Genomic DNA, 111,376 nt, shown 5'->3' on the forward strand with positions numbered 1-111,376 from the left:
GCCCTCGACGACGTCGACGAGCGCGTGCGCGCGGCCCGCCGCGCCCGCGGCCTGCAGCTGCTGACCGCGGCGCTGTCCACCGCCACCACCCGCGCCGGCGTCGTCGACGCCGTCCAGGGCGCCTGCTCCGCGCTGCCGGGCACCGCGCGCGCCCCCCCCCGCCCCGCCCCCCCCCCGCCCCCCCCCCACCCCGCCCCCCCCGCCCGCCCCCCCCCCGCCCCCCCCCCCCCCCCCCCCCCCCCCCCCCCCCCGCGGCTCACTGGTAGGAGACGAACACCGGGGAGGGCTCCACGGCGACGGTCTGCTCGGGGGTGAACGTCGGGTCGTCCTCGTCGAGGAAGTTCTTCCACCCCCACCGCAGGCCCGCCGGCCCGCCGGCCGTCAGGGCGCGGTAGGTGGCCCGCTTCATCCCCGGCGTGCCGTGGCCGTCGGCGTGCACGACGGTGACGAGCTCGTCGTGGCCGGTGTCCACCCGCTCGCGCTCGCGCACCATGGAGGTGCGGAACTGGTGCAGCAGGAACACCTTGGGCGGCAGGTCGTTCTCGCGCACCAGCTGCGCCAGCCAGTCCCCGACGGCGTTGACCTCCTGCGCGCCCACGGAGCCGATCTGCTCCAGGTGCACCTGGTCCGGCGCCAGCCGCCACTCCGGGTCCAGCGCCAGGCCCACGTGCGGGCGCCGCAGCAGCGGCTCGTACAGCCGCGCCTGGCTGAGGAAGTCCGAGCGGCCCGGCTGCAGGTCCAGCAGCACCGCCACGCCCGCGGCACCGGCGGCGTCCACCCACGGCTCCAGCTCGGCGGGGTCCACCTCGGTGGAGTGGTCGCCGTCCGCGCCCGGTGCGCCCGAGGCGACCGTGGTGATGACCTCCAGGGTCGGCACGGCCGGCAGCCCGCCCAGGCCGTCGTAGCGGGCGGCCAGCTCGCGGGCGCGCTCGATCGTCGCCCCCACGGGCTGCTCGCCCAGCAGCCCCAGGCTGGGGGTGCCCGGGTGCCCGTACAGGGCGACCATCCGCCGCCCCTCCAGCGGCAGCTGCCCGCCCCCAGGCACCTGCACCCCGGTCAGGGCGGACTCCACGCGCTCGGTGAAGACCTCCGGGGCGGCGAACGCCGGGCCCAGGCCCACCACGTGCCCGGGCGCGGCGGCGTGCAGGGCCTCGACGGTGGCGCGCTCGGCGCGCGGGTCGCCGGAGGGGACGGTGAGCACCCGCGCGCCCACGGCGCGGGCGGTGGCCGCCGCGGCGGCCTCCCACGGGGCGCCGGTGACCAGCACGACGGGGGCGTCCGCCCGCGACTGCGGCGCCGGGCGCGGGTCCCCAGCGTCCCCGGCGTCCCCGGCGTCTCGCACGTCCGGGTCCCCGCGCCCGGTGAGGGTGCGCTCGGCCCAGCTCCGCGCGGCCCCGCCGACGGTGAGCACCTCGCGCGCGCCCAGGCGGCGCACCTCCGCGGCCGCCTCCGGCCCCGGCAGCAGCAGCGGCACGCCGAGCCCGGCGGCCACCGCCGCGCCGCGCTCCATCGCGGCAGGCTCGTCGGCGGCCACCACCACCGAGGCGCTGGCGGCGACGAGGTGGGCGCTGAGCGCGGCGGCCGCCTGCGCCCCGCCGGACTCCGGGACCACGGCGGTGCGGGCGCCCGGCGCGGCGAGCCGCGCGCCGGCGGCCGCCCCCGCGGAGGCCGCGGGGCCGTCGTCGGCGCCGGGGGTGCAGGCGGACAGTGCGAGCGCCAGGGCGAGCACGCCGCTGGCCGGTCGAGCGCGCACGGCGTGCTCCCGGGGATCGGGGGTGGGGTCGGTGCGCCAGTCTGCACCCCGGGGCGTCAGCGGCCGCGCAGGCGCTCCATCTCGCGCCGGTCGCGCTTGGTGGGGCGCCCGGCGCCGCGCGCGCGGTCGCCGAACGCCCCGAAGAACTCGTCCCGCGGCGGCGGGGGAGGGGAGTTGTCGACGTAGGCCTGCGCGGCCACCGGCGCACCGACCCGCTTGGCCAGCGGCTGCACCACCTCGAAGACCTTCTCGTAGCCCTCGGCGCGCACCCGCACCTCGTCGCCGGGCACCACCTTCGTGGCGGGCTTGGCGCGCTCGCCGTTGACGCGCACGTGCCCCGCCTTGACGGCGGCCGCGGCGACGGAGCGGGTCTTGTACAGCCGCACCGCCCAGACCCACTGGTCGACTCTGGTCACCCCCGCCCCGCCTCAGGAGCCCGAGAGGACCCCGTCGACCAGTTCCTGCGCTTCGGACTGCACGCGGCGCAGGTGGTCGGCGCCCCCGAAGGACTCCGCGTAGATCTTGTACACGTCCTCCGTGCCGGAGGGGCGCGCGGCGAACCACGCGTTCTCCGTGACGACCTTCAGCCCGCCGATGCGCGCGCCGTTGCCGGGCGCCTCGGTGAGCTTGGCGACGATCGGCTCGCCGGCGAAGGTGTCGGCGGTGACCTGCTCGGCGGACAGCTTCGACAGGGTCGCCTTCTGCTCGCGGGTGGCGGCGGCGTCGCTGCGCACGTACTGCGGCGCACCGTGCCTGGCGGTCAGGTCGCCGTAGTGCTCGCTGGGGGTGCGCCCGGTGGTGGCGATGATCTCCGAGGCGAGCAGCGCCAGCAGGATGCCGTCCTTGTCGGTGCTCCACACCGACCCGTCGCGGCGCAGGAACGACGCGCCGGCGCTCTCCTCGCCGCCGAAGCCGACGGAGGCGTCGAGCAGGCCGGGCACGAACCACTTGAAGCCCACCGGGACCTCCAGCAGCCGGCGCCCGAGGTCCTCGGCCACCCGGTCGATCATCGAGCTGGACACGAGCGTCTTGCCGACCGCCGCGCCGGCCGGCCAGCCCTCGCGCGTGGAGAACAGGTACTGGATCGCCACCGCGAGGTAGTGGTTGGGGTTCATCAGCCCGGCGTCGGGGGTGACGATGCCGTGGCGGTCGGAGTCGGCGTCGTTGCCGGTGGCGACCTGGAACTCCGAGCGGCGGTCGATGAGCGAGTGCATCGCCGACGGGGAGGAGCAGTCCATGCGGATCTTGCCGTCCCAGTCCAGCGTCATGAACCGCCACGTCGGGTCCACCAGCGGGTTGACGACGGTCAGGTCCAGGTGGTGCCGCTCGGCGATGGCCGCCCAGTACTCCACGCTCGCCCCGCCCAGGGGGTCGGCGCCGATGCGCACGCCCGCGGAGCGGATCGCGTCGACGTCCAGGGCGTTCGGCAGGTCGTCGACGTAGGTGCCCAGGAAGTCGTAGCCCCGCGCGGCGGCGCGCGCCCGGGCGAACGGCACCCGCCGCACGCCCTCCAGGCCCGCCTCGAGGTAGGCGTTGGCCCGCTCCGCGATCCAGCCGGTGGCGTCGGTGTCGGCGGGCCCGCCGTTGGGCGGGTTGTACTTGAAGCCGCCGTCGCGCGGCGGGTTGTGCGAGGGGGTGACGACGATGCCGTCGGCCAGGCCGGGGCCGCTGGTGCGGATCGCCGAGCCGGAGCGGTTGGCGCGCAGGATCGCGTGCGAGACCGCCGGGGTGGGCGTGCAGGAGTCGCGGTCGTCGACGAGCACGGTGACGTCGTTGGCGGCGAGCACCTCCAGCGCGGACGTCCACGCCGGCTCGGACAGGGCGTGCGTGTCGCGGCCCAGGAAGAGCGGGCCGTCGTAGCCCTGCTCGCGGCGGTAGTCGGCGATGGCCTGGGTCGTGGCGAGGATGTGCTGCTCGTTGAAGGCCGCGTCCAGGCTGGAGCCGCGGTGCCCCGAGGTGCCGAAGGAGACCCGCTGACCCACCTCGGAGGGGTCCGGGGTGAGCGCGTAGTAGGCCGTCACGACGTGCGGGACGTCGATGAGGTCGGCCGGCTCGGCGTGCTGACCCGCGCGCGGGTTCGTCATGGTCCCTCTTCCGTCCCGGGGGCGTGCTCTCGTGCGGGTGACGATGCTGCACCCGCGGCGGTCAGCCTGCCAGCCCGTCCGCGTCGGCGGGAGCCTCGGCGCCGCGCCGGGCCGCGCGGGCGCGCAGGTGGCCCAGCAGCGCCGCGAGCAGGGTGAGCACCGCGGCGGCGGCCGGGCCCGCGGAGACGTGCCAGCGCAGCAGCGCGGCGCCGGCGGCGGCGCCGGCGAGGATGAGCACCACCGCGCCCAGCCGCCGCCGCCAGCCCTCGCCCGTGCCGCCGGCCAGGCGCGAGTCGGCCGCCAGGCCGGTGAGGGTGGAGGTCACCACGACCGTCGTGACGTCCTTGACGGCCAGGCGCCGCGCCGCGGCGGCCTGCGCGCCCATGAGCAGGCCCAGCCCCGCGGTGACCACCTGCGCCGCCGGCGGCGCGGGGGTGCCCGGCGGCACCGGCACCGCGTCGCCCAGCGCCGCCGCCACCCCGGCCAGCGCGCCCAGCCCCGCGCCGACGAGCGCGAAGACCACGGTGGAGGCGGTCGTCCACCCCGTCGCGGCCCGGCGCAGCACCCGGCCGACCACCGCCGCGCCCAGCAGGAACGCCGCCAGCGCCAGCAGCGGGCCCAGCACCGGCAGGTCCTCCGCGCCGGTCAGCGCCATGCCCAGGATGACGACGTTGCCGGTCATGTTGGCGGTGAAGACCCGGTCCAGGCCCAGGTAGCCGACCGCGTCGACGATCCCGGTGGAGAAGGTCAGCACGAGCATCAGCGCCAGGTGCCAGGTCGCCGGGCGGGCGGGTCTGCGGGGCACGGGTCCTCCGGTCGTCGTGCCCGGCGCTCGGGCGGGCGGCGTGGTCGGGCGGGGCGGTGTGGCCGGACCGTACTGGAGGGACCGGTCGCGCCGCAGACGTCACACGAGCGTCCAGCGGGCGAAACACCCGGGAAACACCCTGTCCCTACGGTGGACGGATCGTATACGTTCCACGTCCACCAGCCGGTGACGGGAGGACTTCCGTGAACACCCGGACGACGACCCGCGCAGGTGCCGCAGCAGCGGTCATCACCTGCCTGACGGCCTGCGTGCCCGTGCAGCCCGTGCGCCCCGCGCCCCCGCGCGAGGACGTGACCGGCGTGGCGATCGGCTCGCGCGCGGTCGAGGAGGGCGGTGACCTCGTCATGGGGCTCTCCTCCGAACCCGACCGGCTCGACCCGACGACGTCCTCGTCGCTCTACACCCGCTACGTCATGAACGCCGTCTGCGAGAAGCTGTACGACATCGACGCCGACGGCCGGCTCGTGCCCCAGCTCGCCACGGCGCTGCCCACCGTCTCGCCCGACGGGCTGACCGTCACGATCCCCGTGCGCACCGGGCCGGTGTTCGCCGACGGCACGCCGTTCGACGCGGCGGCCGTGGTCACCACGTTCGAGCGCAACCTCACCCTGGAGGGCTCGACGCGCAGGAGCGAGCTCGGCCCCGTCGAGGACGTCAGCGCCCCGGACCCCGCCACGGTGGTGGTGCGCTACTCCCGGCCGTTCTCGCCCCTGACCGCGGCCCTGGCCGACCGCGCCGGCATGGTCATGTCGCCCACCGCGCTGGCCGAGCGCGGCGAGGACTTCGGCGACCACCCCGTGTGCGTGGGGCCGTTCAGGTTCGCCGAGCGCGTGCCGCAGACCTCGATCACCGTCGAGCGGGACCCGCTGTACTACGCGGCCGACGAGGTCCACCTGGACTCGATCACCTACCGCATCATGAACGACGCCAACATCCGCGCCGCCAACCTGCGCTCGGGCGACGTGCAGGTCGCCGACTCCCTCTCCCCGCAGGACGTCGACGCGCTCGCCCGCGAGGAGGGCACCGGCCTGCTGCAGACCGGCTCCTACGGGTACCAGGGCGTGACGTTCAACGTCGGCAACACCGAGGGCGCCGGACAGCCGCCCGGCCGCATCGACACGCCGCTGGCCACCGACCCGCGCGTGCGCGAGGCGTTCTCCCTGGCGGTGGACCGCACCGCCCTGGTGAACTCCGTCTTCAACGACTACTACGACCCGGCCTGCTCGTTCCTCTCGCCCGACAGCACGTTCGCCACCGACGCCAGTTCCGCGTGCCCGCCGCACGACCCCGAGCGCGCGCGGCGGCTGCTCACCGAGGCGGGCGTCGAGCTGCCGTACCGCATCCGCCTGTCCACCTCGAACACCGCCGACTCCCTGCGCCTGGCGCAGGCCCTGCAGGCCAGCGTGGCCGAAGCGGGCTTCGAGGTCGAGATCGAGCCGATCGAGTACTCCACGCTGCTGGACGTGCAGTCCGACGGCGACTTCGAGGCCGTGCAGCTCGGCTGGTCCGGGCGCGTGGACCCGCACGGGAACACCAACAGCTTCCTGAGCACCGGCGCCGGCAGCAACTACTCCGGCTACTCCAGCCCCGAGGCCGACGACCTGATCCAGCGGGCCTCGCGCAGCACCGACTCCGCCGAGCGGGCGGAGCTGTACGGCCGGCTCGTGCAGGTCGTCCAGCGCGACAACCCGATCGTCTACCTGTACCGCCAGCGCAGCATCACCGGGTACGTCGCCGAGGGCGAGGACGCCGTGGCCGGGATCGAGACCTACTCCGACGGCGTGGTGCGGCTCAGCCGCGCCGCGTTCGTCCAGAGCGACGAGTGAGGAGAGCGCCGTGGCACGTTTCCTGCTGACCCGCCTGGGGCAGAGCGTCGTGACGCTGCTGCTCGCCTCGATCGTCGTCTTCGCCGGGGTGCGCGCCCTGCCGGGCGACCCGGCCCTGGCCGCCGCCGGCGAGGAGGCCACCCCCGAGACCGTCGCCGCCGTGCGCGCCGAGCTCGGCCTGGACCAGCCCCTGCCGGTGCAGTACTGGCGCTTCCTGACCGACCTGCTCTCCGGGGACCTCGGCACCTCGGTGCGCACCGGCACGCCCGTGACCGAGCTCATCGGCGCGACGCTGCCGGTGACGGCGTGGCTGTCGGCGTACGCGCTGCTCGTCGCGCTCGCCGTCGGCCTGGCCGGCGGCGTGCTGGCCTCGGTGCGGCGCGGCTGGCCGGAGTTCTCCCTGAACTCGCTGTCGCTGCTGGGGCTGAGCGTGCCCAGCTTCTGGCTGGGGCTGCTGGCGATCCTCTACCTGGCCGTCGGCGCCGGCTGGTTCCCCGCCTCCGGGTACGTCTCGCCCGCGGAGGACCCGCTGCGGGCGCTGCACCACCTGACCCTGCCCGCGCTCGTGCTCGGCGCCGGGATCGCCGCGGTCGTCATGCGCCAGACGCGCGCGTCGATGCTGCAGAACCTCTCCGCCGACTACGTGCGCACCGCCCGCGCCGGGGGCGCCTCGCGCTCGCGGGTGGTGCTGCGCTTCGCGCTGCGCAACTCCCTCGTCGTGGTCGTCACCCTCGTCGGCCTGCAGCTCGGCGGGCTGATCTCCGGCGCGGTGGTCACCGAGCGCATCTTCGGGCTGCCCGGGTTCGGCAAGCTCACCCTGGACTCGGTGTTCAGCCGCGACTACCCCGTCATCGAGGGCGTCGTGCTCGTCGTCACCCTCGCCTACGTCCTCATCAACCTCGCGGTCGACGTGCTGTACACGGTGCTCGACCCCCGCATCCGCGTCGCGGGAGGCTCCCGGTGACCAACACCCCCGACACCTCGCCCACCCCGGGCACCACCCCGGGCACCACCCCCGGCGCCGCCCCCGGCGCCACCGCCGTCGCGCCCGCGCCCGGCCGGCTGGAGGTCGACCTCGGCGCCGACCGCTGGCGGGTCCTGCGGCACGTGCTGCGCGACCGCCTCGGCCTGGCCGGGGCCGTGCTGCTCGTGCTCGTCGTCGCGGCCGCCGCGCTGGCGCCGCTGCTGGCCCCGCACCCGCCCACGCAGGTGCACTTCGAGACGCCCTTCCAGCAGCCGCGCACCGTGGGCTTCCCGCTGGGCACCGACGACCTCGGGCGCGACGTCCTCTCCCGGGTCCTGTTCGGCGCGCGCGCCTCGCTGCAGGTGGGCGTGCTGGCCGTGGCGCTCTCGGTCGTCGTGGGCACCGCGCTGGGGCTGGCCGCCGGGTACTGGCGCCACCTGGACGCGGTGGTCTCGCGCCTGACCGACCTGGCGCTGGCCTTCCCGTTCCTCGTGCTGGCCGTGGGGCTGGCCGCGATCCGCGGGGCGAGCCTGTCCAACGCCGCGATCGCCCTGGGCGTCGCGCACGTGCCGCAGGTGGTGCGCGTGGTGCGCGCCGAGACGCTGCGGCTGAAGGGCGCCGACTACGTCCTGGCCGCCCGCACGATGGACTCCTCCGGCGCGCGCATCCTCGCCACCCACGTGCTGCCCAACGCCCTGCCCGCCGTCGTCGTGCAGGCCACCGTCATCATGCCCGCGGTCGTCATCGGCGAGGCGCTGCTGTCGTTCCTCGGCCTGGGGGTGCAGCCGCCCTCGCCCAGCCTGGGCATCATGCTCTCCGACGCGCAGCAGTACATCTTCCGCGCGCCGTACGCCGCGCTGTTCCCCGGCCTGGCGATCGTGCTCATCTGCCTGGCGTTCAACCTGCTCGGCGACGCCCTGCGCGACGCCCTCGACCCCGGAGGATCCCGGTGACCACGACCCCCGCCCCCACCGCGACGGCGACCCGGCCCGCCGGCCCGAACCCGGCGTTCACGCCGCCGCCGGCGGACACCACCCGGCCCACCCTGCGCGGCACGTTCGGGGTGACGGCCTCCACGCACTGGCTGGCCACCGCCACCGGCCAGTCCGTGCTCGAGCGCGGCGGCAACGCCTTCGACGCCGCCGTGGCCGCCGCGTTCGTCCTGCACGTCGTCGAGCCGCACCTGAACGGGCCCGGCGGCGACGTGACCGCGGTGTTCGCCACCGCCGCCGACCCCACCCCCGTCGTGCTGAACGGGCAGGGGCCGGCGCCGGCCGCCGCGACGATCGGGCACTACCGCGGCGAGGGCCTGGACCTCGTGCCCGGCGCCGGCGGGCTGGCCGCCGCCGTGCCCGGCGCCGTGGACGCCTGGGTGGTGCTGCTGCGCGACCACGGCACGTGGGAGCTCGCCGACGTCCTCGAGCCGGCGATCGGCTACGCCCGCGACGGGCACCCCGCCGTCGCCCGGGTCGGCACGACCATCGCCTCGGTGGCCGAGCTGTTCCGCGAGCACTGGACCACCTCGGCCGACCTGTGGATGCCGGGCGGGGAGGTCCCGCGGGCCGGGGACGTCATCACCAACCCGGCGTGGGCGCGCACCCTGCAGCGCCTGCTCGACGCGGGCGCGGGCGCCGGCTCCCGCACCGAGCGCATCGAGGCGTTCCGCCGCGAGTGGCGCGAGGGGTTCGTCGCCCGCGAGGCGGTGCAGTTCCTGCGCACCCCGCACCGGCACTCCACCGGCACCGACCACGCCGCCGTGATCGAGGTGGCCGACTTCGCGGCGTTCTCCGCCGGGTACGAGGACGCCTGCACGCTGGAGTTCCGCGGCACCACCGTCGCCAAGACGGGCCCGTTCGGGCAGGGGCCGGTGCTGCTGCAGGCGCTGGCGATCCTCGACGGGTTCGACGACGCCGACCTCGACCCCGCCACCGAGCGCGGCGCGCACGTCGTGCTGGAGGCGCTCAAGCTCGCGCTGGCCGACCGCGACGCGCACTACGGCTCCGCCGCCGACCCGGCCGTCCTGGCGCACCTGCTCTCCCCGGGCTACGCCGCCGAGCGCCGCGCCCTGATCGGCGAGCGCGCCAGCCACGAGTTCCGCCCCGGCCGCGTCGGCGGCGCCGCGCCGTTCGTGCCGCCGCTGCGCACGGACGTGCCGGGGGTGGCGGGGGTGGGCGAGCCGACCCTCGGCGAGCCCACCGTGGAGGCCACCGGCACCACCCGAGGCGACACCTGCCACGTCGACGTCGTCGACCGCTGGGGCAACGTCGTCTCCGCGACCCCCTCCGGCGGGTGGCTGCAGTCCTCGCCGACGGTCCCCGGGCTGGGGTTCTGCCTGGGCTCGCGGCTGCAGATGACGTGGCTGGAGGAGTCCTCGCCCTCCGCGCTGCGCCCCGGGCAGCGCCCGCGCACCACGCTGACGCCCACCCTGCTGCTGCGCGACGGCGTGCCCGTGGAGGCGCTGGGCACTCCCGGCGGCGACCAGCAGGACCAGTGGCAGCTGCTGTACCTGCTGCGCACCCTCGTGGGCGGCTACGAGCCCCAGCAGGCGATCGACGCGCCCGCCCTGCACACCACCTCCATGCCCGGCTCGTTCTGGCCGCGCACGTGGACCCCGGGCGGCGCCGTGGTCGAGGACCGCCTCGGCGAGGATGTCATCGCCGGGCTGGAGCGCCGCGGGCACGTCGTCACCCGCGCCGGCTCCTGGACGCTGGGCCGGCTCTCGTGCGCCGGGCGCGACCCGGCCACCGGGGTGCTGCACGCCGCCGCGAACCCCCGCGGCGCCCAGGGCTACGCGGCGGGGCGGTGAGGGCGTGAGCGAGCACGGCACCCCCACCGGACCCGTCCCCGGCGCCCCCGCGACCCCCGGCGCTCCCGGCGCTCCCGGCGCCACGGGCGAGGAGCTGCTGCGCGTCGAGGGCCTCGACGTCGGCTACACCACCGCCGCCGGCACCGCGCAGGTGCTGCACGGCGTGGACCTGACGGTGCGCCGCGGGCAGCGCGTCGCCGTCGTCGGCGCCTCCGGCTCGGGCAAGTCGACCACGGCCGCCGCCGTCCTCGGCCTGCTGCCCGGCACCGGCCGGGTGACCGGCGGGCGGATCACCGTCGGCGGCGAGGACGTCACCGCCGCGCTGCGCGCCGGCGACGAGCGCCGCCTGCGGCGCCTGCGCGGGCGGCAGGTCGGCCTCGTCCCGCAGGACCCGATGTCCAACCTCAACCCCTCCGCGCGGGTGGGCCGGCAGGTCGCCGCCGTGCTGGAGGTCCACGGCCTGGCCCGCGGCTCGGCCGCGCGCGAGCGGGCCGTGCAGCTGCTGACCGAGGCGGGCATCCCCGACGCGGCCCGCCGTGCCAGGCAGTACCCCCACGAGTTCTCCGGCGGGATGCGCCAGCGCGTGCTCATCGCGATGGCGCTGGCCGCCGAGCCGGAGCTGCTCGTCGCCGACGAACCCACCTCCGCGCTCGACGTCACCGTGCAGCGGCAGATCCTCGACCACCTGGAGCGGCTGACCGCCGCCCGCGGCACCTCGATGCTGCTCATCACGCACGACCTGGCCCTGGCCGCCGAGCGCTGCGACGAGGTCGTGGTGATGTCGGAGGGCCGCGTGGTCGAGCGCGGCCCGGCGCGCGCCGTCCTGCACGAGCCGCAGCACGAGTACACCCGCCGGCTCGTGGCCGCCGCACCGGCCGCCGCCGCGCGCACCGAGCCGCGCGCCGCGCCGCCGCGGGCCCGCGACGCCGAACCCGTCCTGGTGGTGCGCGACCTCGTCAAGGAGTACCGCGTGCGCGGGCAGCGCGAGAAGCTGCGCGCCGTCGACGGGGTCTCCTTCGCCGTGCGCCCGGGCACCACCACGGCCGTGGTGGGCGAGTCCGGCTCGGGCAAGTCCACCACCGCCAAGCTGGTCCTGGGCCTGGAGGAACCCACGTCCGGCACGGTGCGCACCACCGGCGGCCGGCGCGAGCTGCAGCCGGTGTTCCAGGACCCCTACGGCTCCCTGGACCCGACGATGACGGTGGAGCGGCTGGTCGACGAGCCCCTGCGGGCGTTCCGCGTGGGCGACGCGCGCAGCCGCCGCGCCCGCGTCGGCGAGCTGCTCGACCACGTGGCGCTGCCGCGCTCGCTGGCGCAGCGCCGCCCCTCGGAGCTCTCGGGCGGGCAGCGCCAGCGCGTCGCGGTCGCCCGGGCGCTGGCGGTGGACCCCGCGCTCGTCGTGTGCGACGAGGCCGTCTCCGCCCTCGACGTGCTCGTGCAGCAGCAGGTGCTGCAGCTGCTGGAGCGCCTGCAGGACGAGCTGGGGCTGAGCTACCTGTTCATCACCCACGACCTGGCCGTCGCCCGGCACGTCGCGCACGACGTGCTGGTGATGCGCCGCGGGTGCGTGGTGGAGCAGGGACCCGTCGACGACGTGTTCGACGCCCCGCAGCACGAGTACACCGCCGAACTGCTCTCGGCGATCCCGGGACGGGCCGCCTGAGGTGGGCGCGTCCGCGGAGCGGGTCACCGCCGCGCTGCGCGCCGACGTGCTCTCCGGCGCCCTGGCGCCCGGTGCGCGGCTGACCGAGCCGCTCCTGCAGGAGCGCTACGGCACCTCCCGGGTGCCGGTGCGCGAGGCGCTGCGCGCGCTGGCGGGGGAGGGGTTCGTGCAGCTGCGCCCCAACGCGGGCGCGCGGGTGGCCGACGTCCCCGTCGACGACCTCGCCGACCTCTACGCCGTGCGGCGCGTGGCCGAGGGCGTCACCGCGGCGCGGTGCGCGCAGCGCGTGGCCGCCGGCCGGGGCGGTGAGCTGGTGGCGGAGCTCGAGCAGCTCGTGGAGGAGGGTTTCGCCGCCGTCGCCGCGGACCGCCGCGCCGACGGCGCGCGCCTGAACGCGCAGTTCCACCACGCCGTCGCGCGCGCCTCGGGCGCGCGCAGCATGGAGCAGGTGCTGCGCTGGGCCTCGGACCGCATCCAGTGGGCCTACGCCACCACCGTGCCGCAGCAGGGCGAGCGGGCGTGGACGGAGCACCGGCGCATCACCCGCGCCATCGCCTCCGGCGACCCCGAGCGCGCCGCGGAGGTCATGGAGCGGCACGTCAGCGCCTCCGCGCGCAGCTTCCGGGCGCCCGGCGCCGCCCGCGGGGCTTGAGCGGCCCGGACACCGGCGCACCACGCACGAGCGCCCGCCCACCGGCCCCTCGGGGCCGGTGGGCGGGCGCTGAGGTGCGGGCGGGTGTCAGGCGGAGCGGTGGGCGTGCTCGTCGGGCAGCTGCACCGTGCGGTGGGCCGAGCCGGTGCGCGAGCCGGGGTGCGAGCCGGTGTGCTGGCCGGCCTGCAGCGCCGGTTCGCGCTCCTCGCCGACAGTGGGTTCGGCCTTGGGCCGCCCGCGCCGGTGGTCCCACACGTCGCGCGCGATGACCTGGATGATGCTGGCCACCGGGATCGCCAGCAGCGCGCCGAGGATCCCGGCGAGCTCCACCGCCACGAGGATGGCGATGATGACGGCCAGCGGGTTCAGCTTCACGGTGCGCGCGAAGATCAGCGGCTGCAGCAGGTGGTTCTCCAGCTGCTGGTAGACCAGGAAGAACACCACGACGACGATGCCGGCGGTCGGGGACTCCACGAACCCGGCCACCGCGGCGACGACCGCGCCGATGGTGGCGCCGACCAGCGGGATGAGGTCGGCGATGCCGACGAACAGGGCGATCAGGCCGGCGAACGGCACGCCCACCACCTTCAGCACGACGTAGGTCAGCGTGCCGCAGATGAGGCTGATGAGCAGGTTGCCCGAGAGGTACCCGGTGACGGACTTCGCGCAGTCGTGCCCGACGGTGCGCAGGCGCGCGCCGGTGGTGGGCTTGAAGAGGTTCACGAAGCCGTCGACGACCTTCGGGCCCTCGAGCACCATGAGGTACGCCAGGACGAAGATGGTCGCCGCGCCGGCCAGGCCGGTGGCCACGCCCGAGAGGACGCCGGCGGCCGGGGTGGTCAGGCCGGTAGCGAAGGAGCGGATGCGGTCCTGGTTGTCCTGGACGTACTGCAGCGCGTTGGTGCGCTCCAGCAGGTCGCCCACCGGGCCGCGGCCGGCGCGCGCGTCGTCGATGAGCTGGGGCAGCTGGGCCGCGAACCGGGTGCCCTCCTGCGCCAGCGGGACGACGAACAGGGTCCCGATCCCGCCGAGCAGGGCGACGATGACGAGGAACACCAGCAGCGTCGCCAGGCCGCGCCGGCGGCCACCGAGCAGCGTGCGCTCGACCCAGCCGACGACCGGGTACAGGGCCACGGCGAAGAAGACCGCGACGACGATCCAGGTGATGACCTGGAGGGTGTGCAGGACGACGTACAGCAGGAACGCCGTCGCCAGCAGCAGGCCGATCGCCGTGACGATCGTGCGGACCGTGCCCGAAGAGGGGGCGCGGTCGTCGGAGATGCCGCCGAGGGCCGGGGCCCTGCCGGGTGTGGGAGCAGTCACAGGGAACGATGGTGCGGCCACCGCGCGTCGCGCGCGAGGCGAGGCGCGAGGCGAGGCGCGGGGCGCGGCGCGGGGACGGGGCGCGCGGGGCGGGGCGCGCGGGGCGGGTGCCCGGGAGCGGTGCGGCCGCCCCCGGGCGCGCCGGCCTCAGCCGAACTCGGGGCTGCCCAGGCCGTCCACCCACGCGCGCACCTGCGCCTCGTCGTCGGTGAACGCCAGCGACAGCAGCAGCAGCAACCGCGCCTTCTGCGGCAGCAGGTCCTCCATGGCCACCACCCCGGGCGCGGGCTCCTCGCCCTCGTAGATCGCCCCGGACCCGGTGCGCGTCGTGGTGCCGAAGAGCACGCCCCGCTCGATCGCGGCGGTGCGGGCCTCGCGCATGGCCGGGGAGATGCCGCCCGCACCGGTGCCGGCGGTGACCACGCCCTCCACCCCGGCGTCGGCGAACGCGGAGATCGCCTCCCCGCCGGCCTCCTGGTACGAGTAGGCGATCTCCACCCGCGGCAGGTCCTGCGGGGCGATCCGGGAGACGTCGAACGGGGTGGCCCAGCGCTTCGTCCCGCACAGCTCGGCGCGCGCCGGTGCCCGGCGGGTGGTCACGTGGGTCTCGTCGACCACGCCGAGGGCGCCGAACCGCCCGCCCTCGAAGGTGTCCATGCGCAGCGCGTCGGTCTTGGTCACCTCCCGCGCGGCGTGGAACTCGTCGTTGAGCATCAGGACGGTGCCGAAGCAGCGCGTGTCGCCGCTGGCGGCCAGGCGCACCGCGTTGAAGAGGTTGGCCGGGCCGTCGGCGCCGATGACGTTGGACGGGCGCATCGCGCCGGTGAGGACGACCGGCTCGTCGCTGCGCACCGTCAGGTCCAGCCAGTAGGCGAACTCCTCCATGGTGTCGGTGCCGGTGGTGACGACCACGCCGTCGGAGGTCTTCAGCGCCTCGTCCACGGCCAGGGTCAGCTCGCGGAACTGCTCGATGGTGTACCCGCTGGAGCCGGCGTTGCCGAACTGCACCGTGCGCACCTCGGCCACCGCGCCGAGCTCCGGCTGCAGGGCGCCGACGAGGTCCGCGATCGGCACCTGCCCGGCCCGGTAGGTCTGCAGGGCGTCGCGCGAGTCGGCCAGGCCGGCGATGGTGCCGCCGGTGCCGATCACCGTGATCCTCGGCAGCCGCTCCGGACCGGGTCGGCGGCCCTCCGCGGCGGCCGGGGCGGCTGCGACAGCCGGGGCCGCCGTCGCCGGCGCGGCGGCGGGTGCGGGTGCCGCGGCGGCTGCGGCCACAGCGGCGGGGGCGGCGGCGGGTGCGGGGTTCGCGCCGGCGGGCAGCACGGTGGACGCGCCGAGGGCGACCCCGGCCGCCAGGGTTCCCGAGACGAGGGCGGTGGTGAGCGTGGAACGACGGGACACGGGGTTCCTCTCCGGTGGTGGGCGCCGGGAGCACCCGGCGCGCCGCACCCTAGGGACCTGCTGTGTCCCGGCTGTTACGACGAGCGACGCACCGCAACACCGCCGAAACGTGCCCCCGGGAGCTCGCCCACCGGGGTGCGCAGCACCGCCCGCAGGAGCAGGAAGTTCACCGTCCCGACCGCCGCGGTGGTGAGCTGGACGACGAGCAGGGCCGCCAGGTGGCCCGCCAGCGGGAACAGGTGCTGCTGCGCCAGCAGGGCGCCGGTGCTGGCGGCCAGCCCGGCCGCGGCGGCCGCCCCGCCCGTGCCGTGCCCGCGGTACCAGGGGGTGCGGGCGGCGGCGCGGAAGGTGAAGCGGCGGTGCAGTTCGGTGGTCACCAGGGTCGACAGGGCGGTGGCGAGCACGTGGGCCACCGCTGCGGGCAGCGCGGCCGCCGCGAGGAACACCGCGGCGTGCGCGGCGTTGCCCGAGAGCCCCGCCGCCGCGAAGCGCAGCAGCGTCCACGCCTCCGCCCGGCGGGTGCGCCCGGCCACCGCCGGGGCGCCGGCGAGCGGGCGGGGCGCCGGGCGGGGCGCCGGGCGGACCGGCGGCGCGGGCGCGACGCGTGCGGCGGTGTCCACGGCGACAGCCTCCCGGCGCCGGCCGGCGCACCGCGTCGGCGCCCGGTGGGCTCCGCCCTGCTCCCCGGGCACGACGCGCCCGGCCCGCGGGTCCACCCGTCGGGGGACCCGCGGGCCGCCGTGCGGAGGTCCTAGGACGCCTCGGCCCCGCCCGCTGCAGCCCCGCCCACCGCGGCGCCGAGGTGCAGCACGACCTGCCCACCGCCCTCGGCCGCCGCCTGCACCGTCCGCAGCTGCAGCAGGGCCGGGTTCTGCTCCAGCGCGCGCGTGCCGTTGGCCAGCGCCCGCAGCGCCGCCGTCTCCCCGCGGGCGCGCTCCAGCCGCGCCTGCGCCTCCAGGCGCGCCGCCGACACCTCCAGCAGCGCCCTGCGCACCTCGCCGGGCACGGCGACGTCGCGCAGCGAGACCTCGAGCACGTCCACGCCCAGGCGCGCGGCGGCGGGCGCCACCGCGGCCGTCAGCTCCGCCGTCGCCCCGGCCCGGCCGCTCACCACGTCGTCGACGGCCCGGGCCGCGACCCAGTCGCGCGCCGCGACCTGAGCGGCCAGCCGCAGGTCGTCCACGGGGTCCGCGGAGACCACCAGGAACGCGACCGGGTCCGCCACGCGGAAGCGCAGCGCCACCGAGAACCGCACCCCCGGCACGTCGGCGGCCGCGCTCTCCTGGCTCGTCAGCAGCACCGTGCGCTCGCGCACGTCCACGCGCTCCACGCTGCGCCGCCACGCCCGCCCCGGCAGGCGGTGCCGCCCCGCCGCCAGCACGGCGGCGACGACGCCGTCCACGCGCACGACGGCGCGCTCGGACTCGGTCACGGTCAGGCGGGTCACGGTGCTGCTCTCCTCCGGTCTCGTCGCGCGCCCCGCGCGCTGGACGGCCACCACCACCCGGGGGCGGCCGCGGCGGGGACCACCGGTGGTGCCGGTGGCCCGCTGGCCGCGGCCGGCGGTCCGCCCCGCGGGGGGCGGCGGGTGGCGGCGGCCGCCACGGAGGGGTTGAACCTCAGCGTCCACAGCGCTGCGCCGGGGCGTGCCCGCCCGTGCGCGGGACCCGGGCCGGCGACGCCGGTGGGCCGCTGGCGGGCACGCCCCGAGGGTCGCACGGGCGACCGCCGCGGGTCGTGGGGTTTTCACCCGGACGGGGGCGCTGGCGCGGCGGAGGGCTGGGCGGTACGTTCGTGAACGACTGTTGAGTAACCAGGAGGGGGCTCCCGTGGCGCGACCGCGCACCGTCAGCGACGAGGACGTCCTCGCCGCGACCGCCCGCGCGCTGCACCGCCACGGCCCGGCGGCGGCGACGCTGCGCACCGTCGCGGCGGAGGCGGGCGTCACCGCCGGTGCGCTGGTGCGCCGCTTCGGCTCCAAGCGCGACCTGCTGCTCGTGTTCGCCTCCCGGGCCGCCGACGGCGTGCCGGGGGCCTTCGCGGCCGCGCGCGCCGCGCACCCCTCGCCGCTGGCGGCCCTGCACGTGGTGCTGGCCGAGCAGGTGGCCGACACCGACGACCGGGACGCGCTGGTGCACGGGCTGCGGTTCCTGCTCCTCGACGTCACCGACGAGGAGTTCCGCGCCCGCGCCGCCGCGCACGCCGGGCGGGTCCGCGAGGGCGTGGCGGGCCTGCTCGCCGACGCCGTCCGCGCGCGGGAGCTGCGCGCCGGCACGGCCGCGGCGGACCTGGCGCGCACCGTGCACCTGACCGCGAACGGCCTGCTCGTGCTCTGGCCGATCACCGGCGGCGGCCCGCTGCGCGAGGAGCTGCGCGCCGCGGTCGACGCCGTCCTCGACCCCCACCGCCCCCGCCCCCGCACCCGCACGACCACCGGAGGAGACCCGTGACCCCCGTGACCCCCGACACCCCGCCCGCCGGCGCCCCGTTCACCGGTGCCGTCTTCATCGGCACCAGCCTCGACGGCTCCATCGCCCGGCCCGACGGCGACATCGACTGGCTGACCTCGCGCGGCGAGCGCGCCGGCGACACCGGTTACGAGGAGTTCGCCGCGTCCGTGGACCACCTGGTGGTGGGGCGCGCCACCTACGAGAAGGTCCTCACGTTCGGCGAGTGGCCGTTCGGGGACCGCCCCGTCCTGGTGCTCAGCGCCACCCTCGCCGAGGACGCGGACCCGCGCGTGCGCGTCGTGCGCGACGTGGACGCCCTGGTCGCCGCCCTCACCGCCTCCGGCGCCCGCCGCGTGCACGTCGACGGCGGCCGCACCGTCAGCTCGATGCTCGCCGCGGGGCTGGTGCACGAGCTGACGATCACCACCGCGCCGGTGCTGCTGGCCGAGGGGCTGCCGCTGTTCGCGCACCTGGGCCGCGACGTGGCGCTGGAGCACCGCTCCACGCGCGTGCTGGGCGCGGGGTTCGTGCAGTCCACGTACGCCGTCGTGCCGTGAGGCCCGGCGCGGAAGCTCCGGCGCGCCGGAGCCGTTGAGGAGGACGTGGACGACGTGCGGGTGGGCCCAGCGGTGACCGTGCCCGCCGCGGAGCTGACCGAGCGGTTCTCCCGCTCGAGCGGCCCGGGCGGTCAGGGCGTGAACACCACCGACTCGCGCGTGGAGCTGTCCTTCGACCTCGCGCGCTCGGCGGCCTTCCCCGAGCACCTGCGCGAGCGCGCCCTGGCCCGGTTGTCCTCGCGCCTGGCCGGTGGGGTGCTCACCGTGGTCGCCAGTGAGCACCGCTCGCAGCTGCGCAACCGCGAGGCCGCGCTGGAGCGGCTGCGCGAGCTGCTGCGCGACGCCGTCGCCCCCGCCCCGCCGGCGCGGCGCCCCACGAAGCCCACGCGCGGCTCCCAGCGCCGCCGGCTGGAGGGCAAGCGCCAGCGCGGCGAGGTCAAGCGGCTGCGGCGCAGCACCGGCGACTAAGCGGCGCACCCGCCCGGCACCGCTGAGTCCGCGCCCCACCGGTGGTCAGCAGGTCAGGACGCACCGGACGGCCGAGGAGGACGACGTGCACGAGCTCGTGGTGGTGGAGAACGTCTCGCTGGACGGGGTGGCGCAGGCGCCGGGCCGTCCCGACGAGGACACCCGCGGCGGTTTCGACCTCGGCGGGTGGGCGAGCCGGTGGCTGGCCGACGACCCCGAGGCGGGGCGGGCCGCGCTGGCGGGGACGGGCGGCACCCGCGCGCTGCTGTTCGGCCGGCGCACGTACCACGACCTCGTGGGCCACTGGCTGGGCGCGCAGGAGCCGAACCCGTTCGCCGAGGTCCTGCGCACCACCCCGAAGTTCGTCGCCTCCCGCTGCGCGGAGCCGCCCGGCGGCCTGTCGTGGCCGGCCTCGACGCTGCTCCCCGGCGAGGCCGCCGGGACGGTCGCGGCGCTGAAGGAGCGCGGCGAGGGCGACCTCGTCGTCCTGGGCAGCGTGAGCCTCGTGCGCGCCCTGACCGCCGCCGGCCTGGTGGACCGGTTCGTGCTGACCACGCTGCCCGTGGTGCTCGGCCGCGGCACCCGCCTGTTCGAGGGCACCGCGCTGGACCTGGAGGTGGTCTCCAGCACGACGACGCGCGCCGGGGCCGTCGTGGCGACGCACCGGGTGCGCCGCACCCGCTGACGCGCCCGGGTCGCGGTCTCAGGCCGCGATGCGCTCCCGGTGCGCGGGCAGGGTGGTGCGGTGCATCTCGCGGTGCAGCAGCAGCAGCGCCACCGCGGCCAGCAGCACGTACGCCCACCAGGTGCTCAGCCCGTCCCACAACCCGTGCAGCACCACGACGAGGACGAACGTGCCCGCCAGGTGCAGCACCCCGCGCCCGTTCCAGCCGCCGCGGGCCGCCGACCACAGGGCCGCGGTCGCCAGGCCCGTCCAGGCGGCGTGCGCGGCCGGGCTGAGGACCCCGCGCAGCAGCAGCAGCTGCACGACGACGTCGAGGTCCAGGCCGCTGCGCAGCAGGGCGACGAACGCGTAGCCCATGGTCTCCAGCACCGCGAACCCCATGCCGACGGCGACGCCGAGCACGAGGCCGTCCACCTCGCGCCAGCGCCCGCGCGAGAGCAGCACGATCGCCACCGGCACGATGAGCTTGGCGGACTCCTCGATGAGGCCGATGCCCAGCGTGGGCATCACGCCCAGCTGCAGGACGGTGGCGTACTCCACCCGCCCGGCGACCACGACGCCGATGACGCCGCCGAAGAGGGCGGCGATCGCGATGAGGTCCGGGTGGGCGGCCGCGGAGCGGGCGTGCTGGTAGACCCAGGTGACGAACGTGACCGGCACCAGCAGGGCGCCCAGCAGGATCAGCGAGGGCACCAGGTTCGGGTTCCCGGTGCGCACCAGGGACTCCAGCACCGCCCAGAACAGGCCGGCGCCCACGACGAGGACGACGACCCAGCCGTGCCGGGAGAGCCAGCCGCGCCGGGCCGGGGCGCGCTGCGCCTCCAGCTGCGCGGTGCGACGGGGTTCTGCGGGCGAGGGCCACGTCATGGCCCGAGTGTGGACGCGACCGCGCGGGGCGGCGACCCGACGGCGGCCGGGGCTCTGCTTGGATCGTCCGGTGACGCCCGCCGACGCCCTGCTGCTGCTCGCCGCCGGGGCGGGGGCCGGGCTGGTGGGTTCCACCGCGGGCCTGGCCTCGCTGGTGTCGTACCCGGCGCTGCTGCTGACGGGCCTGCCGCCGGTGGTCGCCAACGTCACCAACACCGTCGGGCTCTTCGGCTCCACCGTCGGCTCCACGCTGGGCGCGCGCCCGGAGCTGCGCGGGCAGGGCCGGCGCCTGGCGCGGCTGGTGCCGGTGGCCGCGGCCGGCGGCGCGGCCGGCTCGGCGCTGCTGCTGGCGCTGCCCGCGGACTCCTTCGAGCGCGTCGTGCCGTTCCTCGTGGCGCTGGCCTCGGTGCTGCTGCTGCTGCAGCCGCGGGTGCAGCGGCTGCGCCCCGGGCGCACCTCGGCGCGCAACCCGCTGGTGCTGCTCGCGCTGTTCGGCGTGGGCGTGTACGGCGGCTACTTCGGTGCCGCGGCCGGGGTGGCGCTGCTGGCGCTGACCGAGCTGCTCTACGACCAGCCGCTGGCGCGCAACAACGCGCTGAAGAACGTCCTGCTGGGCGCGGCGAACGCGGTGGCCGCGGTGGGTTTCGCGTTCTTCGCGGACGTCGCGTGGGGCTCGGCGCTGGCGCTGGGCGCCGGGTGCCTGCTGGGCGGGCGGCTGGGGCCCGCGGTGGTGCGCCGCCTGGACCCGCGCGTGCTGCGCGTGGCGATCGCCCTGGCCGGACTGGCCCTGGCGGTGCGCTTGTGGGTGGGCGCGCGCTGAGCGCGCCGCGCCCGCCCGGCCGGGGTGGCCCCGGCCGGGCGGGCCCGCCTCAGGCGGTGGTGCGCCCGTCGAGGAACGGGTAGTCGGTGTAGCCGGTGGCGCCGGGCGCGTAGAACGTCGAGGGGTCCGGCTCGTTCTCCGGGTGACCGCCCTGCCAGCGCTCCACCAGGTCCGGGTTGGCGATGACCATGCGCCCGACCGCCACCGCGTCGGCCACGCCGTCGGCGACGAGGTCGACCGCGTCCTGGCGGCTGGTGACCACGCCGAAGCCGCTGTTGGCCATCAGCGGGCCCTCGAACCGCTTGCGCAGGCCCTGCACCAGGTCGCCGGCGGGCTCCGCGTGCAGGACGCTCAGGTACGCCAGGCCCAGCGGGCGCAGCCCCTCCACCAGCGCCTGGTACGTGGCCTCCACGTCCGCCGGGTCCGGCTCGGAGGCGTCCTGGATGTTGTGGGCGGGGGAGATGCGCACGCCCACGCGGCCCGCGCCGATCGCCTCGGCGACCGCGGTGGCGACCTCGACCGTCAGGCGCGCGCGGTTCTCCGGCGAGCCGCCGTACTCGTCCTCGCGGTGGTTGGAGCCGGGGGCGAGGAACTCGTGCAGCAGGTAGCCGTTGGCGCTGTGGATCTCCACGCCGTCCAGGCCGGCCTCCAGCACCGCGCGCCTGGAGGCGGCGACGAACTCCTCGACGACGCCGCGCACCTCGGCGGTGCTCAGCGCGTGCGGCACCGGGTAGGGCGCCTTGGTGCCCCCGGGCAGGTGCGCCTCGCCCTGGATGGCGATCGCGCTGGGCGCCACGATCCGGTCGGTGCCGGTGATCGCGGTGTGCGAGACGCGACCGCCGTGCATGACCTGCGCCACCAGGCGCCCGCCGCGCGCGTGCACCGCCTCGGCCACGCGCCGCCACCCGGCGACGTGCTCGTCGGTGACCAGGCCCGGCTGCCCGGGGTACGCGCGCGACTCCGCGCTCGGGTAGGCGCCCTCGGTGACGATCAGGCCGGTGCTCGCGCGCTGCGCGTAGTGCTCCGCGATCAGCTCGTTCGGGGTGCCGTCGGCCTCCGCGCGCATGCGCGTCAGCGGTGCCATGACGACGCGGTTGGGCAGGTGCAGGTCGCCGAGAATCACGGGCGAGAACAGGTCCACGGGGGCGGGGTCCTTCCGTCGGGTCGTCGGGTGGTGCCGTCCGGTGCCAACGCGGTGGCCCCGGGCATCCTTCCCGGCGCGTCCCCGCGTCACCCCGTGCGCACCAGCCGTGGTGACCGAGGGTCGCCAGATGGTGCGATCCTGTGACGTCAGGTGGGGGACCGGTGCCCGTCGCGCGGCGGACCGGTGCCCGTACGGGGTGGTGCTCGGGGGGAGCGGTTCGTGAGCTCGGCACGGATGTGGCGTGCGCTGGCGCCGGTGGTGGCCGCGGAGGTCGCCGAGGACGTCTTCCCCCGCCGGGCCCTGGCACGGGTGCTGGGGCTGCAGTACGCCGCCGGCGGGGTCCTGGCGGCGCTGTTCGCCGCGGGCGCGCTGCCCGCGGCGAGCCGTCGGCCGGTGCTGGTGTGCGCGGCGGTGGCCCTGGGCGCGGGTGCCCTGATGGGGCTGGCCAGCATCTCGAGGCTGTCCCCGCGGGCGCTGACGGTGCTCTCGCACGCGTGCATCCTGTCCGCGCAGGTCGTCGTCGCGGCCGCCTACGCCTCCGCGCGGGGCCAGGGCGGTCCGCTGCTGCTGTTCCTGCTGTGGACCGCCCCGTACGCGGGGATCTTCTCCGCGCGCGCCCGCTGGCTGCACGTGCTGGCGGTGTGCACCGCCCTGGTGGTCGCCCTGTCCTCGATCCCCGGGGTGCCCGGCGTGGAGGCGGTCAACGTCACGATCTTCGTGGCCACGGTGGTCATCACCAGCGTGCTGACCTCGCGGATGACCTCGCGGCTGCGGCGCGGCGCCACGCGCGAACCCTGACCGGCCTGCCCAACCGCCGCCTGCTGCACGCCGCGCTGCAGGCCGCGCTGGACCGGCGCGCCGCCCGCGGCGGTGCGGTGGCCGTCCTGCTGATCGACCTGGACCGCTTCAAGCACGTCAACGACACCTTCGGCCACGAGAGCGGCGACGCGCTGCTGCAGCAGGTGGTGCCGCGGCTGCTGGCGGCCCTGGGGCCGCAGGACGTGCTGGCGCGCCTGGGCGGGGACGAGTTCGCGGTGGTGTGCGAGGACCCCGACGGCCGGCTGGACGCGTGCGCGGTGACGGCGCGCCTGAGCCGGGTGTGGGCCGAGCCGGTCTTCGTCGGCGCGCGCCCGCTGCGCGTCAGCGGCAGCACCGGCGTCGCGCTGGCCGGGGACGGGGCCACGGCGCGCACGCTGCTGCGCGACGCCGACGCGGCGATGTACGAGTCCAAGCGGCGCGGCCCGGGCTCCTCGCAGCTCTTCTCCGCCGACGTCGCCGCGCGCGCCGAGCGCGTGCTGCTGGTGGAGCAGGGCCTGCAGCAGGCGGTGCGCCGCGGTGAGCTGGCGGTGCACTTCCAGCCGGTCGTCGCGCTGGGCGGCGAGCGCGCCGGCGCGGTCGTCGGCGCGGAGGCGCTGCTGCGCTGGAGCAGCGCGGAGCTGGGGGCCGTGGCGCCGGACGAGTTCGTCCCGGTGGCCGAGGCCGCCGGCCTGGTCGGCGCGCTGGGCGACTGGGTCCTGGACCGCGCGCTGGCCGAGCTGGCCGCCTGGCGCGCCGCCGGGGTCGTCGGCGACGGCTTCCGCGTCGCCGTCAACGTCAGCGCCCACCAGCTCGAGCCCGCCCTGCCCGGGCGCGTGGCCGAGCTGCTGGCCCGCCACGGCCTGGGCCCGGCCCACCTGGGCCTGGAGGTCACCGAGAGCGCCGTGGTCGAGGGCGGGGTGGCCGCGCAGGTGCTGCGCGAGCTGCGCGCCGCGGGCGTCACCCTGCTGCTGGACGACTTCGGCACCGGCTACTCCTCGCTCGCGCAGCTGCGCGAGCTGCCCTTCGACGTCGTCAAGGTGGACCGCTCCTTCGTCGCCGGCCTGGAGCGCTCCGGGCGCGACCGCGCGCTGGTGCTGGCGGTGCTGTCCCTGGCCGGTGCGCTGGGGGTGTCGGTGGTGGCCGAGGGCGTGGAGCGGGAGGGGCAGGCCGAGCAGCTGCGCGCCGCCGGCTGCCCGGCCGCGCAGGGCTGGTACTTCGCCCGCGCGGTGCCCGCCGCCGACCTGCCCGCCGCCCTCGCCGCCGCCGCCTCGCGCGCGGGCTCGTACAGTCCTCTCCCGTGTCCGGGACCCTCCTCGCCGTCGTGTGCGCCCTCGCCGGGGTGATGGCCGTCTGGTCGGTCGTCACCGTCGCCCGCGACCGCCGCGTCGGGCGGGCCCACCTCGTGGGCCTGGCCGTGGTCGAGCTGGGCGTGCTGGCCCTGGCCGTCGACGGCGCGGCGCAGCTGGTGACCGGCCCGCGCCCGGTGGAGCTGGCCACCTCGATCGCCTACCTGGTGGTGGCGCCCCTGCTGCTGCCCGCGGCGGCGTTCTGGACGCTCGCGGAGCGCTCGCGCCCGAGCACCCTGGTGCTGCTCGTGGCGTGCTTCGCCGTGGCCGTCGTCGGCTACCGCGCGTCCCTGCTGCTGCAGGTGACCCGGTGAGCGGCGCCGGGCGGCCCGCGCCGGGGCGCGCCAGCGGCCTGGGCCGGGTGCTCGTGGCCCTGTACGCCGTCTTCGCCGTGGCCGCCGTCTCGCGCGCGGCCGTGCAGATCGCCACGCGCTTCGCCGAGGCCCCCCTGGCGTACGCGCTGTCCGCGCTCGCCGGCGTCGTCTACGTCCTGGCCACCCTGGGCCTGGCGCGCGCCGGCCGGCGCTGGCGCACCGCGGCGTGGGCGGCGTGCACCGTCGAGCTGGCCGGCGTGCTGGTCGTGGGCACCCTGAGCCTGGCCGACCCGGCCGCCTTCCCCGACGAGACCGTCTGGTCGGCCTACGGGCGCGGCTACCTCTTCGTGCCCCTGGTGCTGCCCGTCCTGGGGCTGGTCTACCTGCGCTCGGAGTCGCGGCGCGCCCGGGCGGCGTGAGCGGCCCGGCGCCCAGCCCCGCGAGCACCCCCGCGCACCGCCCCCGCGGCGGCGCGCTGCTGCTGGCGGCCGTCCTGCTGACCGCCTGCGCGATGCGCGCGCCCCTGACCGGCGTGGGGCCGGTGCTGGGCGAGGTGGCCGCCGGCACCGGCCTGGGCAGCACCGCCTCCGGCGTCCTGACGTCGCTGCCGCTGCTGGCCTTCGCCGCGGCCTCGGCGGCCGTGCCGCGCGCGGCCGGGCGCCTGGGCGTGCGGCCCGCGCTGCTGCTGGCCCTGCTCGTGCTCGTCGCCGGCGCGGGCGTGCGCTGGCTGCCCGGTCCGGTGCCGCTGTTCGCCGGCACCGCCCTGCTGGGGGTGGCGATCGCCGTCGCCAACGTCCTGCTGCCGGGGGTGGTGCGCGCCGGCTTCCGCGCCCGCGCCGCGGTGGCCGCCAGCGCCTACCTGGTGCTCATGCAGCTGGCCGGCGGCCTGGCGGCCGGCTCGGCGGTGCCGCTGGCCGAGCGCCTGCCGGGCGGCTGGCGCACGGCGCTGGTGGTGTGGGCGCTGCCGGCGCTGGCCGCGGCGCTGCTGTGGGTGCCGCTGGCGCGCTCGCGCACCGGCGCCGCCGCCGGGCCGCGGGCCCGCGCGCCGTGGCGCTCGCCGCTGGCGTGGGCCGTCACCGTGCACATGGGCGCGCAGTCGCTGGTCTTCTACAGCCTGCTGGCGTGGCTGCCGACGCTGCTGCGCGAGCGCTCCGGGCTGGGCGCGACGGAGGCGGGCTGGCAGCTGACCCTGCTGCAGGCCTCCGGGGTGCTGGCCAGCCTGCTGGTGCCGGCCCTGGTGGGCGGCTCCGGCTCCGACGCGCGGCGCTCGCGGCGCGCCACCGTCGGCGCGGCGCTGCTGGAGGTGGCCGGGGTGGTCCTGCTGCTGGGCGCCACCGGCGCCGCGGCCGGGGTGCTCGTGCCGGTGGCCGTCGTCCTGGTCGGCGCCGGCGGCGGGGCGGCGCTGGTGCTGGCGCTGGCCGCCACGAGCGAGCGCGCCGCCGACGCCGCGGGGGCGGTGGCCCTGTCGGGCATGGCGCAGTCGGTGGGGTACCTGCTGGCCGCGGCCGGCCCGGTGCTCGTGGGCGCCGCGCACGCGGCGAGCGGCTCGTGGGTGCCGCCGCTGCTGCTCGTGGGGGCGCTCGCCCTCGTGCAGCTGGCCGCGGGGCGGCGGGCGGGGGCGGGCGGGGTCGTGCGGGCCGGCTGAGCGGCGCGCCTCAGGTGGGCGCCAGCTCGAACCAGACCTTCTTGCCCAGCGGGCCCTCGTCCAGCTCGGTGCCCCAGCGCTCCGAGAGCAGCTCGACCATGGCCATGCCGCGCCCGCTCTCGGCGTCGTCGCGCTGCGCGCCGATCAGCGGCATGCCGCCGCCCTCGTCGGAGACCTCCAGGCGCAGCGAGGAGCCGCGGCGCGACAGCGCCACGCGCACCATGCCCGAGCCGTGCACGACGGCGTTGGTGACCACCTCGCTGGACAGCAGCAGCAGCGCCTCGACGCTGTCCTCGCTGACCTCGGAGGCCTTCACCCACGGCACGCACCACTCCGCGACCAGCCAGCGGGCCACGCCCACGGAGCGCGGGGACGGGGGGAGGACCACGAGGAACACCAGCCCTCGACCTCCCCCTGCGTCGTGCGTCGCGGCTCTTCCACGACACGGGTCCTCCACGTGTGCTCCTGCCAGAGCAGTCATCGACACGTGACTGACAGTCAATCACCCGATCGACGGCTTGTCCCCGCGCACCCCCGGGGCCCGGCGGCACCCTCCCCCGCCGGGTCGCGCGCGGGTCGTGCGCGGGTCGTGCGCGGGTCACGCGCGGGTCACGACCCGGTCGCGGACCGGTCGCGCACGGGCGGCCGCGGGGTCGCGCCACGGGGTCGAGGGGGTGTCGCGGGGGTGTCCCCGGGGTGCGCCGCGGGTGCGCCGCGGGGTGGCCCGGGCGGCTCAGACGGGCAGGTCCACGCCCGCGACCTCCAGGGCGGTCAGCACCGCCAGCACCGCGCAGACCACCCCGCCCACGCGGCTGACCGCGGCCACGCTCAACCGGCGCAGCAGCGTGGCGCCGGCCGCCGCGGCCAGCGCCGAGACGGCCAGCAGCGCCGTCCACGCCCCGGCGAACACCGACAGCGGGTCGTCGTAGCGCGCGGCCAGCCCGGCGGTGAACAGCTGCGACAGGTCGCCCCACTCGGCGAGGAAGACCACCCCGAAGCACGACGCCACCGCGCGCAGGCCGCGGGCCCCGCCGCGCACCCGCCGCTCGTACTCGTGCAGGGCCTCCTCCTCGGCGGCGCGCGCCCGGGCGGCGCCGCGCAGCAGCACCACCGCGCCGATCGCGAAGAGCACCGCCGCCACCGCGGCCACGGGGCGGTCGGGCAGCTGGGCCAGCAGCCCGCCGGCGAGCACGGCGATGGCGCTCTGCACCGCGAACGCCAGCCCGACGCCGACCCACGCGGTCAGCGGCCGGAAGCGGGTGGCGAGCACGAGGGTGGCCACGAACGTCTTGTCGGGCAGCTCCAGCAGCAGGACGGGCAGGAAGCTCGCCAGGACGACGGCGGGGTCCACGGTGGTCCGTCCTCTCGGTGCCGCGGGCTCGTCGCGCGGGTCGGTGACGCGCGGGCCGTTCCCCCTCGCGGCGGTCATTGCAGCACACCCGCGGCCGTGCGGGGAAATCCCCGCCGCACGGCTGCGCTCCCGCGGAAGCGTTGCGCCGCAACGCTCTTCGCGCCGGCAGGTCGACGGTGCGCCGACCGCCGCGGGTGCGGTGCACCCTCGGTGCGAGGACCGGTGCGCCGAAACCCGCGGCGCGGCGGGCCGTGCCCGGGCGCCGCGACGGGCCTGGGAGGCTGTGCCGGTGCCCGCACCCCGCCCCAGCGCCGCGCGGACCCGCCGGTGAGCCTCGAACCCTTCGCCGAGCTGGGGACCGCGACCCTCGTGCTGCTGGTGCTGGCCGCCTTCGGCGCCGGCTGGGTCGACGCCGTCGTCGGCGGCGGCGGCCTGGTGCAGCTGCCGGCGCTGCTGCTCGTGCCGGGCCTGGACCCGGTGCAGGCCCTGGCCACCAACAAGCTCGCCGGCGCCATGGGCACGGGCACCAGCGCGGTGACCTACTACCGGCGCGTGCACCCGGACCTGCGCACCGCGCTGCCCACCGCGCTCGTCGCGGCGCTGGGCTCGGCCGGCGGGGCGCTGTGCGCGGCCGCCGTGCCCGACGGGGTCCTCACCCCCGTGGTCCTCGTGGCCCTCGTGCTCGTCGCCGCGTACACGCTGCTGCGCCCGGAGCTCGGCGGCGCCACGGCGCTGCGCTTCAGCGGCCGGCGCCACACCGCCGTGGCCGCCGCGACCGGCGCCGTCATCGGGTTCTACGACGGCATCGCCGGCCCCGGCACCGGCGCCTTCCTCGTCTTCGCCCTCGTGGGCCTGCTCGGCTACGCGTTCCTGCGCGCCAGCGCCACCGCGAAGATCGTCAACCTCGCCACGAACGTCGGCGCGCTCGTGGTCTTCGCCGCGCACGGCGCGGTGCTGTGGCCCCTGGGCCTGCTCATGGGCGCGGCGAACCTGCTCGGGGGCTACCTGGGCGCGCGCACCGCCGTCTCGGCGGGCAGCCGCTTCGTGCGCGGGGTGTTCCTGGCCGTCGTGGCGGTGCTCGTCGTCCGGCTGGGGCAGCAGGTCCTCGCCGGCTGAGCGCGCCGGCGGGCCCGGGGCACCCCGCGCTGGCCCTACCCTTGACGTGGCAGGGAGCGACCCGCCGAACCCTTCACGGAGGTGTGGACCGGTGGGTGCCGACCCTCGGCGCGGTGCTGGGCCGGTGCCGGCCCCCGGGCCCCAGCCGACCGTCGAGCGCGCCGCCGAGCGGCTGCGCTGGCAGCTGGCGATCGGGGCCGCCGGCATCGGCGGCTTTGACCTGGACCTCGTCACCGGCCGTCTGCTGTGGGACGAGCGGCTGATCGAGCTGTTCGGCTACGAGCGCGGCGGCTTCGACGAGTCGCTGGAGGCCTTCAACGCCCGCGTGCACCCCGAGGACCTGCCCCGCGTCAGCCAGGCGCTCGCGGAGTGCGTCGCCGCGTGCGGCGAGCTGGAGACGGAGTACCGGGTGGTGCGCCCGGACGGCTCCACCCGCTGGGTCAAGGCGCGCGGCAAGGCGCTGGCCGGTGCGTCCGGCACCGCGGTGCGGGTGCTGGGCGCCGCCTACGACACCACCGCCGAGCGCGAGGGCGACGTGCGCATCGCGCGGGTGCTGGAGTCCATGTCGGCGGCCTTCTACCTGCTGGACGCGCGGTGGCGCTTCGCGTACGTCAACGCCGAGGCGGAGCGGCTGCTGGGCCGCCCCCGCGAGGAGCTGCTCGGCGGCGCGGTGTGGGAGCTGTTCCCCGCCACCGTCGGCACCGCCTTCGAGGACTCCTACCGCCGTGCCGTGGCCACGGGCGAGCCCGTCGCGTTCGAGGCCTACTACCCGCCGCCGCTGGACGGCTGGTACGAGATCCGCGCCTGGCCCGGCCCCGACGGGCTGTCGGTGTACTTCCTGGACATCACCGCCCGGCGCCGCGCCCAGCAGGAGGTGGAGGCCGCGCGCGAGGAGGCCGAGGCCGCGCGCGGGCGCGCGGTGGAGGCCGCCGAGCGGCTGCGCCTGATCGAGCGCGTGGGCGAGGACCTCGCCGCCACCCTCGACACCGAGGAGGCCGTCGGCCGCCTGGCGCAGCACCTGGTGCCCGCGCTGGCCGACTGGTGCCTGGTCACCCTCGTCGACGAGCAGGGCGGCATGCGCGACATCGGCTCCTGGCACGCGGAGGAGGCGATGCGCCCCGTGGTCGGCGCCTACCGCCGGGCCCGGTTGCGCGGCCTGGGTGAGCACGCCCCGCTGTACCGGGCGCTGCGCACCGGCCGCCCCGTCGTCGTCGAGCACGGCGCCACGCCCCTGCTGGTGGACGTCCTGGGCAGCGACGAGGCGCGCGAGCTGCTGCAGCGGCTGGCGCCGGAGTCGTTCGTCATGCTGCCGCTGGGTGCGCGCGGACGCACCGTGGGGCTGGTCAGCCTCTTCCGCGGCGCCGACCGTGCGCCCCTGCCGCCGCAGGACCTGCTGACGGCCGTGGAGGTCGCCGACCGCGCCGGCCTGGCGCTGGACAACGCGCGCCTGTACACCCAGCAGCAGCGCATCGCCGAGGGCCTGCAGCGCAGCCTGCTGACCGCCCCGGTGGAGCCGGACCACGTGCAGGTCGCGGTGCGCTACCAGCCGGCCGCCGCCGCGGCGCAGGTCGGCGGCGACTGGTACGACGCCTTCGTGGTCCCCGACGGGGCCACCGTGCTCGTCATCGGCGACGTCATGGGCCACGACGTCGAGGCCGCGGCGGCGATGAGCCAGGTGCGCAGCCTGCTGCGCGGCATCGCGTACTCCAGCGGCGCCGCCCCGGCCACCGTCCTGGCCAGCCTGGACGCCGCCATGCAGGGCCTGGCGGTGGACACCACCGCCACCGCCCTGGTCGCGCGCCTGGAGCAGGTGCGCGACGAGCGCGAGCGCGACGTCACCCGGCTGCGCTGGTCCAGCGCCGGGCACCTGCCGCCGGTGCTGCTGGCGCCGGACGGCACGGTCAGCGCCCTGAGCGCCCACCCGCCGCAGCTGCTGCTGGGCGTGGACCCCGGCACCCGCCGCACCGACGCGGCCATCACCGTCGACCGCGGCTCGACGCTGCTGCTCTACACCGACGGGCTCGTCGAGCGGCGCGGCTCCTCGCTGGAGGGGGGCGTCGAGCGCCTGCACGACGCGGTCGCCGAGCTGGGCGGGCTGGAGCTGGAGGCGCTGTGCGACGCGGTGCTGGAGCGGCTGGTGCCGGCCGACCACGACGACGACGTGGCGCTGGTGGCGGTGCGCCTGCACCCGCTGGACCGCCCGCGCCCGCCCGAGGCCGGGCCGAACCGCGTGCCGCCGCACCCGCCCACCCCCCTGACGCCCCGCGCGCGCTGAGGCGGCGCCGGACGGGTGCACCCGGGCGTCCTCGCTGGCAGCCCTCCCCGCGGTGGGTTACACATGTGCTCCCCCGGGGCCGCCGCTCCCCGGGGGGAGCGCGAGCACCCCGCGCCACGGACGGCGCGGCGGGAGGGACGGGAGGCGGGCGTGCCACGACGACAGGAGGCCCCCCCGGACGGGCCGGGCCGCGCGCTGCGCAGGGCGATCCTGCTCAGCGAGCGCACGGCGGCGGCCAACCGCCGCAAGGCGCGCGGGGTGTCGGTGCGCCGGCTGCCGCTGCACGGCACCGTCACCCGGCGGCGCCCGGCGCCCGGCCAGCCGCCCCCCGACGGCGCCTGAACGGCGGGCGGTCGGACGGTGGCGGCGCCGGTCAGGTGCCCGCGCCGGGCGACTGGCGCAGCACCCGGAACGCGAACTGCGTCACCGGGCCCAGGGCCAGGGCCGTCAGGACGGTGCCGACCCCGACGGGTCCGCCCAGCAGCCAGCCGACGGCGAGCACCGACACCTCGATGAGCGCCCGGGAGCGGCCCACCGGCCAGCCGCGCAGGTGGCAGGCGACCATCAGGCTGTCGCGCGGGCCGCTGCCCAGGCCCGCGCCGATGTAGACGGCCCCGCCGAAGCCCAGCGCGAGCACCGAGAGCACCAGGGCGAGCGCGCGCACGGGCAGCGGCGCGCTCGCCAGGCCGTCCAGCCACGACGAGGCCAGCAGGGCGTCGAGCAGCCCGGCGACGAGCACGACGTTGACCAGGGTGCCCGGGCGCGGGCGCACGCCGAGCAGGCCGGAGGCGACGAGCACCAGCACGCCCACGGCGGCCACGACGGTGCCGTACGACAGGCCGGTGCGCTGCGCGACGCCGGCGTGCAGCACGTCCCACGAGGACAGGCCGAGCTGCACCTGCAGCGAGCCCCACACCCCCGTGGCGGCCAGGACCAGCCCGCCGACGAACTGCGCCAGCCGGCGCGACGGGGGCAGGCGGCCGCGGGGCGGCGGGGGGCCGGCCGGGGGCTCGGGCGGCCCGGCGGGGGGTCCGGTCGGGGGGCTGCTGTCGGCGCTGCGGGCGCTCACGGGATCCCGTCCTCGGGCTGCGGTCCTGGCGCCGGTGGCTCGGCGGTGCGCGCCCAGCTTCGCAGGGGCGCGCCCGCGGTGCCCGGGCGGCCGGGCGCCCGCCTCCCCACTACCGCGCCACCGCCGAGCGGGCAAGGGGTCCCCGCCCGTCACGCGGGCCCTGTCGGGGCCCTGTCGGGGCCCTGTGACCGGGAGCACGCGCGTGGAACACTGCCGCGGGTGACTGAGACGACGCAGCAGAGCTCCGGGCTGAAGGCCCGGATCGGGGTGACGGGCCTGGCCACGATGGGCCGCAACCTGGCCCGCAACATCGCCCGCCACGGGTACGTGACCGCCGTGCACAACCGCTCCGAGGCGCGCACGAGGGCGCTGGTGGAAGAGTTCGGCCACGAGGGCACCTTCCTGCCGGGGTACACCGCGCAGGAGTTCGTGGACTCGCTGGAGTCCCCCCGCACCGTGATCGTCATGGTGAAGGCCGGTGCCCCCACCGACGCCGTCATCGAGGAGCTGGCGCCGCTGCTGGGCGAGGGCGACATCCTCGTCGACGCCGGCAACGCCCACTTCGCCGACACCCGCCGCCGCGAGGCCGCGCTGCGCGAGAGGGGCATCCACTTCGCCGGCGTGGGCGTCTCCGGCGGCGAGGAGGGCGCCCTGCTGGGCCCGTCCATCATGCCGGGCGGTTCCGAACACGCCTACGCGGCGCTGGGCCCGGTCTTCGACGACATCTCCGTCTCGGTGGACGGCACCCCGTGCTCCACGCACGTCGGCCCCGACGGGGCCGGGCACTTCGTGAAGATGGTCCACAACGGCATCGAGTACGCCGACATGCAGCTCATCGCCGAGGCGTACGACCTGCTGCGCCACGGCCTGGGCCGCACCCCCGCCCAGCTCGCGGAGGTCTTCACCTCCTGGAACTCCGGCGACCTGGAGTCCTTCCTCATCGAGATCACCGCCCAGGTGCTCGCCAAGGACGACCCGACGCAGGAGGGCGTCGCGCTCGTCGACGTCATCCTCGACGCCGCTGAGCAGAAGGGCACCGGGCGCTGGACGGTGCAGACGGCCCTGGACCTGGGCACCCCCGTCTCCGGCATCGCCGAGGCGGTCTTCGCGCGCGCCCTGTCCGGGCACACCGAGCAGCGCACCGCCGCGCAGGGCGTGCTGCCCGGCCCGGCGGAGGAGGCGCCCTTCGTCGAGGCCGCCCACGCCGACGCGTTCGTCGACGACGTGCGCGCCGCGCTGTACGCCTCGAAGGTCGTCGCCTACGCGCAGGGCTTCGACATGATCAGGGCCGGTTCCGAGGAGTACGGCTGGGGCGTCGACCCCGGCGCGATGGCCACGATCTGGCGCGGCGGCTGCATCATCCGCGCGAAGTTCCTCGACCGGATCCGCGAGGCGTACGAGAAGCAGCCCGACCTGCCCTCGCTGCTGCTGGACCCGTACTTCGCGCAGGCGGTGGCCGACGGGCAGGAGGCGTGGCGGCGCGTCGTGCAGCACTCCGTCGCGCACGGCATCCCCGCGCCCGGCTTCGCCTCGGCGCTGGCGTACTACGACGGGCTGCGCCGGCCGCGCTCGTCGGCGGCGCTGGTGCAGGGCCTGCGCGACCTCTTCGGGGCGCACACCTACCGGCGCGTGGACCGCGAGGGCGCCTTCCACGTGGAGTGGGCCGGTGACGGCGCGGAGCACCCCGCCTGAGCGGGCGCGCCCGCGCGTGGGTGAGGATGCTGCGGTGAGCGAGACCCAGGTGAGCCAGGCACGGGCGGGCGAGACCCGCACGAGCACCCCGACCGTCTTCGTCCTCTACGGCGCCACCGGCGACCTCGCCAAGCGGCTGGTCATGCCGGGGTTCGCCGCGCTGGCGAAGGCCGGTCTGCTGCCGCAGCGGTGGGCGCTGGTCGGCAGCGGCCGGCGCTCGCTGAGCGACGACGACTACCGCCGGCACGTCGTCGACGGCCTGCGCGAGTTCGGCAAGGACCTGGACCAGGGCGTCCTGGACGAGGTGGCCGCCGGGCTGCGCTTCGCCGGCGGCGGGTTCAGCGCCGACGACCCCGGCGAGCTGCTGGACGTGCTCGCGCGGGTGCGCGGCGAGCTGGGCGGCGGGGACGGCGGCGGGGACGTGCAGGTCGTGCACTACCTGGCCCTGCCGCCGTCGACTTTCGAGGGCTATACCCGCGCGATCGCCGCCCACGGCCTGGCCGAGGGTGCGCGCGTGGTCTACGAGAAGCCGTACGGCACCTCCCCGGAGTCCTTCGAGCAGCTCGACGAGCTCGTGCAGTCGGTGTTCGAGGAGGAGCAGGTCTTCCGCATCGACCACTTCCTGGGCAAGGAGGCGACCCAGCAGCTGCACGTGCTGCGCTTCGCCAACCGGCTGTTCGAGCAGGTGTGGAGCGCCGAGCACGTCGCGCAGGTGCAGATCGACGTGCCCGAGACGCTCGGGGTGGACGACCGGGCCCAGTTCTACGACGCCACCGGCGCCACGCTGGACATGCTCGTCACCCACATGCTGCAGGTGGCCGCCGAGGTGGCCGCCGAGCCGCCGGCGGGCACCGGCCCGGACGCCCTGCAGGAGGCGCGCGAGTCGGTGCTGGCGTGCTTCCGCCCGATCGACCCGGCCGAGGTCGTCCTCGGGCAGTCCAGCGGCTACCGCCGCCTGGCCGACGTCGACGACGAGTCCGGCACGGACACGTTCGTGGCGGCGAGGGTGTGGGTGGACACCGACCGCTGGCGCGGGGTGCCGTTCGTGATGCGCACCGGCAAGAAGCTGGCCGAGAGCCACCAGCACGTGACGCTGGTGCTGCGCCCGCCGACGGCGCAGGTGCACGGCCACGGCGCGCGCACCGACGAGCCGGAGACGATCACCTTCACCCTCTCGGGCAACGGCACCGTGTGGGCGGGCGTGACGGCCCGGCGCCCGGGCGTCTCGGACGACCTCGTGCCGGGCCGGCTGTACCTGGACCTGGCCGAGCTGCCCGACGCGCAGCCGCTGCCGCCGTACGCGGCGCTGCTGCGCGACGTGCTCATCGGCGACCGGGCGCTGTTCACCACCTCCGCCGGGCTGCGCGACGCCTGGCGCGTGGTGACCCCGCTGCTGCAGCAGCGCGGTGAGCTGCGCCCGTACGAGCCCGGTTCGTGGGGGCCGGCGGAGGCCGAGCAGCTCGCGGCCCCGTACGGCTGGCTCACCGAGCACTGAGCCCGGCTGCTGCGCCGCTCCCTCACGCGGAGCGGCGCAGCGCCTCCACCACGGCGGCGCGGGCGCCCGCCGCGTCCAGCGCGACGCCGGTGGCCGCCAGCGCCCGCACCGCCCGGCCGTCCACGCGCAGCAGGCCCAGCAGCACGTGCTCGGTGCCGATGCGGTCGTGCCGCAGGTCCAGCGCGGCCCTCAGCGACTCCTCCAGGGCCTTCTTCGCCGGGCGCGCGAAGGGCAGGTGGCTGCCGGTCAGGCGGCCCAGCAGGCCCCGGCGCCCCCGGCCGGCGGGCCGCTCCAGGGCGCCGGGGCCGAAGACCTCCTCGGCGCGCCGGCGCACGGTCTCCAGGTCGATGCCGATCGCGCGCAGCGCCTCGGCGTCCTCGCCCGGCTCGTCGGGCCGGGCGAGGTGCTCGCGCAGGCGCGCGGCGTCGGCCCCCGCGGCGTGCAGCACGTCGGCGCCGACACCGCCGGTGCCCAGCAGCGCCAGCAGCAGGTGGTCGTCGCGGACCTCGTGGTGGCCCAGGTCGCGGGCGACCTGCTGCGCGCCGACGACGGCCTCGCGGGCGCGGGGGGTGAAGCGTTCGAACACGGTGTCCTCCTGCGGTTCTCGGGTCAGTCGCGGGTGGAGTGCTTGCGGTGCACGGCCTGCTTGGACACGCCCAGGGCGCCGGCGATGTCGGCCCAGGACCAGCCCAGCTCCCGGGCCCGCTCGACCTGGAGCCGTTCGAGCCGCTCGACGAGGCGGCGCAGCGCGACGACGGCGCGCAGCCCCACCGCGGGGTCCGGGTCGGTGCCGGCGGAGACGAGGGTGTCGGGTTCGGCCATGCGTCATCATGTGTTGACGAACACCCTCGCGTCAACACCGGTTGACGACCCGGGCTCGTCGACGACCCGGTCGCACCCCGCCTCCGCCCGCGGGTGGAGGAGGGGTGCCGGCCGGTTCACACCCCGGGCCGATGCTCCGGCAGGTGCCCCCGGCGCACGCTGGCGGTGCCGGGTCGGGAGGTCCGACCGGCGGGTCGAGCGGGGGTCGTCGTGGACGTGCTGACGGGGGTGCTGGCCGGGGTGCTGGCCGTGGCGGGGCTGACGGCGGGCGCGGGGGCGCTGATCGCCGGCGCGCTGGTCGGCGGGGTCGCCGGGGCCGGGCGCGACGAGGACCTGCTCGTCGCCCCGCGCGGCACCGGGTTCGGCGGCGCGACCCGCCTGGTGCTCGAGGCCGGGCGCGCCGGGCGCGCGCCGGTCGTGCACCTCGACGCGCACCGCGCCCGGGGCGCGGGCGGGCACCTCGCCGCCTGAACCGGCGCGCGGACCGCCGGGGCACCGGGCCCGGCCGGGCGCTCTAGCCCTCCAGCGCCGCCCAGCCGCGCGCCGGCAGGTGCACCCGCCCGCCCTCCAGGCGCCCGCTGCCGCAGGCGACGGTGCGCGCGCCGGCCGCGGGCAGCGCGGTGGGCGCGTCGTCGAGGTTCAGCGCGACGACGACCGCGCCGGAACCCGTCGCGGTGCGCAGCACCGCCTCGCGGTTGCGCAGGTGCACGACGTCGGTGTGCGCGCGCACCAGCCAGGGGTTGCGCCGGCGCAGCGCGATGAGCGCCCGGTGGGCGTGCAGCACCTCGCGCGCGGCCGGCGCCAGGGAACCCTCCTCCGGCGGGTGCTCCGGGAACTCCGGCCGCACGGCGTCGTCGCCGCCGAGGCGCTGCTCCTTCACACCGGTGGCGGCGAACTCGTCGCCGGCGTAGACGCTGGGCACGCCGGCGACGGTGAACAGCACCGCCAGGGCGTGCGGGACGAGGTCGGCGCCCACCGCCGAGGCGATGCGCGTGACGTCGTGGTTGCCCACGAACGTCGAGGGCGTGAACGTCGCCAGCAGCGCGACGTGGCGCTGCACCGCGTGCGCCAGCTCGAAGAGGTTGCGGTCGGCGATGCCGTGCCAGACGCCCTGCCACAGCTCGTACTGCGTCAGGGAGTCCACGGTGGAGGCGCGCACGATGCCCGCGGCGTCGCCGTGGATGACCTCGCCGGTGAACCAGGCGTGCGGGTGGGTGCGGCGCACCTCGGGCAGCACCCGCGCCCAGAACCCCGGCGGCACGGCGTAGGCGGCGTCGAGGCGCCAGCCGTCCGCGCCGCGGTCCAGCCAGTGCCGCACCACCCGCACCACCAGCTCGGCCACCTCGGGGGAGGAGTGGTCCAGCGCCACGAGCTGCTCGTGCCCCTCGAACACCTCCGCGCGCACCGGCTCGCCCGGGCGCCAGCCGGACCAGTCCACCCGGAACATCCCCGCCGTCGGCGCCGAGGGCCCCTCGGCCTCCAGGCGCCGGAACGCCGGGTGGGCGCGCCCGACGTGGTTGAACACCCCGTCCAGCAGCACGCGCAGCCCGCGCCCGTGCGCGGCGGCGACCAGGCGGTCGACGTCGTCCTCGTCGCCCAGGCGCGGGTCGACGCGGAAGTGGTCGACGGTGTCGTAGCCGTGCGTCTGGGAGGCGAACACCGGGCCCAGCGCCAGGCCGTTCAGGCCCAGGCGCACGACGTGGTCCAGCCAGCCCTCCACCCGCGGCAGGCGGTGCACCACCGGGCCGGTGCCGTCCTCGGGGCCGCCCTGCGCGCCCGGTCGCACCGGGGCGCCGGTGAAGCCCAGGGGGTACAGGTGCCACCAGATCACGTGGTCGGGCCAGGGCGTCACCGCCCCACCCTCGCGCACCGGCGCCCGCACCGCACCGGCGCCCGCGGTCACCGGGCGCACCGGGCGCACCGGGCGCACCGGGCGGGGACCGGTGTTAGCGTCGCGACCGTGGTCGACGCAGATCCCGCCCCGGGTACGGGGACCCCGCGCACCCGCCTCGTGCACGTCGGCCTCGGCGGCTGGGGCCGCGACTGGGAGCGCAACGCCCTGCCGCCGGTCGGCGAGGTCGAGCGCGTGGCGGTCGTCGACGCCCACGAGCCGTCGCTGCGCAGCGCGCAGGAGGAGCTGGGCCTGCCCGACGCGGCCTGCTTCACCTCCCTGGCCGAGGCGCTGGCCGCCGTGCCGGCGGACGGGGTGCTGGTGACCGCGCCCGTGCGCTCCCACGTGCCCGTGGCCCTGGAGGTCCTCGACGCGGGGCTGCACGTGCTGGTGGAGAAGCCGTTCGCGCCGAGCGTGGCCGAGGCCCGCACCGCCGTCGAGCGCGCCGAGCAGCGCGGCCTGGTGCTGCAGGTCAGCCAGAACTACCGCGCCTACCCGGCCCCGCGCGCGGTGCGCGAGCTGATCGCCGCCGGCGCGGTCGGGGACCTCTCCGTCGTCCACGTCGACTTCCGGCGCTGGGGCAACGACGCGCCGCCGGGCGGGAACCCGCACCACGCGTTCCCCCACCCGCTGCTCTTCGACATGGCGATCCACCACTTCGACCTGCTGCGGATGGTCACCGGCCGCGAGGCGGTGCGCGTGCACGCCACGGTCACCGACCCGCCGTGGAGCAGGTTCGAGCAGGAGGCCTCCGCGGTGCTGACGATCGAGATGAGCGGCGGGCTCGTCGCCGGCTACCGCGGCAGCTGGGTCAGCCGCGCCCCGCAGACCGCCTGGGACGGTGAGTGGAGCATCGAGGGCGAGCACGGCCGCATCGCGTTCACCGGCCGCGGCGAGGACGGCCCCGCCGACGACGTCGTCACCCTCAGCCGCGAGGGCGGCGCACCCGAGCGCGTCGACCTGCCGGTGCTGCCGCTCTGGGGCCGCTCGGCGGGGCTGCAGCAGTTCCACCGCGCCGTGCGGGGGGGACCGGCGCCCGAGGTCACCGGGCGCTCGAACCTGCCCAGCCTGGCGGTGTGCGAGGCCGCGGTCCGCTCGGTCGCCTCCGGGCGCACCGAGGACGTCGAGCAGTTCGAGGTTTCCGAGCGGTTCGAGCAGCCCCACCGGGGCGGGGGAGCGGGGCAGCCGTGAGCGGGGAGCGGGCGCTGCGCGCGCTGGTGTGGAACGAGGGCGTGCACGAGGCGAACCGCAACCCCCCGAGCATCGCCGAGCACTACCCCGACGGCATGCACGGCGCGATCGCCGCCGGGTTGCGCCGGCTGCTGCCGGGCGCGGAGGTCTCCACCGCCACCCTGGCCGACCCCGAGCACGGCCTGGGCGAGCAGGTGCTCGAGCGCACCGACGTGCTGCTGTGGTGGGGCCACGCCGCCCACGACGCCGTGGACGACGCCGTCGTCGAGCGCGTGGTCGAGCACGTCCTCGGCGGGATGGGGCTGCTCGTCCTGCACTCCGGGCACTTCTCGAAGGTGTTCCGCCGGCTGCTGGGCACGACCTGCTCGCTGGCGTGGCGCAACGAGGGCGAGCGCGAGCTGGTGTGGACGGTGAAACCCTCCCACCCCATCGCGCAGGGCGTGCCGAACCCCCTGGTCATCCCCGAGCAGGAGATGTACGGGGAGTTCTTCGACATCCCCGACCCCGACGACCTGGTGTTCATCAGCTCCTTCGCCGGCGGGGAGGTGTTCCGCTCGGGCGTGACGTTCACGCGCGGGCGCGGGCGCATCTTCTACTTCAGCCCCGGCGACCAGGACTACCCCGTCTACCAGCAGGCCGAGGTCCAGCAGGTCCTCGCCAACGGGGTGCGCTGGGCCGCGCCGGACGAGCCGCAGCGCCGCATGCCGCGGGTCAGCAACCCGCCGCGGGAGGGTTTCGCGCAGCGCTGACCCCGGCGGCGGGGGACCCGCCGTGCGGGCCCAGCGCGCCGAGGAACGCGCGGACGAACAGCGTCGCGCGCGCCCCGGCCCGCTCGGGGTCGTCGGGGCTCCCTGGGTCCTGCGGGCCGTCGCCGTCCAGCGCGGGGGAGCCGGCCGGGAGCAGGTGCACCTGCTCCAGCAGGGCAAGGCACACCCCGCGGCACCAGGCCGCATCGCTCGCGGTGACGTCGCCCGCGGCGCGCAGCCGTTCGACCAGCCGGTCGAGCAGGTCGAGGACGTCCTCGCCGGGGGAGTCGGACAGGCCCAGGGCGAACCGGTTGCCGACCTTGAGCTCGAAGACGCGCCGGGCCAGCCGCTCCAGCGCCGCGCGCGGCTCGTCGGTCAGCGCCGCGGACTCCTCGAACGCCTGCCGGTAGCGGGCGTCGAGCCGGGCACCCAGCGCCTCGAGCAGGGCGCCGCGGGTGCTGAAGCGGCGGTGGACCGTCGCGCGGGCCAGCCCGGCGGCGTCCGCGACGCGCTCGAGCGGGGCGCCGGGGTCCTCGGCGAGCACCGCCTCGGCGGCCTCGAGGATGCGCTCCGTGCTGCGCTCGGCGTCGGCGCGCAGCCGTCGGGTCCCCGTCACGGGGACCAGCCTAGCCGAAGAAGTGCGACACACTTGTCGCTCTTGACAGAAGTGCGACGACGGTGTTGCAGTTGTAGCTCCACCTCGGGAACCCCCGAGGACCGCACTCCCAGAAGGAGCCACCCGTGGACCTGCAGCTCACCGGCCGCCGCGTGCTCGTCACCGGCGCCAGCCGAGGCATCGGCCTCGAGGTCGTCCGCGCCGCCCTGGCGGAGGGCGCGCGCGTCGTCGCCACCGCCCGTCGCACCACCCCCGAGCTGGAGGCCACCGGCGCCACGTTCGTCGCCGCGGACCTGGCCACCGCCGACGGCCCGCGGCTCCTGCTCGAGGAGGTGCTCGAGCAGGACCCCCACCTCGACGTCCTGGTCAACAACGCCGGCGGCGGCAGCGCGGACCCCGGCTCCCTCGCCGACCCCGTCGACGGCGACGACGACACCTGGGCGGACACCCTCGCCCTGAACCTCCTCGCGGCCGTGCGCACCACTCGCGCCGCCCTGCCGGCGCTGCTGGCCGCGCGCGGGGCCGTCGTCAACGTCGGCTCCGACAGCGCACGCCGCTCCATGGCCGCCCCGCTGCCCTACACCGCCGCCAAGGCCGCGCTCGCCGCGTTCTCCCGCGGCCTGGCCGAGAAGGTCGGCCCGCGCGGCGTCCGGGTGAACACCGTCAGCCCCGGCGGCACCCGCACCCCGCTGCTGGTGGGACCGGACGGCTTCGGCGCGCAGCTGGCCGGCGCCCTGGGCGTCGACCACGACGCGCTGGTGGCCGGCATGGCGCAGCAGAACGGGATGCTCACCGGCGAGCTCGTCGACCCCGCCGAGATCGCCCGCACTGTCCTGCTGCTGGCCTCGCCGGCCATGCCCAGCGCCATCGGGCAGAACTGGGCCGTGGACGCGGGTTCGGTGAAGGTGGCCTGAGGACCGCACCGCGCGCAGCCGCCCGCACGGGGCCGGGGCGTCAGGCGGCGCGCGCCACCGCCGCGAGCGCCTGGGCGAGCGTGGGCACCCCGCGCGAGCGGAACACCTCGGCGCCGTCGTCGGTGCGCACCACGACCGTGGGGGTGCCGGTCACGCCGGCGGCCCGCGCGCGCTCCACGTCCCCCGCGACGTCGACCTCCTCGAGCTGGGCGGCGGGCACGAGGCGCTCGACCTCGGTGAGCACCGCCCGGGCGCCGCGGCACGGCCCGCAGAAGGCGGAGGTGAACAGTTCGACGAGCACGCCCGTCCCAACGCCGCGCACCTCCGCACGCTTCCGCGCGGGCCGCTCGAGAGGACCCGCCTCAGGACGGCGGGCTCGCGCGGTGGGCGGTGGCCGGGTCCGGCTGCAGCAGCGGCGCCAGGCGCTCCCAGCGCTCGATCTCGCAGCCGTCGGTGCGCGAGAACGTCGCCGAGACCTCCCGCCCGGCCCAGGTGCCGGTGACCGTGGCGCGCTGCGGGCCGCCGTAGACCTGCGTGCACGCGCGGTCGGGCGGCACGGGCGCGAACGGGTCCGGCGCGGCGGCGATCGCCGCGCAGGCGCCCGCGGCGTCGGGGTGGTCACCGCCCGGGGTGCCGTCGGGGGCGCAGGTCAGCGTCCAGGTGCGCACCGCGCCGCCGTCGTCCACCTCCACCCGCAGGGAACCGCCCACCTGCGGGCGGGCACCCGTCAGCGCGCCCGGGGTCGGGCCCCGGGGCGTGGTCGAGGCGGTGGGCACCGCCGCGCCGCTGCCGTCGTCGCTCGAACCGCTCACCGCTGGCCCTCCCGCCCGCTGCTGCCCGCACGCCGGGGCGCCGGCGAGCACGAGGGCGGCCAGCAGGGCCGGGAGCACCGCGAGCCGCGCGCGCCGCCGCGCCGTGCCGGTCATCCTCGTCCCCCTCCCCGCCGGGCACCACCCCCGCCGCCGTCCGGGGTCCGACGCGGTGGGCCGGATCCGGGTTCCCGCCCGGCGTTGTCGCCGCGCGGCGGTCCTGGCACGATCCTGCGGCTGTCCGGAACCCTGGAGGAACCGTGCCCACCCCCACCCGGGAGACCCCCGGCGACGTCCTGGCCGCCGAGCAGCGCCACCTCGAGCGCGCCCGCGCCGAGCTGGTGCGCATGCGCGAGCACGCGCTGTCCCTGACCGCCGACGGCGGCGACCCGATCGCCGACGCCGCGATCGCGCTGGCGCTGCACCGGCGCGCCGCCGCCCTCGTCGACGACCCGGCCACCGCCCTGTTCTTCGGCCGCACCGACCACGACTCCGGCGAGGTGCTGCACATCGGCCGCCGCCACGTCACCGACGCCGCCGGCGACCCCCTCGTCGTCGACTGGCGCGCCGACGTCTCGCGCGCCTTCTACCGGGCCAGCCGCGCCGAGCGCGGCGACGTGCGGCTGCGCCGCCGCTTCGGCGTCGAGCACGGCCGGCTGACCGCCCACGAGGACGAGCACCTGGCCGAGCCGGACGGGTACCCCGACGCCGACGCCGCCGGCGAGGACGGGCGCGCCTCGGCGATCCTGGCCCGCGAGATCGAGCGGCCCCGCTCCGGGCCGATGCGCGACATCGTCGCGACCATCCAGCCCGAGCAGGACGCGCTCGTGCGCGCCGACGCCTCCACCACCGTGTGCGTGCAGGGCGCGCCGGGCACCGGCAAGACCGCCGTGGGCCTGCACCGCGCCGCGTGGCTGCTCTACGCGCACCGCGAGCGCCTGACCCGCCAGGGCGTGCTCGTCGTCGGGCCCAACCGCGCCTTCCTGCAGCACGTCGGCGCGGTGCTGCCGGCGCTGGGGGAGGTGCGGGTGGAGCAGACCACCGTGGAGGAGCTGGTGACCTCCCCCGGCGGCGGCCGGAAGGACGTCCTGGTGCGCGCCACCGAGCCGGCCGCGCTCGCCACCCTCAAGGGCGACGCGCGGATGGCGCAGGTCGTGCGCCGCGCCGTGTGGGCGGCGGTGGCCGACCCCGCCGACGCCCTGGACGGCGGCGCGTTCGTCCTGCCGCGCGGCTCGCGCCGCTGGCGCGTGCCCGGCTACCGGGTGCGCGAGCTGCTCGACGAGCTCGCCGGCCGCGGCGTGCGCTACGGCGCCGCCCGCGCGCTGCTGCCGCAGCGCCTGGCCCACGCCGTGCTGGAGCTGTTCGAGGCCGCCGGCGACTCCCCGGACGACGCGGTGCAGGACGCGGTGGCCCGCAGCGCCGACGTCAAGCGGGCCGTAAACCGGCTGCTGCCCGCCCAGGACCCCGCGAAGGTCCTGCACCGGCTGCTCTCGGACGCGGGCTTCCTGCGCGCCTGCTCCGAGGGCGTCCTCGACGACGCCGAGCGCGCGCTGCTGCTGTGGGAGCGCTCCCCGCGCAGCGCCGGCGCGGCGCGCTGGACGCCGGCCGACGCCGTCCTGCTCGACGAGGTCGCCGACCAGCTGACCCGCACCCCCTCGCGCGCCCACGTCGTGCTCGACGAGGCGCAGGACCTCTCCGCCATGCAGCTGCGCGCGGTGGGGCGGCGCTGCACCACCGGCGCCGCCACCGTCCTGGGCGACCTCGCGCAGGGCACCACCCCGTGGTCGGCGCGCTCGTGGCCGCAGGTGCTCGAGCACCTGGGCAAGCCCGGCGGGCACCTGGAGGTCCTCGAGCGCGGCTTCCGGGTGCCCTCGGCGGTGCTCGACTACGCCACCCGGCTGCTGCCGGCCATCGCCCCCGAGCTGGGCGTGCCGCGCTCGGTGCGCCCCGACCCCGGGCTGCTGGAGGTCCTGGCCGTCGCCGGCGGGGCGACCGAGCGCGCCGCCGCCGTCGTCGCCGGCCTGCTGGAGCAGGAGGGCTCGATCGGCCTGGTCGTCGCCGACGCCGCCGTCGAGGCCGCCGCGCGCGCCCTGGCCGCCGCCGGCGTGGGCGCCACCCGCCTGGACGCCCCGGACGCCCCGGACGGGCGCGACGGCGGCGCGCCGCCCGAGCGGGTCTCCCTGGTGCCTGCGGGCCTGGTCAAGGGCCTGGAGTTCGACCGCGTCGTCGTGCTGGAGCCGGCCGACCTCGTCGACGGCGAGCCCGACGAGCGCACCGGGCTGCGCCGGCTGTACGTGGCCCTGACCCGCGCGGTCTCCGCCCTCGTCGTCGTGCACGCCCGGCCGCTGCCCGCGGCGCTGCGCTGAGCCGTAGGCTCGCGGGCATGCCCGACGCTCCCGCCGTCCCCTCCGTCGACGCCGCCGCCGTCCCCGCCGACGCCACCCTCCTCGACGTGCGCGAGGACGACGAGTGGGCCGCCGGGCACGCCGAGGGCGCCGTGCACATCCCCATGGGGCAGGTGCCCCAGCGCCTGTCGGAGCTGCCCGAGGGCGAGCTGCACGTGGTCTGCCGCGCCGGCGGGCGCTCGATGCGCGTGGCGCAGTGGCTGGCGCACAACGGCTACGACGTGGTCAACGTCGACGGCGGCATGGGCGCGTGGGCGGACGCCGGGCGCCCGATGGTCTCCGAGAGCGGCGCCGAGCCCTTCGTGCGCTGAGCCCTTCGTGCGCTGAGCGCCCCGGGCGCGTCCGGGGCCGGGGCGCTCAGGAGGCCTCGGCCACCGGCCCGTCGTGCCGGGCGTACCCGTCGTGCCGGGCGTGCCGGGCGTGCCGGGCGTGCCGGGCGTAGCCCTCCACGCTCAGCATCGGCGGGCGCTCGGAGACGTCGAGGGCGTGCGTGACCGGCGCGTAGCGCCCGTAGCCGTCGCGGGCGAACTGGGTGATGCTCGCCGGCCCGTCCCCGCCGCCCAGGGCGCGCTCGTGCACGACGCGGGTGATCTGCGCGGCCATGCGGCCCAGCGCGGCGGTGTCCTGGTGGCCGTGGCGGCGCCGGCCGAGGTCGACCTGCGCGATGGCGGGCAGCCCGCGCAGGCGCAGGGTGTCGATGAGCAGGGCGATCTCCACGCCGTAGCCGCTGCGGAAGGGCAGCGCCTCCAGCAGGCGCCGGCGCCCGGCGTACTCCCCGGCCAGCGGCTGCACGACCCCGGCCAGCTCGGGGAACCACAGGCCCAGCAGGGGGCGGGCGACCAGCTCGGTCACGCGCCCGCCGGAGGTGCCCCCGGAGCCCTGCAGCGGCCGGTCGTAGCAGCCCTTGACCAGCTCCACGGCCGGGTCGGCCAGCAGCGGGCCCAGCAGGCCCGTGACCAGCTGCGGCTGCGGGTCCACCAGGTCGGCGTCGACGAACACCAGCACGTCGCCGTCGGTGACCGCCAGCGACTTCCACAGCACCTCGCCCTTGCCCGGGCGCGAGCCCTGCTCGGGCAGCACGTCGTCGCGGTGGTGCACCACCGCCCCGGCGCGCCGGGCGGCGCCCGCGGTGCCGTCGGTGGAGCCGGAGTCCATGACGACGACCTCGTCCACCAGGCCGGTCTCGTCGGCCAGGCGCCGCACCATGCGCACCACGCCGCCGACGGTGGCCTCCTCGTCCAGCGCGGGCAGCACCACGCTGACGCGGGTGGCGCGCTTGTCGGCGCGCAGCCGCTCCAGGGGCCAGTCGCGCGCGCGGGAGGTCGAGCGGTCGAACCACGCCTGCACGGGCAGGTCCACCCGGCACCTCCGGTCCTGTGCGGTGGTCGGGGACGACTCCTGTCCAGCACCGTCGCACGTCCCGGCGCGCGCGCACAGGCGCCCGCGCAGGAGTTCACGCGGCCGTCACACGGCGGGTCGCTGCTGGGCCGGGCGGGTGGACGGGCGCACCCTGGAGGGGGAGCGGCGGGGAGCTGGGCCGGCCGGGAGGTTTGGCCGCCGCCATGCTCGGGTACCTACGGAGCCGTCAAGCAGGCGGCAGGTCAGGAGGACGGATGCCGACGGGGGCTGGCCCTGTGCCGGCGACGCACTGGGCGTCGTTCGAGCACGACGCCGCATCTGTCCCGAGGGCCAGGCGGGTGGTCCGCTCCGTGCTGGACGGCGCCGGGCTCGACGCGGACTCCACGGCCGAGATCGAGATCGTCCTCTCGGAGATCGTGGGCAACTCGGTGCGCCACGCGCGCCCGCTGGGCGACGGCGGCATCCACGTGCAGTGCCTGGTCACCCGCGACGGCGGCGCCCACGTGGAGATCGCGGTGACCGACGGCGGCGCCCCCGGGCGCGCCGTGCGCCCCCGCGCGGTCGACGAGGCGGCCACCTCCGGGCGGGGCCTGTGCATCGTGGCGGGCCTGGCCGACGAGTGGGGCGTGGTGGAGAACGTCGACGACCTCAGCCGCACGGTGTGGGCCTCCTTCGGCGGGCCCACCCGCCTGCACCCGCACTGACGCCGCACCCGCACCCGCACCGGGGCCGCAGCCGCACCGACGCCGCACCCGCGCTGAGGCGCCCGCCGGCGCGCCGGTCACGGCGTGATCGCGCAGGCGTCACGGACAGCCACGGCCGGCAGACGCGCGGTCGCGGCGGGGGGTAGCCTCCCGCTGCTGCCGAAGACGTCGGCGCCGCACGACGAAGGAGGCCCGGTGGAGGTCTCGGCACTGGCAGCTGCACCCACCGCTGCGCGCGCCGGCCGCGCGCCCGGGCTCGACCTGCACGAGCTGCGCCTGCTGGAGCGCACCACGACCCGCCTGGCCGCGGCCCTGACGGTGCGCGCCGCGGTCGACGTCACCCTCGCCGCCGTCCAGGAGGCCCTGGGCGCCACCTCCTGCACCGTCTTCCTCCTCGAGGACGGCCCGCCCGGCCCCGGCGGCGCCCCCGGCGCGGTGCTGGTGCCCGCCGGCGACGGGGTGCTCGGCGCCGCCACCGCGCCACCCCCGCGCCTGGCCCTGGACGACCCCGCGCCCAGCGCCGAGGCCGCCCGCACCCGCCGGCCGGTGCTGCTGCGCTCGCCCGAGGAGCTCAGCGCTCGCTTCGACCACGCCCCCAGCGCGCGCCTGGTCGCCGCCGGGGAGCGCTCCTGGGCGGTGGTGCCGATGCTCACCGACGCCGGCCTGATCGGCGTGCTGCGCCTGGGGCTGCCGCGCGAGGGCTCCCTGGACGAGACGCAGCTGCTGCTGGCGGCCACCCTGGCCTCGCAGTGCGCCTGCGCGGTGGAGCGCGCCCGCCTGCTCGACGCCGCGCGCGCGGCCGCCGGCGAGGCGCGCCGCGCCGAGCACCGCTACCGCACCCTGGCCGCCGCCGGGCGCCTGGACCTGTTCACCGCCGGCGCCGGCGGCCTGGGCAGCGACCTGCCCGGCTGGCGGGGGCTGACCGGCCGCGACGGCGACCTGCGCGGCACCGGCTGGTGCGCCGACGTGCACCCCGAGGACCTGCCCGCGGTGCTGGCCGAGGCCGCCGCCGCCGCTCGCGAGGGGCGCGCCGGCACGGCCCGGCTGCGCCTGCGCACCCCCGCCGGCTGGCGCTGGGTCTCGGCCACCGCCCAGCCGGTGCGCGCCGACCCCGACGAGCCCGGCGCACCGGTGCTGGAGTGGGTCGGCGCCCTCGACGACGTCGACGAGCGCGTGCGCGCGGCCCGCCGCGCCCGCGGCCTGCAGCTGCTGACCGCGGCGCTGTCCACCGCCACCACCCGCGCCGGCGTCGTCGACGCCGTCCTGGGCGCCTGCTCCGCGCTGCCGGGCACGGCGCGCGCCAGCCTGACGCTGGTGGAGGAGGGCCGCGGCCCCGGCGGGGTGGTGGCCGTGCACCGCCTGCTGCGCGGTGGCCGGCGCGAGCACCTGGTGCGCGCGGACCTGCGCTCCGGGGACCTGGCGCGCGACGTGGAGGCCTGCGCCGCCGCCGGCGGCTGGTACCCCTGCGGCCCCGGCGACGCCGACGAGCTGCCCGCGTGGGTGCGCCCCGTCTACCTCGAGGCCCTCGCCGACGGCGACGCGGCGTGGGCGGTGCTGCCCCTGGCGACGCGCCGGCACCGCCTGGGCGGGCTGGTGATCGGCTCCACCGAGTCCACCGTGCCCGACCAGGACGAGCGCTCCTTCCTGCTGGCCCTGGCGCGGCAGGTGGCCGACGCGCTGGAGCGCGTGGACCTGCTCGAGCGGGAGCTGAGCACCGCGCGGGTGCTGCAGCAGGCCCTGCGGCCCGGCCCGCTGGCGCGGGTGCCGTGGCTGCGCGCGCACCGCGCCACCACGACCAGCGCCGGCGAGCACGTGGGCGGCGACTGGGCCGAGGTCGTCGTCGTCGACGCCGACCGCGTCGCGGTGGTGCTCGGCGACGTCATGGGCCGCGGGGCGCGCGCGGCCACCGTCATGGGCGTGGTGCGCGCCCAGGTGCGCGCCCTGGCGCTGGTCGACCCGCACCCGGCGGCCGTGCTGCGCGGGCTGGACGCCGCCGCCGACGCCGCCGGCGGGGAGGACATCGTCACCCTCGCCTACGTGCTGCTCCGCCGGGACGGCTCGGCCCTGGCCGCCCTGGCCGGGCACCCCCCGCCGCTGCTGCGCGGCGCGCGCGGCGCGCGCTACCTCGACCTGCCCGCCGGCCCGCCGGTCGGCGCCGTCCTGGCCGGCGGCGGTGACGACGGTGACGGTGACGGTGACGACAGCGGCGGCGGCCCCCGGGCGCGCGCGCAGGTGCGCGCGCTGCGCCTGGAACCCGGCGAGGACCTCGTGCTCTTCTCCGACGGCCTGGTCGAGACCCGCGCGCGCAGCCTGGAGGACGGGCTGGAGCAGGCCCGCGCGCACCTGGACGGCCCCGGCGGCGCGCCGCTGCCCGAGCTCGTCGACGGCCTGGTCGCGACCCTGGGCGGGGGCGTGCCGGTGGACGACGACGTGACCGTCCTGGCGGTGCGCCGGGACGGCGCGGCGGTGCTCTAGCCTCGCCAGCGTGCCGCCCGCGCTGCCGTCCCCGACCGTCGCCGTCGTCGTGCCGGCCAAGGACGAGGCCGAGCGCATCGGCGCCACCGTCACCGCGCTGCTGGCGATGCCGGTGGCCGACCTCGTCGTCGTCGTCGACGACGGCTCCGCCGACGGCACCGCCCGCCTGGCCCGCGAGGCCGGTGCGCTCGTCGTGGCGCACGAGCGCAACCGCGGCAAGGCCGCGGCCGTGCGCACCGGCGCGCGCGCCGTCGCCGCCCGCGAGGCCGCCGCGCCGCGGGCGGGCACCGGCCCGCGCCCGCTGCTCCTCGTCGACGCCGACCTCGGCGCCACCGCCGCGGCCACCGAGCCGCTGACCGCGCCCGTGCTGGCCGGCGAGGCCGACATGGCGATCGCGGTGCTGCCGCGGCAGTCCAGCCCCGGCGGCGGGCGCGGCCTGGTGGTGGGCCTGGCCCGGCGCGGCACCCTGGCGGCGGTGGGCTGGGCGCCGCAGCAGCCGCTGTCGGGGATGCGCTGCCTGAGCCGGGAGGCGTTCGAGGCGGCGCAGCCGCTGGCGCGCGGCTGGGGGGTCGAGACGGCCCTGACGATCGACCTGCTGCGCTCGGGGCACCGGGTGGTGGAGGTGCCGTGCGCGCTGCAGCACCGCGTCACCGGCACCGACCTGCGCGGTCAGCTGCACCGCGCCGCGCAGTACCGCGACGTCGCGCTGGCCCTGCTGCGCCGCCGCGCCACCACCGCCTGGGTGCGCGCCCGCCGCTCCGGTGCCTGAGGCGGCGCGCCGCGCGCCCGGGCTCGCGCCCACCCTCGCCGGGGCCGGCACCGCACTCGCCCTGCTGTCCTGGCTGGCCGTGGCGGTGGCCGGTCCCTCCGCGGCGGTGCCCGCGCTGGGCGCGGGCGCGCCGCCGCTGGACCTGGGCCTGCGCCCCTCCTCCGCGCTGGTCAGCGCCCTGCTGGCCGTCTCCGTCCTGGCCGCCGGCACGGCCCTGGTCGCCGGGCTGAACGCCGTCGCGCGCGGCTGGCGCCCGCACCGGCTGCTGCTGCTGGCCGCCGCCGGGGCCGTGCTCGCCGCGCTGGTGCCGCCGGTGGGCTCGGCCGACCACCTCAGCTACGCCGCCTACGGGCGCATCGCCGCCCTGGGCGCCGACCCGTACGTGCAGGCGCCCGACGCCTTCGCCGGCGGCACCGACCCGGTGGCCTCGGCGGTGCGCGACCCGTGGCGCTCGACGACGTCGGTGTACGGGCCGGTGCTGACCGCGGTGCACGCGCTGACGTCCCTGGCCGGGGGCACCTCGGTGCGCGCGACGGTGTGGGCCGGTCAGCTGGTGCTGCTGGCGGCGTGGGCGCTGGCGGGCGCCGGCCTGCACCGGGGCCTGCGCGCCGACCCGGCGCTGCGCGCCCGCGCGCACGTGCTGTGGACGGCGAACCCGCTGCTGCTGACGGTCGGGCTCGGCGGCGCGCACGCCGACGTCCTGGCCGGGGCGGCGGTGGTGGGCGTGCTGCTGCTGGCCCCGCGCCGGCCGTTCGCGGCGGGCCTGGTGCTGGCGGTGGCCGCGGGCGCGAAGCTGCCCTACGGCGCGGTCGGCGCCGGGCTGCTGGTGGCGTGGCTGGGTGCGCGCCGGGCCGCGCACCGCGCCGGACCACCCGGGGCGCCGGGGGCGCCGGGGGCGCCCGGGCTCGGCTGGCTGCTGCGCGGGGCGGCCGGGGCGCTGCTGGTGCTGGTGCCCGCCCACGCCTGGGCCGGGGCGCACGCCTACGACCAGGCGAGCCGCGCCAGCCGCTTCGTCTCCCTGGCGACGGTGTGGCGCCCGCTGGTGGACGCCGGCCTGCCGCGCTCGGTGCTGCTGCCCGGCACGCTGGTGCTCATGGCGCTGGTGGCGCTGGTGTGGTGGCCGCTGCTGGTGGGCCGCGCGGGCCCCCCCGGCGCGGACCCGGGGGGCGCGGGGGAGCTGCGCCGCCGCGCGGGCGGGGTGGCGGCCGTGCTCGCGCTGGGCTACCTGCTGGCCGCCCCCTACGCGCTGCCCTGGTACGACCTGCTGCTGTGGGGGCCGCTGGCGCTGGCGGTCCCCGCCGCGGCGGCCGGCGGGTGGCTGGAGCGCGTCCTGGCGCTGCGGCTGACGCTGCTGGCGCTGGCGTACGTGCCGGGCCTGGTGGACGGGATGTCCCCGGCGGTGCAGGCGCTGACGCTGGGCTACCGCCGCGAGGTGGGCCCGTGGGTGTCGTGGGCGGCGCTGCTGGCCGTGCTCGCGCTGGGGGTGGCCGCCCGCCGGGGCTCCCGCGAGGTGTAGCACGCGGGCTGCAGTCGTCACGTGAAGACCATCAGCGTGCGGGAGCTGCGCAACGACTCCGGCAGGGTGCTGCGGGAGGTCGAGGCCGGGGAGAGCTTCACCATCACCTCCAACGGCCGTCCGGTGGCGGACATCAGCGCGCACCGGCCCACCCGCCCGCGGGGTGTCCCGCTGGGGCAGGCTCTGGGGGCGCTCTCCCGCACGGGCCCGCACGACGCCGAGGCGTTCCGTCGGGACGTGCAGGAGCGGATGGACGACGACGAGCCGGTCGACCCCTACGAGCGGTGGGACCGCCAGCGCGCCGAGCAGGAGCAGCAGCGCTCGCGGACCGGTCGCGGCTGACGTCGTGCAGCGCAGCCGGGTCGTCCGGTGACCGAGTACCTGCTGGACACCGACGCCGTCCTCACCCTGTTCTCCCCTCCGCCGGGCGCCGCCGTCCGGATCCCCCTCGACGAGCCGTCGTACGTGTCCACCCTCACCGAGACGGAGCTGCGCTTCGGCTTCCAGCTCGTGGCGGGTGATCCCGTGAGGTCGACGCAGCGGCTGAACCAGCTCACCCGGCTGCTCTCGACGTGGTCGCCGTTGCCGGTCGACGGCACCGTCCAGCAGGCGTACACGCTGGTGGCCCGAGCGGCGCTGGACGCCGGGCAGCAGCCGAGGCGTCGGCAGCTCGACCTCCTCATCGCGGCCACCGCCCTGGCGCACGGCATGACGCTGGTCACCGACGACCGTCGGCTGGCCACCGCCGTGTCCTCGGTGGTGCCGGTCGCACGGCTCCTGTGACGCGGCGGGTGCGACGATGGGACACGCCATGGCCACCACCCCCGCCCCCGCCGCCCTCGCCGGCGAGTCCGACGAGCTGCTGGAGACCTCCGCCCGCTCCCGCCTGACCGAGCGCCTGCCCGCCCGCGGCAGCGCGGCCGCCGACGACCCCGACGCCGTCTACGAGGCGTTCGCCGGGTGGGTCGCCGAGGGCGGCATCGAGCTGTACCCGGCGCAGCAGGAGGCCCTCATCGAGGTGGTCTCCGGCTCCAACGTCGTCCTGGCCACCCCCACCGGCTCGGGCAAGTCGCTCGTGGCCGCCGGCGCGCACGCCGCGGCCCTGACCGCCGGGGTGCGCTCCTTCTACACCGCGCCGCTGAAGGCGCTGGTGAGCGAGAAGTTCTTCGCGCTGGTGGAGACGTTCGGGGCGGAGAACGTCGGCATGATGACCGGCGACGCCTCGGTGAACCCCGGTGCGCCGATCGTGTGCTGCACCGCGGAGGTGCTGGCGAACGTGGCGCTGCGCTCGGGCGCGTTCGCCGACGTCGGCCAGGTCGTCATGGACGAGTTCCACTTCTACGCCGACCCCGACCGCGGGTGGGCGTGGCAGGTGCCGCTCATCGAGCTGCCGCAGGCGCAGTTCCTGCTGATGTCGGCGACCCTCGGCGACGTCGAGTGGCTGCGCGAGGACCTCACCCGCCGCACCGGCCGCGCCACCGCCGTCGTCACCTCCGTGGAGCGGCCCGTGCCGCTGCACCACTCGTGGGCGACCACGCCGCTGCAGGAGACGGTCGAGGAGCTGCTGAGCACCGACCGGGCGCCGGTGTACGTCGTGCACGCCACCCAGGCCGCCGCGGTGGAGCAGGCGCAGTCGCTGACCAGCGCGAAGGTCGCCACCCGCGAGCAGCGCGACGCCGTCGCCGAGGCGATCGGCGGGTTCCGCTTCGCGCCCGGCTTCGGCAAGGTCCTCAACCGGCTGCTGCGCATGGGCGTGGGCGTGCACCACGCCGGGATGCTGCCGAAGTACCGCCGCCTGGTGGAGACCCTGGCCCAGGCCGGGCTGCTGCGCGTGGTCTGCGGCACCGACACCCTGGGCGTGGGCATCAACGTGCCCATCCGCACGGTCCTCTTCGCCGGGCTGACGAAGTTCGACGGCCGGCGCACCCGCCACTACCGCGCCCGGGAGTTCCACCAGATCGCCGGCCGCGCCGGCCGCGCCGGCTTCGACACCGCCGGCACCGTCGTGGTGCAGGCGCCCGAGCACGAGGTGGAGAACGCCCGCCGCGTCGCCAAGGCCGGCGACGACCCGAAGAAGGCCAAGCGGGTGCAGCGGGTCAAGGCCCCCGAGGGGTTCGTCTCCTGGTCGGAGGCGACGATGCGCAAGCTCATCGACGCCCAGCCCGAGCAGCTGACCTCGCACTTCCGCGTCACCACCTCGATGCTGCTGAACCTCCTGCAGCGCCCGGGGAACCCGGTGGAGGCCGCGCGCCACCTGCTGCTGGACAACCACGAGCCGCGCAAGCGGCAGCTGCAGCACGTGCGCCGCGCGGTGGAGCTGTTCCGCGCGCTGCTGGACGCGGGCGTGGTGGAGAAGCTGCCCGCCCCGCTGCCCGACGGCCGGCAGGTGCGCCTGGTCGGGGACCTGCAGCTGGACTTCGCGCTGAACCAGCCGCTGTCGCCGTTCGCGCTGGCCGTGGTCGACGACCTGCTGGACCGCACCTCGCCCACGTACGCCCTCGACGTGGTCTCCGCCATCGAGTCCACCCTGGACGAGCCGATGAAGGTGCTGCTGGCGCAGCAGTCCAAGGCCAAGGGCGAGGCGGTGGCGCGCATGAAGGCCGACGGGCTGGAGTACGAGGAGCGCGTGGCGCAGCTGGAGGACGTCACCTGGCCCAAGCCGCTGGAGGAGCAGCTGCGCGCGGCGTACGAGACGTACCGCAGCGGCAACCCGTGGGTCTCCGACTACGAGGTGCGCCCGAAGTCGGTGGTGCGCGACATGTTCGAGCGGGCCATGACGTTCAGCGACTTCGTCGCGTTCTACCAGCTCGGCCGCTCCGAGGGCCTGGTGCTGCGCTACCTCTCCGACGCCTACAAGGCGCTGCGCCAGACGGTGCCGGAGGACGCGCGCACCGAGGAGCTCACCGACGTCGTGGAGTGGCTGGGCGAGGTGGTGCGCCAGACCGACTCCAGCCTGCTGGCCGAGTGGGAGAAGCTGCGCGCCGGCGACGACGGCGGGGACGTGGTGGCGGCCGTCGCGCCGGTGGAGGACGAGGCGCCGCCGGTGACGGCCAACGCCCGCGCGTTCCGGGTGCTGGTGCGCAACGCCGTCTTCCGCTTCGTGGAGCTCGCCGCCCTGGACCGGCCCGAGGAGCTGGCGCGGCTGGACGGCTCGCCCGACGAGGACACCTGGGCCGACCAGCTCGACGCCTACTACGAGCAGCACGACGCGATCGGTACCGGCCCGGACGCGCGCGGCCCGCACCTGCTGCAGGTCGACGACGGCTCCGGCCCGCACCCGAAGGGCTCGCCGCGGCGCTGGTACGTGCGCCAGGTCGTCGACGACCCCGCCGGCGACCGCGACTGGGCGGTGGTGGCCGAGGTGGACCTCGACGCCTCCGACGAGGCCGGTGCCGCGGTGCTGCGGGTGGCCGGGCTGCTGCGGATGTGAGGCGCCGCCACGCCGGCGCCCGGGGCCGGTTCACGCCGTGGTGCGGCCGGTCCCCGACGGTGCGGGCTCCTCGGTGGTGCGGGAGCCGGTGAGGGACAGCGAGCCGGCTGTCGCGATCACCCCCACCAGGACGGCGAGGACCAGGTAGGTGATCCTTTCGCCCGCGAAGTAGGACCGTACGAGGTCGGCGCTCCACGCACCCGCCGGCAGGGTCCTGGTGACCAGGGCCGCGACGAGGGTGCCCACGACGGCCGTGCCGAGGCTGGTGCCGATCTCCTGGGCGGTGTCGTTCAGGGCGGCGCCGGTGGAGGTCCGGTTCGCGGGCACGGCCTGGACGAGGGCGACGGCGCAGGTCGTCACGATCGTCCGCAGCCCGACCGTGAGCACGACCACCGCGGCGGCGATCGCGGCGTAGCCGTGCTCCACCGCCCAGGCCGCGCCGAGCAGCGAGCCCACCAGGAGCGCGGTGCCGACGAGGCAGGCCCTGCGGTGGCCCAGGCGGGCGGTGAGCCGCTCGGCGAGCGGGGTCGCCGCGACCATCGTGACGATCAGGGGCAGGTTCGCGAGGCCGGCGCGCACCGGGCTCCAGCCGTACGCGTACTGGAAGTGCAGGGTCAGCCCGAACAGGACGCCGGCCAGCGCGACCGAGGCCCCCAGCTGCGTGGTGGCCGCGCCCCGTGCGGGTCCGGCGCGGAAGAGCGCGAGGTCGACCACGGGCGAGGCCGTGCGGCGCTCGCGCCGGACGAAGCCGCCGACGGCGGCGACGGTGCCGGCGGCGCAGGCGAGCGTGAGGGGTGCGAGCCAGCCGTGCTCGACGCCGCTGGTGAGGGTGAGGCAGCCGAGCCCGACCGCGGCGACGGTGAGGACCGTGCCGGGCAGGTCGAGCGGTTCGGCGGTCAGGTCCGCGGGCCGGTCGGCCGGCACGCCGGCGCGGACGCCGATCCAGGCGACGAGCGCGACGGGTGCATTGAGGACGAGCAGCCACTGCCAGTCGGCGCGGCTCAGGACCGTCCCGCCCAGCAGGGGGCCCAGGACGAGCCCGGACATGCCGACGACCACCACCACCGTGATCGAGCGTGCCCGCAGCCGCTCGTCGTCGAAGAGCCGGAAGATCAACGACATCGTGACGGGCGCCATCGCCGCTGCGGCGCACCCGAGCGCCGCGCGCAGGGTGATGAGCTGACCGGTGCCGGTGACGAGGACGACGGACAGGCTGATCACGCCGAAGGCCGCGAGGCCGGTCAGCAGGACGCGGCGGCGGCCGAAGCGGTCGGCGGCCGAACCGGCGGCCAGCAGCAGTCCGCCGAAGGTGAGGGAGTAGGCGCCCGTCACCCACTGCAGCCCCGTCGTCCCGCTGTGGAGCGATCGGCCGATCGTGGGCAGCGCGACCTGGAGCAGGGTGTTGTCGACCATCTCGACGAAGAAGGCCAGGCAGAGCGCGGTCAGCGGGACCGCCGCGGCGCGCAGGGAGGCGTACGTCGGGGGAGCGGCGGGCGTGGTCGTCGGTGCGGTCATCGGGCACCTCTCATCGAACAGCGTATGATTATCGAACGCTGTACGTTTATCGGACAGCGTTCGAGACCATAGAACGGCGTTCGGTAAGGTGCAAGGCGTGTCTGCGGATCGATCGACGGCGACCGGGCGCCCCGGCGCGCCGCCAGCACGCCCCCGGGGCCGCCGGCGGGCGTCGCACTCGCTGGACGCGGTGCTGGGCGAGGCCATCGCCATCCTCGACGAGGCCGGAGAACCGGCGCTGACCTTCCGGGCCCTCGCCGCCCGGCTCGGCGGCGGCGTGGCGAGCATCTACTGGTACGTCAGCAGCCGCGACGAGCTGCTCGAGCGGGCGACCGAGGAGGTGATGGGCCGCGTCCTGGCCGACAGCGAGCCGCTCACCCGCGGGCCGGACCCGGTGGACAACGTGCGCGCCCTCGCCCTCGCCCTGTTCGACGAGTTCGTCCGCCGGCCGTGGTTCGGGTTGTTCATGCTCCGCGACCGCGGGATGCGGCCCAACTCGATGGCCATGTTCGACCGGGTGGGCCAGCAGCTCATGGAGCTCGAGCTGACGCCCCGGCAACGCTTCCACGCGGTGTCGTCGATCATCAGCTACGTCATCGGGGTGGCCGTCGACCTCGCGCAGCCGCCGCCGCGGGAGTTCCTGGAGAGCGGGATGGACCGCGGGGAGTTCCTGGCGACGTACGCCGACCGCTGGCGGGCCCTCGACCCGGACGAGCACCCCTTCGCGCACCAGGTCGCCGACGAGATGGCCGCGCACGACGACCTCGACGTGTTCCGCTCCGGGCTCGACCTGCTGCTGGCCGGGCTGCGCCTGCAGGCCGGTCTGGGCCCGGCACCGTGACCGCGCGGCGTGGGCGCCGGTGCCCGCCGGGCGCTGGGGCGCGCACGGCGGCGGCGGTCCGTTCCTGCGACCGCCGCCGCCGCCCGCGCCGGCCGGGTCAGGAGACCGGCTGGACCTCCTGCGCGCCCTCGGCCGTCACGGTCGCCTCCGCGGTCAGGCCCGCGCTGCGCAGCCGGTAGGTGGGGATGCGCAGCCCGAGGCTGTCGCAGATCGCGTGGAACACCTCGGTGTTGTCCAGCACCGTGCCGAAGCGCGAGGCGCCGGGCCCGGAGGCGGCGATGCTGACGTCCTCGACGGTGTGCACGCAGTTCGTCTGGTCCAGCGGCAGGTTGCCGATCTGGAGGACCGCGCCCGGGTCGCGCTCGGGGTTGGGCACGGCCAGCTCGGTGACCGGGTCCTCCAGCGCCGGCTGGGCCAGCACGGGGTTGTGCGCGAAGTCGTCCTGGTGGTCCGGGTGGTTGGACCAGCCGAAGAACAGCTGCACGTCGGGGTTGGGGTCGTCGGGGAAGCCGTCGCCGTTGGAGTCGACGTAGGTGGGGAACCCGGCGTCGGCGTACACGCCGTTGGCCTGGCGGGCCGGCTCGCCGTCCTCGGCGTCCTCGGACAGGTCGTGGGTGCCGGCGATGCTCATGGCGTGGTTGTGGTCGGCGGTGATGACGATGAGGGTGTCGTCGCGGCCCTCCGCCCACTCCTTGACCGCGCCGAGGGCCTGGTCCAGCTCGATGGTGTCGTAGACGGCGCGCGGGCCGTCCGCCGGGTGCTCCATCTTGTCGATGGAGGCGCCCTCGACCATGAGGAAGAAGCCCTCGTCCTTCTGCTCCAGCACCTTCAGCGCCGCCCGCGTCATCTCCACCAGGCCGGGCTGGTCGGTGAACTCGCCGAGCACCTCGGGGTTCGGGGTGATCTCGCGGTCGATGTAGACGTTGAGGTTGCCCAGGGCGAACGTGCCCAGGAGCTTCTCCGGGGTCCCGGCGGCCAGGACGTCGTTCAGCTCGGCGCGGGTGCCGGCGTAGGCGAAGCCCTCGTCCCGGAACTCCTGGACCAGGTCGCGGTCGTCGGTGCGGCGCGAGCCGGTCTGCGACTGCGGCAGCAGGGTGGCGCGCCCCCCGCCCAGCAGGACGTCGGGCATCTGCTCCGGCTGCAGGGCCTGGTCCATGATGTTCACGTACTCCGAGCGGCGGCGGGTGTGCGCGAACACCGCGGCCGGGGTGGCGTCCTGGATCTCCGCGGTCGTCACGATGCCGATGGCCATGCCCCGCGAGCGCTTGAGCACCTCGGCCATCGTCTCGACCTTCGGGCTGCGCGAGGGGTCGGGGTCGTTGCCCGGGTAGACGCCCATGGCGTTGACGGCCGTCTTGTGGCCGGTCATGTAGGCGGACATGGAGTTCGCCGAGTCGGTGGCGATGGCGTCCGAGCCGGAGGTGGTGACGTTGCCGCGCACCTCCATGCGGTCCATCTCCAGGAAGCCGTTGTACTTGCCCTCCACGATGCCCTTGGACAGGATGCGCGCGCCGGTGATGGCCGCGGCGCCCATGCCGTCGCCGAGGAGGAAGATGACGTTCTTGGCCTTCCTGCCGCCGGCCTTCGCCACGACGACCTCGTGGCGCACCTCGGCGCTGCCGGAGCCGGTGTCGGAGGTGACCTCCGCGGAGACGGTGAAGGTGCCCGCCTCGGGGTAGACCAGGCCCTCGTAGGTGACCTCGACGGAGTCCTCCGCGGAGCTCGAGCGCAGCGGCGCCGGGCTCAGCAGCGCGGCGGGGCCGTCCTCGGAGGAGAGCCGGATGACGATGCGGGTGCTCTCCGGGTCCACCCCGGTGGCCTCGATGCGCAGGTCGAACGTGGCGCCGACCTGGAACTTCGCGCGGTCCAGCGGGAGGATCCGCACCACGGAGGTGCCCGGCTGCGCGGCGGTGCGCGCGGCGCGGCGCACGACACCGGCGAAGGCGTGGGGGTCCTTGGGGTTCAGGCCCGCGGCGCTGACCGGGGCGGCTGCGGCGCTCTGCGCCCCGCGCAGCCCGTGGCCGAAGACGATGGCGGTGGCCAGCCCGCCGGCGCCGGTGCCGAGCAGGCCGCGACGGGTGAAGAACCCGTTCCGGCCGGTCTCGTTCTGATCTTCGTCGTTCTGAGAACGCTTCTCGGACAAGGGGTTCGACCTCTCACGTGGTCCGCGGCCGCGGTCGCGGACAGCCCGTCGGTGCGGGCTCAACGTCCCAGCGGGTGCCGAACCCCGCCCCAACCGCGGGTGGACGCGCGGTCAACAGCACCCGGCGCGCAGCCGTCCGCGGGCGCCGCGCGTGCGAGGATCCGCCCGTGGAGCCGTGGCACCCGCCGCAGGGCGTGGAGACGCCGTGCCTGCTCGTGGACCTCGACGTGCTCGAGCGCAACGTGGCCGCCGCGGCCGGTGCCGCCCGGGCGGCGGGCCTGGCGCTGCGCCCGCACGCCAAGACGCACAAGTGCCCCCCGATCGCGGCGCGCCAGCTCGCCGCGGGCGCGGCGGGGCTCACCGTGGCCACGGTGGCCGAGGCCGAGGTCTTCGCCGCCGCGGGCGCCGACGACCTGTTCCTGGCCTACCCGGTGTGGGCCTCGCCGGCGCGGGGCCGGCGGCTGCGCGCGCTGGCCGAGCGGGTGGCGCTGCGGGTGGGCGTGGACTCCGCCGAGGGCGCCGGCGCGCTGGCCGCCGCGCTGGCCGGCACGAGCGCGCAGGTCCTCGTGGAGGTCGACAGCGGTCACCACCGCACCGGCGTGCACCCGGCGCGGGCCGGGGCGGTGGCGCTGGCCGCCGCCCGCGTCGGCCTGGACGTGGCGGGCGTCTTCACCTTCCCCGGCCACGGCTACGGCCCCGGGCGCCGCGCGGCGGCCGCCGCGCAGGAGGCCGCGGCGCTGCTGGCCGCGGCCCGGGAGATGGAGCGCGCCGGCCTGCCGGTGCGGGTGCGCAGCGGCGGCTCCACGCCGACCCTGGCCGACGCCGACCCCGGCGCGCTCACCGAGGTGCGCCCCGGCGTCTACGTCTTCAACGACGCGCAGCAGGTGGAGCTGGGCACCTGCTCGTGGGCGGACGTGGCGCTGAGCGCGGCGGCGACGGTGGTCAGCCGCACCGGCCCGCGCGTCGTGCTCGACGCCGGCAGCAAGGTGCTCGGCGCGGACCGGCCCGGGTGGGCCAGCGGGTTCGGGCGCCTGCCGGACGGGCCGGACGCGCGGGTCACGGCCCTGTCCGAGCACCACGCCACCGTCGAGCTGCCCGGGGGCGCGCCGGTGCCCGCCGTCGGCGAGGTGGTGCGCGTGGTGCCCGACCACGTGTGCGCCGCGGTCAACCTCGCCGACGAGCTCGTGGTGGTCTGCGGCGGTGCGGTGGTGGAGCGCTGGCCCGTGGCGGCGCGCGGGGCGAACACCTGAGTCAGGGGGTGCGCAGCGCCCCGGCGTAGGCGGCGCGCAGGTGCTGCCGGCGCGCGTTCGAGGTCGCGCCCCAGTCCAGCCAGTCCACCGCCCCGCCGTCCAGCGCGCGCTCCAGGGCCTCCAGGTGCAGGTGCCAGGCGGCCAGCGACATCGGCACCCAGTCGTCCTCGCCCTCCAGCTCCACCGTCAGCCGCAGCCGGGTGCGCGCGCGCAGGGCGCCGGCGTCCAGCGGTTCGAGCTCCCAGCGCAGCAGGCCGTGCTCGGAGTTGGTGTGCTCCAGCAGCCGCGGCGGGTCCAGCGCGGTGACCCGCCCGGGCCACCACTCCAGCTCCGCCGGGTCGCCGTTGAGCCACATCAGGGAGAACTCCCCGCCCGGGCGCAGGTCGGCGCGCAGCGCCGCCCACCAGCGGCGCGTCACCTCCGGCAGCGTCAGCGCCGTCCACAGCGCCGCCACCGGGTGCGGGTACTCGCGCCGCAGGGTCAGCGTCGCGCGCTCACCGCCGTGCAGGACGGCTCCGCCGAGCAGTTCCGGGTCCTCGCTCACCGCCCCATCCTCGCCCCTGCCGGCCCGTGCGGCGCCCGCGCCCGGTCCCCGTCCCGGGCGTGCGCCCGGTCGCGGGCGCGGGCACGGTCGCCGACCGGTGGCCCCGCGGGCCTCAACCCCGGGGCCGCGTCAGCCGATGGGAGCAACGTGCTCACTCGACTGCGCGACCTGAAGGTCGCCTCCAAGCTCTTCGCCGGTTTCGGCGTCGTCTGCCTGCTGCTGGCCGTGGTGGTCGGCGTCGGCATCAGCCGCCTGCACAGCTCGCAGGCCAACCTGACGCTCCTGTCCTCCTCCGGCGTGGGGTCCGTGGAGGCCATGGGCGAGGTGCGCGCCTCGTTCCTGCAGGTGCGCATGGACGTCACCAACGCCGCGCTGGCCACCACCCCCGAGGGCGTCAGCGAGAGCCTGGCCGCCATGGCCACCACCGACGAGGTGCTCGACGAGGCCTGGCAGCGCTACCTGGGCACCAACCCGGGCTCGGCCGCCGAGGACCGCACCCACTTCGAGGAGGCGCTGGCGCAGTACCGCGCCGACCGCGAGCAGCTCGTCGACCTGGCCGAGGCCCGCGACGTGGACGGCTACATCGCCTACCGCACCAGCACGATCGCCCCGGTCGCCAAGGACATCATGGCGACCGTGACCACCATGGCCGAGGCCGAGAAGGCCGCGGCCGGTGACATCGCCGAGGCCGGCGCGAAGGACTCCAGCCGCGCCGTGGTGCTGCTGCTGGTCATCGGTGCTCTGGCGGTGGCGGTGGCGATCACGGTGGCCGTGGTCGTGGCCCGCTCCATCGCGCGTCCGTTGGCCAAGACGCTGAGCGTGGTGCAGGGCCTGGCCGGCGGGCGGCTGGATCAGCGGGTGGGCTACTCCGCCAAGGACGAGGTCGGGGCGCTGGCCGGTGCGGTGGACGCCACGATGGACACCTTGACCACCACGATGCGCCGCATCGCGGCCTCCTCGCGCTCGCTGGCCTCCTCCTCCGAGGAGCTCAGTGCGGTGGCCACGCAGCTGTCCAGCGGTGCGGTGCAGTCCGCCTCGCAGTCGCAGGTGGTCTCCGCCGCGACCGAGGAGATCTCCGCCTCGATCGGCACGGTGGCCGCCGCCGGGGACGAGATGAGCTCGGCGATCCGGGAGATCGCCACCTCCACCGCGGAGGCTTCCGGGGTGGCCGCGGCCGCGGTCTCCTCCGCCTCGGAGGCCTCCACGATCCTGGAGCGCCTGTCGGCCTCCTCCCGCGAGATCGGTGAGGTCGTCAAGCTGATCACCTCCATCGCCGAGCAGACGAACCTGCTGGCGCTGAACGCGACCATCGAGGCCGCCCGGGCCGGGGAGCTGGGCAAGGGCTTCGCGGTGGTGGCCGGTGAGGTCAAGGAGCTGGCGCAGCAGACCGCGCGGGCCACGGAGTCGATCATCACGCGCGTGAACGCCACGCAGGCCGATGCGGGGGCGGCGGCCAGCGCGATCGGGGGCATCACGGAGGTCATCTCGCGCATCGATGCGCTGCAGGCGACGATCGCGGCGGCGGTGGAGGAGCAGTCGGCGACCACCTCGGAGATGGTGCGCAACGTCAGCGAGGTCTCCACCGGCAGCCAGGAGATCGCGGTGAACATCTCCGGCATCGCCTCCGCGGCGGAGCACACCACGGCGGGGGCGAACCAGACCGCGGCGACGGCCGGGGAGGTCTCGGCGGCGGCGGCGGAGCTGAACCAGCTGGTGGGCTCCTTCACCCTGCCGCGCGGCTGACCCTTCCTCGAGCGAGCACCTGCACGACCCGCACGACCTGCACGACCTGCACGACCTGCACGACCTGCACGACCTGCACGACCTGCACGACCTGCACGACCTGCACGACCTGCACGATCGCGGCGCCCCGCCGGCCCTGACGGGCCGGCGGGGCGTTCGGCGTCGGTGGGCACCTGGCGCCGGCGCGCACCCCCGCCGGCGGCCGGGGCGTCAGCGCGTCCAGCGGTGCAGGTGCTTGCGGCCGGCGGCGCGCCAGGCGGCGTCGAAGGCGTGCTGGGAACGGGCGGTGCCGGCTTCCTCCAGGGCGTGCAGGCGTCCGTAGGCGAAGGCGGCCGCCGTGCTGGAGGAGTTCAGCGCGAGCTCCTGCAGGCGCTGGCGCACCAGCACGGAGTCCTGGTGCTCGCCGAGGGCCTCCTGCACCGCCTCCATCGCCCGGGCGAAGTCGGCGGCGTCGGCGCCGAAGACGACCTGCACGCTCTCACCGGCGTAGCGGGCGGCCTTGGCCGCCTTGCGCGCGTCGTGCAGCAGCTCCTCGCGCTCGGCCTCGACGGTGCTGGCCCGGGCGCGGTCGACCAGCTCGCCCACGGCGGTCCAGCTGCGCCGCACCAGCCGCGGCAGCACCTTCCCGGCCGGGCGGGCAGCGCCCGGGGTCAGCGGCGGCCGCTCCACCAGCGCCTCGAGGCCGGACAGCAGGGCCAGGTAGCGCGGCCCGTCCAGCTCCTGCAGGAGCTGCTGGTGGGCGCTGCGGTAGGTGGCCTCCAGGGCGGTGTCCATGTCGGCACCCACCCCGTGCGGGAGCTGATCGGCCTGGGCCTGCACGGCGGCCCGCACGCGCTCGCGCATGACCTCCGCATCGCGGGCCGCACCCAGCTGCGCGGCCAGCCACTTCAGCTCCGCGCGCAGCGGGCGGGCCACCTCCGGGTCGAGGAGCGGCTTGAACGTGGTCAGCGCGCTGCGCAGGCGCCGGGTGGCGACCCGCATCTTGTGCACGGCGTCGGGGGCGTCCAGGCGCACGGGCAGGTCCTGGGCGCGGACCTGCTCCACCTGCTCGCGCAGGTGGGTCAGCACGACGTCACCGGCCGGGCTCTTGCGCGTCAGGCGCCCCTGCCGCTGCGTCCCGCCGCGTCCCGCGGGCGCGGCGTCCCTGCCGCTCGACCCCTCGGCGTCGTCGGCCCCGGTGCCGCCGGCGTCGAGCTCGAGCACGTGCGCCAGCTTCGAGGGGCCCTCGGCGCGGCGCAGCCCGTGCCGGCGCAGCCCGTCGACCAGCGCGTCCAGGACCGCGTGCTCGCCGTCGACCAGCTCCACCTCGATCTCGCGCCAGGCCGCCACCGGGGTGCCGGTCCCCTGCGCGGCACCCCCGGTGCGCAGCAGCCGCTGAGCCTCGACGCGGTCGTCGGCCAGCTCGGCCAGGACCTGCCCGCTGGCGTCGAGCAGCCGGTGCACGTCGCGCCGGGTGCGGGTGGTGGCCACGGGGACCAGGTCGGCCCCGCCGGTGCGGGCGCGCACCGTGGTGCGCAGCGCCTGCGGCACCGTGCGGGTGGCCCGGCCCAGCGGCAGGCGCACCTCCGAGCGGGCCCCCTTCGCGGTGGGCACCTTCAGGTGCCAGCCGGCGTCCTCGCCACCGGTGCGCCGGCGCAGGGTGAGCCCGGCGCCGGCCAGCCGCAGGTCGGCGGTGTCGTAGTAGGTGGCCGTCAGCTCCTGGTGCACCGCTGCCGCCTCGGAGACCGGTGCGGGCGCGTCGAGCTCGGTGAGGGCCGTCTCGGCGAGCAGCTCGCGCAGCGCCGGGACCTCGAACGAGTCGTCGGCCACCAGCGTGACCTCGACCTCTTGGTGAACGGAAGGCATCGTCCAGTAGTACACCGGGTTACCGAGGACTTCACCTCCAGCTCCGCGCCCGGCCGCACGCGCAGCCGGCCGGGCGGATCGGGCGGTTTCCCCTCGGCGAGCGCCCGGTGGGGGCAGGCTGCGCACGTGGAGCCGGCTCACGTCGAGGTCTTCGGCCACCGCATGGCCTACCGCGAGGCGGGCGCGGGTCGCCCCGTCGTCTTCCTGCACGGCAACCCCACGTCGTCCCTGCTGTGGGTCGACGTCGTGGCGGAGCTGCGCGACGCCCACCGCTGCGTCGCCGTGGACCTGATGGGCATGGGCGCCTCGGACAAGCTGCCGGGGACGGGCGACGAGCGCTACCGGCTGACCGAGCACGCGCGCTTCCTCGACGAGGCGCTGCGGCGCCTGGGGCTGGAGCGCGACGTGGTGCTCGTCGGCCACGACTGGGGCGCGGTCCTCGCCGTCGACTGGGCCAGGCGGCACCCGGGCGCCGCGCGGGGCATCGCCTACGCCGAAGCCGGTGTCGTCCCGCTGTCCTGGGTCGGGGGCACCGGTCCCGACCGCGACCTCTTCGGGGCGCTGCGCTCGCCGGAGGGCGAGCGGATGGTCCTGACCGAGAACGTCTTCATCGAGCAGGTGCTGCAGGCGGGGACCGTGCGCGAGCTGCTCCCGCACGAGCTGGAGGCCTACCGCCGGCCGTTCACGGACCCCGGTGAGGGTCGTCGGGCGATGCTGACCTGGGCGCGCCAGATCCCCGTCGACGGCCTGCCGCGCGAGAGCCACGACGTCGTCGCCGCAGGAGCGGCGTACATGGCCGGCAGCGTCGTGCCCAAGCTGCTGGTGCGCGGCGAGCCCGGGGCGGTCATCACCGGCCGGGTGCTCGAGCAGTGCCGGACGTGGCCGGCGCAGCAGGAGGTGACGGTGCCCGGTACGCACTTCCTGCCGCACGACTCCTCGGCGCGGATCGCGACGGCCCTGCGAGCGTGGCTGGCCTCCCTGCCCGTCCGCTGAGGAGCGCTCACGGAACCGGCCCCGGGCGTGCTGGTGGGTGTGCTGGTGGGTGTGCTGGTGGGTGTGCTGGTGGTGTGCCGGGAGCATCGCCGCGCGGGCTGGTGCCCACCGCCGCGCGGTGCAGGCGGCGCAGCTGGCGCGCCTCCAACCCCACCCGCTCAGCCACCGCCGCCACCGTGGCTCCCCGGGCGTCGAGCAGGCGCCGCACGTGCTCGCCGCGCACGTCGCGCACGTAGCGGTGCGGTGTCACCCCCGTGGTGCGGGCGAAGGTCCGCAGGAAGTGGAACGGGCTCAGGTGCACCGAGGCGGCCAGCTCACCCAGCGGGTGCGCGGCGAACGGGTCGGCGTGCACCCGTTCGGCCACCACGCGCACCCGGGCGCGCTCGACGTGGGCGCGCTCACCCTCGCGGCCACCGGCGTGCACCACCGCCACGTGCGCCAGCAGCGCCGTGACCAGTTCCTCGGCGCCCTCCGCGCCGGCGGTCCCGGCCAGCAGGGCACGGCGCACCCGCACCGCCGCCGCCCAGACGACCGGGTCGGCGCCGGGCTGGCGGAAGCGCTCGAAGCGCGACCAGTCCACGCCGTGCTCGGCGCCGGCGCGCGCCAGCGCCGTCGCGGTCGGCACGACCTCCACGGCCTCGCTCCACGCGCTGGTGCGCAGCCAGCTCAACGGCACCGCGCCGTTCAGGCCGACCGTTCCCGCGGCGTGCTGCAGCGTGCGCGGGCGCTCACCGTGGTGGGCGATCACCGCGGCGCCTTCAGCGGTGAAGGCGACGCCGATGGCGTACGGGGCGCTCACGCTGGTGCAGGCGCCCGGCTCGTGCGGTGGCAGCAGCGTGTGCTCCAGCGACGCGAGCGGGGAGCGCAGGACGTGGACGCCGGCACCGCGCCGGGCAGCGGGGACCCCGGGGGCGCCGGTCGCGGCAGGCGGCCGGGACCGCCCGGTGCTCAGGTGCCCGGTGCTCATCCGCGCGCCGCCGCGCTCAGTCCAGGTCGGTGGAGCGGGACGTGCTCGCCCACGCCCGCAGCTCCGCGCCCAGCTGCTCCAGGCGCGCGGCGATGCCGTCGTGGGCGTCGGGTCCCAGCACCAGCCGCAGCGGGGCCCGCGGCCCGGTCACCGCGCGGTGGATCGCAGCCGCGGCCTTGGCCGGATCCCCGCGCTGGGTGCCGGCGCCGGTGCGCACGTACTCGCGGGTGGGTCCGACCGTGGCCTCGTACGCGGGCGTCGGGGGCGAGACGAGCGCGGAACTGGCCTCGAAGAGCCCGGTGCGGAACGCACCCGGCTCGACGATCACGAAGCGCACGCCCGGTACCTCCTGCGCCAGCGTCTCGGTCAGGCCCTCCAAGGCGAACTTGGTGGCGCAGTACACCCCGAACCCGGGCGCGGTGACCTGCCCGCCCATCGAGGAGATCTGCACCACCGTCCCACCACCCTGGCGGCGGAAGTGCGGCAGGGCGGCGCGGGTCAGCGCCGCCGGGGCGAGCACGTGCAGCTCGAAGAGGTGCCGGAACTCCTCCTCGCTCGTCTCCTCCAGCGCACCGACCTGGGTGCGGCCGGCGTTGTTGACCAGCACGTCCAACCTCCCGCGCTCGGCCACCACCTCGGCGACGACCTGCTCGGCCACCGCGAAGGAGGCGGCGGTGAGCACGTCGAGCTGCAGCGGGGAGAACCGCCCGGGGTGGGCCCGGGCCAGCGGCTCCAGGCGCTGCGCCGAGCGGGAGGTGCCCACCACGACGTCACCGCCGGCGAGCGCCGCGCGGGCCAGGTGCGCGCCGAGACCGGAACTCGCTCCGGTGATCAGCCAGGTGCGTGCCGGTGCCACGAGATCAGGCTAGGCCCGTGCAGCGGCGCGGCGGGAGGGCGGGAATTGCGCACCGGGCAGAGCGGTGCTCCTGCGGGGCACCACGACCGGGCGCGTCGATCCGCGCTGGAGCGGGGGTCGCGTCAGGGGTGGGACGGCTGCTGCTGGGTCGGGTCGGCGCGGACCACGTCCAGGTCGGGAACCTGCAGCAGCGCGTCGACGGCCGCCCGGGGCGCGCCGATGCCGGCGTAGTGCGGGTCGACGTCGCGGGTCAGGCACCAGGCGTGGTCGGCCGGCCAGACGAACGCCGGCACGGGAGCGCTTTCGAAAGGGCGCAGCGGCAGGGCCGGCCCCCAGTCGCCGAGGTCGTCGACCGTGCCCTCGAAGAGGTGGTGGTCGCGGTGGGGCAGTCGCACCAGGGCTGCCCGCACACCTGCTCCGGGTCGGTGCGCCGGGGACTGCTCCCGGCGCGGCTGCACCCCCGGCTCCACCACCCCGGAAGGGTGCTGGGCTCGCAGCGCGGCGACGTCGGGGTGCCGCCAGTCGCCACCTCCGCGCGGGTTCGCCCGCTCGTCGTCGTCCTGGTCGAAGGCGGTGATGCCCCAGCCGTCCCACAGCAGGAAGCAGCAGCGCTCGGGCGTGGTGGTGAAGGCGGTCAGGACGTGCAGCACCCGGCGCATCTGCTCGGTCTCGGACGTGTGCACGACGGCCTCGGGTGCGTCGTCCTCGCTCTGACCGGGGTGGGTGGGGTCGGGCAGGAAGCGCAGCCGGGCGTAGGCCGGCAGGCCCGCCGGGCCCATGGTGACCAGCCGGTCCCACGGCTGGGGGTCCTGAAGGATCCAGCCGGCCGCGGAGGTGTCGTCGCACGGCGTCACGCTCATGGAGCCATGCTCGTCGACCCGGTGCGCCGGCGGCACGACGGTGGAGCACGGGCACGATCACGTGGCTCCGTCGATGGTCATCTTGAAGCCCACGTGGGAACCGGTGAAGCCGAGCCGCTCGTAGAAGCGGTGAGCATCGAGACGGGCTCGGTCGGAGGTCAGCTGCACCAGGGAGGCGCCCACCGCCGGTGCCGCGGTGCCGGTGACCCAGCCCATCATCGCCGTGCCGATGCCTCCGGAGCGGTGGGCGCTGCTCACGCGCACCGCCTCGACGAGCAGGCGGGCGCTGCCGCCTCGGGTCAGGCCGGGGATGCGGGTCAGCTGGAAGGTGCCCACGAGCTCACCGGAGGCGGCGACGGCCACGACGACCTCGTTGGAGGGGTCGTCGGCGATGTCCCTCAGGGCGCGGTGGGAGGCCCCTGCGTCGGCTCCTCCAGCGCGGTCACCGCGGGCGGCGCTACGTCCACCGGCCGGTGCGGCTGCTGGTGCACGGCGATGATCGCCCATCGCCTCCGGCCCGCACCAGCCCTCCGGGTCGCCGTGCCGTTCGGGTCGTCGTGCCGTTCGGGTCTCGCAGCATCCAGGGAGCGCTCACAGGGTCAGCGCCAGCGCCGCGACGACGGCTGCGAGCAGGAGCAGGCCGAGCGCTGCGGGCACGGAGCGGGGTTGGAGGCGCTCGCCGCCGAGACGCTCGTAGACCCCTCGCAGGCGCGAGGTGGTGCGCCGGCGCCAGATCAGACCGACGGCCAGCAGCAGCAGGCACGGCAGGCAGTAGACGAGGGCGTAGAGGGCCAGGACGACCAGGCCGGTGCCGGTGGGCACCGCGGCGGCGTTGAGGCGCTCGATGGCGATGAGGTACGGGAAGGCGTTGGGCAGGTCGGCGCCGGTGACGAGCACTCCCAGCGGGGCCGCGGTCCACGGCCCGAACCAGGCGGGCAGGACCACGGCGCGGCGGGTGCGGGTCTTCAACCGGCGCACGGCGCTGATCAGCAGGACGAGGGCGGCCAGCAGCAGGGCGCCGCGCCGCACCCAGGTGGCCGCCCCGGCCACGGCCTCGCCGAGCGTGGCGCTGCCGAGGAGGAGCCCGGACCCGACGGCCAGGACGACGAGGTAGGCGCCGGCGACGTAGGCCAGCGCGGTGGGCCCGCGCCGGTGCAGCGGGGCGAGCAGGATCAGCGTGACCCCGGCGACGGTGGCGGGGTTCAGGGAGTCCAGGGCGGCGAGCCCGGCGATCGCCCACAGCAGGCCAGCGGTCAGCACGGGGACGACGATAACTCACATGAGACGTTCGCGTCTCACGCGAGTACGATGGCGTCATGGTCGCCGCCCCGTACGGACGCTCCTCGCCCGATCCCACCGTCGAGGTCTTCGGTGACGCCGTGGCCGCTGCGGCGGCTCGCCACCTGGCCCTGGCGCCGGCGGCCTCGATGCAGGAGCTGGCGGCGGCGGCCGGGGTCAGCCGCGCCACGTTGTTCCGGCGCTTCCCCTCGCGCGCCGCGCTGGTGGCGCAGCTGTGCCGAGCGGCGGCCGAGGCGTTCGTGCGGGCCGTGGAGGCGTCGGTCCCCGAGGAGGGACCCGCGCCCGAGGCGCTGGACCGGGTGCTCGAGGGCCTGGGCCGTCTGGCCGCGGTGGTGGGCCTGCTGGGTCTGCAACCCCTGCATGAGCACGTGGAGATCGAGCTGCTGGCGCGGACCGCGGCGACGGAGGAGAGGCTGCGCCGGCTGGTGCGCCGCGGTCAGGAGGATGGGCACTTCCGCGTCGAGGTGGACCCGGAGTGGGTGCTGACCATGCTGACGTGGCTGCTGGTCGGCGCGGGCGACAGCGTGCGGCTGGGCCGCTTGACCGTCGACGCCGCACAGCGCCACCTGGTGACGACGATCGAGACGGTGCTGAACCGCGACGGAGCTGAACGGCGCGGGGCCTGACCCCGGCGTCTCCGGGCGCCCTGCACGCCGGTCCTCTCGCGCTGAGGCACCGGCACGAGGACGTGGTGGGCACGAGCACCTGGTCGTCGTCCGCTCCAGCCACCTCGGGACCGACCGCTCGTGAGACGGCGGCCGGTGGCTGAGCGAAGGCGTGGCGGTCGACACGAGCGCGCACCGGTCACAGGGGCGACGCCTCCGGAACGGGCTGGACGACCGCGCCGCTGGTCCAGCAGCGTGGCGGGTGTGTCCCTTGCCCTGTGCGTCATCGCCGAAGCCGCCACGGTCGCGGTGCGCCTGGCTCCGGGGCGGGGTGATCGCCGCCTGTTCCTCTCCTGCGCCACCCAGGTGCCGCTGGCCGCCGAGTTCGACTCCCTGAGCTTCTGGATGGCCGACGCTTACGCCGCGCGCCTGCAGCTGGCCGGGCTCGCGCCGGCGCTGGCCGCACCGACCTGGGACTGGCTCAGCGGCATCGACCCCGAACTGCTGGGCCGGCAGGTGGTCTCCACCACGTTGGAGCAGGTGCCCGCCGGGCGGGTGTTCCTCAAACCGGCGCTGCTGAAGCTGGTGCACGCACCAGCCGGCGTGTAGGAGGTGGAGGACTTCCGCCGCGCGGCGCTGGTTTGCCCTGGCTCCCGTCGTCGCTGAGCCGGAGGCCCAGCCGGCGGGGCACGAGCCTCTCGGCTGATCGTGCGAGTGCGTGGTGTCACGACCGTACTGCGATCGGGTGATCCGTCGTGCGTCGCGCTGTCCCGGGGTGCGTGCGGGCTGGCACGCGGAAAGATGCGATGGCGTGTCCGCGATGTCGACGCGCCGAGCCGGCGTCTGCAAGGACGGCCTGGACGTGCGCGCCCCGCGATGGGTGCGCGTCTACATCTGCTGCTTCGCCGTGCTCTGGCTGAGCCTGCTGGCCTCCTTCGCGGTGCGCGGGCTGCGCGGAGGTGATGCCGGGGCGCTGGTCACCGCGCCGATGGCGGCGGTGGGCGTTTTCTTCTTCGCCCGCTTCTTCCGGCTGCGCGCCTGCACCGAGGGCGATGAGCTGATCGTGCGCAACACGATGCGCACCCGGCGCATCCGGCGCACGGACATCGAGGACGTCCGCACCGGCACACCCCGAGGTGGGCCGTTGAGCATCGGAGAGGCGGTACTGGTCCTCGTGCGCGACGGCTCGATGCTCAGCGTGGAGGCCACGATGCGCACCGGCTAGACCGCCACGGGACGCCGGCAGCTGGCTCAGAGCCGTGAGCGGCTGCTGGCGTGGACGCGCGCCGGTCACTGACTCTGCTCGCTGCGAGGGGTTGCTCCATCCACTGACCACTGCTCGCTCCATGTGCTCGTTCCCCGCGCGCCCTGCGCTGCAGGGCCCACCCGGCGGTGGACCATCGCTCGAACGCGCCGCCGCTGGGCGAGGCGGCGCCGTCGGACACCCTGCGCCGCGCCGCGCCGCCGATGACCACCCATGGCAGAGCACGTAGAGGAGTCGAGGAGCTGGCCGGCTGACTTACCGGCTGGCTGGCGAGTTCGTGCCAGCTGGTGCACGTTGCCGGCTCGGGCGAACGAAGAGGGAGCGGCAGTGCCGGACGGGTTCGGCCAGTGGTTGGTGTGGCCGATCGGCCTTCCGCTGGTGCTGCTCAGCTGCTGGGGTCCTACCCAGCCGGCGGGAGGCGGACGAGCAAGCCGACGCTGAAGAGGGCACCGAGCTCGTCGTCCGCGCCGCCAGGCCGCTGCAGCAGGGGCGGGAACTCGCAGCCGACGGCGGCGCCGCTCGGCGAGTGCTCGGCGATTGCTCAGGGGTGGTCCCGAAACCCTCGCGCCAGGCCGCGACGTGGTACTGCTCGTCCGGGCTGGCGGGGCACGGATGGCGTCGCCGGCATGAGGAACCTTCCAGCACCGCGGGGGCGCGAGCTGCAGGTGGCAGGGGGCGAGCTGGGGGCACTGGAAGACGGTGAGTCAGCAGCCAGACACGCACGCCCGCTCGCTGAGCACGCCGAGGAGGATCGTCCCCGCGCAGGACAGGGCCGAGTTGCCGGGCTGGGGTGTGTGAGCCGTCCACCTGGCAGTGGCACTGCTGGACGGGCAGGATCACCGGACGCCGCTCGCGTGAGCCGGTGCCGGGAAGGGGGACGCACGTGCGCACCAGAGGTCCGCTGAAGCTTGCGCAGTGCTCGCTGCTGCTGTCCGTGCTGCTGGTCTGCGCGTTGGTGTCCTCACTGCTGAACTCCACGGTGGTGCCCGCTCCTGCGACGGCTGCGCCTTACCCGGGACCGGCCGGCGCGCGTGAGGTGCGCGGTGAGATCGAGCGGGCCTGGCAGCGCGTCGGCGGTGCACGTGGGGTGCTGGGCGCCCCGCTGAGCGAGGAGCTGGGCACTCCCGATGCGCGCGGGCGCTCCACCCACTTCCAGGGCGGCTCGATCTACTGGACGCCGGCCACCGGCGCGCACGAGGTCCACGGCGCCATCGCGCAGCACTGGAGCGCGCTGGGCTGGGAGCGCTCGGTGCTGGGCTACCCGATCAGCGATGAGCTGGCCGTCGGTGACGGGCTGGGACGCGTCAGCCACTTCGAGCACGGCTCGATCTACTGGAGCCCGGCCACCGGCGCGCACGAGGTGCACGGCGCGAACCGGCAGCGCTGGCTCGAGATGGGCGCGCAGCGCTCGCACCTGGGTTACCCCGTCGGCGACGAGGTGCGCATCGAAGCCGGCCAAGGCCGCTACGCGCAGGTCAGCCGGTTCCAGCACGGTGAGCTGGTGTGGTGGCCGGACACCTCTCCGGCGATGGTGCGCGGAGCCGTCTTCGAGGCGGTGCGCGCCTCCTCGTGGCCGCTGGTGCTGCCCTTCGGCGATGAGATGCCCACCGAGGACGGGGTGGGGCGCTGGCAGCCCTTCGTGGGCGGGTCGGTCTTCTGGCACCCGCGCACCGGCGCGCACGTGCTTCCCGGCCCCATCAGCTTCCAGCACGTCTCCAGCTCCGGGCTGGGCTACCCCGTGGCTGAGCACGTCGCGGTGCAGCGCTTCGCGGACACCTGGCTGGTGCAGCGCTTCGAGAACGGCTCGCGCTACGTGCGCGCGGACTCCGGCGGCATCCCCTACGTGGTCTGGGGGCAGATCCACTCGCGCTACCTGCAGCTGGGCGCCGAAGGCGGTGCGCTGGGCTGGCCGACGTCGGACGAGCTGCCCAGCTTCTGGGGCCCGATGAGCTCCGGGGGGCGGGAGAACTGGTTCGAGAACGGCACGATCTACTGGAGCGAGCAGCTGGGTGCGCACGCGGTCCTCGAGCCCTTCGAGTCCTGGAGCGGTCCCAGCGCACCTACGCGCGGTCTGCCCGTGGGCGAGCAGCACGTCAGCGCTGACAGCACCTGGCAGGTCTTCGAGACGGTCACGCTGGTGCGCAGCGTGCGCGATGGGCGCATCCGTGAGAGCACCGGCGTCCACCACGACTGCACCGCGCTGTGGGATGCCGTCGAGGCACCGCTGCGCCGCGGCGCGCACGGGTACTCACCGGCCCTGGACGCCGACGGCGACGGCGTGGCGTGCCCGGTCGACCCCCGCCACGGTTGAGCTGAGCGACCGCGTCAAGCAGGGGCTGTGGCCCTCGCCGACGTCCTCGCTCGCTGCGCGACGGCGGGTCATCGGCCATGACTACCGCGGCTCGTCGCCGCTTCGAGCGTGACGGCACTGTGCGCACAGCTGGCTCACCTCACGCCCACCTTGCGCCTACCTTGCGCCAACACCGGACTCGTAGCCGGCGCGCACGGTGCGCCCACCTCTACGGAAGGCAGGCACGTGTCCAAGGATGAGCCTCCGATCAACCGCCTGGCCCGGTGGCTCGGGCTGGGGACGTCGGCCGGCAAAGTGTTCATCGTCGTGATCGGCGCGCTGGCCATCGCGGCCGTGGTGGTGCTTCGGCTGAGCACCTGAGCCACCCGAGCCGCCTGGACACCGCAGCGCAGCACACGCTCACCTGGCGCCCGCTTAGCGGGCGCCGCGCGGGTGGACTACTGCGCCGACGACGCCTGCCGGGACACCTGCGTGCGCTCCTTCAGCACCGATCCGGCGATCACCGGGGGTGGGGAGGTCAGCGATGCGTTCGTGTTCGACTTCCACATGGCCCGCACCCCCACCGCGCACCTGCGCCTGCACGACGAGGGCGGTCCGGTGGTGCGGGAGGTGAGCGTGCCGGTGGCGGCCGTGGCGGTCAGCTCTGACGTCAACGGACCGGGCTGCACCGATGAGGGGTACTGGGGGGCGGTGCGCGTGCAGCGCGACGGCACGTTGATCGACGTCACCGCCACCACGCCGCTGCCGGCCTCGCTGCAGCGACGCTGAGGCCGACTCGCACGGGCGTGCGCGCACGTGCACCGCCCGGCGGGTCCATCTCGGGAGCGAGCGTTCGTGCGTCGGTGGCTCCGCCGGCAGAGCCGTGACCACCTGCTGGCGTCGCAGCGCCTAGCGAGGGTCGGCGTGCTCGTCCTCGTGCTCCTCGAAGATCGCCTCCAGGGCGCGCCGAGCGGCGGTGGCCGCCTCGTGGTCTTCGTCGTCGTGCCGGTCGGCGGTGTGCGCGCACGTGGCCAGGCTCTTCCACAGCGCCCAGCCGCGCCCTCGCGCCCAGCCGGCCTCGTCGACGGCCAGCCGGTCGCGGAACGCGCGCCGGCCGGAGGTGTCCAGCAGCGTCCACGCTGCCGCCAGGTCGCAGGAGGGGTCTCCCACGCCGCAGGTGCCGAAGTCGATGACCGCGCCCAGGCGCCCGCCGCGCAGCAGCAGGTTGCCGGCGGCGACGTCGCCGTGGAACCAGCGCGGGACGCGGTCCCAGCGCGCGGCCAGCGCCGTGGCCCACACCCGGCGGGCCATGCCGAGGTCGACGTCGGTATCGGGGCGGCCCTCCAGCGCCTCGAGCGCCTGCTGGACCGTGGCGTCGTACGTGCGCAGCGTCGCGCCGCGGAACCAGTTGTGGGTGCCGGGTGCAGGCCCGTCCGTGGCGTCGATGCGCTGCAGGGCGAGCAGGAAGTCGGCCAGGTCGACGGCGAAGCGCACCGCATCGACACCGCCGCCCGCGGTACCACCCGTGCCGCCCCCTGTGGTGCCGCCGGTGGCCCCGGTGGTGAGGGTGGTGGCGGTCACCGGGTCGCCCTCGAGCCAGCGGTGGACGGACCAGGCGAAGGGGTAGCCGGCGCCGGGGGTGCCCGCGCCCAGCGGGGTGGGGATCGGCAGGGGCAGGTACGTGGCCAGCCGGGGCAGCCAGTGCTGCTCCTTGCCCACCGCCAGGGCGTACTCGGCGGCGGCGGGCAGGCGCACCGACATCTCCGCGCCCAGGTGGAAGGTGTGGTTGTCCCACCCGCCGTGGGCCACCGGGCGCACCGGCAGGTCGATCCAGTGGGGGAACTGCTCGGCGACGAGCCGGCGCACCAGGTCGGTGTCGACGTCGATGCGGGTGGGGACGGGGCCGAGGTCGTGGGCGGTGCTCACGCGCGTGGCGCCGAGGGCGCGGTCGTGGTCGTGGTTGGGCTCGTGCTGGTGCCCCGGCGCGCAGCCGGGTCCGCTCCCACGTCGTGGATCACGAGGAGCACGCTGGCAGACCAGGCTCGCCGTCGCAGCGCGGCATGAGCGGACACCACTCGGTGCTTCGGCGTCGCTGCAGCTGTTCCGCCTGCCCGGTGCCCAGACGGGCGACAGCGCTGTAGTTCGCCGCTGACTCTAGGGTCGTGCCGTGGACGTCTACTGACCGGCGCTGAGTGCCTGCAGCACGATCGCCTCCGCCGTCGTCGCGGTCTCGTTGAGCCTCCGCGCCGACCTGCGGTCACGCAGGCTCGAGCGCCGCGAGCGAGAGCTGGACTTGGAGCGGCGGCGAGGGGAGCGCGCAGGCCGAGCGCGTGAGGCCGCCCGCTACCACCGAGGAAGGAGTCACATGGACCGCGAGGCGTTCCTCGAGAAGCACCGGAGGCTCGTGCACCTTGCGCACGCGGACTCGTGGCCGAGCATCGAGCGGCACGGACTGCTCAGCACTCAGGAGATCGTCCGGCGCTGGGACCTGCCCGCCAGCCAGCACGACGCCATCCTCCGGCGCCGGAGGATCCGCTCCTTCACGCTCGAGCACCCCGAGCTGGGCCGCGCGGTCGTGCGCGACCAGCTCCCCATCTACGAGGCCGGCCTGCAGACCGCGCTCGCCGGCTCCGGCATGAGCGTGGGGCAGTGGCTCGAGCTGCTCAACAGCATGGTCTTCTTCTTCCCCTCCGCGGAGGCCGCCGCGAAGCTGCGCGCGGCGTACGCGAGCGAGCCCGCCGTCCTGATCACCGTCAACGCCCGCACCCTGCTGCGGGAGCACGAGTCCCGGCTGCGGCTTGCCACCTTCAACACCGGCTACACCCGGCGCCGACCCAAGCCGCGCGGCCCTGACTCGTTCATGCCGCTCCGTCGCTACGAACGCGCCCAGGGCGCCGTGCAGGAGGTGACCGTCCTGACAGGCGTGCCGGACCTCAGCTCCCACCTGGTCGAGGTCGAACACCTGCCCGCGCAGCGCTGAATGTCGCGCCGCTCCGTGCAGCACGAAGCTCTCAGTCCTTCCCGCGGGTCGGCCAGTGGGAGTCGACCCTCAGCCAGCCACGTGGGTTCGGCGGCGATGACTTCAAGGTTCATGTGAGCCGGGAGCTCGACGTCCAGCCACCCGACCCTGGTGGGATGACCGCGGCGTTCGACGGATCGGTCAGGAAGGCTGTCAGCTCCGCATTGCACGCAGCGGCATGCCGTGCAGCGTGCCAGCGCCGAATCAGGCACGGACACACACCTCGCGAGGAGTGCTCGCAGATCGGCATGTGCGCGACGCCGCCGGGTGACCACGACCACGCACAACGTGCGAGAGGCGTGAAGTCGGCATGACCGGGTCGGCCACCACGGGACGGTGCGTCTGTGGTGACCCGCCGACCCGCTCGTCCCCTGCATCGAGCCGCCCGCTGGAGCTTCGTCACCGTCTACGGCGTGGCGGCTGTGGTTGGCTGCGCGATCTTCATCGTTCGCGGTGTTCACGACGGCGGAGCCTCCTTCCACGTCCTGGCAGTCGTCGACGTCGTGGGCTGGCTCGGCCTGCTGGCGCTAGTCCTGTTGGTCGATGATCGTCGGCGTCGTGCTCGCCGAGCTTCGGATCAGGAGCAGTGGCCCAGTCCGACGCCCAGCCTCACGTCCGCATGGATCGCGGGGTGACCGTGGGGTCCTGCTCGGAGTCGGGTTGCGTGGACACCGGGTGTGCACCTGCGCGATCCGCTCCGTGCTGGTGGTCTCGCCTGCTGCACTGAGGTGGTGAAGAGGACTCCCGTCCTGATCGCCGTGGCGCTGAGCACCGTGGTGTTCCCCGCGTGCGGTGGCCCACCGGGCGACACCCTGGCGCCGGGGACCGCCACGGTCGATGCCTCCACCTCCCCGGAGGACGTGGTGCGCGGCTACCTGGGCGCGTTGCAGGAGCGTGATGAGTCCGCTGCGACCTCGCTGACCACACAGCCGTACTCCGGCCGCGACGGCTGGGCTGCAGACCCCCCGATCATCGAGGACGTCGAGGTTTCCGCCGCGGTGGCCCATTCGACGACGGGAACAGCGGCCGAGGGACACGCTCAGGCGGTGTTCGTGCCGGTGTCCTTCGAGCTGCGCGGCGGGGACGAGACCGTGCCGGACGGGCCGACGTCGTGGGGGTACGTCCTGGTGCGTGACAGCGAGTCCGAGGCGTGGCGCATCGCTGACGCCGGAAGCATCTGAGCACCGCCGCTGTGCCTGCTCGACGCCGGCTGCGGTGCGCTCACCACCGACTCAGCACGCCGTCGAACACGTCGAGTGTGAGCGGGAGGTCGACAAGCCTGTCGTGACGCCACGTGGTGACGGCCTGGCACCGCAGGAGCCACCGGTGGTGAGGCGGTGACCGCCCCTCAGGGTGGCTCGAGCGGCCGGCGGTGGCCCGTGGGCGAGCGCGGCGGTGGGCGCACGGGCACCGTGCGCAGACGTCGTTCGCGGTGGTGAGCCAGGAGGGGGCACCGGTGCACCCGTTCACGTCCATCAGGACCGGCCTGCACGAGCCGGGAGCCATCCCGCTGCTGATCGTCGTGGTCTCCCTGACCGTGCTCGTGTGCTCGATCGTCAAGCACGTGGTGCAGCGCGTGAAGCGGTGAGCCGCCGACAGCGCGAGCCGGTGGGGCCCCGCCAGACGCGGTGGGGGGCGGCGTGTGTGGGGGGTGCCGCCGTGGCTGGCCGTGGTGCTCCTCGCGGGCTCCAGCGCGGCGTTCGCGCTGGTGTGCAGCAGGCCGCGCCGCTGCGTCGGGTGCTCAGCGGGTGTCGGGCTCGTTCGGTGTCGGGCCCGGTCGGTGTCGGGCTCAGTCGGTGTAGTACCCGGCGGCGAGGTCCTCCAGCAGGCTCGGGCCCGTCGGCTGCCAGCCGGTGAGCCGGCGGGTGAGCGCGCTGGAGGCGGGCTGGTCGGTGCCGAGCAGGGCGCCGAAGACACCCAGCTGCTCGGGGTCGACGGCTGCCGGAGCCAGGCCCGTCTTCTCGGCGATGACCTCGGCCACCTCGCGCATCGGCACGCCCTGCTCGCCGACGGCGTGCAGCACGGAAGCGGCGGGGGCCCGCTCCAGGGCGAGGACGAGGAGGTGGGCGGCGTCGTCGAGGTGGACCGCGGGCCAGCGGTGGTGGCCGTCGCCGACGTAGGCGGCCGTGCCCAGTCGCCGGTCCAGGTCGACGAGCGTGGCGATCAGGCCGTTGCGGTCGCCGGCGCCGTGCACCGAGCGCGGCATGCGCACCAGGGCGGAGCGGATGCCCCGCTGTGAGAGCGCCAAGACCGCCTCGGCGGTGCGGGCCCGCGCGCCGGCGGGCCCGGCGGGGTCGAGCACGTCGTCCTCGGTGGCCAGGCGAGCGGGCAGGATCGGTGTGCCGGAGGCGGCGACGAAGGCCTTGCCGCTGCCGTGCAGGGCGGAGCCGACCTTGGCGATGAGGGTGACCTCGTTCTCGACCGTCTGCTCGAACCGGGTGAAGTCGAGGGTGAAGGCCAGGTGCACGACGGCGTCGGCCCGCTGGGCCTGCTCGACGATGAGGTCGTGCTCGCTCATGTCGCCGCGCACGACCTCGGCGCCCAGCGCCTCGATCGTGCGGGCGGAGGTGGCGGAGCGGGCCAGGCCGGTGACCTGGTGCCCGGCCGCGAGGAGCCGGGCGGTCGTGGCGGTGCCGATCCAGCCGGAGGCGCCGGTGGTGAAGACGCGCACGGTGCGTCCTTTCAGGAGGTGGTGCACGAGGTCGTGCGGGAGCGGCGGCTGCTGCCGCGGGGAGCCTCACCTCTCGATGTGACTCAGTAACATCACTGTACCCCTGATGTGACTGAGTTGCACCGGGTACGGTGGCCGTCGTGGCCCGCTGGGAACCGGACGCGCACGGCCGGCTGCTGCGCGCCGCGATCGACCTCTTCGCCGAGCAGGGCTACGAGGCCACGACGACGGCGCAGATCGCCGAGCGGGCCGGGCTGACCAGGACGACGCTGTTCCGCCTCTTCCCCGACAAGCGCGAGATCCTCTTCCAGGGCCAGGACGCGCTCGTCGACCTGGCAGTCGAGGCGGTCCGCAGCGCTCCGGCCGGCGCCTCGCCCCTGGAGGCCCTCGCTGCCGGCGTCTCGGCGATGACGGACGCGCACGCCGCGGACCGCGCCGCCAGTGCCGGGCTGGCCCGGCTCATCGCCGCCAGCGCGGAGCTGGGGGAGCGCGCCAGCTCCAAGCGCTCGTCCATCACCGCCGCCTTGCAGGCGGGGCTGCGCGAGCGGTGCGGCGACGCGCGTCGAGCGGGTCTGCTGGCCGATGTGGGAGTCAGGGCCTACTACGACGGGTTCGACGCCTGGCTCGCCGCCGACGACGGCAGGTCCCTGACCGCGGTTGTGCTCGAGGAGCTGGAGGACTGCCGGGCGGCGTTGCGCGAGGTGCTGGCCGATCGCCGGCCGGCGCGCCGCGGCTGAGTGCCGCACGGGCCGCGCCGCACCGGACCGCTTCGGGCTCGTGGGCCGCGGCAGTGCCGGCAACCCCGAACGAGTTCCCGGGGGCTCGCTGTTCGGCACGAGCGTGCGGTCGTCGTCTGCTCGGGTCGTCCCGAGGGCGACCGTGGTGCTCAGTGGTGCTGCCGGCGTCGGCCCACCGACCCGCGGTTTCCCGTCCGGTGCGGTCGAGAAGCACTGCACGCCCGGGGGGAGGAGGTGGCGCGCGGCACCTGCGAGGTGGCTGCTCACGCGCCGGCCGCCGCCTGGCGCGGCGCCCGGTCACGAGGGCAGGGGCTCGGGGTGGCGGCTGCTGAGGCCGTCGAGGGAGATCGTCATCAGCCGTCGCCAGCGGTGCTGGCCGCCGGGGGTCTGCACCACCTGGCACAGCGAGGCGCTCAGGGAGAGCAGGTCCTCGGTGCCCACCCCGTCGCGCAGCAGCCCGGCCCGCTCGCAGCGCTCGCGCAGCACGTCGATGAAGGCCCGGCACTCCTGCACGCACTCCTGGGTGGGTCCGCCGGTCCGGACGTAGCTGTCCATCAGGGCGCGGTTGTGCGCCTGCGTGGTCAGCACCTGCTCGAAGAAGCCCGACAGCGCCTGCCAGGGGTCCTCCGTCGCCGCGGCGCGTTCGTGGGCCTCGGTGAGCCAGGCGGTGAACTCCTGCTCCAGGCTCGAGCGCAGCAGGTCCTCCTTGGAGGGGAAGTGCCGGTACAGGGTCCCCATGCCGACCCCGCTGCGCCGGGCGATCTCGCGCACGTCCACCTCTCCACCGCGTTCGGCGAAGACGGCCGTGGCGGCCGCGATGATCGCCGCCCGGTTGCGTTCGGCGTCGGCGCGCCGCCCACGGGTCGCGGGCGGCGCGGCGGCGGCCGGTGCGCCGGTCGCGGCGGCGGTGCGGGGTTCACTCACCTGCCCAGGGTATGCCTGCACCGATGGAGCGGAGCGCTCGCTCCGGTTGTGCTACGTTCAAGAGGAGCAATCGCTCCGCTTGTCCTCCCCCGAGGGCGGCGCACCTCGTCAGTGGATGGAGAGCACCGTGGCGACCCTGGGGATCATCGGCAGCGGCAGCATCGGCACGGCCGTCGCGCGGCTCGCGATCGCGGCCGGCATGGAGGTGGTGCTGTCGAACTCGCGCGGCCCGCAGACCCTGGCGGCGACCGTGGCGGGACTCGGCGAGGCGGCGCGGGCGGCGACACCGCAGGAGGCGGCCGAAGCCGGCGGGCAGGTCGTCCTCGCCGTCCCGCTGACCGCTCTGCGCTCCCTGCCCGTCGAAGCCCTGCGCGGCAAGGTGGTCCTGGAGACGGTCAACTACTACGCCACGCGCGACGGGCACGTCGACGAGCTGGACGCGGGGCTCACCACGACGTCCGAGTTCGTCCAGGCCCACCTGCCCGGGGCGCGCACCGTCAAGGTGTTCAACAACATCGCCGCCTCCCACATCACCGCCCTGGCCCGACCGGCCGGAGCGGGCGACCGCTCGGCGTTGCCCATCGCCGGGGACGACGCGGCGGCCAGGGCGCGAGCCGCCGGGCTCATCGACCGTCTCGGGTTCGACACCGTCGACGTCGGTCCGCTCTCGCAGAGCTGGCGCTTCGAGCCGGAGACGGCCGCCTACGCCCCGGCGTACGCGGCCGACCCCGCGGCGGTGCTGCGCGGCTGGCGGCAGCTGGTGGACGACCTGCGCGCCGGCCGTGCTCCCCGGCTGCCCGCTCCCGACGCCGGCCGCCCGTTGCCCGCTGCGCGACTGGGTCAGCTGCTGGCCGGTGCCGAGCGCACGCTGACCGCCGACCGGGTGGTGGCCTGAGCACCGGAGCCCACCAGCGCCTCGACGTCCACCACGGAGGAGGAGGCGTCCCGGTGGGTCCGCACGTCCTCAGCGCTCCAGCCGCGCTGCAGCAGGTACCGCACGCTGACCTCGCCACGACCGTGAGGTCCCGGGGTCGCCGGCGCCGGTTTCAGCCGGCGAGTCCGCGGGCGACGATGCTGCGACCGGCGGCGGCGACGGCCTCGCGGGCGGGTCGAGGGATGACGCCCAGGACGGTGCGGGTCTCGTCGTTGGAGACCCTCTTGACGTGACCGAGGTCTGCGGCGACGGACTTGAAGTCATCGCGGAAGAGGGCTGCCAGCCGGACCACGACGTTCGGGATGGAACGGGTCGGGACCTTCGACGCCTGGTCCCCGAGCTCGTGCTTCAAGACCGCGCCGATCTCCTCCACGGCCATCGCCGGTTCGCCGGTGGCGACCAGGAACCGTTGCCCCCGCCCTCGCCCTCAGCTCCATCCCGCTGTCGTCGTCCTCGATGAAGTCCCAGGCGGCTCGTTCGGCCAGGATCTCGCTCCGCCCGTACGCGTCGACCCCCGGGCCGTGCAGCGGCGACCAGTCCTGCTCGGTGAAGACGCGGTCGACGTGTCCGTGACCGGAACCGACGGCGTGGAACGCCGAGGTCGACACGACGCGCTGCACGCCGGCGTCTCGCGCCGCGCGCAGGACTCGCAGCGCCCCGTCGCGGGCGGGGACGATGACCTCGTCCTCGACCCTGCCGGTGTGGACGGGGGAGGCCAGGTGCAGGACGTGGTCCACCCCCGTGACGGCAGCCGCCCAGCCGCTGTCCTGCACCAGGTCGTCCTCCACGAACGTCAGCGCGTCGTCACCGGTGAGGCCCGCCTCGCGCAGCACGGCCCGCACGCCCGCCTCCTCGCGCAGGGAGCGCAGGGTGGAACGGACGCGGTGCCCCTGTGCGAGCAACCGGACGATGACGTGCCCGGCGGTGGGACCAGGACCACCGGTGACCAGGACGTGCGCCATGAGGGAACCTCGTCGGTAGGAGGAGCAGGAGCGCGAGCGAGACCACCACCCTCACCGCCCACGTCCTCGGCGCCCAGGTCCCTGGTGGCACTGGTAGTGGCAGGACCTGCCCTCCTGCTCCGGGACCGGGGTTATCGTGCTCGACGTGGGTGACGGGGCGAACATCCTGGGCGACTACCTCCGCGCCCGGCGCGAGCTCGTCACCCCCGACCAGGTCGGCCTTCCCGTCCTGGGCACCAGACGGGTCCCCGGTCTGCGGCGTGAGGAGGTGGCGGTCAGCGGCACCGATGGAGCGATGCTGGTCGTCCACCACGCAGAGGCAGGCAGTGGATCGGCCGAACGCCTCGCCCGCCTGGGATCCGTGACCGCCTCAACCCCGCCGGGGGACGTGTCCTCCCCGACCCGGTCGCACCGCTCGTCCCCCCGGATGAAGTGAACTCTCGGCCGAGGTGTAGCGCTGAGAGCGAGCACCCCGCTTCGCGGCACGACCGTGAGGTCGGCCGTGTCGGAGGCGTCGGTCAGGCTCCCCGGCATGGTCTTCGATGTGCTCGCAGAGGGTGCTCACCGGTGATCGACCTGCGTGAGGTCGCCGCGCCGCCGTGGGAGGAGGACCTGCTGGTCACGGCGGAGTTCGAGCGGGTCGTGCACGTGTGGTCGCGGGAGCGCGCTGCACGGCGCGCCACGTTCGAGACGGTCCACGACTTCGGCGGCCGCCGGGTGGCGCTGGTCCCGGGTGAGCAGCCGGTGGTGGTCGCCGGGGCGTACACCCGTCACGGCGTGTGCGGCTACGACCTGACCGGTGAGCGGTTGTGGCAGGACCGCAGCCGCACCGGCGTGCAGGTCCTGACCGCCCTGGCGGGAGGCCGTGTCGCCGTCAGCGGCGACCGTGGCCCCACCCGGGTGCTGGACGCCGCCACCGGGGACGAAGTGCGTTCCCTGCGGGGTGTGCTGCAGGTGATCGCACTGGCTGAGGACCTCTCGCTGGCGGTGAGCAGCGGCTGGTGCCGTCTGCTGGACGGTTCCCTGGACCCGCTGGGGCCTCGGATCACGACGGGTCTGAACCCGGTCTGGCTCGCTGCCGGCGACGGGGAGCAGTTGGCGATCAGCGGGATCGGTGGGCCGCTGCGCTTCCTGGACCTCGACGGGCGGGAGCGCGCGAGGGTGGCCGGCCACTTCCGCCACGTCGTCCACGACCCGGTGACCGCGACGTGGGTCCTGGTGCAGGTGTCCGAGGAGGGACAGACCTCGCTGCTGCGACTCACCCGCGATGCGGAAGTCCTGCAGCGATGCCCCTGGGGCCCCTTCCGCGACGTGGCGACGATGGGCGGCGGCAGGGTGCTGGTCCTGCTCACGGACGAGGGGCCGCAGGTCTTGGACTGCTCCAACTGGAGCGCTCGGGCGCTGGGGGTGGCGTGAGCGGAGGTGTCGAGCGCTGCATCCGCACCGAGGGTTCGGGAACGGTGCCCAGTTCGCTCTTCGGCACGAGCGGAAGAGCGCCGTCGGGACCTCGCCGTGGTCGGTGCGGGTCAGCCGGCTGCCTCGCCCGCCCGGGCCACGGCCTGTCGATCGGCAGGGCGGCGGTGGTGTCGACGTGGCGCGGTGGCAGCCAGCGGGCACCCGTCACCGCCAGGGGTGCGACCGTCCTCGTCTGCGAACCAGGGGGTGCTCGACCGCGACGTGACCGCCCCCCGTGGCGGGGGAACCTCGCTGCTGCGGTCAGCAGGTGTAGTGCAGCAGCAGCGAGCCCGCGGGGGTGGGGCTGGCCTGCAGGAGCCGCAGGTCGTGCACCGACGTGCCGCCGTCCTCGCCGTCGCCCTCGCCGGTGACGGCGAAGAGCGTGCGGCCGGTGCCGGCCAGGGAGGCGGCGACGACCAGGCGCAGCTCGTCGACCAGCCCGGCCCGCAGCAGGGACCGCGCCAGCGTGGTGCTGCCGTGCACGCCGATGTCACCGCCGCTGCTCCGCTTCAGGGCGGCGACGTGCTCGGCGGCGGGTGCGCTCACGAAGGTCGAACCCTCCCAGTGCCGGGAGGGGCGGGTGGAGGTGAAGACGTGCTTGGGCGTGGCGTTGATGAAGTCCGCGAAGGGCTGCACGCTCGAGGTCGGCCAGTAGCCGGCCCAGTAGTCGTAGGTGCCCCGGCCGAGCAGGACGGTGTCCTGGGTGCTGATGACCGCGGCGAGGTTGTCGAAGACCGCTTCGCCGGTGTCGGTCATCCAGTCGCTGGGTTCTTCGGCCACGCCGTCCAGCGAGAGCAGGTGGTAGACGACGACCTTGCGCACGAGTCCTCCTCGGAGACGGTGCCCTGGAGACCAGGTGGGCGGGCAGGACTCATCGGCGTGAGCGTGCGGTCGGTGCTCGCCGGCCCGTCCTCCAGCCCCGTGACCTGCTGCACGTGCGCGGTGCCGGGGTGCCGGGGTGCTGGGCGCGCTGCGGTGGCTGCGTCGCGGGCCGGGCTCGACCGCACCGCGGATCGCCGCACGACCGGACCCTCTCCGCCGAGGGGGCGCTGCCTGCGCAACGCGTGGGCACGGTGGGCACCGGGGCGGTCCCGAACGGGTGCGGCAGCTGACCCGCACGGGTGGAACTCCCTCGAGGCGGGGGATCGCGCCGGTTCCGCTGGGAGCATCGCACGGTCCGCTCGTCAGGCCGGCGCGAGCGGTTGCCGTGGCGACGGTGGAACCCCTCCAGCGCCGCGGGTGAGCCGGGCGGCGCCGCGACGGCGCTGACGGGACCGGTCGTCGAGGAGGGCACCGTGCCGCAGGAGCAGGACCCGGGGGATCGTGCGCGCGCTCCCCTGACCCCGGCCGCGCCCCTGCCGGCACCCCCACCGGACCGGCCCCGCGGGACGTGGAGGTGGGACACCGCCCTGGCGGTGCTGAGCGCGGGGTCCTGGTTCGCGTGGGTGGGGTGGTGGGCTGCCGCTGCGGTGCCGCCGGCCGCGGAGGCGTGGTTGCTGGCGGGGCTGGCCGTGAGCCTGATGGCGCTGGTCGTCGTGGGCACGCTGCGGGTGGGGACGCTGCGTGCGGTCGCCGTGGTGGTCCTCTTCTCCACGGTCGCGGTGGCGGCCACCGTGTTCACGCTGGACGCCTTGTGGATGATCGTGGTGGCGATGTTCGGCGTGGTGGCGACCGTGGGGGCGGCGGGCGCAGCCGATGTGACCGTCCTGGTCCGCCACCTCGTCGTCGACCGCGGTCGGCGCACGCGCTGACCGCTCCCGCCGGAGGGGGGTCGAGGTCGCTCACGACCCCGCGCCGGGCGTCACCGGCACGTCGCAGGGTCCCGCTCCCGGACCTCGTGCGCGTCAGCCCGTGGCCTGGTCCTGCGCGCGGCGGTCGTCGTGCCCCGGACGGACCGTCCCCAGGACCTCGCGCGCGCCCGGGCGGTGACGGTGCTGGGCGGCCTTGGCGGCGTACATCGCCGCGTCCGCGCGGCGCAGCAGCTCGTCCAGGGTGCTGGGCCGTGCGCTCAGGGCGGTGCCGATGCTGGCCGAGATGCGCACCTCGACCCCCTCCAGCTCGAAGGGGACCTCGAGCGCGGCACGGGCCCGGGTGGCCACCGCGTCCACCAGGGCGGGGTCGTCGGTGGCCAGCACCGCGACGAACTCGTCCCCGCCCACGCGGGCCAGCAGGTCGTGCGGGCGCAGCAGGCCGGCCAGGCGCTGCGCGGCCGAGCGCAGCAGCTGGTCGCCCGCGGCGTGGCCGTACCGGTCGTTGACGGGCTTGAAGCGGTCCAGGTCGATGAAGAGCACCGCGACGGGGCTCACGGCGTCCGCGCCCGCCGGCCCCGCGTCGAGCGCGTCCGGCCCGGGCGCGGTCCCGGCGCGGCCGGGCACGCGTTCGCCGAGGAGCCGGGTGACGTGCTGCTGCAGCCCGGCGCGGTTCAGCTGCCCGGTCAGCGCGTCGTGGGTGGCCGCGTGCACCAGCGCGTCGTGGCGGCTGCGCCGCTCGGCCTCCAGGGCCGCGCCGTCGGCCTCGCGCTGGGCGGCCAGCACGGCGACGTTGCCGATCACGAGCAGGGACAGCAGCAGGGTGACCACCGCGGCCACGAGGTCCAGGGAGCGGGGCAGGGGCGTGAACAGCCAGCCGGTCTGCACGAGGACCTGCAGCACCGCGCTGAGCGCCAGCGCCATCGCCGCGCAGGGGCGCCAGGCGCATGCTCCGCTCCACTGCAGGTGCACGCTGGCCACCAGGGCGGCGAAGACGGGGAAGAGGAACGTCACCCCGGTGGGGGCGAGGGTGGCGGCGAAGAGCGCGCCGGCCAGGAACACCCGCAGCCACACCCGGTCGTCCAGGCGCCCGGAGCCGATCCAGCGCTGCACCGGGTCGCAGCGCACCAGCAGCGCCACCGGCCAGCCGAGCACCTGCGTCCACCACGGCGAGTGCACCGCCTCGTCGGGCAGCGCCCACCACACCACGCCGGTCAGCGCGGCGACGCCCACCGCGGCCCCGGCTAGGCGCGCACCCGTCAGGCGCGCACCCGTCAGGCGCGCACCCGTCAGGCGCGCACCCGTCAGGTGCGGGCCCGGCGAACGGCCGCGGCCGCCCCCACCACGTGACACCCGGCCCGACACCCCGCCTCCTCGGCCTCGATCCGCTCCCGCACCGCCGGCGGTCACCGCCGCCCGTCCCTGCGCGCGGGGCGGACCCCGGCGGCTCCACGGCGCCCACCCCGCTCGTGCGCCGCCCGCCCGTCGTGCCGGTGAGCGCGCTCACCGGCGGTGGTGCAGCGGTCCCTCGTCCAACAGCATCGATGCCGCACCCGGCCGACTGGACCCGGCGAACGGGTGGTCGACCACCCGCACCCCACCCCTGCGCCACCCGGCCGCGCCCGTCCCGCACCGGCCCGTCCGCGCGGGACGGCGACCGCCCGCAGCGGGCCGGACGGTGCAGGTGCCGGCGCGAGCCGCCGATGGGGGAGGGTGCCCGAACTGCCGCCGGTGGACGCGCCCGGTGCCACCGCCACGTCCGCCGGACCCGTCGCGGTGCCGCCGGTGCCGCCGGTGCACGACGCGCGCTGGCGCACGGCCCTGCAGGAGGTGCTGCGCGACCCGGCCGCCCTGGCCCTGCACACCCAGCCGATCGTGGAGCTGAGCAGCGGGGCGGTGGCCGGGTACGAGGCCCTGTCCCGGTTCGACGGCACCCGGCTGGGCACCCGCCTGGTGGCCGGGTCGGACCGCTGGTTCGCCGCCGCCGAGCACTGGGGCGTCAACGCCGAGCTGCAGGCGCGCGTCCTGGCCACCGCCGTGGCCATGCGCGCCGTCCTGCCGGCGGACACCTTCCTGACCGTCAACGTCGAGCCGCACCTGCTGGCCGACGCGCGCGTGGCCGGGGCGCTGCTGGAGCACGCCGACCTGACCCGGCTGGTGGTGGAGCTGACCGAGCACTCGCGCGCGGAGGACCCCGCCCTGCTCGTCCGGCGGCTGGACGAGCTGCGCGGGCGCGGCGCGATGATCGCCATGGACGACGCCGGCACCGGCTACGCCGGCCTGAGCCAGCTGCTGGCGCTGCGCCCGCACGTGGTCAAGCTCGACCGCGAGCTCATCAGCGGCATCGACGCCGACCCTGTCAAGCGGGCCCTGCTGGAGGTCCTGGGCGACCTGGTGGGGCGCATGGACGGCTGGGTGCTGGCCGAGGGCATCGAGACCCTCGAGGAGCTGGACACCGTCGTCGGCATGGGGGTGGCGCTCGGCCAGGGGTACGCCCTGGCCCGTCCGGCGGCGCGGATGCTGCCCGAGATCGGTGCGGACACGGTGCGGCGCGTCCAGCGCGTGGCCGCGCGCGCCCAGCTCGACGAGCACGTCCTCTCCCTCGTGCGCAGCGCCCGGGTGGGCACCGACGCGGCCACCAGCGACGTCCTGCTCGGCGCCGACGGGCGCGTGCGCGCGGTGCGCTGGGGCGGCAGCGGCCCGGACGACCCGCCGCGCTGGTCCCCGCCGCTGCTCGTGGCCCCCTCGGCCTCCCTGGTCGAGGTGGCCCGCCGCGCCGCCACCCGGCACAGCGCCGACGTCACCGCGCCCCTGGTGTGCACCGACGGGCAGGGCGCCGTGGTCGGCGTCGTCACCCACGCGGACCTGCTGCTGGCCCTGGCCCGCACCCGCTGACGCCGCAGCACCCGCTGCGCCCGTCGCACCCGCTCAAGGTGCCGGCCCCGGCAGCCGATCGCGGTGGTGGAGCTGCGGCTCCGGCGATCCAGACGGCGGTCGCCACGCGGTCACCGGCCCGGGGGGCCGGTGCCGAGCCCCGGGAGACGACGATGAAGAAGTTCCGCTGCGGTGACGTGGTGCCCGGCTGCACCCGCGCCTTCACCGGCTCCACCGACGAGGTCCTCCTCGCCGTGGCCGGCCACGCGCGCGCCGACCACGGCTTGGCCGAGCTGCCCGCCGAGCTCGTCGAGCAGGTGCGCGGCGCCCTCGTCGACGCCTGAGCGCACCGGGTCGCCGCGCGCCCGGTCGCCGCGCACCCGGTCGCCGCGCGCCCGGTCGCCGCGCGCCCGGTCGCCGCGCACCCGGTCGCCGGCGCGCCCGCTCGCCGGCGCGCCCGCTCGCCGCCGCTCAGGCGCTGCCCGCGGCGGCCAGGACGCCGCGCCCGCTGCGCAGGACGGCGTCCTGGTAGGCGGTGTCGCGGGCGCGCGCCGAGGCGGGCACCACGCGCAGCCGGTGGTCGACGTGGGCGCCCGAGGGCGCCGGGGCGGGCTCGTCGAGCACGAGCGAGGCCAGGGCGCGGCCCGAGGCCCGCGGGGAGGACGCGAAGGGCAGCACCCGCGCCGCGCGCGCCACCGTCGACCACACCAGGCGCACCAGCGGCGCCTGCCCGCGGGCCAGGCCGGTGCCCGGCATCAGGCCGGGGTCGAAGCAGGTGACGTGCGCGCCGGGGTGCTCGCGCGCCAGCGCCGCGGCGGTGGCGGTGGCCAGCAGCTTGGTCGTGGCGTAGCGGCGCGCACCGGCCGCGCGCGCCGCGCGGGGCGTGGCCGCGGGCGGGCCCGGGCGCGCCAGGCGGGCGAGGTCGTCGTCCTCCTCGGGGTCGGGGGTGCCGGTGCGCACGGCCGGGTCGTGGGTGGCCGAGCCCAGCAGCACCACGCGCCGCGGCGGCCGCGGGCGCGCCAGCAGCGCGTCCACGAGCGCGAGGTGGGCCAGGTGGTTGACCTGTAGCACCTCCTCGAGGCCGTCGCGGGTGGCGCTCGCGGTGCCGGGGCGGTTCAGCGCGGCGTTGCAAACCACCGCGTCCACCCCGGGCAGGGCCGCCACCGCCGCGCGCACCGAGGCCAGGTCGGCCAGGTCGAGCAGCACCGGCTCGGCACCCAGCCGCTGGGCGGTCACCTGCACGGCGGCGGGGCTGCGCCCGGCGGCGAGCACGTGCGCGCCCCGCGAGCGCAGGGCGCGCGCGGTGGCCAGTCCGAGCCCACGGGTGGCGCCGGTGACGAGGACGGTGGTCATGCCCGCACGGTAGTGGCACTCGTTGCCACATGGCAACGGCTGTCACGACGGCGTGCACGCCGGGTGCGGGACCGCCCGCCGGCCCGGGCCGCGGCCCCTGCCAGACTCGGCCGCGTGACGCAGCCACCGCTGCGGGTCCGGCGCCGCGAGCGCACCCGCGAGGCCATCGTGGGCGCCGCGCTGGAACTGTTCGCCGAGCGCGGCTTCGAGGCCGTCACCCTCGCCGAGATCGCCCGCGCCGCCGAGGTGGGCCTGCGCACCCTCTTCCGCTACTTCCCCGACAAGCAGGAGATCCTCTTCGACGACGAGGGGGCCCTGCGCTCGGCGCTGGGCGGGGCGCTGGCCGCGCGCCCGCTCGGTGAGGGACCGGCCGTGGCCGTGCGCGAGGCGCTGGTGGCGCTGACGCCGCTGTGGCGCGCGCAGCGCGAGCACGGCCTGCGGCGCCAGGCCGTCGTCGACGCCTCCGCCGCGCTGCGCGCCCGCGAGCGCGTCAAGCAGGCCGAGCTGGAGGAGGTGGTCGCCGGCGCGCTCACCTCGCGCGGGCTGGCGCCCGAGCGCGCCCGGCTGCTGGCGCGCGCGGCGGTCGGCTGCGCCGCCGAGGCGCTGGTGCGCTGGCTGGCCGACGAGGACCCCGAGCGGCCCGGCCTGGAGCAGCGCACGCGCGCCACCCTCGCCGACCTCGCCGCGCTGCTCGGCGCCGCGTCCGCCTGACGGGCGCGCGGACCTGGGAGCATCGGGGCGTGGGACTGGGCGGCGGGCCGGACTGGCGGGACGACTACGAGTGGTTCCGCCTCGAGGACGTGCCCGCGCCGCAGGACCCCGACGCGGGCCCCGGGGCGGAGCCCGACGCGGGTCCCGACGAGTTCTCCGACGCGCTGCGCGCCCTGGTGCGCGACTACCCGGTGTGGTCGGGCAACGGCGTCACCCGGGTGCTGCTGGTGGACCTGGACAACCTGCGCGCGGTCAAGGGCCGGCTGCGCGCGCGCCTGGGCGTGGTCGTCGAGCTGGCCCGCCAGGCCGACCACGTCGCCTTCGCCGGCCAGAGCGGCGCGGTGGCGCGCTCGCGCCCGTGGCTGGCGGAGTTCGCGGGGCGCGCACAGCCGGTCGCGGCCGGCCCGGACGTGGCGGACCTGGTGCTGCTGGCGGCCGCCGCCGAGGTGCCCGACCCGGCGGAGTTCCTCGTCGTCAGCAACGACGGCATCTTCGCCGACCTCGCCGAGCGCGGGGAGCTGACGATCCTCTCCCCGGGCGTGGACGCCCTCAGCGACCGCCTGCACGGCGCCGCCAGCCTGCTGGTGGACCTGGCCGCGCTGGAGCGCGAGGCCGCCGAGCGGCTCACCCCCGCGGCCGGCTGAGCCGGGCACCGCCCCGGCACGACGCACCGCCCCTGCACGACGCACCGCCCCCGCACGACGCACCGCCCCGGCGCGACGCACCGCCCTCAGACGACGTCGCCCGGCTGGCCCGGCCCACCCGCCCCGTCCAGCCCGCCCGCGCCGTCGGCGCCGTCGGTGCGGACCTCCGCCCACGCCTCGGCCAGCACCGGCACGGCCCGCTCCAGCACCCCGGTGCCGTAGCCGTAGGGCACCCGCAGGAACCGCTCGAAGGCGCCGTCGAGGCCGAAGCGGGGCCCGGCGGTCAGGTGCAGCCCGCGGCGGCGCGCGGCCGTGACCAGCGCGCTGCTGGACTCCGAGCCCAGCTCCACCCAGGCGCAGAAGCCGCCCGCCACCCGCGGCAGCCCCCACCCGGGCAGGTGCGCGGCCAGCAGCCCCAGCAGCGCGTCGCGGCCGGCGCGCAGCTGCTCGCGGCGGGTGGCCAGCACGTCGTCCAGCTCCGGCAGCGCGTGCGCGACGACGAGCTGGTCGAGCACCGCGGTGCCCAGCTCCCACGGCGAGCGGTGCTGCGCCAGGTGCCGCACGGTGCGCGCGTCGGCGCGCACCCAGCCGATGCGCAGCCCGCCCCACAGGGTCTTGGCGACCGAGCCGACGTGGACGGCGTCCGCGGGGAACGGGCCGGGCGCCGGGCCGTCGATGGCCAGCTCGGCGGTCGTCTCGTCCACCACCAGGCGGGTGCCGTAGCGGCGGGCGAGCTCGACGACCGCGCGGCGCTGGCCCGGCGGCATCACCGCGCCCGTGGGGTTGTGGAACGAGGGCATCAGGTGCGCCAGCGAGGGCCGGGTGCGCGCGAACGCGCCCTCCAGGGCCTCCTCGTCCCAGCCCCCGGCGTCGCGCGCGCCCGGGGCGCGCACGGGCACCGCGACCGGGCGCGCGCCGACGGCGCGCAGCGCGTCCAGGGCGTGCGGGTAGGTCGGCGACTCCACCAGCACCCGGTCGCCGGGGGAGGTGAGCGTGCGCGCCAGCAGGCCGATGGCCGCCTGCGCCCCCGGCGTCACCAGGACCTCGTCGGCGCGCGTGGGCAGCCCGCGGGCGGTGTAGCGGGCGGCGACGAGCTCGCGCAGCTCGGGCAGGCCGACCAGGTCGTAGCCGGAGCCGGCGGCGGCGCGCGCGGGCAGCTCGGCCGCCGCCCGCACCGCCGCCGCGTGCACCTGCGGCGCGCACGGCAGCACCGCGCGCGTGAGGTCCAGCACGACCGGGGCCCGGCCCCGGCCGCCGGGCGCGGGCGGCAGGCGCACCACGCTGCCCGAGCCGCGCGTGCTCTCCAGGTGGCCGGAGACGCGCAGCTGCGCGTACGCCGCGCTGACGGTGGTGCGGCTGACGCCCAGGGCGGCGGCCAGCTCGCGCTCGGCGGGCAGGCGGCTGCCCGAGGCCAGGCGCCCGTCCACGGCCAGCAGCCGCACCCGCGCGGCCAGGGAGCGGAACGCCGGCTCCCCGGCGGTGCGCCAGCCGTCGAGCAGGGGGGCCAGGGAACGGGGACCGGTGCCGACCACCAGGCCACCCTAGGTGGATTGGCCCTACCGGTGGGGCGATCGGCACGGTCTGATCAGGATGTGACCGGTCCAATCCCTCGCCTCTTCCGCCTCCTGGTCGGACTGGCCCTCTACGGCGTCGCGGAGGGCCTGATGGTCCTGGCCGCCGTGGGGGTCGGCCCGTGGACGGTGCTCGCCCAGGGCGTCTCGCGCCTGACCGGCGCCGGCGTCGGCTGGCTGACCAACGCCATCGGCCTGGCCGTGCTGCTGCTGTGGATCCCGCTGCGCCAGCGCCCCGGGGTGGGCACCGTCCTCAACGTGCTGCTGGTGGGCACCGCCGTCGAGGCGACCGTCACCCTCGTGCCCGCCCCCGCCGCCCTGCTGCTGCGGGTGCCGCTCTTCCTCGCCGGCCTGGTGCTGCTGGCGCTGGCCAGCGGCGTCTACATCGGCGCCCGGCTGGGACCGGGCCCGCGCGACGGCCTCATGACGGGCCTGCACGCGCGCACCGGCCGGCCCGTGGGGCAGTGCCGCGCCGCGGTGGAGCTGAGCGTGCTGGCCGCCGGGTGGGCGCTGGGCGGGGACGTCGGCCCCGGCACCGTCGCCTTCGCGCTGGGCGTGGGGCCCCTCGTGGGCTGGTTCCTGCCCCGCCTGGCGCCCGCGGTCGTCGTCCCGGCCCGCCCGGCGGCGCCGCGGCGGGCCGGGTCCCGGCGCGGCGGGTCCGGGCCGGACGGCGGCAGGTCCCAGCCCGTCGCCGGGCCGCGCACAGCTCCGCCACAGGTCGGTGCCGCATACATGGGGTGTGCCGGGAGCGACCCGGCGGTACCCGAGCGGAGGACACCGTGAAGTTCACCAAGAGGACCGTGGCCGCGCACACCGTCGGCGTCGCCGCCGCGGGCGGACTGGGGCTCGTGCTGCTCGGCGCCCCCCTCGCCTCGGCCGCCACCGACGACGACGGCAGCGCGGCCACGAGCGTGGGCGAGCGCCTGCAGGCCATCAGGGACGCGCTCTCGGGCCTGGTCGGCGACGGCACCCTCACCGACGAGCAGGCCGACGCGGTCGCCGAGGAGCTGGACTCCTCCGACGCCCTGCGCGGGCCGGGCGGCCTCGGCGGACCGGGCGGCGGACCGGGTGGCGGGCACGGCGGCTGGCACGGGGCGCGGGGGCTGGGCCTGGACGCCGCCGCCGAGGCCGTGGGCCTGACGCCGCAGGAGCTGCGCACCGCCCTGCAGGCGGAGGGCGCCACCCTGGCGAGCGTGGCCGCCGACAACGGCGTGCCGGAGCAGGAGCTCGTCGACGCCCTCGTGGCCGCCGGCCGGGAGCACCTGCAGCAGGCCGTCACCGACGGGTGGCTGACGCAGGAGCAGGCCGACGAGCGCGCCGCGGAGCTGCCCGAGCTCGTCGCCGCCGCCGTCGACCGCGAGCTGCCCGCCTGGCCCGGGCGCGGCTGGCGCGGCGGCCCGGACGGCGAGGCGGGCGACCCGGGCGACCCGGACGCGGACGCCCCGGCGCCGGCGCCCGAGAGCTCGACGGACGGCTCGACGGACGGCTCGACGGACGGCTCGACGGACGGCTCGACGGACGGCTCGACGGACGGCTCGGTCGACGGTTCCACCAGCAGCACCGGGTGGAGCCCCGGCACCGGCCGGGACGGCTGGGGCGGCGGCTGGCGCGGCGGGTGGAGCGGCGGGTGGGGCGCGCCGGGCGGCGCCGTCGCCGGCACCGTCTGAGCGCGGCGCCCCGGCCGGGTCCCCGGCCGGGGCCCTCCCCCGGGTGTTGTCCGGGGCGTTCGCGGGCGGGAACGGTGCAGGCCCGTGGAGGTCGTGCGCGCTCGCGCCCCGGCGCCCGGGGTCCTCGGCACGCTGGCGGCGTGGACCTCGTGCTGACCGGCGGGCTGGCGGTGGTGCCGCTGGCCGCGGTCCTGGCCGTGGTGGTGGAGCTGCTGGGCAACCCCGGCCCGCCGCCCGGCGCCTCCCAGGAGGACCTGCGCCGGCGCCGCTGATCGTCACAGCAGCGTCACGCCGCGGAAACGCGCGGGTGGTCGGATCCGTCCACGACCGCCCGAGGAACCGCGGAGGACCTGTGCCCGACCTGCCCGACGAAGCGCTCGACACGTTCATCACCACCCGGCTGGCGCTGGCCGGGGTGGACCTGGACCAGCTGCCCGAGGTGCCCGACCCGGCCACCGGCGCGCCGACCCGCGCCGCCGCCCTGGAGTCCCTGCGCACGTTCCTCGCCGGTCCCCTCGTGGACGGGGTGCGCACCGGCGGCACCGTCGAGGCCGTCAACCGGTGGCAGCCCCTCGGCGTGGGCGAGGACGCCTCCACCGCCGAGGCCGCGGCCGCCCAGCAGGCCGCGCCGCCGCTGCTGTACCCCTCCATCGCGACCGCGTGGGCGCCCGGCTGGCAGGAGGCGCTGTGAGCACCGCCGAGCGCGCGCTGAACCGCCGCACGTTCCTCGCCGCGGCCGCCGGCACCGGCGCCGCGGTGCAGGCCGCGGCCGCTCCCGCGCGCGCGGCCGCCCCCGCGCCGGCACCCGACGTGCGGGTGCGCCCCGCCGCCGTGGACGACCCCACCGAGGCGACCGTCGCCGAGGCCCTGACGCTGCTGCGCCGCCGCAGGTTCAGCGCCACCGAGCTCGTGCAGGCGCACCTGGAGCGCATCGAGCGCTTCGACGGGGTCTACCGCGCGTTCAACGCCGTCACCGCCGAGTCCGCGCTGGCGCGGGCCGCCGAGGTCGACGCCCGCCGCGACGTGCGCCGGCCCCTGTCGGGGATCCCGCTGTGCGTCAAGGACAACTACTGGACCGCCGGGGTGCCCACCACCGCGAACTCGACCATCTTCGCGGACTTCGTGCCCGACGCCGACGCCACCGCGGTGGCGCGCCTGACCGCCGCCGGCGGCATCGTCGTGGGCAAGGGGCAGATGGGCCCGCTGGCCACCACGCGCGCCACCACCCCGGCCGGCGAGGTCACCACCGTCAACGCGTGGACGCCGGACGACCCCGCCGTCGACCCCGGCGGCTCCTCCACCGGCCCGGCCACGGCGGTCGCCGGCCGCCTGGCGACGAGCTCGATCGGAACCCAGACCGGCGGCAGCATCACCGGCCCGTCGCTGCAGCAGAACCTCACCGGGCTCAAGCCCACGATGGGCCGCACCTCGATCGCGGGGATCATCCCGCTGTCGTTCACCCGCGACCACTCCGGGCCGCTGGCCCGCGACGCGATGGACGCGGCGATCGTGACCTCGGTGCTGGCCGGCCCCGACCCCGCGGACCCGCGCACGCTGGGCCTGCCGCCGGTGCCGGACCTGGTGGCCGCGGCCACGCCGGTGCGCGACCGCCGCGGGGGCGTCCGGCTGCGGCGCCGCACCCGCATCGGCGTGCCGCCGGACTGGTTCGACGGCGTGGGCCCGGAGGTGGCCGTGGCCCGGCAGGGTTTTCTGGACCGGGTGGGCGCGCTGCGCGGCGCCACGATCGTCGACGTCACGTACCCCGCGGACTGGGAGCTGCTGACGGGCCCGTTCAACGCGATCCGCCTGTCCGAGCGCACCGAGCCGTTCCGGCACTGGCTGCGCCGGGACCTGACGCTGTTCGGGGTGAGCTCCCTGACCTGGCTGCAGGGGCTGCTGCTGTCCGGCGACGAGTGGATCACCGGCCAGCGCGCCAAGACGTGGCTGCTGCAGGAGCTGTACGCGGGGTTGTTCGAGCAGTGCGACGTGGTGCTGCAGACCTCCCCGGTGCCGTTCGACATCCTCGGCCTGCCGGAGATCGCGTTCCCGCTGGGGGAGGCGCCGGCGTACGAGGGCGGCCCGGCGGCACCGGTGGGCGCCGTCCTCGGCGGGCAGCCGTACGAGGAGGACCGGCTGCTGGAGGTGGCCGCCGCGCACCAGGCGATCACCGACTTCCACCTGCGCCGCCCGGCCGACCCGGACGTCAGCGGGGTGCAGCTGCGCAGCGCCGCCGCGCCGCTGCGCCTGGACGCCGTGCAGGTGGCCGCCGCCGCCCAGTGAGGACCGCCCGGCGGTGGGCCACCGGCCCACCGCCGGGCGCGGCGCCCCCCGCTCAGGCGCGCCCCGTCAGCCCCTCCAGCCGCGAGCGCACGCCGGCGGCCAGCAGCTCGGTGTCGGCCGCGGCGGCGAGGAAGCGGAAACCCAGCTCGCGGAAGCGCGCCGCGCGCTCGGCGCCCACCGCGAACGCGCCGGCCAGGACGCCGTGCGCGGCGCAGGCGCGCACCACGGTGGGCAGCGGGTCGCCGGGGGAGTCCGCCGCCAGCAGCGCGTCGACGTCGGTGCCCAGCTCCAGCGACAGGTCGAAGGGCCCGACGAACACCGCGTCCACGCCCTCGGTGGCGGCGATCGCGTCCACGTGGGCCAGGCCCTCGCGCGTCTCGACCATCACCGCGCACAGCACCGCCGCGTCCGCCTGCGCGGGCGGCACCGGCGCGCGCCCGCTCAGCAGCGCGTGCGGGCCCCAGCTGCGCCCACCCGCGGGGGCGTAGCGGCAGGCGCGCGCGGCGGTGCGGGCCTGCTCGGGGGTGCTCACCATCGGCACCACCACCCCGGCGGCCCCGGCGTCGAGGGCGCGCCCGATCTCCTGCTCGTCCAGGCGGCCCGGGCGCACCAGCACCGGCGCCGCGCCGGAGCCGGGCGGCACCTCGCGCAGGCACTCGCGCACCGAGCGGTCGTCGTGCTCGCCGTGCTGGGTGTCGAGCAGGACCCAGTCGGCGCCGGAGCGGGCCAGCGTGGCCACCGCCCCGGGGCTGGCCAGGCTGAACCACGCGCCCAGCAGCGGGCGGTCGGGGTCGGTCGTCCACCAGGGTCCTCGCTCCACGTCGAGCTCCTCCCGTCCCGGCCGCCGCGCGGCGGCCACCCCCCGATCCTGCCCGCGCACCCGGTCCCGCCCGCGCACCGGTCCGGTGCGGTGCGGCACCGGTGCGGCACCGGTGCGCCCGCCCGGGGGCGCGGCGCGCGGCGATCGGGTGCGAGCGGCGACGCAGCGTGCCGGGCCGTTGGGCGGGCACCGCGCCCGACCGGGTGGGCCGCGCCCCGCGCGCTACGGCCGCGCCCCCGCCGGGGCGAGACCTCCTGCAGCGCCGCGCGGAACCGCTCCGCCGGCGGAGAGGAGAAACCCGTGTCCCCCTACGGCCCCCGCGTCAGCATCGCCTCCGTCCTGGCCGCCGAGGCGTACGTGAACACCCGCGTGCCCGCGCCCGCCGTCCCGGCCGTGCCGGCCCCGCGCGTGCCCGCCGAGGCCGAGCGGGTCACCGCCCCCGCCGCCACGGCCACCGCCGTCCTGGACGCCCCCGCCGGCTCGCGCAGCCGCCTGCTCGCGCTGCTGCGCCCGGCCCGCCGCGGCGCCTGAGCACCGGGCGCGGGTCTAGGCGCGAGTCCGGGCGCGGGTCCGGGCGCGGGTTCGACCGCGGGTTCGACCGCGGGTTCGACCGGGGTCTCAGGAGGTGCGGGCGACGAGGTCCAGCACGGCGTCCGCCACGGCCGCCGGTTCCCGCTCGGGCAGCCAGTGGCCGGTCGGCAGCCGCCGCGAGGTGAACGGCGCGCGCACGTGCGCGGCCGTGCCGTGCACCGCCGCTGGGGAGAAGAACGGGTCGTGCCGGCCGTGCAGGAACGCCACCGGCACCGCCGCCGGGCCGGTGCGGGCGCGCTGCAGCGGCAGGGCCCGGTACCAGCCCAGCGCGGCGCTGAGCGCACCCGGTTCGGCCATCCGGCGCGCGTAGCCGTCGGCGAGCTCGCCGGGCAGGCCGCCGCGCGCCAGCAGGGTGCGCAGCGCCGCGCCCGAGCGCGCCAGCAGCAGCCGCTCGGGCAGCGCAGGCACCTGGAAACCGGCCGCGTACGCCGAGCGCAGCGCCTGCCCGCCGCGCAGCGCCGCCGCCCGCAGCGCCGCCGGGTGGGGGGTGGACAGCACCGTCGCCGAGCGCACCCGGTCCGGGTGCGCGGCCGCCAGCGCCCAGGCGACCACCCCGCCCCAGTCGTGCCCGACGACGTGCACCCGCCGCGCGCCGGCCGCGTCGGCCAGGGCCAGCACGTCGGCCACCAGTTCCGGCAGCACGTACGCCGCCCGCCCGGGCGGGCGCGCGCCGGGGGAGTAGCCGCGCTGGTCCGGGGCCAGCACGCGCAGCCCCGCCGCCGTCAGCCGCCGCCCGACCGCGCCGAAGGCGCGCGCGTCCTGCGGGAACCCGTGCAGGCACACGACCGCCTCCGCCCCGCGCGGGCCGCTGTCGCGCACCTGGAACACCAGACCGTCGCGCGCGTACGTGTCCACGACCCCAGCGTGCACCCGCCGCCGTCGCGGCGCCGCGCGCGGCACCCGCCTTGCCGGAACGGCACAGCGGCTCGACGGGCCGGCGGGCGCGCCCCACGATGCCGGGCGTGAGCCTCTTCGACCCCGACGCCCCCGACGCGCGCGAGCTGTGGGAGGGGATGTACAGCGCCGGCGAGCGCTGGAGCGGGCGCCCCAACGCCGCCCTCGTACGCGCCGTGGAGCACCTGGCGCCCGGCACCGCCCTCGACCTCGGCTGCGGCGAGGGCGGCGACGTGGTGTGGCTGGCCTCGCGCGGCTGGAGCGCCACCGGCGCCGACGTCTCGCCCACGGCGCTGGCGCGCGCCGCCCGCCACGCCGCCGACGCCGGTGTCGCGCAGCGGGTGCGCCTGGAGGAGCACGACCTCGGCGCCTCGCTGCCCGCCGGGCCCTTCGACCTCGTCACCGCCTCGTTCCTGCACTCGATCGCGCACCTGGACCGCGACGACGTGCTGCGCCGCGCCGCCGGCCTCGTCGCGCCCGGCGGCACCCTGCTCGTCGTGGGCCACGTGAGCCTGCCGCCGTGGAGCGACGCCGCTCAGCACCACCACGTGCACCTGCCCGCGCCGCGGGAGGTGCGCGAGGCCCTCGCGCCCGTCACCGCCGGCTGGGAGGTGCTGCGCGAGGAGCTGGTGCCGCGGGAGGTCACCGGCCCCGAGGGGCAGCGCGCCGGCGTCGACGACGGGGTGCTGCACCTGCGCCGCCCGGCGTGAGGCGGTGCGGCACCGGCCCTGCGGGGACGGCGGTGCGGCGGTTCGTGGTAGTCCTCTTGCCATGCCGCCCGCCCGCCTGGCCCTGACCCGCACCTACCTCGCCCCGTCCTCCGACGAGGCGCCCGGCGGCGGTGAACTGCCCGGGGTCGCCGACGTGGGCGCCCCGCGCGAGGTGCGCACCGAGGAGACGCACTACGACACCGCCGACCTCGCGCTGGCCGCCGCGGGCGCCTCGGTGCGCCGGCAGACCGGCGGTTCCCCGCGCGGCTGGGTGCTGGAGCTGCCCGGGCGCGGCCCGCGCACCCACGAGGTCCGCCACGCGCTGGGCCGCGCCGTGCGCACCGCCCCGGCCGCGCTGCAGCGCCTGACGTGGGCGGCCGCGCGCGGGCGCACCCTCGGGCCCGTGCTGCAGCTGGCCACCGACGCCGTCGAGCGCGACCTGCTCGACGCCGACGGCGCCGTCGTCGCCCGCCTGACCACCCGCCGCGTGCAGGCGCGCCCGCTGGTGCCGGAGGACTCCCCGGCGCAGACCTGGGCCGAGTGGCAGGTCGAGGTCGTCGACGGCCGCCGCGACCTGCTCGACGCGGTCACCGACGCCTGGCGCGAGCGCGGGGCGGAGGAGTCCGACCGCACCGAGCAGCTGCGCACCGTCCTGGACGGCCCCGAGGAGGGCGGGCAGCCCGCCGAGCCCGGCGACGGCGACTCCGCCGGCGCGCTCGTGCTGGGCCAGCTCGCCCACGACGTCAGCCGCCTGCTCGCGCAGGACCCGCTGGCGCGCATCGACGCGCCCGGGGCGGTGCGCGCCCTCAGCAGCGCCACCCGCCGCCTCGGCGGCGTGCTGCGCGCCTTCGCGCCGCTGTTCGAGGACGCCCCGCGCAGCGCCGTGCTGGCTGAGCTGGAGTGGCTGACCGGCGTGCTCGCCCGCGCCGGCGCCGCCGAGGCCCTGGCCGAGCGCCTGCTCGCCGACCTCGACGAGGAGGCGCTCGGGCACGTCGCCGGCTCCGGCACCGGCGACCCGGCCGCGGTGGCCGAGCGGCTGCGCGCGCTGCTCGACGAGCGGCGCGCCGCCGCGCGCGCCGAGCTGCTGGAGGCGCTGGACTCCGAGCGCTACCGCGCGCTGGTGGCCGCGCTGGAGGCGCTCGTGGCCGACCCGGCGCTGACCCGCGAGGCGTCGCGCTCGGCGCGCAAGGCGCTGCTGCCGCTGGTGGCCGAGGCGCACCGCGCGGTCAAGAACGCCCAGCGCGACGTCGACCCCGACGCCGAGGACGCCGACGTGCCCGCCGGCGACCCCGGCGCCGACCCGCTCGTGCGGCTGCGCCGCGCCGCCGACGACGCCCGCGACGCCGCCGCCGTCGTGGTCCCGCTGCGCGGGGAGGACGTGGAGGAGTACGCCGACGCGCTCAAGGCGCTCACCGACGTCCTGGCCGAGCACGAGGGGACCGTCGCGGCGCGCGCGGTGCTGGAGGAGCTGGTGCCCGACGCCGGGCAGGGCGCTTTCGTCCTGGGCCGCCTGCACGCCCTGGAGGAGGTGCGCTCCGCGGTGGCCCGGCACGACTGGGAGGAGGCGTGGGACGCCGCGAACCGGAAGAAGCTGCGCAAGTGGATGAGCTGAGCGCCCGCTTCGCCGACCCGGTCGCGCTGAGCGGTTCCCTCGTCGCCCTCGAACCGCTGGGCGCCGGCCACGTGGAGGGCCTGCGGCGCGTCGTCGCCGAGGGCGAGCTGCACCGCACCTGGTACACCCGCGTCCCCGCGCCGCAGGACGTCGCCGCCGAGGTCGAGCGGCGCCTGGCGCTGCACGCCCGCGGCGCGATGGCGCCGTGGGCGCTGCGGCGCCTGGACACCGGCGAGGTGTGCGGGGCGACGACGTTCATGAACCTCGACGCGGCGAACCGGCGCCTGGAGATCGGCTCGACGTTCCTGGCGCGCTCCGCGCAGGGCACCGGCGTCAACGCCGAGGCGAAGCTGCTGCTGCTGGCGCGCGCGTTCGAGGAGCTGGGCTGCGCGGCGGTGGAGCTGCGCACCCACTGGCACAACCACCAGTCGCGCGCGGCCATCGCCCGCCTGGGCGCCAAGCAGGACGGGGTGCTGCGCAACCACGTGCTCTGGCACGACGGCAGCTACCGCGACACCGTCGTGTTCTCGATCCTCGACGGCGAGTGGCCCGCGGTGCGCAGCGGCCTGCGCGGGCGCCTGGCCGCGCGCTGACCCCGGCCCCGCCGCCGGGCGGGCGCGGCAGGGCTCAAGGTGCGGCGCGAGCCGGCCGATGCCGCTGCGGATGAGCGCGCCCACCCCGCCCGCGGCGGCCCCGGGAACCACCCCGGCGCCGCCGCCGCGCCCTGCCCGGGCGACGGCGGCGCGGCGGGTGCCCGCGCAGGGGGCGGCGGAGCTGTCCGCGAGCGCGGCCGCGGCGGTGTCCGAGGAGGCGGCCCGGCTGGCCGCGCTGGAGGACTTCGGGCTGCTCGACGGCGTCGTGGACGCCGAGGTCGACGCCGTCACCCGCCTGGCGGCGCTGGTCGCGGGCGTGCCCAGCGCCTCGGTGCACCTGCTGACCGCCCAGCGGCAGTGCCAGCTCTCGGGCGTGGAGTTCGCCGACGGCGACGCCGCGCGCGAGGACTCCCTGTGCGCGGTGCAGCTGCACACCAGGCGCTTCGTGCTCGTGCCCGACGCGCGCCTGGACGAGCGCTACGCGCACAAGCCGTTCGTGACCGGCGAGCGCGGCTCGGTGCGCTTCTACGCCTCCGCGCCGCTGCTGACCGCCGGCGGGGAGGTGCTCGGCACGCTGTGCGTCGTCGACACCGAGCCCGGTGAGCTGGACGCGCGCCAGGTCGCCGCCCTGGAGGACCTCGCGCGGGTGCTGGTGGGCCTGTTCGAGCGGCGCCGGCAGGCGCGCCTGGCGCAGCAGCACGCCACCGAGGCCGTCCTGCTGGCGGCGCAGGCCGAGCGCAGCGCGGCGCGGGCGGAGCAGCACGCCGCCGAGGCCGCCGAGCAGCGCGCGCTCGCCGAGCTGGCGGTGGCCGAGGCCGAGGCGCGCTACGAGCTGAGCCTGGCGGTGCTGGAGTCCGTGGACGTCGGCATCGTGGTCGCCGGCCCGGACGGGCGCCTCAGCGAGTTCAACCGCACCGCCCGCACCTGGCACGGGCTGGACGCCGACGCGGCGCTGGACCCCGCCGAGCACGCCGGGGCGTACGACCTGTACGGCCCCGACGGCACCACCGCGCTGACCGCCGCGGAGGTCCCGCTGCACCGCACCCTGGCCGAGGGGCGGGTGCGCGACGTGGAGATGGTCATCGCCCCGGCCGGGCGCGAGCCCGTCACGGTGCGCTGCTCCGGGCGCACCGTGACCCGCGCCGACGGCAGCCCGCTGGGCGCGGTGGTGGCCATGAGCGACGTCACCGCCCTGCGCGCGCGCAAGCGCCGCCTGGAGGCGGCCCTGGCCGACCTGGAGCGCTCGCACGGCGAGCTGGAGCGCTCCAACGGCGAGCTGGCCCAGTTCGCCGGCACCGTCAGCCACGACCTGAACTCCCCGCTCATGGTCGTCGACGGCTACCTGGAGCTGCTGCAGGACACCTGCGGCGCGCAGCTCGACGAGCAGGCCCGCGCCTGGATCGCCACCGCCCGGCGCGGCGCGGGACGGATGCAGGACCTCATCGCCGCGCTGCTGGACTACGCCCGAGCCGGCGCGCAGACCTGCCGGCGCGAACCGGTCGACCTCGGCGCCGTCCTCGAGCAGGCCGTCGGGGACCTGCACGGCGCCGTCGAGGAGGCCGGTGCCCGCATCGGCGCCCGCGGCCTGCCCGGCGCGGACCCGAGCGGCGGGGTGCTCGGCGACGAGGTGCTGCTGCGCCAGCTGCTGCAGAACCTCGTCGGCAACGCGGTCAAGTACCGCCACCCGCAGCGGCCGTGCCGGGTGGAGCTGAGCGCGGTGCGCGAGGGCGAGGGCTGGACCGTCAGCGTGGCGGACAACGGCATCGGCATCCCCGCCGGGCAGCGCGAGGCCGTCTTCGGGATGTTCACCCAGGTCGACCCCTCGGCCCGCGGCGGCCACGGCATCGGCCTGGCCACCTGCCAGCGCATCGTGACCCGCCACGGCGGGCGCGTCTGGGCCGAGGAGACGCCCGGCGGCGGCACCACCGTCCGGTTCACCCTGCCGTCCGGCGCGCCGCAGCTCGCCTGACGCGGCACGGCTGGAGCGGCACCGCCCGCGGCCCGCGCCCTGCTCGCGGTGCCCGGGCGGGGCACTCGCGGCCGGGTTAGCGTGGCGCGCGTGCACGACGCCCGCCGACGCACCGGGACCCGCCCGGTCCTGCTGCGCGTCGTGCTCGTCGTGGCGCTCGTGGTGGGCCTGTGCGCCATGCACGTGCTGGCCACGGCGGTCGGCTGGCACCACGCCGAGGCCCACGACGCCTCCGCGAGCACCACCGCCGTCGCACCCGCCGGCGCGCACGCGGACCACCACGCCGGTCCCCGGGCCGAAACCCGGGCCGACGTGGGAGAGCACCGCGACCACCACGACGCGCTGGACTGCGTCCTCGCCCTGGGCGCCGGCGTCGCCGCGCTGGTGGTCCTCGTGGCGCTCGCGGCCCGGCGCGCGCTGCGCCGCTCGTACCGGCCGGCGCCGGCGTGGCCCCGGTCGGCGGTGGCGGTCACGCCCTGGCGCGGGCCCCCGCCGTGGCGCTGGCCACGCACCTCCCTCTGCGTGATCCGGGTCTAGGCCGAACCGGCGCGCCCAGCCGCTCGACGCGAGCAACGCGTCGGCGGCCGCGGGTGCCGCTTCGTCGTGCCCTGGACCCACCTCACGCAAGGAGCTCTTCTCGTGCGCACCACCTCCGCTTGGCCCACCCCTCCCACCTCTTCCGATCCGTCCACCTCCTCCACCGAGCCCGCCGCCGGCGGAGCTGCCCGCGCGCGGCGCCGCCTGGGCGCCCTGGCGGCAGCCGGTGCGCTCTCGCTGGCCCTGGCCGCGTGCGGGGGTGAGGACTCCGGCTCGATGGGCTCGATGGACCACTCCTCGATGGGCGCCTCCTCCGAGGCCTCGCCCAGCGCCGGCGCGACTGCCGAGACCTCGCCCGGCTCGAGCGCGGCAGCCGAGCACGACGACCAGGACGTGCAGTTCGCGCAGATGATGCTCGTGCACCACCGGGGTGCGATCGAGATGGCGCAGATGGCCCCCGAGCGGGCTTCCAGCCCGCAGGTGAAGGAGCTGGCCGCCTCCATCGACGCCGCGCAGCAGCCGGAGATCGAGCAGATGACCTCCTGGCTGCAGGCCTGGGGCGAGCCGGTGGAGGCCGGCTCCTCGATGGAGGGCATGGACCACTCGATGCACGGCTCCTCGACGTCCGGCGGTTCGATGCCCGGGACGATGAGCGAGGAGCAGATGACGCAGCTGAACGCCGCCACCGGCGCCGACTTCGACCGCGTGTTCCTGCAGATGATGATCGAGCACCACACCGGTGCGGTGCAGATGGCCGAGACCGAGCAGCGCGACGGCCTCAACCCCCAGGCCCTGGAGCTGGCCGACTCGATCGTGACGAGCCAGAGCGCCGAGATCGCTCGGATGCAGCAGATGCTCACCGCCACGGGCTGAGCCCGCTCCACGCCGGCTGCGGGTGGCTCGGACCCGCTGGAGGTGGCTGGGGCCGGTGGGCCGCGGTGCGATCCGCGGCCCACCGGCCCTCCCGCCGGACCGCTCCCGTGAAATACCCCTGGGGGGTACTGCGTTGCGTGGTCGAGCGTGAGACGACCCGAACCTGGAGGCAGTGATGTCCGAGCAGCACGGCACCCCGACGCACCTGCACCACGGCGCCCGCGCCGGTGGCGCCGCTCACGCGGGTCACGCCGGTCACGGTCCGGTGCGGGGTGCGACCTCGTGGGCGGTGGCCGCGCGGGCCACGCTGCACTGCCTGACCGGCTGCGCGATCGGTGAGGTCCTGGGCATGGTCATCGGCACCTCGCTGGGCTGGCACACCGCCGGCACCGTGGCCCTGTCCATCGCGCTGGCCTTCGTCTTCGGCTACGCGCTGACCGTGCGCGGCGTCCTCAAGGCCGGGGTGGGTTTCCGCACCGCGCTGAGCGTCGCGCTGGCCGCCGACACGATCTCCATCGCCGTCATGGAGGTCGTCGACAACACCGCGATGCTGACCATCCCCGGCGCGGTGCACGCCGGCGTCGGCTCCTGGCTCTTCTGGGCCTCCCTGGCCGGCGCCCTGGCCCTGGCCTTCGTGATCACCACCCCGGTCAACCGGTGGATGATCAGCCGCGGCAGGGGCCACGCCCTCGTGCACGCCCACCACTGAGCGCCGGGGGCGGACCTGCGCGGTCCGGCGCGCGCGAGGGGGTGACCGGCCGCGGTGACCGGCGTAGCGTGGACGCCTCGCACGACGAGGAGGTCGACGATGACGTGGGTGCTCGTCTCCGTGGTGGTGGTGCTGCTGGTGGTGGCCTTCGTCGGTGGGGGAGCCCGCCGCGGGCTCGACCGCGCCGGCCGCTCCGGCGATGCCGAGAGGGCGCGCGTCGCCCGGGAGCTCAGCCGTCAGATCGAACGCGGCCGGGACGGGAACGGCTGGATGTAGGTGCCTGCCCGGGCGGGGTGGCGCGTCGAGCGTGGCCGCGCCGTCGCGCCGGTGCCGGGGACCGCGCGCTGAGGGCTGCTGACGACCTCACCCGCGGGCGCGCGCCGCTGCGGGTGCGGGGGAGCGCTGCGGCACCCGCAGCACCAGCAGGCCGGAGAGCGCGGAGGCCGTGAGCGCCCCGGTCGCCCCGAACACCGTGTACTGCGAGGCGACGTCGACGCCGGCGAGGGTCGTGACCGTCCAGCCCAGCGCCCACAGCGGTGGCAGCGCCGCGGCCCAGAGCCAGCGCTGCGGCGTGGTGCGCGCCAGCGCCAGCGCCTGCGCCGGACCGAGCACGGCTCCGATCAGGGCGCCCGTGAGCGCCAGCTCCCCCGCCGAGGTGCCGTAGCCGACGAGCGGGGCGCCCAGCAGCAGCCCCAGGCCCGTGCCGAGCGTGGTCGCGAGGACCCAGCGGCGCGCCGGGAGCCGGCGTCGGCCGGCCAGGGCCTGCCCGGCGCCGATGACCAGCCCGGTGAGCGCGCCTCCCGCCAGTGCCGCGCCCGGGTCGTCGACCGGTCCGGCGAGGGCCCGGCCGGCGAGCCCGGCGGGCGGGAACGCGAGGAAGCTCAGCGTCCAGAGCGCCCACGGGCGCAGGCGGGCCGTCGGTGCGGCGGCCGGTGCGATGGACGGTGTCGCGCTCACGGTGGTCACCCCTCGATCGAGCGGAACGTCTGTACGGCGTGCAGAATCTGTACCCCGTACAGATGCTGTACGGTGTCCAGGCAGATGTCCAGAGGCGGGAGGCTCCTGGTGACGGCGACCCCCGGAGCACCGCGCCGCGGGCGGCGACGAGCCCTCGACGAGGAGGAGGTCGTCGAGACCGCGCTCGCCCTGCTCGACGGGGGCGGGGTCGAGGCGATGTCGATCCGGGGCATCGCCGCTCGCCTCGGTGTGGCCCCCAACGCCGTCTACACGTACTTCCCCGACAAGGCGGCGCTGGTGCGGGCCGTGGTCGAACGGCTGCTCGGTGAGGTCGACCACGGGGTGTTCGCCGATCGCGCGCGACCGTGGCGCGAGCGGGTGGAGGCCGTCGCCGTGGAGCTGCGCACCCGCTTGTCGGCGCACCCGGCCGCTGTGGGGTTGGTGATCGGCGGCCCGATGGACGGTGCTCACGCGCTCTCGCTCAACGAGCAGCTCCTGCGCCTGCTCGGGGAGGCGGGGCTCGATCCCGTCGAGGCCGCACGGGCGTCCTACCTGCTGATCGTCTACATCTTCGGCTCGATCGCCCTCGAGGTCGCCGACGCCGACCGCAGCGGCCCCCTGCCGGCCGAACCGGCCCGGCTCCTCGAGCGGCGCCGCCGCTTCGCCGCCACGCCGGCCGACCTGCACCCGCTCACCGCCGCCGCGGCCCCGGTGATGGCCGGCTACGTCTCCAACGACCAGTACGTCTGGGGGTTGCACCGGGTGCTGGACGGCATCGCCGTCGGGACGAGCGCCCTCGAGGGCTCCTGAGACGGCGTGCGGTGGTCGTGGAGGCGCTGCGGGCACCCGGGTGACGTCGCGCCCCGCGGCGCGAGGGGGCGCTCAGCGCCCGGGGCCGGAGAGCGCGACCCGGCGCCCGGTGGGGGCTGGCACGATCCACGGGTGCCCCACCCCGCGAGGCCCAGCGCCGAGGACGTCGTCGACCAGCCGCTGCGCGTGCAGCTGGAAGCCTTCCTCGACGAGCACCGCGCCGCGCTGGACGCCTGCCTGGACGGGCTGAGCGAGCAGCAGGTGCGCACCCGCCTGGTCGCCTCGAGCACCACGCTGCTGGGGCTGGTCAAGCACGCCACCTTCGTCGAGCGGGTCTGGTTCGACGAGGCCGTCACCGCCCGCTCGCGTCAGGAACTGGGCATCGAGGCCGGCCCGGAGGAGTCCTTCGAGCTGAGCGAGGCGGACACCATCGCCGGCGTGCGTGAAGCGCACCGGCGGGCGTGCGAGGCCTCGCGCCGGGCGGTCGCCGACCTGGACCTGGACGACCTGCTGCCCGGCAACCGCCGCGGTCCCCTGCCGCTGCGCTGGGTCTACCTGCACGTGCTGCGCGAGCTGGCCCAGCACTGCGGGCACGCCGACGTCCTGCGCGAGCAGCTGGTGCACCCGCGCGTCGACGAGCGCGTCGACGGCTGAGCCCTGTTCCGAGTGCTCCGCGCTGCGCGGGCGCCAGGACGACCGCGTGGCACGACGCGGAGCACTGCACCACGTGGAGGTCTGGCGCGACGACGCCACCGCCGCCGAGGGGCCCTGGCCGTGGCTGCTGCAGCGGCTGGGCTGTGTGCGCAGCCGGACCTGGGCGAGCAGGTGCAGCTGGCGCCCCGGCAGCCCGCTCCCTGAGCGCGCCTCCTGGGCCCGTCTCTCGAGCGCGCTGCGGGAGTGAGGTACGGGGGCTCAGGCCGTCTGCGAGCCGCCGTCGATGCTCCAGACCATCGCCAGGGGCAGCAGGTCCTCGATGGCCACGCTGCGCAGGCCCTGGCTGGTGGGCAGCAGCACGCGGACGCCGGGGTGGTGGTCGAGCAGGACCTACCGGTCGCGCCCGCACGGGGCGATGGGTCCGCGGCCGTGGTTGCCGACGGCGACGACGTGGGTGATGGCCCTGGCGCCCTGGGCGCGGGCGGTGCCCAGGGCGACCAGTTCGGCGCAGGGTCCGCCGGTGAAGTGGTAGAGGTTCACGCCGGTGAAGGTGCGCCCGTCGTCGGCGCGCACGGCGGCGCCCATGGTGTGCACCCCGTCCTGGTCGGGGCCGGCGTCGGTGGTGGCGTCGATGACGGCGCGGGCCAGCTCGATCAGCTCGAGCTCGCCGGGATCCAGCTCGCGCGCGGACGGGGGAAGGCTCACCCCGGTCAGTCTGGTGCCACCCCCCGGGTGGCGCTGCTGGCGGTACCGGCTGGGCGTGCTGGCCGACGAGCCGGCGGCGGTGCTGCGCTCTGGGGGGCGAGTGGTGGTGCGCGCCTCGGTCGACGGCTTCCACCGCACGCGCGCCTTGCGCCACGCGCGCGGGCGCGACGCTCTGGAGGGTTTCTCCCGCGACTCCTGCGACCCGGATGCGCTGCGCCGTGAGCTCAGGTCGACCTGCACGACGTCGGCCGGCGCCCACCGTCGACGCCTCCAGCGGTGATGACGGGCTCAGTGCTCGCGCCAGTCCCACGCCGACTCGTCGTCGAACGCGCCCCGGCTGGCGTCGACGACCTTGAGCAGCAGCCCGTTCAGCTCGCTGCTCTCGGCCGCGCTCAGCCCGGCGTCGCCCAGGTCGTTGCTGGAGGTGGCGATGGCCCAGGCGGCCCGCAGGACGGCGCGGCCGGCGTCGGTGATCTCCACCGGGTTGCGGCGCCCGCGCACGCGGTCGCCGGTGCGGGCGAGCAGCCCGCGCCGCTCCAGCCCGTCGAGCAGGGGCGCCACGCTCTGCGGGCGCAGGTGCACCGCGCGCGCCAGGTCCGCCTGCGACACCGCCCCGGCGATGTCGAGCTGGGCGAGCACCCCGAACTGGACCGGGTGCAGCTCCTGGGCGGCCAGGCGCTCGGACAGGCGCTGGCCCAGGAAGCGCGCCACGCGCACCACGTTCCACGTCACGACCTGATCCAGCTCCGCCTCCGTCAGCGCGGTGTGCTCGTCCACGCGCCCATGGTCGCAGCGCGGGTCCCGCTCCGACTTGCAGAAATCTGCTAGTGGGGTGAGGGTGAGCCCTGATCACCACGCAGGCGGACGACCGTGAGCACGACGACCGCGGGCGCGACGAGCGCACGCGCGTCACCGACCCCGCCGGCAGCGCCCCGGTGGCGTCGCAGCAGGCCGACGTCGCCGGGGGACCCGTCGTCCCCCGAGAGGACCGTGCAGCTGTGAGCACCCGGCAGACCGCCCCACCCCCCGAGCAGCCCGGCAGGCTGCACCCCGCGCGGTTGCTGGTCCTGGGGGCGAACGGCCCCACGGGCCGGCAGGTCGTGCGGCAGGCCCTGGCCCGCGGCCACCGCGTGCAGGCGCTGACCAGGCACCCCGAGACCTTCCCGGTCCGCCACGACCGGCTCGACGTCGTCGCCGGCGACGCCACCGCCGCGGGCGTGCTCGACGCGGCCGTCGAGGCCAGCGACGCGGTGGTGTGCACCATCGGCACCGCCTTCACCCGGCGGCCGGTGCGGGTGTACTCCGCCACTGCTGACCTGCTCGTCCAGGCGATGCTGCGC

119 protein-coding genes and 2 pseudogenes (1 of these 121 cut by a window edge) are annotated in these 111,376 nt (G+C 76.8%); 75 read left to right on the forward strand and 46 right to left on the reverse strand.

Going from position 1 to position 111,376, the window contains the following annotated elements; all coding sequences use genetic code 11:
• From ACRYMN_RS04230 to ACRYMN_RS04250, 5 genes are all read right to left on the reverse strand, one after another.
• Positions 1-189: hypothetical protein (locus ACRYMN_RS04230; protein ID WP_432492305.1), on the reverse strand; the 189-nt coding region annotated here is incomplete at its 3' end.
• A gap of 67 nt (positions 190-256) precedes the next feature.
• Complete coding sequence (locus ACRYMN_RS04235) at positions 257-1,753, reverse strand: hypothetical protein (RefSeq protein ID WP_432492307.1); 1,497 nt, start codon at positions 1,751-1,753, stop codon at positions 257-259.
• A 56-nt stretch (positions 1,754-1,809) separates the two neighbouring features.
• A complete protein-coding gene (locus ACRYMN_RS04240; RefSeq protein WP_432492309.1) occupies positions 1,810-2,169 on the reverse strand; it encodes an RNA-binding S4 domain-containing protein in 360 nt (119 codons plus the stop codon).
• Positions 2,170-2,181: 12 nt separating this feature from the next.
• Entirely contained in the window at positions 2,182-3,837 is a 1,656-nt protein-coding gene (gene pgm, locus ACRYMN_RS04245) for a phosphoglucomutase (alpha-D-glucose-1,6-bisphosphate-dependent) (protein WP_432492311.1), read from the reverse strand.
• Positions 3,838-3,898: 61 nt separating this feature from the next.
• A complete protein-coding gene (locus tag ACRYMN_RS04250) occupies positions 3,899-4,642 on the reverse strand; it encodes a DUF1275 family protein (protein ID WP_432492313.1) in 744 nt (247 codons plus the stop codon).
• A 203-nt stretch (positions 4,643-4,845) separates the two neighbouring features.
• Here ACRYMN_RS04250 and ACRYMN_RS04255 point away from each other — a divergent pair, with 203 nt between their 5' ends.
• The 6 genes from ACRYMN_RS04255 (at position 4,846) to ACRYMN_RS04280 (ending at position 12,574) form a co-directional block, all read left to right on the forward strand.
• Positions 4,846-6,489 (forward strand): ABC transporter substrate-binding protein, encoded by a 1,644-nt coding sequence (locus ACRYMN_RS04255; RefSeq protein ID WP_432492315.1) that lies wholly within the window; start codon positions 4,846-4,848, stop codon positions 6,487-6,489.
• A 10-nt stretch (positions 6,490-6,499) separates the two neighbouring features.
• Positions 6,500-7,453, forward strand: a complete 954-nt coding sequence (locus tag ACRYMN_RS04260; RefSeq protein WP_432492317.1) for an ABC transporter permease — start codon at positions 6,500-6,502, stop codon at positions 7,451-7,453.
• Positions 7,454-7,551: 98 nt separating this feature from the next.
• On the forward strand, positions 7,552-8,406 hold the full coding sequence (locus ACRYMN_RS04265) for an ABC transporter permease (protein WP_432492539.1): 855 nt from the start codon (positions 7,552-7,554) through the stop codon (positions 8,404-8,406).
• A complete protein-coding gene (locus ACRYMN_RS04270; protein ID WP_432492319.1) occupies positions 8,403-10,259 on the forward strand; it encodes a gamma-glutamyltransferase family protein in 1,857 nt (618 codons plus the stop codon). Before ACRYMN_RS04265 ends, ACRYMN_RS04270 begins: the two co-directional genes overlap by 4 nt.
• A 94-nt stretch (positions 10,260-10,353) precedes the next feature.
• On the forward strand, positions 10,354-11,922 hold the full coding sequence (locus ACRYMN_RS04275) for a dipeptide ABC transporter ATP-binding protein (protein ID WP_432492541.1): 1,569 nt from the start codon (positions 10,354-10,356) through the stop codon (positions 11,920-11,922).
• A 1-nt stretch (position 11,923) separates the two neighbouring features.
• Entirely contained in the window at positions 11,924-12,574 is a 651-nt protein-coding gene (locus tag ACRYMN_RS04280) for a GntR family transcriptional regulator (protein ID WP_432492321.1), read from the forward strand.
• 87 nt (positions 12,575-12,661) lie between these two features.
• On the opposite strand, the gene ACRYMN_RS04285 is transcribed toward ACRYMN_RS04280, so the two are convergent.
• The 4 genes from ACRYMN_RS04285 to ACRYMN_RS04300 form a co-directional block, all read right to left on the reverse strand.
• A complete protein-coding gene (locus ACRYMN_RS04285; RefSeq protein ID WP_432492323.1) occupies positions 12,662-13,897 on the reverse strand; it encodes an AI-2E family transporter in 1,236 nt (411 codons plus the stop codon).
• 147 nt (positions 13,898-14,044) lie between these two features.
• Positions 14,045-15,298 carry an asparaginase gene (locus ACRYMN_RS04290; RefSeq protein ID WP_432492325.1) on the reverse strand — a complete coding sequence of 418 codons (1,254 nt, stop codon included), beginning with the start codon at positions 15,296-15,298 and terminating at the stop codon, positions 14,045-14,047.
• Between the two features lie 74 nt (positions 15,299-15,372).
• The gene (locus ACRYMN_RS04295) at positions 15,373-15,918 is read right to left on the reverse strand and encodes a GtrA family protein (protein WP_432492327.1); all 546 of its coding nucleotides are present in this window, start codon (positions 15,916-15,918) and stop codon (positions 15,373-15,375) included.
• A gap of 131 nt (positions 15,919-16,049) precedes the next feature.
• Positions 16,050-16,745 (reverse strand): SPFH domain-containing protein, encoded by a 696-nt coding sequence (locus ACRYMN_RS04300; protein WP_432492329.1) that lies wholly within the window; start codon positions 16,743-16,745, stop codon positions 16,050-16,052.
• A 382-nt stretch (positions 16,746-17,127) separates the two neighbouring features.
• Between ACRYMN_RS04300 and ACRYMN_RS04305 the strand changes: the two genes are divergently transcribed.
• From ACRYMN_RS04305 to ACRYMN_RS04320, 4 genes are all read left to right on the forward strand, one after another.
• A complete protein-coding gene (locus tag ACRYMN_RS04305) occupies positions 17,128-17,748 on the forward strand; it encodes a TetR/AcrR family transcriptional regulator (protein ID WP_432492331.1) in 621 nt (206 codons plus the stop codon).
• The gene (locus ACRYMN_RS04310; RefSeq protein WP_432492333.1) at positions 17,745-18,305 is read left to right on the forward strand and encodes a dihydrofolate reductase family protein; all 561 of its coding nucleotides are present in this window, start codon (positions 17,745-17,747) and stop codon (positions 18,303-18,305) included. The genes ACRYMN_RS04305 and ACRYMN_RS04310 overlap by 4 nt, the downstream gene beginning before the upstream one ends.
• A 45-nt stretch (positions 18,306-18,350) precedes the next feature.
• A complete protein-coding gene (gene arfB, locus ACRYMN_RS04315; RefSeq protein WP_432492335.1) occupies positions 18,351-18,773 on the forward strand; it encodes an alternative ribosome rescue aminoacyl-tRNA hydrolase ArfB in 423 nt (140 codons plus the stop codon).
• 85 nt (positions 18,774-18,858) lie between these two features.
• Entirely contained in the window at positions 18,859-19,458 is a 600-nt protein-coding gene (locus ACRYMN_RS04320) for a dihydrofolate reductase family protein (RefSeq protein WP_432492337.1), read from the forward strand.
• Positions 19,459-19,476: 18 nt separating this feature from the next.
• Here the strand turns inward: ACRYMN_RS04320 and ACRYMN_RS04325 are convergent, their stop codons facing one another.
• Entirely contained in the window at positions 19,477-20,325 is an 849-nt protein-coding gene (locus ACRYMN_RS04325) for a PrsW family intramembrane metalloprotease (protein WP_432492339.1), read from the reverse strand.
• Positions 20,326-20,395: 70 nt separating this feature from the next.
• On the opposite strand from ACRYMN_RS04325, the gene ACRYMN_RS04330 reads away from it, so the two are divergent.
• Positions 20,396-21,145, forward strand: coding sequence for a TSUP family transporter (locus ACRYMN_RS04330; protein WP_432492341.1), 750 nt, complete (start codon positions 20,396-20,398; stop codon positions 21,143-21,145).
• A gap of 49 nt (positions 21,146-21,194) precedes the next feature.
• On the opposite strand, the gene ACRYMN_RS04335 is transcribed toward ACRYMN_RS04330, so the two are convergent.
• Positions 21,195-22,286 (reverse strand): alkene reductase, encoded by a 1,092-nt coding sequence (locus ACRYMN_RS04335; protein WP_432492343.1) that lies wholly within the window; start codon positions 22,284-22,286, stop codon positions 21,195-21,197.
• Positions 22,287-22,508: 222 nt separating this feature from the next.
• Between ACRYMN_RS04335 and ACRYMN_RS04340 the strand changes: the two genes are divergently transcribed.
• From ACRYMN_RS04340 to ACRYMN_RS04360, 5 genes are read left to right on the forward strand one after another with little or no spacing between them, the layout of a single operon-like run.
• Positions 22,509-23,087: a hypothetical protein gene (locus ACRYMN_RS04340; RefSeq protein WP_432492345.1), complete on the forward strand. Its 579-nt coding sequence runs from the start codon at positions 22,509-22,511 to the stop codon at positions 23,085-23,087.
• 47 nt (positions 23,088-23,134) lie between these two features.
• Complete coding sequence (locus tag ACRYMN_RS04345) at positions 23,135-24,430, forward strand: putative bifunctional diguanylate cyclase/phosphodiesterase (protein ID WP_432492543.1); 1,296 nt, start codon at positions 23,135-23,137, stop codon at positions 24,428-24,430.
• Positions 24,385-24,747 carry a hypothetical protein gene (locus ACRYMN_RS04350; RefSeq protein ID WP_432492347.1) on the forward strand — a complete coding sequence of 121 codons (363 nt, stop codon included), beginning with the start codon at positions 24,385-24,387 and terminating at the stop codon, positions 24,745-24,747. Before ACRYMN_RS04345 ends, ACRYMN_RS04350 begins: the two co-directional genes overlap by 46 nt.
• Positions 24,744-25,166: a hypothetical protein gene (locus ACRYMN_RS04355; RefSeq protein ID WP_432492349.1), complete on the forward strand. Its 423-nt coding sequence runs from the start codon at positions 24,744-24,746 to the stop codon at positions 25,164-25,166. The genes ACRYMN_RS04350 and ACRYMN_RS04355 overlap by 4 nt, the downstream gene beginning before the upstream one ends.
• Positions 25,163-26,392, forward strand: coding sequence for an MFS transporter (locus ACRYMN_RS04360; RefSeq protein WP_432492351.1), 1,230 nt, complete (start codon positions 25,163-25,165; stop codon positions 26,390-26,392). The genes ACRYMN_RS04355 and ACRYMN_RS04360 overlap by 4 nt, the downstream gene beginning before the upstream one ends.
• 10 nt (positions 26,393-26,402) lie before the next feature.
• Here the strand turns inward: ACRYMN_RS04360 and ACRYMN_RS04365 are convergent, their stop codons facing one another.
• Positions 26,403-26,780: an ATP-binding protein gene (locus tag ACRYMN_RS04365; protein ID WP_432492353.1), complete on the reverse strand. Its 378-nt coding sequence runs from the start codon at positions 26,778-26,780 to the stop codon at positions 26,403-26,405.
• Between the two features lie 345 nt (positions 26,781-27,125).
• Positions 27,126-27,743, reverse strand: coding sequence for a TMEM165/GDT1 family protein (locus tag ACRYMN_RS04370; protein WP_432492355.1), 618 nt, complete (start codon positions 27,741-27,743; stop codon positions 27,126-27,128).
• Positions 27,744-28,070: 327 nt separating this feature from the next.
• On the opposite strand from ACRYMN_RS04370, the gene ACRYMN_RS04375 reads away from it, so the two are divergent.
• The 3 genes from ACRYMN_RS04375 to ACRYMN_RS04385 all read left to right on the forward strand — a co-directional run bounded on the left by ACRYMN_RS04375 (position 28,071) and on the right by ACRYMN_RS04385 (position 31,476).
• Positions 28,071-28,859: a sulfite exporter TauE/SafE family protein gene (locus ACRYMN_RS04375; RefSeq protein WP_432492357.1), complete on the forward strand. Its 789-nt coding sequence runs from the start codon at positions 28,071-28,073 to the stop codon at positions 28,857-28,859.
• 91 nt (positions 28,860-28,950) lie between these two features.
• Positions 28,951-31,134: a SpoIIE family protein phosphatase gene (locus ACRYMN_RS04380; RefSeq protein WP_432492359.1), complete on the forward strand. Its 2,184-nt coding sequence runs from the start codon at positions 28,951-28,953 to the stop codon at positions 31,132-31,134.
• A 150-nt stretch (positions 31,135-31,284) separates the two neighbouring features.
• A complete protein-coding gene (locus ACRYMN_RS04385; RefSeq protein ID WP_432492361.1) occupies positions 31,285-31,476 on the forward strand; it encodes a hypothetical protein in 192 nt (63 codons plus the stop codon).
• A 31-nt stretch (positions 31,477-31,507) separates the two neighbouring features.
• Here the strand turns inward: ACRYMN_RS04385 and ACRYMN_RS04390 are convergent, their stop codons facing one another.
• Positions 31,508-32,203 (reverse strand): YczE/YyaS/YitT family protein, encoded by a 696-nt coding sequence (locus ACRYMN_RS04390; protein WP_432492363.1) that lies wholly within the window; start codon positions 32,201-32,203, stop codon positions 31,508-31,510.
• Between the two features lie 219 nt (positions 32,204-32,422).
• Between ACRYMN_RS04390 and gndA the strand changes: the two genes are divergently transcribed.
• Together gndA and ACRYMN_RS04400 are read left to right on the forward strand one after the other, a co-directional pair.
• Positions 32,423-33,895 (forward strand): NADP-dependent phosphogluconate dehydrogenase, encoded by a 1,473-nt coding sequence (gene gndA, locus ACRYMN_RS04395; protein ID WP_432492365.1) that lies wholly within the window; start codon positions 32,423-32,425, stop codon positions 33,893-33,895.
• 34 nt (positions 33,896-33,929) lie between these two features.
• Positions 33,930-35,390 carry a glucose-6-phosphate dehydrogenase gene (locus ACRYMN_RS04400; protein ID WP_432492367.1) on the forward strand — a complete coding sequence of 487 codons (1,461 nt, stop codon included), beginning with the start codon at positions 33,930-33,932 and terminating at the stop codon, positions 35,388-35,390.
• A 22-nt stretch (positions 35,391-35,412) separates the two neighbouring features.
• Here ACRYMN_RS04400 and ACRYMN_RS04405 read toward each other — a convergent pair whose 3' ends face one another.
• Together ACRYMN_RS04405 and ACRYMN_RS04410 are read right to left on the reverse strand one after the other, a co-directional pair.
• On the reverse strand, positions 35,413-35,976 hold the full coding sequence (locus tag ACRYMN_RS04405; protein WP_432492369.1) for a Clp protease N-terminal domain-containing protein: 564 nt from the start codon (positions 35,974-35,976) through the stop codon (positions 35,413-35,415).
• A gap of 23 nt (positions 35,977-35,999) precedes the next feature.
• Positions 36,000-36,212, reverse strand: coding sequence for a helix-turn-helix domain-containing protein (locus ACRYMN_RS04410; protein WP_432492371.1), 213 nt, complete (start codon positions 36,210-36,212; stop codon positions 36,000-36,002).
• Positions 36,213-36,422: 210 nt separating this feature from the next.
• On the opposite strand from ACRYMN_RS04410, the gene ACRYMN_RS04415 reads away from it, so the two are divergent.
• On the forward strand, positions 36,423-36,683 hold the full coding sequence (locus ACRYMN_RS04415) for a hypothetical protein (protein WP_432492373.1): 261 nt from the start codon (positions 36,423-36,425) through the stop codon (positions 36,681-36,683).
• Between the two features lie 43 nt (positions 36,684-36,726).
• Here the strand turns inward: ACRYMN_RS04415 and ACRYMN_RS04420 are convergent, their stop codons facing one another.
• Positions 36,727-38,064, reverse strand: a complete 1,338-nt coding sequence (locus ACRYMN_RS04420) for an alpha-amylase family glycosyl hydrolase (RefSeq protein WP_432492375.1) — start codon at positions 38,062-38,064, stop codon at positions 36,727-36,729.
• Between the two features lie 108 nt (positions 38,065-38,172).
• On the opposite strand from ACRYMN_RS04420, the gene ACRYMN_RS04425 reads away from it, so the two are divergent.
• Both ACRYMN_RS04425 and ACRYMN_RS04430 read left to right on the forward strand, forming a co-directional pair.
• Positions 38,173-39,294 (forward strand): Gfo/Idh/MocA family protein, encoded by a 1,122-nt coding sequence (locus ACRYMN_RS04425; protein WP_432492377.1) that lies wholly within the window; start codon positions 38,173-38,175, stop codon positions 39,292-39,294.
• Positions 39,291-40,043, forward strand: a complete 753-nt coding sequence (locus ACRYMN_RS04430; RefSeq protein WP_432492379.1) for a ThuA domain-containing protein — start codon at positions 39,291-39,293, stop codon at positions 40,041-40,043. The genes ACRYMN_RS04425 and ACRYMN_RS04430 overlap by 4 nt, the downstream gene beginning before the upstream one ends.
• Here ACRYMN_RS04430 and ACRYMN_RS04435 read toward each other — a convergent pair.
• Positions 40,006-40,656: a TetR/AcrR family transcriptional regulator gene (locus tag ACRYMN_RS04435; RefSeq protein ID WP_432492381.1), complete on the reverse strand. Its 651-nt coding sequence runs from the start codon at positions 40,654-40,656 to the stop codon at positions 40,006-40,008. The two genes, ACRYMN_RS04430 and ACRYMN_RS04435, sit on opposite strands and share 38 nt — an antisense overlap.
• Positions 40,657-40,781: 125 nt before the next feature.
• Between ACRYMN_RS04435 and ACRYMN_RS04440 the strand changes: the two genes are divergently transcribed.
• Entirely contained in the window at positions 40,782-41,570 is a 789-nt protein-coding gene (locus ACRYMN_RS04440; RefSeq protein WP_432492383.1) for an SDR family oxidoreductase, read from the forward strand.
• A gap of 40 nt (positions 41,571-41,610) precedes the next feature.
• On the opposite strand, the gene ACRYMN_RS04445 is transcribed toward ACRYMN_RS04440, so the two are convergent.
• Entirely contained in the window at positions 41,611-41,871 is a 261-nt protein-coding gene (locus ACRYMN_RS04445; RefSeq protein WP_432492385.1) for a thioredoxin domain-containing protein, read from the reverse strand.
• 61 nt (positions 41,872-41,932) lie between these two features.
• Positions 41,933-42,496, reverse strand: a complete 564-nt coding sequence (locus tag ACRYMN_RS04450) for an SSI family serine proteinase inhibitor (protein WP_432492387.1) — start codon at positions 42,494-42,496, stop codon at positions 41,933-41,935.
• A gap of 143 nt (positions 42,497-42,639) precedes the next feature.
• Between ACRYMN_RS04450 and ACRYMN_RS04455 the strand changes: the two genes are divergently transcribed.
• Positions 42,640-44,745 carry a HelD family protein gene (locus ACRYMN_RS04455; protein WP_432492389.1) on the forward strand — a complete coding sequence of 702 codons (2,106 nt, stop codon included), beginning with the start codon at positions 42,640-42,642 and terminating at the stop codon, positions 44,743-44,745.
• Positions 44,746-44,762: 17 nt separating this feature from the next.
• Positions 44,763-45,095 carry a rhodanese-like domain-containing protein gene (locus tag ACRYMN_RS04460; RefSeq protein WP_432492391.1) on the forward strand — a complete coding sequence of 111 codons (333 nt, stop codon included), beginning with the start codon at positions 44,763-44,765 and terminating at the stop codon, positions 45,093-45,095.
• Between the two features lie 46 nt (positions 45,096-45,141).
• On the opposite strand, the gene ACRYMN_RS04465 is transcribed toward ACRYMN_RS04460, so the two are convergent.
• Entirely contained in the window at positions 45,142-46,143 is a 1,002-nt protein-coding gene (locus ACRYMN_RS04465) for a glucosyl-3-phosphoglycerate synthase (protein WP_432492393.1), read from the reverse strand.
• Positions 46,144-46,397: 254 nt separating this feature from the next.
• Here ACRYMN_RS04465 and ACRYMN_RS04470 point away from each other — a divergent pair, with 254 nt between their 5' ends.
• The 7 genes from ACRYMN_RS04470 to ACRYMN_RS04500 all read left to right on the forward strand — a co-directional run bounded on the left by ACRYMN_RS04470 (position 46,398) and on the right by ACRYMN_RS04500 (position 55,037).
• Positions 46,398-46,847, forward strand: coding sequence for an ATP-binding protein (locus tag ACRYMN_RS04470; RefSeq protein ID WP_432492395.1), 450 nt, complete (start codon positions 46,398-46,400; stop codon positions 46,845-46,847).
• A 195-nt stretch (positions 46,848-47,042) separates the two neighbouring features.
• The gene (locus ACRYMN_RS04475) at positions 47,043-49,322 is read left to right on the forward strand and encodes a SpoIIE family protein phosphatase (protein WP_432492397.1); all 2,280 of its coding nucleotides are present in this window, start codon (positions 47,043-47,045) and stop codon (positions 49,320-49,322) included.
• Positions 49,323-49,332: 10 nt separating this feature from the next.
• Positions 49,333-50,091, forward strand: coding sequence for a glycosyltransferase (locus tag ACRYMN_RS04480; protein ID WP_432492399.1), 759 nt, complete (start codon positions 49,333-49,335; stop codon positions 50,089-50,091).
• A complete protein-coding gene (locus ACRYMN_RS04485; protein ID WP_432492401.1) occupies positions 50,084-51,607 on the forward strand; it encodes an MptA/MptB family glycosyltransferase in 1,524 nt (507 codons plus the stop codon). Before ACRYMN_RS04480 ends, ACRYMN_RS04485 begins: the two co-directional genes overlap by 8 nt.
• A gap of 21 nt (positions 51,608-51,628) precedes the next feature.
• Entirely contained in the window at positions 51,629-51,949 is a 321-nt protein-coding gene (locus tag ACRYMN_RS04490) for a type II toxin-antitoxin system Phd/YefM family antitoxin (protein ID WP_432492403.1), read from the forward strand.
• 27 nt (positions 51,950-51,976) lie between these two features.
• The gene (locus tag ACRYMN_RS04495; protein ID WP_432492405.1) at positions 51,977-52,390 is read left to right on the forward strand and encodes a PIN domain-containing protein; all 414 of its coding nucleotides are present in this window, start codon (positions 51,977-51,979) and stop codon (positions 52,388-52,390) included.
• Between the two features lie 28 nt (positions 52,391-52,418).
• The gene (locus ACRYMN_RS04500) at positions 52,419-55,037 is read left to right on the forward strand and encodes a DEAD/DEAH box helicase (RefSeq protein WP_432492407.1); all 2,619 of its coding nucleotides are present in this window, start codon (positions 52,419-52,421) and stop codon (positions 55,035-55,037) included.
• 30 nt (positions 55,038-55,067) lie between these two features.
• On the opposite strand, the gene ACRYMN_RS04505 is transcribed toward ACRYMN_RS04500, so the two are convergent.
• Complete coding sequence (locus ACRYMN_RS04505; RefSeq protein ID WP_432492409.1) at positions 55,068-56,552, reverse strand: MFS transporter; 1,485 nt, start codon at positions 56,550-56,552, stop codon at positions 55,068-55,070.
• A 181-nt stretch (positions 56,553-56,733) separates the two neighbouring features.
• Between ACRYMN_RS04505 and ACRYMN_RS04510 the strand changes: the two genes are divergently transcribed.
• Positions 56,734-57,393 (forward strand): TetR/AcrR family transcriptional regulator, encoded by a 660-nt coding sequence (locus ACRYMN_RS04510; RefSeq protein WP_432492545.1) that lies wholly within the window; start codon positions 56,734-56,736, stop codon positions 57,391-57,393.
• 97 nt (positions 57,394-57,490) lie between these two features.
• Here the strand turns inward: ACRYMN_RS04510 and ACRYMN_RS04515 are convergent, their stop codons facing one another.
• A complete protein-coding gene (locus tag ACRYMN_RS04515) occupies positions 57,491-59,536 on the reverse strand; it encodes an alkaline phosphatase (protein ID WP_432492411.1) in 2,046 nt (681 codons plus the stop codon).
• A gap of 167 nt (positions 59,537-59,703) precedes the next feature.
• Here ACRYMN_RS04515 and ACRYMN_RS04520 point away from each other — a divergent pair, with 167 nt between their 5' ends.
• Positions 59,704-60,786: an alanine racemase gene (locus tag ACRYMN_RS04520; RefSeq protein ID WP_432492413.1), complete on the forward strand. Its 1,083-nt coding sequence runs from the start codon at positions 59,704-59,706 to the stop codon at positions 60,784-60,786.
• Position 60,787: 1 nt separating this feature from the next.
• Here the strand turns inward: ACRYMN_RS04520 and ACRYMN_RS04525 are convergent, their stop codons facing one another.
• A complete protein-coding gene (locus ACRYMN_RS04525; protein WP_432492415.1) occupies positions 60,788-61,330 on the reverse strand; it encodes an SRPBCC domain-containing protein in 543 nt (180 codons plus the stop codon).
• A 147-nt stretch (positions 61,331-61,477) separates the two neighbouring features.
• Here ACRYMN_RS04525 and ACRYMN_RS04530 point away from each other — a divergent pair, with 147 nt between their 5' ends.
• The gene (locus ACRYMN_RS04530) at positions 61,478-63,073 is read left to right on the forward strand and encodes a methyl-accepting chemotaxis protein (RefSeq protein ID WP_432492417.1); all 1,596 of its coding nucleotides are present in this window, start codon (positions 61,478-61,480) and stop codon (positions 63,071-63,073) included.
• Here the strand turns inward: ACRYMN_RS04530 and ACRYMN_RS04535 are convergent.
• Positions 63,054-63,179, reverse strand: coding sequence for a hypothetical protein (locus ACRYMN_RS04535; protein ID WP_432492419.1), 126 nt, complete (start codon positions 63,177-63,179; stop codon positions 63,054-63,056). The genes ACRYMN_RS04530 and ACRYMN_RS04535 overlap by 20 nt on opposite strands.
• 104 nt (positions 63,180-63,283) lie before the next feature.
• Positions 63,284-64,918, reverse strand: coding sequence for a CYTH and CHAD domain-containing protein (locus ACRYMN_RS04540; protein WP_432492421.1), 1,635 nt, complete (start codon positions 64,916-64,918; stop codon positions 63,284-63,286).
• 126 nt (positions 64,919-65,044) lie between these two features.
• On the opposite strand from ACRYMN_RS04540, the gene ACRYMN_RS04545 reads away from it, so the two are divergent.
• Positions 65,045-65,911 carry a haloalkane dehalogenase gene (locus ACRYMN_RS04545; protein WP_432492423.1) on the forward strand — a complete coding sequence of 289 codons (867 nt, stop codon included), beginning with the start codon at positions 65,045-65,047 and terminating at the stop codon, positions 65,909-65,911.
• 7 nt (positions 65,912-65,918) lie between these two features.
• Here the strand turns inward: ACRYMN_RS04545 and ACRYMN_RS04550 are convergent, their stop codons facing one another.
• The 5 genes from ACRYMN_RS04550 to ACRYMN_RS04570 all read right to left on the reverse strand — a co-directional run bounded on the left by ACRYMN_RS04550 (position 65,919) and on the right by ACRYMN_RS04570 (position 69,854).
• On the reverse strand, positions 65,919-66,710 hold the full coding sequence (locus ACRYMN_RS04550; RefSeq protein WP_432492425.1) for a helix-turn-helix domain-containing protein: 792 nt from the start codon (positions 66,708-66,710) through the stop codon (positions 65,919-65,921).
• Between the two features lie 184 nt (positions 66,711-66,894).
• Positions 66,895-67,734 carry an SDR family NAD(P)-dependent oxidoreductase gene (locus tag ACRYMN_RS04555; protein ID WP_432492427.1) on the reverse strand — a complete coding sequence of 280 codons (840 nt, stop codon included), beginning with the start codon at positions 67,732-67,734 and terminating at the stop codon, positions 66,895-66,897.
• A 122-nt stretch (positions 67,735-67,856) separates the two neighbouring features.
• Positions 67,857-68,594 (reverse strand): hypothetical protein, encoded by a 738-nt coding sequence (locus ACRYMN_RS04560; protein WP_432492429.1) that lies wholly within the window; start codon positions 68,592-68,594, stop codon positions 67,857-67,859.
• A 57-nt stretch (positions 68,595-68,651) separates the two neighbouring features.
• Positions 68,652-69,101 (reverse strand): GNAT family N-acetyltransferase, encoded by a 450-nt coding sequence (locus ACRYMN_RS04565; protein ID WP_432492431.1) that lies wholly within the window; start codon positions 69,099-69,101, stop codon positions 68,652-68,654.
• An 84-nt stretch (positions 69,102-69,185) separates the two neighbouring features.
• Complete coding sequence (locus ACRYMN_RS04570) at positions 69,186-69,854, reverse strand: GAP family protein (RefSeq protein WP_432492433.1); 669 nt, start codon at positions 69,852-69,854, stop codon at positions 69,186-69,188.
• A 56-nt stretch (positions 69,855-69,910) separates the two neighbouring features.
• Between ACRYMN_RS04570 and ACRYMN_RS04575 the strand changes: the two genes are divergently transcribed.
• The 7 genes from ACRYMN_RS04575 (at position 69,911) to ACRYMN_RS04605 (ending at position 74,841) form a co-directional block, all read left to right on the forward strand.
• On the forward strand, positions 69,911-70,519 hold the full coding sequence (locus tag ACRYMN_RS04575) for a TetR/AcrR family transcriptional regulator (protein ID WP_432492435.1): 609 nt from the start codon (positions 69,911-69,913) through the stop codon (positions 70,517-70,519).
• A gap of 243 nt (positions 70,520-70,762) precedes the next feature.
• A complete protein-coding gene (locus ACRYMN_RS04580) occupies positions 70,763-71,107 on the forward strand; it encodes a hypothetical protein (RefSeq protein ID WP_432492437.1) in 345 nt (114 codons plus the stop codon).
• 211 nt (positions 71,108-71,318) lie between these two features.
• The gene (locus ACRYMN_RS04585) at positions 71,319-71,723 is read left to right on the forward strand and encodes a hypothetical protein (RefSeq protein WP_432492439.1); all 405 of its coding nucleotides are present in this window, start codon (positions 71,319-71,321) and stop codon (positions 71,721-71,723) included.
• Between the two features lie 167 nt (positions 71,724-71,890).
• Positions 71,891-72,016: a hypothetical protein gene (locus tag ACRYMN_RS04590; protein WP_432492441.1), complete on the forward strand. Its 126-nt coding sequence runs from the start codon at positions 71,891-71,893 to the stop codon at positions 72,014-72,016.
• Between the two features lie 629 nt (positions 72,017-72,645).
• Entirely contained in the window at positions 72,646-74,073 is a 1,428-nt protein-coding gene (locus ACRYMN_RS04595; protein WP_432492443.1) for an excalibur calcium-binding domain-containing protein, read from the forward strand.
• Between the two features lie 225 nt (positions 74,074-74,298).
• On the forward strand, positions 74,299-74,433 hold the full coding sequence (locus ACRYMN_RS04600) for a hypothetical protein (protein ID WP_432492445.1): 135 nt from the start codon (positions 74,299-74,301) through the stop codon (positions 74,431-74,433).
• Between the two features lie 72 nt (positions 74,434-74,505).
• Positions 74,506-74,841 carry a hypothetical protein gene (locus tag ACRYMN_RS04605; RefSeq protein WP_432492447.1) on the forward strand — a complete coding sequence of 112 codons (336 nt, stop codon included), beginning with the start codon at positions 74,506-74,508 and terminating at the stop codon, positions 74,839-74,841.
• A 120-nt stretch (positions 74,842-74,961) separates the two neighbouring features.
• Here ACRYMN_RS04605 and ACRYMN_RS04610 read toward each other — a convergent pair whose 3' ends face one another.
• The gene (locus ACRYMN_RS04610; protein WP_432492449.1) at positions 74,962-75,978 is read right to left on the reverse strand and encodes an aminoglycoside phosphotransferase family protein; all 1,017 of its coding nucleotides are present in this window, start codon (positions 75,976-75,978) and stop codon (positions 74,962-74,964) included.
• A gap of 439 nt (positions 75,979-76,417) precedes the next feature.
• Between ACRYMN_RS04610 and ACRYMN_RS04615 the strand changes: the two genes are divergently transcribed.
• The 3 genes from ACRYMN_RS04615 to ACRYMN_RS04625 all read left to right on the forward strand — a co-directional run bounded on the left by ACRYMN_RS04615 (position 76,418) and on the right by ACRYMN_RS04625 (position 78,659).
• Positions 76,418-77,032, forward strand: coding sequence for a DUF7002 family protein (locus ACRYMN_RS04615; RefSeq protein ID WP_432492451.1), 615 nt, complete (start codon positions 76,418-76,420; stop codon positions 77,030-77,032).
• Between the two features lie 770 nt (positions 77,033-77,802).
• Complete coding sequence (locus ACRYMN_RS04620; protein ID WP_432492453.1) at positions 77,803-78,252, forward strand: hypothetical protein; 450 nt, start codon at positions 77,803-77,805, stop codon at positions 78,250-78,252.
• A 275-nt stretch (positions 78,253-78,527) separates the two neighbouring features.
• On the forward strand, positions 78,528-78,659 hold the full coding sequence (locus tag ACRYMN_RS04625; RefSeq protein WP_432492455.1) for a hypothetical protein: 132 nt from the start codon (positions 78,528-78,530) through the stop codon (positions 78,657-78,659).
• A 201-nt stretch (positions 78,660-78,860) separates the two neighbouring features.
• On the opposite strand, the gene ACRYMN_RS04630 is transcribed toward ACRYMN_RS04625, so the two are convergent.
• The gene (locus ACRYMN_RS04630; RefSeq protein WP_432492457.1) at positions 78,861-79,742 is read right to left on the reverse strand and encodes an NAD-dependent epimerase/dehydratase family protein; all 882 of its coding nucleotides are present in this window, start codon (positions 79,740-79,742) and stop codon (positions 78,861-78,863) included.
• Between the two features lie 140 nt (positions 79,743-79,882).
• Here ACRYMN_RS04630 and ACRYMN_RS04635 point away from each other — a divergent pair, with 140 nt between their 5' ends.
• Positions 79,883-80,479 carry a TetR/AcrR family transcriptional regulator gene (locus tag ACRYMN_RS04635; protein WP_432492459.1) on the forward strand — a complete coding sequence of 199 codons (597 nt, stop codon included), beginning with the start codon at positions 79,883-79,885 and terminating at the stop codon, positions 80,477-80,479.
• A 297-nt stretch (positions 80,480-80,776) separates the two neighbouring features.
• Here ACRYMN_RS04635 and ACRYMN_RS04640 read toward each other — a convergent pair whose 3' ends face one another.
• Entirely contained in the window at positions 80,777-81,403 is a 627-nt protein-coding gene (locus ACRYMN_RS04640) for a TetR/AcrR family transcriptional regulator (protein ID WP_432492461.1), read from the reverse strand.
• A gap of 127 nt (positions 81,404-81,530) precedes the next feature.
• On the opposite strand from ACRYMN_RS04640, the gene ACRYMN_RS04645 reads away from it, so the two are divergent.
• A complete protein-coding gene (locus ACRYMN_RS04645) occupies positions 81,531-82,298 on the forward strand; it encodes an NADPH-dependent F420 reductase (RefSeq protein ID WP_432492547.1) in 768 nt (255 codons plus the stop codon).
• 151 nt (positions 82,299-82,449) lie between these two features.
• Here the strand turns inward: ACRYMN_RS04645 and ACRYMN_RS04650 are convergent, their stop codons facing one another.
• Together ACRYMN_RS04650 and ACRYMN_RS04655 are read right to left on the reverse strand one after the other, a co-directional pair.
• Positions 82,450-82,629, reverse strand: coding sequence for a hypothetical protein (locus ACRYMN_RS04650; protein WP_432492463.1), 180 nt, complete (start codon positions 82,627-82,629; stop codon positions 82,450-82,452).
• Positions 82,598-83,299, reverse strand: coding sequence for an NAD-dependent epimerase/dehydratase family protein (locus ACRYMN_RS04655; protein ID WP_432492465.1), 702 nt, complete (start codon positions 83,297-83,299; stop codon positions 82,598-82,600). The genes ACRYMN_RS04650 and ACRYMN_RS04655 overlap by 32 nt, the downstream gene beginning before the upstream one ends.
• A gap of 145 nt (positions 83,300-83,444) precedes the next feature.
• Here ACRYMN_RS04655 and ACRYMN_RS04660 point away from each other — a divergent pair.
• Together ACRYMN_RS04660 and ACRYMN_RS04665 are read left to right on the forward strand one after the other, a co-directional pair.
• Positions 83,445-83,576 (forward strand): annotated as a pseudogene (locus ACRYMN_RS04660) (transcriptional regulator); the annotation flags it as partial.
• 290 nt (positions 83,577-83,866) lie between these two features.
• Positions 83,867-84,715, forward strand: coding sequence for a WD40 repeat domain-containing protein (locus ACRYMN_RS04665; RefSeq protein ID WP_432492467.1), 849 nt, complete (start codon positions 83,867-83,869; stop codon positions 84,713-84,715).
• A 300-nt stretch (positions 84,716-85,015) separates the two neighbouring features.
• On the opposite strand, the gene ACRYMN_RS04670 is transcribed toward ACRYMN_RS04665, so the two are convergent.
• The gene (locus ACRYMN_RS04670) at positions 85,016-85,576 is read right to left on the reverse strand and encodes a dihydrofolate reductase family protein (RefSeq protein ID WP_432492469.1); all 561 of its coding nucleotides are present in this window, start codon (positions 85,574-85,576) and stop codon (positions 85,016-85,018) included.
• 593 nt (positions 85,577-86,169) lie between these two features.
• Between ACRYMN_RS04670 and ACRYMN_RS04675 the strand changes: the two genes are divergently transcribed.
• The gene (locus tag ACRYMN_RS04675) at positions 86,170-86,505 is read left to right on the forward strand and encodes a hypothetical protein (RefSeq protein WP_432492471.1); all 336 of its coding nucleotides are present in this window, start codon (positions 86,170-86,172) and stop codon (positions 86,503-86,505) included.
• 93 nt (positions 86,506-86,598) lie between these two features.
• On the opposite strand, the gene ACRYMN_RS04680 is transcribed toward ACRYMN_RS04675, so the two are convergent.
• A complete protein-coding gene (locus ACRYMN_RS04680; protein WP_432492549.1) occupies positions 86,599-87,735 on the reverse strand; it encodes a diguanylate cyclase domain-containing protein in 1,137 nt (378 codons plus the stop codon).
• A gap of 12 nt (positions 87,736-87,747) precedes the next feature.
• Positions 87,748-87,912, reverse strand: a pseudogene (locus tag ACRYMN_RS04685) (pentapeptide repeat-containing protein); the annotation flags it as partial.
• 303 nt (positions 87,913-88,215) lie between these two features.
• Between ACRYMN_RS04685 and ACRYMN_RS04690 the strand changes: the two are divergent.
• Positions 88,216-89,397, forward strand: coding sequence for an EAL domain-containing protein (locus ACRYMN_RS04690; RefSeq protein ID WP_432492473.1), 1,182 nt, complete (start codon positions 88,216-88,218; stop codon positions 89,395-89,397).
• Between the two features lie 152 nt (positions 89,398-89,549).
• A complete protein-coding gene (locus ACRYMN_RS04695) occupies positions 89,550-89,720 on the forward strand; it encodes a DUF1059 domain-containing protein (protein ID WP_432492475.1) in 171 nt (56 codons plus the stop codon).
• Positions 89,721-89,847: 127 nt separating this feature from the next.
• Here the strand turns inward: ACRYMN_RS04695 and ACRYMN_RS04700 are convergent, their stop codons facing one another.
• Positions 89,848-90,729 carry an SDR family NAD(P)-dependent oxidoreductase gene (locus tag ACRYMN_RS04700; protein ID WP_432492477.1) on the reverse strand — a complete coding sequence of 294 codons (882 nt, stop codon included), beginning with the start codon at positions 90,727-90,729 and terminating at the stop codon, positions 89,848-89,850.
• A gap of 114 nt (positions 90,730-90,843) precedes the next feature.
• On the opposite strand from ACRYMN_RS04700, the gene ACRYMN_RS04705 reads away from it, so the two are divergent.
• Together ACRYMN_RS04705 and ACRYMN_RS04710 are read left to right on the forward strand one after the other, a co-directional pair.
• A complete protein-coding gene (locus ACRYMN_RS04705) occupies positions 90,844-91,440 on the forward strand; it encodes a TetR family transcriptional regulator (RefSeq protein ID WP_432492479.1) in 597 nt (198 codons plus the stop codon).
• A gap of 29 nt (positions 91,441-91,469) precedes the next feature.
• Positions 91,470-92,084 (forward strand): hypothetical protein, encoded by a 615-nt coding sequence (locus ACRYMN_RS04710; protein ID WP_432492481.1) that lies wholly within the window; start codon positions 91,470-91,472, stop codon positions 92,082-92,084.
• Between the two features lie 86 nt (positions 92,085-92,170).
• Here the strand turns inward: ACRYMN_RS04710 and yczR are convergent, their stop codons facing one another.
• A complete protein-coding gene (gene yczR, locus ACRYMN_RS04715; RefSeq protein WP_432492483.1) occupies positions 92,171-93,616 on the reverse strand; it encodes a MocR-like transcription factor YczR in 1,446 nt (481 codons plus the stop codon).
• A 72-nt stretch (positions 93,617-93,688) separates the two neighbouring features.
• Between yczR and yczE the strand changes: the two genes are divergently transcribed.
• The 5 genes from yczE (at position 93,689) to ACRYMN_RS04740 (ending at position 97,602) form a co-directional block, all read left to right on the forward strand.
• Positions 93,689-94,438 (forward strand): membrane protein YczE, encoded by a 750-nt coding sequence (yczE, locus tag ACRYMN_RS04720; protein ID WP_432492551.1) that lies wholly within the window; start codon positions 93,689-93,691, stop codon positions 94,436-94,438.
• Complete coding sequence (locus ACRYMN_RS04725; protein WP_432492485.1) at positions 94,435-95,322, forward strand: hypothetical protein; 888 nt, start codon at positions 94,435-94,437, stop codon at positions 95,320-95,322. Before yczE ends, ACRYMN_RS04725 begins: the two co-directional genes overlap by 4 nt.
• A gap of 140 nt (positions 95,323-95,462) precedes the next feature.
• The gene (locus ACRYMN_RS04730; protein WP_432492487.1) at positions 95,463-95,594 is read left to right on the forward strand and encodes a hypothetical protein; all 132 of its coding nucleotides are present in this window, start codon (positions 95,463-95,465) and stop codon (positions 95,592-95,594) included.
• A gap of 80 nt (positions 95,595-95,674) precedes the next feature.
• Positions 95,675-96,013, forward strand: a complete 339-nt coding sequence (locus tag ACRYMN_RS04735) for a hypothetical protein (protein ID WP_432492489.1) — start codon at positions 95,675-95,677, stop codon at positions 96,011-96,013.
• Positions 96,010-97,602, forward strand: coding sequence for an amidase (locus ACRYMN_RS04740; RefSeq protein WP_432492491.1), 1,593 nt, complete (start codon positions 96,010-96,012; stop codon positions 97,600-97,602). Before ACRYMN_RS04735 ends, ACRYMN_RS04740 begins: the two co-directional genes overlap by 4 nt.
• A gap of 52 nt (positions 97,603-97,654) precedes the next feature.
• Here the strand turns inward: ACRYMN_RS04740 and ACRYMN_RS04745 are convergent, their stop codons facing one another.
• Positions 97,655-98,422, reverse strand: coding sequence for an HpcH/HpaI aldolase family protein (locus tag ACRYMN_RS04745; RefSeq protein WP_432492493.1), 768 nt, complete (start codon positions 98,420-98,422; stop codon positions 97,655-97,657).
• 300 nt (positions 98,423-98,722) lie between these two features.
• Here ACRYMN_RS04745 and ACRYMN_RS04750 point away from each other — a divergent pair, with 300 nt between their 5' ends.
• The gene (locus ACRYMN_RS04750) at positions 98,723-98,953 is read left to right on the forward strand and encodes a hypothetical protein (protein ID WP_432492495.1); all 231 of its coding nucleotides are present in this window, start codon (positions 98,723-98,725) and stop codon (positions 98,951-98,953) included.
• Between the two features lie 87 nt (positions 98,954-99,040).
• On the opposite strand, the gene ACRYMN_RS04755 is transcribed toward ACRYMN_RS04750, so the two are convergent.
• Positions 99,041-99,868 carry an alpha/beta fold hydrolase gene (locus ACRYMN_RS04755; protein ID WP_432492497.1) on the reverse strand — a complete coding sequence of 276 codons (828 nt, stop codon included), beginning with the start codon at positions 99,866-99,868 and terminating at the stop codon, positions 99,041-99,043.
• 98 nt (positions 99,869-99,966) lie between these two features.
• Here ACRYMN_RS04755 and ACRYMN_RS04760 point away from each other — a divergent pair, with 98 nt between their 5' ends.
• The 8 genes from ACRYMN_RS04760 (at position 99,967) to ACRYMN_RS04795 (ending at position 107,186) form a co-directional block, all read left to right on the forward strand.
• Positions 99,967-100,617: a class I SAM-dependent methyltransferase gene (locus tag ACRYMN_RS04760; protein WP_432492499.1), complete on the forward strand. Its 651-nt coding sequence runs from the start codon at positions 99,967-99,969 to the stop codon at positions 100,615-100,617.
• Positions 100,618-100,678: 61 nt separating this feature from the next.
• Entirely contained in the window at positions 100,679-102,229 is a 1,551-nt protein-coding gene (locus ACRYMN_RS04765) for a CYTH and CHAD domain-containing protein (protein ID WP_432492501.1), read from the forward strand.
• Positions 102,217-102,822: a GNAT family N-acetyltransferase gene (locus tag ACRYMN_RS04770; RefSeq protein WP_432492503.1), complete on the forward strand. Its 606-nt coding sequence runs from the start codon at positions 102,217-102,219 to the stop codon at positions 102,820-102,822. Before ACRYMN_RS04765 ends, ACRYMN_RS04770 begins: the two co-directional genes overlap by 13 nt.
• A gap of 157 nt (positions 102,823-102,979) precedes the next feature.
• Positions 102,980-104,791, forward strand: coding sequence for a sensor histidine kinase (locus ACRYMN_RS04775; protein WP_432492505.1), 1,812 nt, complete (start codon positions 102,980-102,982; stop codon positions 104,789-104,791).
• A 90-nt stretch (positions 104,792-104,881) separates the two neighbouring features.
• Positions 104,882-105,328 (forward strand): DUF6153 family protein, encoded by a 447-nt coding sequence (locus ACRYMN_RS04780; RefSeq protein WP_432492507.1) that lies wholly within the window; start codon positions 104,882-104,884, stop codon positions 105,326-105,328.
• 102 nt (positions 105,329-105,430) lie between these two features.
• Positions 105,431-106,201: a DUF305 domain-containing protein gene (locus tag ACRYMN_RS04785; protein ID WP_432492509.1), complete on the forward strand. Its 771-nt coding sequence runs from the start codon at positions 105,431-105,433 to the stop codon at positions 106,199-106,201.
• 175 nt (positions 106,202-106,376) lie between these two features.
• Positions 106,377-106,910 carry a DUF4396 domain-containing protein gene (locus ACRYMN_RS04790; protein ID WP_432492511.1) on the forward strand — a complete coding sequence of 178 codons (534 nt, stop codon included), beginning with the start codon at positions 106,377-106,379 and terminating at the stop codon, positions 106,908-106,910.
• Between the two features lie 99 nt (positions 106,911-107,009).
• The gene (locus ACRYMN_RS04795; protein ID WP_432492513.1) at positions 107,010-107,186 is read left to right on the forward strand and encodes a hypothetical protein; all 177 of its coding nucleotides are present in this window, start codon (positions 107,010-107,012) and stop codon (positions 107,184-107,186) included.
• A gap of 87 nt (positions 107,187-107,273) precedes the next feature.
• Here the strand turns inward: ACRYMN_RS04795 and ACRYMN_RS04800 are convergent, their stop codons facing one another.
• Positions 107,274-107,867 carry a hypothetical protein gene (locus ACRYMN_RS04800; RefSeq protein ID WP_432492515.1) on the reverse strand — a complete coding sequence of 198 codons (594 nt, stop codon included), beginning with the start codon at positions 107,865-107,867 and terminating at the stop codon, positions 107,274-107,276.
• Positions 107,868-107,975: 108 nt separating this feature from the next.
• Here ACRYMN_RS04800 and ACRYMN_RS04805 point away from each other — a divergent pair, with 108 nt between their 5' ends.
• Together ACRYMN_RS04805 and ACRYMN_RS04810 are read left to right on the forward strand one after the other, a co-directional pair.
• Positions 107,976-108,677, forward strand: coding sequence for a TetR/AcrR family transcriptional regulator (locus tag ACRYMN_RS04805; protein WP_432492517.1), 702 nt, complete (start codon positions 107,976-107,978; stop codon positions 108,675-108,677).
• Positions 108,678-108,809: 132 nt separating this feature from the next.
• Entirely contained in the window at positions 108,810-109,331 is a 522-nt protein-coding gene (locus ACRYMN_RS04810) for a DinB family protein (protein WP_432492519.1), read from the forward strand.
• 390 nt (positions 109,332-109,721) lie between these two features.
• Here ACRYMN_RS04810 and ACRYMN_RS04815 read toward each other — a convergent pair whose 3' ends face one another.
• Entirely contained in the window at positions 109,722-110,036 is a 315-nt protein-coding gene (locus ACRYMN_RS04815; protein WP_432492521.1) for a hypothetical protein, read from the reverse strand.
• 55 nt (positions 110,037-110,091) lie between these two features.
• Here ACRYMN_RS04815 and ACRYMN_RS04820 point away from each other — a divergent pair, with 55 nt between their 5' ends.
• On the forward strand, positions 110,092-110,316 hold the full coding sequence (locus tag ACRYMN_RS04820) for a nucleoside/nucleotide kinase family protein (protein WP_432492523.1): 225 nt from the start codon (positions 110,092-110,094) through the stop codon (positions 110,314-110,316).
• 8 nt (positions 110,317-110,324) lie between these two features.
• Here the strand turns inward: ACRYMN_RS04820 and ACRYMN_RS04825 are convergent, their stop codons facing one another.
• The gene (locus tag ACRYMN_RS04825; protein ID WP_432492525.1) at positions 110,325-110,813 is read right to left on the reverse strand and encodes a MarR family winged helix-turn-helix transcriptional regulator; all 489 of its coding nucleotides are present in this window, start codon (positions 110,811-110,813) and stop codon (positions 110,325-110,327) included.
• A gap of 221 nt (positions 110,814-111,034) precedes the next feature.
• Here ACRYMN_RS04825 and ACRYMN_RS04830 point away from each other — a divergent pair, with 221 nt between their 5' ends.
• A protein-coding gene (locus ACRYMN_RS04830) for an NAD(P)-dependent oxidoreductase (protein ID WP_432492527.1) crosses the window boundary here: on the forward strand, positions 111,035-111,376 show its beginning. Its footprint extends 471 nt past the window's final position; 342 of the gene's 813 nt are visible here — the first part of the coding sequence; its start codon is at positions 111,035-111,037; the stop codon falls past the right edge of the window.

It is taken from the genome of Kineococcus gypseus, assembly GCF_050871305.1.
In the GTDB taxonomy this organism is placed as follows: Bacteria; Actinomycetota; Actinomycetes; order Actinomycetales; family Kineococcaceae; genus Kineococcus; species Kineococcus gypseus.

Excerpts from the sequence above, each read along its gene's own strand:
- pgm (WP_432492311.1), bottom strand. The coding sequence starts at position 3,837 with ATGACGAACCCGCGCGCGGGTCAGCACGCCGAGCCGGCCGACCTCATC.
- ACRYMN_RS04325 (WP_432492339.1), bottom strand. The coding sequence starts at position 20,325 with ATGACGTGGCCCTCGCCCGCAGAACCCCGTCGCACCGCGCAGCTGGAG.
- ACRYMN_RS04410 (WP_432492371.1), bottom strand. The coding sequence starts at position 36,212 with ATGGCCGAACCCGACACCCTCGTCTCCGCCGGCACCGACCCGGACCCC.
- ACRYMN_RS04450 (WP_432492387.1), bottom strand. The coding sequence starts at position 42,496 with ATGACCGGCACGGCGCGGCGGCGCGCGCGGCTCGCGGTGCTCCCGGCC.
- ACRYMN_RS04460 (WP_432492391.1), top strand. The coding sequence starts at position 44,763 with ATGCCCGACGCTCCCGCCGTCCCCTCCGTCGACGCCGCCGCCGTCCCC.
- ACRYMN_RS04470 (WP_432492395.1), top strand. The coding sequence starts at position 46,398 with ATGCCGACGGGGGCTGGCCCTGTGCCGGCGACGCACTGGGCGTCGTTC.
- ACRYMN_RS04500 (WP_432492407.1), top strand. The coding sequence starts at position 52,419 with ATGGCCACCACCCCCGCCCCCGCCGCCCTCGCCGGCGAGTCCGACGAG.
- ACRYMN_RS04505 (WP_432492409.1), bottom strand. The coding sequence starts at position 56,552 with ATGACCGCACCGACGACCACGCCCGCCGCTCCCCCGACGTACGCCTCC.
- ACRYMN_RS04540 (WP_432492421.1), bottom strand. The coding sequence starts at position 64,918 with ATGCCTTCCGTTCACCAAGAGGTCGAGGTCACGCTGGTGGCCGACGAC.
- ACRYMN_RS04560 (WP_432492429.1), bottom strand. The coding sequence starts at position 68,594 with ATGAGCGTGACGCCGTGCGACGACACCTCCGCGGCCGGCTGGATCCTT.
- ACRYMN_RS04565 (WP_432492431.1), bottom strand. The coding sequence starts at position 69,101 with ATGGGCGATCATCGCCGTGCACCAGCAGCCGCACCGGCCGGTGGACGT.
- ACRYMN_RS04575 (WP_432492435.1), top strand. The coding sequence starts at position 69,911 with ATGGTCGCCGCCCCGTACGGACGCTCCTCGCCCGATCCCACCGTCGAG.
- ACRYMN_RS04585 (WP_432492439.1), top strand. The coding sequence starts at position 71,319 with ATGTCGACGCGCCGAGCCGGCGTCTGCAAGGACGGCCTGGACGTGCGC.
- ACRYMN_RS04615 (WP_432492451.1), top strand. The coding sequence starts at position 76,418 with ATGGACCGCGAGGCGTTCCTCGAGAAGCACCGGAGGCTCGTGCACCTT.
- ACRYMN_RS04655 (WP_432492465.1), bottom strand. The coding sequence starts at position 83,299 with ATGGCGCACGTCCTGGTCACCGGTGGTCCTGGTCCCACCGCCGGGCAC.
- ACRYMN_RS04695 (WP_432492475.1), top strand. The coding sequence starts at position 89,550 with ATGAAGAAGTTCCGCTGCGGTGACGTGGTGCCCGGCTGCACCCGCGCC.
- ACRYMN_RS04700 (WP_432492477.1), bottom strand. The coding sequence starts at position 90,729 with ATGACCACCGTCCTCGTCACCGGCGCCACCCGTGGGCTCGGACTGGCC.
- ACRYMN_RS04760 (WP_432492499.1), top strand. The coding sequence starts at position 99,967 with ATGCCGGGCGTGAGCCTCTTCGACCCCGACGCCCCCGACGCGCGCGAG.
- ACRYMN_RS04765 (WP_432492501.1), top strand. The coding sequence starts at position 100,679 with ATGCCGCCCGCCCGCCTGGCCCTGACCCGCACCTACCTCGCCCCGTCC.
- ACRYMN_RS04790 (WP_432492511.1), top strand. The coding sequence starts at position 106,377 with ATGTCCGAGCAGCACGGCACCCCGACGCACCTGCACCACGGCGCCCGC.
- ACRYMN_RS04795 (WP_432492513.1), top strand. The coding sequence starts at position 107,010 with ATGACGTGGGTGCTCGTCTCCGTGGTGGTGGTGCTGCTGGTGGTGGCC.